The sequence below is a fragment of the Virgibacillus oceani genome (assembly GCF_014638995.1).
Classification (GTDB): Bacteria; Bacillota; Bacilli; order Bacillales; family Amphibacillaceae; genus Virgibacillus_E; species Virgibacillus_E oceani.
The window spans coordinates 57,672-173,014 of the sequence record NZ_BMFR01000005.1 but is presented as its reverse complement, the minus strand read 5'-3'; the positions used below and the strand labels follow the sequence as shown (position 1 = coordinate 173,014).

Below are 115,343 nucleotides of genomic sequence, written 5' to 3'. Positions count from 1 at the left end.
CAAAAACGTCAACATCATGCTTTTGGACATCAGTGACTTTCTGTTCCCAGTTTTTTTCAGGGATTACTTCATCTACATAGCGTATTGCCTCAAGTATAGCCTTACGCTGTTCAAAACTGTAGTATGCTTCCTTGCCTTTAAGTGCGTTAAATTCATCTGCTGAAATAGCGACAATCAAATAATCGCCAAGTTCTTTAGCGCGGCGCAATATATTTATGTGACCTGTATGAAGTAAGTCGAATGTTCCATATGTGATTACTTTCTTCATTGTATTTTAAACCTCCAATTATTGTTGCGGTAAATATAGTGTACTATAATTCTTTTACAAGAACTTAACAAATATTTTTCAATTTATTTAGAAACATTATAGATTATTATACTATATTTGAGATTGAATACAAACAGTAATTTATTTCAAAAAAATACACCATATGCAATGTTCTGCATATGGTGTATTAGCTCTTATTTTTCAATAGAGACATATTCTGTCCCGTTCTTGCCCCCACTTATCCATCTTTTGGCACCTTTATAGTAGACTTGATACCATTCATCTTTTCGGACCATCTTATTACCGTCTAATACAACAGTTAACAAGTCACCATTACTTACTTTGCCGACAATATCCTTTGAGGTAGATGGTTCGGGTCGAACATTCAAATTATACCCTTCAAGTGTAATCTTGATAAGGTTTAGTAATTCGATATAATCAGAGTGTGCCCAACCGGTTGTACCATCATACTTAACTTTATACCATGAACCATTAGATGCGATTATTTCTAGCTTCGAACCATTAGGAATATTATCGATCTCTTTTCCGTTAGGTTCAGATCTTAGATTTAAATGGACATCACCTGTATTTGTAATGCCATATAAATGCTCAGGGAATTTACTGTCTATGTCAGTATCATTGCTATTATCAGGTTCCTTACTAGCATTTGGATCGCCAGATGAAGCTGGTTGATCTAAAAACTTCGGTACCTCATAGATTAACGTATAGTCATTAATTAACTGGTAAATAGCATCAATTCGCCTTGTTTGGGCATATGCCCATGCAACATGTGTAGCATATTGGTGTGTTGCTGGATTTTCAGGATTCCACTTCATCTTGTACAATGTATCCTGCCCGGCTTGAATATAGTTTTGTGAAACCCCACTCGCACCGCCTAAAATTGCATCCGAAGGTGTAAACCATTCATGTTCAAATGCGTATTTCGCCCCACACTTGATAGGACATGCATCTCTGGCGCCGTATCCATACATGTTGTATACAGTATATACAGCATTTTTGGGATTATCCACAACATTTCCCTTTGCATCTACTGGTACGCCTGAAGCTAATGTTGATGTACCGTTTCCTGTTTCATGCAAAGTATGTGCAATCAAGTATGCTTCATTAATGTTGTATTTCTTTCCAGCATCTATAAAAGCCTGTCCAGTTCCTTCTAATGAACCTTTTCCTGCAAGGATTTTTTTATTTACTTCACGAGCATTTAATCCCGCAGGCTGGGATAAATTCAGGAATTGATAGTAGCCTCTGGTACCTTCCTTAAAGTTCGAAGGATTGGCATAATATTCAACCTGTTCTCGCGAAGCGGGTATTTTTCCAGCCCCATCAGCTTTTGGTCCACCATATTTCATTTGTCTATCAACCATATATTCGAACGTATAATTGTATGTATTTATGTTCGTAATATCATCGGTCGCTACATCGTCCACATGAATATAGCCTGTGCGACGAACACCATCTACATACACTGTTGCTTCATACCAATTTTTAGAAAAAGTTCTAAATTTCAAAATACTGCCATTGCCATAGCTTTTTAGTACTTTCGAACTTCTAGAAGCTTTTGAATATACATGGGTGGTTGATTTTAATGCTCTGCCTTCCAATGTTTCTTGCTTATTAAATAATCCTTCCACATGGCTACTATGAATGTATCCAGTTGTTGGTTTACCATTCAAATAAATCCTCGCTTCATACCAGTTGCTTGTGAAGGTCTGATAATAAAGGATGGTACCACCTTGGTAGCTTTTTAGTTTACTAGAATTAGTGGATGCTTTTGCAAACACAGGTGTAGGATTTTTTCTTCCAATTCCTTTTAAAAGTTCCTGCTGATTAACTATATTTTCAACATGGGATTTATGGATATAACCTGTTCGCCGTTTTCCATTAATATAAACTGTAGCTTCGTACCAATCAGTTGTAAACGTTTGGTAGTAAAGGACGGTTCCCTGGTCATAAGCCTTAAGCTTACTGGAGCTTGTTGAAGCTCTTGTATAAACAGCAGTTGGAGCTTTTAATCCAATTCCTTTAAGAAGGCTCTGATCGTTTACAATATTCTCCACATGTGAGTGATGGATATAGCCCGTTTTCCGTTTTCCATTGATATAAACTGTAGCTTCGTACCAATCAGTTGTAAATGTCTGATAGTAAAGGATTGATCCCTGGACATAAGTTTTAAGCTTACTGGAGCTTGTTGAAGCTCTTGTATAAACAGCAGTTGGAGCTTTTAATCCAATTCCTTTAAGAAGGCTCTGATCGTTTACAATATTCTCCACGTGTGAGTGATGGATATAGCCCGTTTTCCGTTTTCCATTGATATAAACTGTAGCTTCGTACCAATCACTTGTAAATGTTTTGTAATATAAAACAGTTCCCTCACTATAGGATTTCCAGACCTTTGAATCTGTAGAAGCACGTTGATAAACTGGTGTTTTATTGTTTAGGCCGATTCCTTTTAGTAATTGCTGATCATTTGTTACATTTTCCACATCTGATTTATGGATATAGCCCTCGTGCCAGTCACCTTTAACATACACAACTGCACTGTACCAATCGCTGGAATATGTAGTGTACTGTAATATACTGCCTTGATCGTAAGATTTTAAGACAGTCGATCTGCTTGTATCACTATAAACATTTGTGGGAGATTTTAATGCAACTCCATGATAATTTCCAGCAGCATATGCAATATTATTATGTTGGGTTAGTGTAATAAATGATAGAATTAGTAATAGAAAAACGGTAAGCACTGTGACTTTTCCTGGCTGAACTTTTCTCAATTACTTACTGACCTCCTTTCTAATATTTGTTAAATAATTTGTATATAGCGCAAATAGATCTTTATAAACTGACAAACTATTTAACATATATATTATCGCAATAAATTCCAGGATTGTTAAGAGTTTATTTCAAAATAATTACACAAAATTGACCTTTTTAATAGAGTAGTAATTTGATAGAATAATTTAGTGATGATCATACAAAGAGGGATATAGATGAATAATGAATGGGAAAATAAACTAGAGTTGACTGTAATTGCGGGATTAGCATTGTTATTAATTTTAAATACGATGTATCGAATGCAGTCAGAAATGCTGACTACATTTGGAAATGTTAGTATTAATGTGTCATTAATTGCTTCGTTATTTTTATTTCTTTTCAGCTTGTATAGGTTTAAATGGAGGAGAAGTAAACAGGTAAATACGATACGAATTGTGGCTGTTTTATTTTTGCTTACATATTTTATTAGTTATTTATCTAGTTCCTATAGTACGCTATGGGAATTTTTTCAGTTAGCCTTCCTATTTATGTTTATTATTTGGTCATCTAGCATGAAATGGAAGCCAAGTCATATTAAAATAATCGCATATTTGTTGTGTGTAGTTACAATTTTGATCTTTGTACAATGGATGCAATTTGATCATTCGAATCAGCCATTCAGAAGTGTTTACAGGAATCAAAACTATTTGGCAATTTTTCTATTTACCACAGTATATTTTAAATTTACTGTATTAAAATATTGTGGAAATATGTTGAAAGTAGTTATTTTTATCGTGTTCTTAATGGATTTAATGCTTATTTATGCTACTGGTTCAAGGGCTGTTATGATTGGACTCTGTATTACGATCGGTGTTTGGATCGTTATGAAACAAGCGAAGCGATTCTATAAATACTTGCTAGGAATGACGATTATCGCGAACATGACTTTTATAGTTATTTATATTATTCTTCAGCATACAAAAATAGGTATAATGTTAAATGACCTAAGTTTGCAGCTATTTGGCAAAAACCTTTACTCTGGAAGAGGAGAATTATGGGCTAAGGTAATACATAAGGCTGTTGAGCATCCTATTATGGGATCAGGAACTGGAATTAGTGCAAGAAATGTAACAGATATGAACTTAACTGCACATAATCAATATATACAACTATTTCTGGAAATTGGCATCATTGGTCTTATTATGTTCATAGTATTTGTGTTCACAATCTGGAGAGCGCTAATCGCGAATTCTCGTCAATTTGCAGCAAACTGGTCTATTTGTTTCTTAATAGGATTTTTAATATATGAAAATTTCGAACTCACTATGTTCCAAAATAATTATTCTATTGCGATGCTTCAATGGGTAATTATTACGATTGGGGTAAATTTTGATGATACGGGAACATTAACGGTATCGAAATGAATTTGTCACGTCAGAAAAAAATAGGCGTATCGAATGGTATAATATATGACATATAAAATAATAAAAATTGGACAGTAGGGGTATTGTATGAAACTTCTATCATTGTTAAAAAAAAGATTTAAAAAATCTAACGAAAAATTAAAGTATAAATTAAGTATTGTGCAAACACAGAAAACACTGAACATTACGGGAATGTTTTATAAAGAGAACTATCTCGGGAAAGAATTGTGGCTTTTTGAACGAAATAATGGTGATGAAAGTTTTAAATTGGATGAAATCAACCCATCAGAGAGCTTTTCTTTTTCCGTTTCACTAAAAGATTTAATTAATCGTGTCAAGCTTGAAGATGGGACAACCTATGATTGGCATGTGAAAATTAGAAGGCCATATGCTGAGCTAAGCGAAGCAAAAAAGGAATCTAAGCAAATAATGCTTGTAGAGGAGAATGATGTTCGGTATGCTGAATATTTCATTCGCCTTGGCAGATTTCAATACACGAATATTGATAATTTAAATTTTTATTATGAACAGGAAAATCATTTGATAAATTATCTTACTGAAAAAGGAAATCTATCTCTGATTGTTAATGGTGAACCTGATGCACCAACAAGGCTGCAAATAGATAAGGTAAAAGCCGGAAATGGGAAATATGCCATTCAAGGGAAAATGTTTACAAGAAATTCACTGATTAAACATGCTGAAATAGTGCTAATGGGCAGAGATTCCTCCAAAGAGCTGGTAACAGAAAACTTAAAGCTAGATTATCAAGAGCAGGATGTAAAGAAAAAATACGGTTTAAATCGTTATACGTATAGGATGTATATCGACTTTAATCAATGGGGAGATATGCTTGAGGAAGAAGTATATGATCTGTCGTTTAGGTTGACCTTACACGATAAGCACGAACCAAAGTATGTCCGAATCGGTCGTCCAACATTTAGAACAAAATTGTTCATAAAAGACGTAAACATAAGGTATAATCAAGACACTGCTGTAATCAATCCTTATTTTACCTTTAAGAAATCATATTTATCATTTGAAGTATACAAGTTCCCAATTGATACGTTCAATTATATGAAAAAGCTGATGCGTTGGGCTTGGTTAATCCGTCTAGTTAACAGAAATAAAGATGTTTGGCTAGTTGGAGAGCGAGTTTATAAAGCCCAGGATACAGGTTATGCATTTTTTAAATATATGCGGAATACGTATCCCGACAAATTTGTATACTACGTGGTGGATAAACAATCACCTGAGAGCAAAAATGTTAAAAAATATGGAAATGTACTAGACTTTAAATCGAAGGAACATATTTTTAATACCATTATTGCCAAAAAAGTTATTTCCTCTCACCATCCGGATTATCTATATCCATTACGGACGAATAAGTTTAAAAATAAAGTAAAGGCAGGAAAAGTTTTTCTGCAGCATGGTGTAATGGGCACAAAAAATATGATAGCAAACTACGGGAAAAATGCCCCATCTGGTTTTGATACAGACATTTTTATGGTGAGCTCGGAATTTGAAAAGGATATGATTGTTAATGATTTTGGCTACGAACCCAATGAGGTGTTCGTGACGGGGTTGTCGAGGTTTGACACATTATTTAAGGACGATGTAAACATAAAAAGACAGTTATTAATAATACCTACATGGCGTGACTGGGTTTCATCTGAGGATGCATTTTTTGAAAGTGAATATTTTCAACGATATCAAAATTTAATTAATAGCACTAAACTACATGAATTGGCTGAAAAATATAATTTTCAAATTTTGTTCTGTTTGCATCCTAATATGCAGAAATACAGTAAATATTTTAAGAATCCATTTGTTCGGGTGATCAGCCAAGGTGAGGTTAATGTACAAGACCTAATTAAAGAAAGCATGATTATGATTACGGATTATTCCAGTGTCGGCTTTGATTTTAGTTTTTTGCATAAACCTGTGTTGTATTATCAATTTGATCGTGGACTCTTTATAGGCAAACATCCATCCCATTTGAATTTGGATAAGGATTTGCCTGGTGATATTACTGCAAGCTATGATCAGCTAATGGATCTGTTAGAGCAATATGCGGATAATGAATTTAAGATGAAGCCAGTTATGAAGAAACGTGCTGATAAATTTATTACATTCCGGGATAGGCGCTCTTCAGAACGGATATTTCAGGTAACAGACAAGACAAGTATCAAACGTGATAGATTTTTGCTCGATCACCCAAAAATAGTACTTGTAACCAATGGTGTGCTGAGACGATTTCGGAAAAGTTCGTACTACTTTCCGATGATGAAGCTCTTCTACAAAATTGGATCAAAATTTATTAGGGTCGACAATCGTATGATTCTATTTGAAAGTGGTGTAGGAAAACAATTCGGGGATAGCCCTAAAAATATTTATGATGAATTGGTGAAACAAGGGTTACAATATCAAAAAATTTGGGTTTACAATAAACGGTATAATTTTACAGACCCAAATACAAAACGAATTAAACGATTAAGCCCTCAGTACTATTATTATTTGTTAAAATCGGGATATTGGGTGAACAACCAGAACTTCCCAACCTATATTAAGAAGCGTTCAGAAACAACTTATTTGCAGACGTGGCATGGGACTCCGTTGAAGAAAATGCTTTATGATATAGATGAGGTCCAAGGAAGAAGCAGTGATTATGTAGAACGTGTTGGGGAAGCAGTGAAAAATTGGGATTACTTAATTTCACCGAGTGAATATGCGTCGAAAGCTTTTCGAAGTGCTTTTCGTTATGATGGTAAAATCCTAGAAACTGGATACCCGAGAAATGACATTTTTTATAAAAATAATAAACATGAAATTAAAGAAAAAATTAACCATAATTTTAATTTATTTGAAGGTAAAAAAATTATACTTTATGCGCCAACTTTTCGGGATAATCAAACAACGAATAAAAATAAGTTTTCATTTGATATAAACATGGATCTTCATAAAATGAAACAGATTTTAGGGAGCGATCACGTTATTCTATTGAGACTTCATGTAGTCGTCAGCAATAAGATAAACTTGGATGAAGAACTGGAAGGATTTGTTTACGATGCATCAAAATATCCTGACATTCAAGAATTGCTTGTAGCAACGGACATTCTAATAACGGATTATTCATCTGTGATGTTTGATTATGCAAATACTGGAAAGCCGATGTTGTTTTATACGTACGATCTAGAAGAATATAGAGATAATATCAGAGGATTTTATATGGATTTTGAGAAGGAAGCGCCTGGTCCATTACTATTCAATACGGATGAAATTATTGATAGTGTGGAAAACATAGAAAAGATAATATGTAATTTTCAAGATAGCTATAAAGTATTTCAGCAAAACTATTGTTCACTAGAGGATGGGTATGCAAGCAGTCGTATAGTGGATACTTTATTTTCAAAGGATTAGCAAGGACAGGCAAGGGGTAAACGGTGTGAAAATAATAAAAAAAATCGCGATAAAAATTTACAAAGTAATGTTTTTCATCTTGAGCAAATTGCCGAAGAAGCGGAATCTAATCATATTCGAAAGCTTCTTAGGAAAACAATACAGTGATAATCCACGTGCAATATACGAATATTTGATAGAAAATAACTTTGAATATGACATGTATTGGAGCTTTGAAGGCAATTGCATTACTGCTTTTCAGGGTAAAAACATTAAAAAGGTAAGACGCTTGTCCATTAAATGGATGGTTCTTATGTCAAGAGCGGCCTATTGGGTAACAAATAGCAGATTGCCGAACTGGCTTCCGAAACCGGAAAAGACGGTTTATCTGCAAACATGGCATGGCACCCCACTAAAAAAACTTGCAGCAGATATGGATGAGGTGCATATGCCTGACACGAACACGGAAATATATAAAAGGAATTTTGTTAAAGAAGCCGAAAAATGGGACTTTTTAGTGTCACCAAATCAATATTCGACTGAAATATTCAAGCGAGCATTTCAGTTTAACAATAGAATGATCGAGTCTGGTTATCCACGTAATGACTTTTTGATACATGCAAATAATCAGAAAAACATTACACAAATTAAGGAAAAGAATCAGCTTCCGTTAAATAAAAAAATAATACTATATGCCCCGACATGGCGGGATAATCAATTTTATGCCAAAGGTAAATATAAATTTACGTTAATGATGGATTTGAAAAAAATGCAACGTGAACTGGGTGATACGCATATCATCCTGCTAAGGTTACATTATCTTGTAGCGGAAAAATTAGATATATCAGATTATGACAATTTCGTGTATGATTTCTCTAGCTATGAAGACATACGTGAATTGTATCTGATTTCGGATATGCTGATAACAGATTATTCATCTGTGTTCTTTGATTACGCAATTTTACAGAGACCAATGATGTTTTATGTTTATGATATAGATAATTACCGAGATACACTTCGGGGATTTTACTTTGATTTCGAAATGAATGCACCAGGACCTTTAGTTAAATCAACGGATGAAATGATAATGGAGATAAAACAGATGGGAGTGGATGGATTTGAGCCATCACAAACAACAAAAGATTTTTACCAGAAGTTTTGCTATCTAGAAGATGGAAATGCCTCTAAAAGAGTAGTGAAAGAAGTATTCTATTGAAAATCTTAATTTATCAATTTATTTTGGAGGTTTATGTAATTGAATAATAAAAATTGGCTGCCTCATTTGACGAATGAAATAGTAAAAGATGCTAAAAGTAATAAATTTTGCGCCTATCTTATTGCTTTGGAGGGATGGAGAAGAGGACTTACGCTTACGTATCATTCCGATAAAGTAACAAAAAAGAATATACATTCACCTGGCCTACGCTATTCTCTGAGCTTGGATAAAAAAACCCATACCTTTTACAAAGCTAGAGGGGATAAAGTGAAAGGAAAAGCGTTTAGTATAGGCAGCAATAAAATTGCGACTAAAGAGTGGTTATCAGAACATGGCATACCGGTTGTTGATGGCAAGAAGTTTTCCAAAGAATCATCAAGTGATGAAATAATAAATTTTGCCCTGAAATTAGGCTTTCCAATTGTGTTGAAGCCTGTAGTTGGCGCGCAGGGAAAAGGGGTTATCCCTAATATTGACAATCTGGATTATCTGAAGAAATCTCTTACATATGTGAGGGAAGAATTAAATTCCTCAGATATTATTATTGAGCGTCATTTTGAAGGGAAAGAATTCCGAGTATATGTTATTGAGGATAATGTAGTAGCCGTAATTAATAGAGTACCAGCTAATGTTACAGGGGATGGGCTGCATACGATTAATCAATTGATACACCTTAAGAACAAAGAGAGAAAGAAAAACCCTAGATTAAGAACATGCCTAATAAAAGTTGACTTTGAAATAAAAAATATATTAGATAAATTAGGGCTTTCTTTAGATAGTGTTCCAGAAGCAGGACAACTGATTTTTCTAAGGGAAAAATCTAATGTTTCAACAGGTGGGGATTCCATTGAACTAACTGACGAGTTCCCCGCAGAAATAAAAAATATTGCGATTAGTGCACTTAAGTCTATTCCCGATTTTCCACATGGCGGGGTAGACATTATTTATAATGCAAATAAACCAATTAATGAAGCGGCGGTTGTACTTGAATTAAGTCCCACACCGCAAATTGGTTCATTGGTATTTCCTATGGAAGGCAAAAGCCGGGATGTACCTGCCGCGATTATTGATTATTATTTTCCAGAAACGAAAAATAAAAAAGACCAAAACGCAAATGTATATTTTGACTTAAATAGTCTTTTAGAGCCACTTATGTCCAAAAGTGCTAGTGAAGTTACAGCGTCACCAGCACCATTAACTGAAATATATGCGAAAAAATATGTGATTAGCGGAAAAGTTCAAGGTGTTGGGTATAGAAAATGGGTAAGGAAAAAAGCAATAGAATCGGATTTATACGGATATGCAAAAAATTTAATCAATGGTGATGTTGCTGTAGTTGTTGCGGGTGAAAAAGAGAACGTAATTAATTTTAAAAAAGTCTGTAACATCGGCCCAAAAGCGTGTAATGTCATTTCCATAAGTGAGAGTATATGGGATAAACCTATTAAGATTGGTTTTGAAATAATGACGCAGCCGAAAAAGAAAATGAATCCTAAACAAAAACAAAAGCAAACCACAAATAATAAGAAGAAGGTATCATTTTTTAAAAGTACATTACGAAAGCTTTTAAAATAAATCTTTTTGAAGTTTCTCTATATAGCGGTTAGGAATGAGAACTTGTAAAATTCTATACGCATCTTATGAAAGATGATTTATCACGAAATTATAGTGAGAGTGAAATAAAAGATGAAAAATAAATTACACGTTTTTGTTAAAAAAATTAAAATCTGGATAAAGGATCATAATAATAGGTTAACGATGCCCAAGGGCTCTTATACTGTTTTAAAGGAAGCCAACGATGTCCATGCAAATAATCCAGAGAAAGCAATACACCTATTGTCCAAAGCCTTGGAATCTTACCCGAATAGCTATCCAATTCGAGCAATGCTCGTAGACTTCGCTATGACGCAAAAGAATTGGGAACTTGCTATAGAACAATGGGATGTAATATTTAAATTAAAAAAGAAAAAAGTTAAAGTACCCGCTTATCTTGGTTTTGCTAAGGCACTAAAGCAAAATAATAATAATAAAAAGGCTGAAAATATTTTAAAAGCAGGACTGAAGTATTATCCTAAGAATATAAAGCTTATGCAGGAATATGCAGAAAATCTGATTACACAAAAAAAGTGGAGTAAGGCTACCGAGATGTGGGATAAATTATTGGATGCTGAAATAGATAATTTACCCGTAAATTCATATATAAGAGCTGCTTTGTCCTATCGAAAGTTAGGTGATTATTGGAAGGCTGAACAAATACTTGAACGCGGCATGAAGAAATATACAGCAAATAAAAGGCTGAGAGTATCGTATGCCGATATTGCTATTTATAAAAAGGAATGGGACGCCGCTTTACTAAGATTAAAAAAAGCATGTGGTCAGTATAAACAAAAAGCCCCAATGAATCTGGTTATAAAGAGATCCATGATATATCAAATTATTGGAAATCATTCAGAGAGCAATCGTCTGTTCCAGTATGTATTAGATAATTATCACGAAGAAATTCAAAATGACAGTAAAGGCTACAGAAAGATTGTGTTATTTAATAATGGTGAAAGCAGAATTGAATTTTATAAAAGGCTCCAGAAAACGGAATCTGTAATCGTTACATTTGATTCATTAAACATGGTTTGGAAAAACCCGTCATTTGGATTCAAACTATTAACTAGACAAAACCTTGATATTATTGCAGTTAGAAAAAAACAGCCAAACACGCAGCATCAGGATTTAACGATAGATGAATTTTATAAAGCTGTTAATGGAATGGTTGAAAGCAGCTATAAACATAAAATTGCCTATGGATATAGTTTAGGCGGCTATACGTCTCTTTACTACGGAGCAAGTATCAATTGTACAATTTTGTCGCTCGCTCCTAGATTATCGATTCATCCGAAATATGGAAAACCCAAAGAGATTGGAAAAAGTGAATTCAAGCATTCCTTATCATTACCTTATAATTCTGCTATTTCTCCTATAGTTGTTTACGATCCGAAAGAAAAACTAGACAACAGGTATGTCCAGGAAGAGGTAACGCGTGCATTTCCTTGTGCTAGGCTTATTAAGATTCCATATGGTGGACATGGAATAGCCCCGCATTTGCTAAGAATGGGACTACTTAAGGAGTTTATCCTCAAAGTTATTGAAGAAGAAGTGCCTCGGTATGACAGAAAGAAAAAGTCGAAGTCGAATATTTATTATCGAGTGCTCGGTCAAGCATGTTTAAAAAGGAATAAACTGAAATGGGCAAGGGATCTATCTGAAAAGTCATTAGAGTTATTGTCTACCGATAAATACGGAATAAAATTGAAAATAAACGTGTTAAAAAAACAGGGGAATTACGATGAGGCGATAAACTATGCAAAAAAAGCAGTTGACCTTGTCCCAAAAGTAATCGAAATAAGAGAACAGCTCATTGACTTGTATTTGGAAACAGGTGACATGAAAAAAGCAAACGAAGAATTAATGAATGCTATTGACAAATTTGGCCGAACAGAAACTTTGAAACGGCTAGAAGAAAGACTTGTAACTCAAAAAAATAGTAACTAGCAATAGATACAGCAAGCCATGTGGCAAAAACTTTTTATGGAGTGGTAGCAGTGGAGAGTTCTAAATTTCCCCAGCCTTTTACGCCAAAAATGGTAAAAGGAATAAAAGGATTTAGTATGTGTTCATTCTTAATAGGTCTAGAGGGATGGAGAAGAGGGTTAAAACTAAAATATTATGGTGATATCCACCAATATTCCGATATAATTACAAAAAGTAGGAAGCCATTTGGCAGGAGCTATTCATTTGAATATAAAGACAAAATTCATTATTTCAATCAATCTAGAGGGGACCTTGTATCAAATGAAGCGGTCACAATAGCGCAAAGTAAACAAAAAACAAAAAAACATTTAGAACGGCATTCTATACCAGTATTACCGAGTATTGAATTTACCCGTGAACATACAGATGAAGAGATCGTGATGATGTCCCAACAAATCGGATTTCCGCTAATCATTAAACCAACATACGGTACGTTAAGTAAAGGAGTAGTCCTAAATATAGATAGTGAGTCCGAACTGGCCGCTTCTCTTAAGCATGTAAGGGGGAAGCTTGGGTATAAAAATGTAATAGTAGAAAGATATTTTGAAGGCGAAGATATACGTTTGTATGTTGTTGACGGGATAGTAGTAGCAGCACTCCGGCGGGTCCCAGCAAAAGTAACGGGTGACGGAACAAGCACCATTAAACAATTGATTGATCAAAAGAATAAGTCCCGAAAAAGCAATCCATATTTAGCCGAAAGACTGATAAAAATGGATGATGAAGTTCATAGTGTATTAAATAAGAATGACTACGACCTGGACACGGTATTGGAAGCTGGAAATACAACTTTGGTGAAAAATAAAAGCACAATGAACCAAGGTGTTGATTTGTATGATATAACAGATGAAATTGATGATAATATAAAGGAATTAGCTGTAATTACATTAAAATCACTGCCAAATATCCCGCATGGAAGCATCGATATGCTATACAATGGTTCGGAAGCTATAATACTTGAGGTAAATCCTTCCGCCAATATATCCATGCACATGTTTCCAACAGAAGGTAAACCGAGAAATATTGGGGCTTATTTAATGGATTATTATTTTCCCGAAACAATAGCGAGAGCTAATATGCACGAAAATATGTATTTTGATCTTCTTGACATTGTGAAAATTTTAAAGCGGAATTATACGAATTACGTGGAAGTGAAAGCATTGCCAAACTCTCCAATTTACGCAAATCAATTTATTGTTTCGGGAAAGTTACAAAATACTGGATATCAGAATTGGGTAAAAAGGCAGGCTGTTTTACAGAATATCCATGGATTTGTTAAAAATAGGAATAATGGTAATGTGGAAATTGTTGTTGCAAGTCACGATTTACAAAGGTTAAAGGATTTTCAGCATACATGCTCTAAAGGAACGGAAAAGGCAAAAGTAAATGATCTAAAAAGTGTTGATTGGATTAAAGAAATAAAAATGGGTTTTGAAATTATTCCGGAATCCAAAAAACGAAAAAAAGCTGAAAAGCCATCTGTTAAAAAAGATAATAATGTAACATTTGTACAAAAGATTAAAAAGCTTTTAAAGTAATTTTTACCCGATTTAAATGAATAGGGTTTACAAATGTCAATCATTAACTGTATGGAATATCATTACACTTCAGAGTGCTGGCATTCATTTCTTTAAACGCACAAGTTTACTATGTATTGTCTTTTTCTATTCTTCCTTGTATAATTCAATAATGTATAATTTCATCGTGTTTGGATTAAGTATGAAAATACTCGAGAGGAAATATTTATGAAAGCTACAATTACAGTAATAAAAGAGCAAGTAAGACATTTTTATTTAATTAGAAGACTGTCATTATATGAAATAAAAAGCCAGAATAAAAATAATTATTTAGGCATGGCATGGGAAATTATTAGCCCATCCATTCAAATTTTAATATATTGGTTTGTATTTGATACAATTCGAACCCGTGATCCGATTGTTGTTGGCGGTGAAGAAGTAGAGTTTTTCCCTTGGTTATTAGCGGCGTTTTTTTTATGGTTTTTTTGTTATCAATCGATTATTCAAGGATCTAAATCTATCTATTCTAGATTACGTATGCTGTCAAAAATGAATTTTCCTATGAGTGTAATTCCTAACTTTGTCATATTTTCAAAGTTTTACATTCATTTGATTATGCTTGGAATTTCCATTATTATTTTTCAATTTATAGGAAAACCTATTTCTATCTATTACCTCCAATTTATCTATTTTATGTTTGCATCCATTTGTTTGTTATTTGCAATTTCCCTAATTACTTCTACAATTTCAACTATTATAAGGGATTTTCATATGCTTTTAACTTCAACGCTGCGAATGCTTTTGTATTTATCGGGGGTATTATGGCCAATTACGTTATTAAGCGATTTCCCGCTGATTATGAATTTAATGAAGCTTAATCCGCTTTATTATTTAATTCAGGGCTATCGGTCTGCATTCTTTGGAACGGATTGGTATTTTATTACTAATTGGCAGTATACACTATACTTTTGGGGACTTGTGATCGTCCTGCTTATGATTGGTTCCAAAATGCATGTTAAATTTAGGCGCCATTTCATCGATTATTTATAAAGGCTCGTGGTATATATGGAAAAATCAATTATTGTGAAGCATATAATGAAAAAATATAAATTATATAATGGATCAAAGGAACGTTTATTGGATTTGATATCACCGAAAAGCTACGGTGAAGATTTCTATGCACTAAACGATGTCAGTTTTGAGGCAGAAAAAGGCGATGTGATAGGCTTCATTGGTATCAATGGCTCGGGCAAATCCACATTATCGAATATTATTGCCGGAATAGTTCCAGAGACAGGTGGAGATGTAGTTGTTAATGGAGAAACGTCCATTATAGCAGTTTCCGCCGGGCTTAAAGGTGACTTGACTGGAAGAGATAATATCGAGCTTAAGTGCCTAATGTTAGGATTTAGTAAGGAAGAGATTAAGGAACTTGAACCTAAAATTATTGAGTTCTCCGAATTGGATAAGTTTATAGATCAGCCGGTAAAATCCTATTCAAGCGGTATGAAATCCAGACTTGGGTTTGCAATATCAGTAAATATTGATCCAGATATTTTGATTATTGATGAGGCATTATCGGTTGGGGACAAGGCATTTTCCGAAAAAAGCCTAGAAAAAATGAAGGAATTTAAACAAAAGGGAAAGACGATGATTTTTGTTAGTCATTCCATTGGTCAAATGAAAAAATTTTGTGATAAAATATTATGGCTGGAATATGGAAGGGTTAAAGCATTTGGGCAGGTTGAAGAAGTAATGCCAAAATATGAAGCATTTTTAAAAAACTATAAGAAAATGTCCAAAAAAGCTAGGGAAGAATACAAAGAAGCGTCACTTAAAGGTCAACAAAAGCCATTGCTAACGTAATAGTAAATACAACAATTTTTGAGACTGATTTACTGTAAAGTAGATCAGTCTTTTTAGTAAGTAAAGTATAAAATTTGGCTCTATTTAGTTAGCAACATGGTGGGCCGCGTCCAGCTCCAGCGCCCAGCGACTGATGGACTTCCCTCACCTCCGTACGATAAGGTCAACATCAATTCGCTACGCTCATCGTGTTTCCTTTATCTCCTGCGGTTCAGTCCAGCCCACACGTCGCTAAACGGGGGCTTGCGCTTTTGTTCGTATCCTATTTCTAGAATTATTCTAAAATTTGTTCAAATGTAATCGGTTGTATAGTATAATAGGCATAATATACCAAAACATGTAATTCAAAAGGAGGGGGATCATGAACGATTATACTCTAATTTTACTATCCGGTGGAATAGGCAAGCGCATGCAGGTGAACATTCCAAAGCAATTTCTGCTGCTTTCGGGCAAACCAATCTTTATCCACGTACTGGAAAAAGTTGATTCCATTAAAGAAATAAAGGAAATTATTATTCCTTGTCCAAAAGAATTTATATCAAAAACGTTAAGTATTATAAATGATTATGGTTTTTCCACGCCAATCCATTGTGTGGAAGGTGGAGAAACAAGACAGGAATCTGTTTATAAAGGATTGTTAGAGACATCCTATGAGAGAGTTATTATTCATGAGGCGGTAAGACCATTTGTAACAAAAGAAGAATATAAACAGTTAATTCAAACCAAAAATGAAAGCGTTATCTATGGATTGGATATTCCGTTTACAGTATTGAAAGGCAGTACATATGTTGAAGGTAATTTAGAGAGAAACAAGTTAGTTAATGTACAGCTGCCCCATAAATTCAACAAAAAGAAATTATTATATGCTCATGAATGTGCGCGTGATGACAATATGGAATTTACTGAGGACGCTAGCCTTTATTTTCATTATTATCAATCAGATATCCTTATTTTAAAGGGCAGTGAGTACAATATTAAAATTACAAAACCGATTGACCGAAAGATTGCTGAGGCGATATATAAAGAATCTATATTAATGGAGGAATCCTAATGTCGAAAACCTGTATAATTACTGGTGCAAGCCGTGGAATTGGAAGAGCAATTGCAATTGAATTAAGTAAACGGGAAGATATTTCGAATCTGATTTTAATATCCAGAACGGAAAGCGGGCTTGAGGAAACTTCTAAGTTAATGAATCATGGTAAAACGATTGATTTCTATGCCATGGATTTGACCAATTATGAAGAAGTTAAGAGACTTATTCATGCAGTCGGCGAACAATACGGTACAATAGATATGTTAATAAATGTGGCTGGCTATGCTAATCCGAAATCGCTTTTGGAAACATCTATTGAGGATTGGGAAAAGACATATCAAATAAATGTACACTCTTTGTTCAATATTACCAAAGAAGCGGTTAAATTTATGAAGAAAACCGGTGGTAAAATCCTAAATGTGGCCTCAACTGCTGGCAGCTCTGCACGGCCAGGATGGTTGGCGTATGCTTCATCAAAAGCAGCGTTAATTAGTATTTCTTCAACACTTTCGGAAGAGCTTTCGGATTATGGTATTTTGGTATATTGTATATCCCCAGGAAGATGCGCAACAGAACTAAGAAAGATTTTAGCACCTGATGAGGATCCAACAACAATAATGCAGCCTGAGCACGTTGGAGAGGTTGTTGGACATTTATTATCGGATGATGGTGTATGTTTAGATGGACAGAATATTGTAGTACGCAAACAAGTTAAAAAGGCAGCTATAAAGCAGGTTTCAAAACAAACAACTTAATATGAACAGCCGGGGCGGTATGAAATGAATGCTAACCAAATAGAAATTATACAAATTATATTATTAGCCTTAATATTGATTTCAGTAAATATAAGTTTTCTTAAGAAGGTCAGATTAATTGGGAAACGTACAATAGTTGTTATAATTCATTTTTTATCAAAGCTAATTCCCAAATCTCGAAACCTAGTAGTTTTTGGGGGAGAAAGCGGCCAGGGTTTTAGGGGAAATACGAAATATATATTTCTAGAGATGGTGAAAAATCCAAATCTGAAATGTGTCTGGATTTCTAAAAATAATAGCGTTATATCTGAGCTTACACAACGGGGGTTTACAGCATATAAGCATCATTCATGGAAAGGAATTACTGCACAATTACGTGCTAAATTAGTTATTCATTCGCACTCTATTAATGATGATTTCAGCAAGTCGTTTTTGGGAGGGGCAATCTCATACAGCACCTGGCACGGTGTTGGTCTGAAAAAAGTATGGGGGGCTAATAAGAATACATTTTCCTATAAGATTCTGCATGAAACCAGCTGGCTGAGGAGAACATTTGGGAAACTGGTTGTGAAAACAAATCAGGCCAAAACAAATTATGTTGTATCAACAAGTCCTGCAGTTTCATCTTATTATCCGGAAACATTTTTAGTACCTAAGGAAAATGTTCTTGAACTTGGACAAGTGCGAAATGATGTATTTTTTAATGATTCTGAAGAAGACTTAACAATACCCGATTGGATAAAAAATGAAAAGATAATCATGTATATGCCGACCCATCGTAAATTTGGCAAGCTTGAGACAGATATTAACTTAGTATTTGACTTTCAGGGTTTAAATGGATATTGTTCACAAGCTGGTTACAAATTTTTGGTCAAACGTCATATGTATAGTACGGGGCAAGTCCCAACTATTTATGAAAATATTATTGATATTAGTAATGAATCGTATGATCCTCAATTGTTATTAAAATATACGGATATGCTCGTAACAGATTATTCCAGCTGTTATACAGACTATTTATTATTGGATAGACCAGTTTTATTTTATTCCTATGATCTGGACGTTTATTTGAAAAAATCTAATGAAATGTATTTTAATTATTTTGATGTTACACCTGGTTCAAAAGTGATTAATTTTCCTAAGCTTTTGGAGGAAATAAAGCTTAATACAGAGGAGCCAGATATTTACAAAACAGAAAGAGATCGTGTTTTAAATGTTTTTTATTCAAAAGAGAATCAAGTAGAAGTACTGCAGAAGCAGGTGAAATATATTTATAATCACATTCTGAAAATGTAAATGAAGGGTAGGTATCGTATGCGACGTTTAAAATTTATACCTACTATAGTAGTGAAATATCTTATGCGATTTTTTTATGGATTGTTTAGCGTGTTGTATAAAGTAGATGGTAAAAAAATTACGTTTGCATCTTATCGTTCGGATAAACTCAAGGATAATTTGTATTGTGTTTATAAAGAAATGGAACGTAAATATCCATCATATAAACGGAATTTACTATTTAAGCAGTTTAATAGTTCGTTAACGGGAAAATTAAATTATATTATTCATATGATAAGAGCTTGCTATCATTTAGCTACCTCACGCTATTTTATAATTGATGATTATTATATTCCAGTCTATCTGATTAAACCACGAAAAAATACCGAGGTCATTCAGTTATGGCATAGTGCAGGGGCATTGAAAAAATTTGGTTTAAGTACAATAGGAAAACCATACGGACCAAGTAAAGACTATTTAAAGCATGTTAAAATTCATAGTAATTATTCAAAAGCCTATGTAAGTTCTGAAGGTGTAAGAAAATATTTTGCAGAAGCGTTTGGAATGCATAAAGACCAGATATATCCCTTAGGTGTGCCGAGAACAGATTACTTTTATTCAGAATCCAGATCAATTAATGTTCGTGAACAGTTTTTCCAAACCTATCCTGAAATAGAGGGGAAGAAATTATTGTTATATGCTCCTACTTTTCGGGGGAAGGGCCATTATCAGGATATATTTGAATGCCCATTTGATATGGAATATATGAAAGATGCATTAGAGGATGACTATGTTTTATTAATTCATTTACATCCTTATATGCAAGGAAAGCTAAAGCTTTCAGAGGATTTAACGGGGTTTGCTTATCATATTTATGAAGCATACACGATTCAGGAACTATTACTCTTAACGGATATCTTAATAACTGATTATTCCACTGTTTTCTTTGACTTTAGTTTGCTGAATCGGCCAATTATATTTTATCCGTATGATTTAGACGAATATAGGCGGGAACGGGATTTCTACTATACATATGAAGAATTGATTCCAGGACCATTAGTAATGGATACGGAATCTTTAATTGCATTAATCCAAAAGAATAAATTTGATACTAGTAAACTAACAAGATTTAGGAATCAATTTTTTGATCATCAGGATGGAAGGGTAACAGAGCGTATAGTAGAGCACATTATGAACAATTAAGGGACTTTATCGTTAGAAGTCCCTCTCATTCATTTATCGGACAAATATCTCTGGGTTATTTGAAAATACACCATCAGCACCGTAATGAATAAGTTCTTTATATCTTTCTTCCTTATTAACCGTGTATGGGTATACCTTATAACCAAGCCGTTTGCATTCCTGTACAAACGTTTGATCAACATATACATTATTCGGATGAATACTCGTAATGGTTAACCCACTATGTTTTGCATATTCCCAAGGGCGTAAAATTCGATAATAAAATAACATGCCAAGATCGAGTTCTGGTGCTAATTTTTGAATATTGGCCAGTGCAATATGGTCAAATGACGAGATTATTATATTTTCCATTCGGTTCCTTCTTTTTAAACAATCTATTAATTTAGCTTCAATACCTTCATAGATCACTGGAATGTTTTTTATTTCAATATTTAGCATGATATCCTCAGGGCATATTTCTAATAATTCATCTAGCGTAATCAGCGTTGTTCCTTTATATGCTTCGGAAAATGATGCACCAACATCGATTTGCTTAATCTCTTCAAGCATGAAATCCTTTATTAATCCTTTAATTAATTTGTTAAATCTGGATAATTTATGATCGTGGCATACAATCAGCTGATCATCTTTCGTTAATTGGACATCTAACTCAAGTGCATGTGCTCCATGACTAATTGCTTTTTGAAAGGCGGGCAGTGTATTCTCGGGTGCCTCTGTTAATGAGCCTCTGTGTGCAAAGTTAAGTACCACATGAAACAACTCCTCATAAGAATGATGTTAAACACTAATCTATTCAACTTTCTTTAATCTTTTATATAAAGTACTGCCAAGGTATTTAATTAACCCTTTATTATAAATAAAGAATAGCATTACTCCAAAACAAATACTAATCCATAACCCAATAGTATTAAATATAAATGGAACAATAATGGATGCAATGATAACCGGAAATAATACAAACATATCCCGATAATGAAGGGTTATTCTAAAATAACGCTTGGAGGAGACAATCCGTATTAGCCACATCGTTAAAAACGCCAAAAAAGTGGACAGCGCTACTGCATATAACCCAATATAATTGATCAAAACTAAATTAAACAATACATTTACAATTGCTCCGGAAACGGCTGTCACTAATATAACGTTCGTCTTTTTAGCCCCATGGTAACCAGCTCCCCAAAATTGAGAAAATGCGCTGAACAGAGTTGCAAGAAGCAGGATGCCGATATATTTCCATGAACTGTAGAATTCCTCTGCTATGGCAATTTCTAAAACCGGCTTCGTGATGAGGATTAGTATAATTACAGACGTTGCCATGAAGCGAAAGAAGTGCTTAAAAACCTTTGAGTAATATTCGTTTTTGTCAGCCGAATCAAACTCGACAATCGCACTATCCTTCCATGCCAACGAAAAAACGGTATTTATCACTATTAGTATGGCGGGAATTTTTATTGCGACAGCATAAATCCCGTTGTACTCTACTCCCAAAAATAGTGTTATCATATATCGATCCGACATTGTCACAATCCACCAGCTTATAGCTCCAGGAATAATTGGAATAGAGTATGTAAGAAAGGATTTTATCATCTTTTTAGAATAGGATTGAAATGATATATAGCCAGTAAATCTCATTTTAACCCATGCAATTATAATGACACCTATTCCAGCTATTATGGAAGAATAGAAAAATGCCTCCAGTCTTAGTTCTAATACAAAAATGAAATAAAGGTTCAATGCTACTGTTATCGCTGTCTGAATGATTCCGATAGATGCAAAAAGCTTATTATATCCTAATCCTCTTGCACACTGCTGAACAAAACTGCTGGCAATTGTAACATTTATAAATAGCAGTACAGCCCAGCCATATGGTACGGAAATAAACAATATTATAATGACAGCTAACAAATTAAAAAAAAGCAGATTTCTGAGGATGGTAACGATACCAGTAGTTATAATCTCCTTTCTGTTTTCCTCATTCTTCTCTTCCAGCAACCATCGATATACAGCGGCTACTAGCTCAAATGTAATAAATGGGGCAAGTAAAGTGGAAGTTGTTACAATTAAATCCCATAACCCGTACTCCGCAGTTGTAAAGTAACGGGTGTAAATAGGCAGCATCAAAAATACGAGTGCTTTGGAACCAAAGTTAGCGACGCCATATAGTAATGTATCTTTTAACAGCTTCTCTCCGTTTGCCATACTTGAACTGTCCCTTATCATTAAGATTTTAGTATCTTTTTACAGGTGAACTTTAGCCAGTATAATGGTGTCAGCAGGTAAGAATAAGCGGGAATTTTATAGTTATATCGCTTCATTTCCTGATAGATTTCATTTGAATAGGTATCACTTTTAATTGTTGCCAATACCTGAGCAATATAGTTTCCCTTTAAAGTATTGTATTTGTCAATATCAAATACTTCCTGATAGCTTTTTAGTTTTCCCATAACGTCAAATGTTAGCATCGTACGCAAGCATTTTACACATGCGGAACAATTAATTGTACTGCCACTCGTACACACGTTAAGATAACGATAGGTTGGCTCATAATCGGATGTGATCTTTGTTTTCTCAACTCTTGAGTAGCTGGAGCCGGCAGAGTAAAACGTTAATGACTCTGTTGACAGCATGTTTAAGGTCAAAATATCATAGGAAGCACCAATTGTCGGACTTAATTTAAAATGCTTGAATTGTCGGCCTGATGAATAATAGTAGTAACGAAATAGCTTCTGCAATGCAAGAACTGCCGCAGCATTCCGGATGGTGTGTGTCGGCACAAAATCCATGTTTAGTACTTCACTTAGATTAGAATCGATTGGTATGGTGCTGATCTTTTTTTCATCCGCAAAAGGTTTTACAAGCTGAAGCCTGTCTTTAAAAAGCTTTCTGGAATCATCACCGCCAAAGTCTCCATGTGATCCAACATTATGGAAGGTGAAATGCGTTAACTTGAATGACGCTGGGCAATGTTCATGTAAATGTTCATAGACCGTACAAAAAGAGTCAACTCCCGCTGAAAATCCTGTTCCAACCGCACCAATATTGTCGATAGGGGAGCTATCTAATCCATTATGCAAAATTGAGATTTGCTTAAAATTTGGCATAGCGAGATTCAGTGCATTTATTAGGTAGTTTGTTAATGTGTAATAAAGCCGTTCAGATACCGGAAAGTTCAATTGAATGTCCTGGCCATTTTTCATTGCTAAAAGTAACAAGCCAGCTAGAAATGCGTCACCTCTTTCGTAGGTCAGATATTCCTGGTATTCTTTTGGAACAGAGAACCATAAATATTCTTTTCTATCGTTCGTTTCAAATAATGCACGTATTATTCCACTGTCTCTTTCCGATATAAATTCAGGCTCATGAATTATCAATTCGTATCTCCTCTTTCTAAAAGATACTCATCTAACCTTTCAAAATGTTTTTCCGCATTTTGAGCTTGTATAGAGACATCTATTAAATTCGCATCTATACTATTAAAAACGTATTCCGGTGTAAGGGCAGAAATATTTTTAATATCTGTATAAGTACCATCAAAACCTATGTCCTGCATCGAATTTGTCATCTTATCGCTATAGACAATTGGGAACACGGGTTTATGAAATACCCATCCAAGGATCATCGAATGAAATCGTGTTGCAATAACAAAATTCGATGCTGCAATTAAATGTAATGTCTCATCAATATTGAACTTGTAGAAATGCTTGTTTAGTTTAGTTAAATAGCTTTCTGGAATTAAATTTGTTATCGTTTCAATCGCTTCATCATCCTGTTCATATTCACAAAATGACATTAGTGTGACAGTGTATCCTTTTTCGATAAAAAAAACTGCTAAATCTCTCATTTTCCGATAATAAACATCATCGTAATTGGATAAGTGTTTCCTTATCGAGGGTTTTATGACGGAAATGACAATGGAATCATGTAGAACCTGAACAGCTGGCGTTTTTAATTGAAAAATCATATCATCAGCCATGCGAACATTATGCAAATCGTTGAATAGCTCATAGGAATGCTTTTCTCTGAAACAGATATCTGTATACCCTTTGAATAACTCCTTATGTTCCTGATAGAATCCATTATCATGATAAGGCCCAAAGTTTGCACCCAACAGATAGAATGGTCTATTCGGGATACGCATTTCCTTCGTATTTTTCAATTCATCTCTCCAATTTTCTCCCTGTATAAAAAGGGAACCGCCAATATGGACAGCAGCATCACAGTCTTTAGCAAGCAGCCGACGAAAGAAACTGTAGATATGAAACTGTCTGAAGCAATAGTTTAATCCTCTGACGATAATCGAGTTGCTGGGGAACAAACGTATATTGTTGAATTCTTTAAACGTTTGTTTGTATTCTTTTGGTGCATATAACACAAATATTGTCTTGGGATACTTCTCACATAAAACCTTAATAAACAGATCATCGCCTAAATTAAAATGGGTGTATGCATAAACCATTACCTTCTTCATACCGTCAAATCCTCTGCTTCCTATTTTAAAAGCTATACTATAAATGATAGCCACAAAAGAGGGATTTTTAGACATTTATTTATTAACACGTTTCAGCAACCGAAATAAAGGATTCATTTTATGCTTCATAAACACCTTCATACTAAGAAAGGAGTATATCCCATTAATAGCGTTGTATCTAATCATTCGGCCAATATACCTTGCCTGCATGCCATCCTTAAAATAAGCAATATTTTTTCTGACAACGTTATTAGAGATGATATGAGCTATCTGTTCCTTTTTTTCCAGCGATGATAGGCTGCTATCTTTAAAAAATAAATTATTAAGGGAATTGACCACACCGTTAGCATAGATTGTATGTAGTGATTGCTGATTTTCCCCGCTGTAACAATTATGCTTGACTAAAAATCCTTTAACTTTTTGGTATAGCATTTGCTGATTATCAAAGAGTTCTTGATTGAATTCATTAGTGAGTGAATGCCGATTAAAGGTATAGTTATATAATTGATCACGAATGATGCTAATGTGGCTACACTTCTGGATGTAGTCCATATTAAATAAAAGATCTTCACCAATTGAAAACTCTTCCCTAAAGCGTATCTTCTTGTCCTGTATAATTTCCTTTTTATATAATTTGTTACAGGGAGAGGGGAGAAGGATAGCTTTATATAATTCCCCAAAGTGCTGCATAAATTCCTCCATTGTATAAATGCCTTTTAAAGCGGGGATATATTTTTGCAATGGTTTGCTTTTGTCCATTAATTGATAGCCACACATAACAAGTTGAACATTATCTCGCATACCTTCGACTAGTTTTTCTGTCATATTTGGATCTATCCAATCATCAGCGTCCACAAACTGAATATATTCCCCGGTGGCAGCTGCAATTCCAGTATTTCTTGCTTTGGAAGGTCCAGCGTTTTGCTGATGAATCACTTTGACACGATTGTCCGTATTAGCAATAGCCTCACAAATTTCCCCGCTATTATCGATTGACCCGTCATTTATTAAAATAACCTTGATGCTTGGATACGTTTGGGTTAATACACTAGTTATACAATGATTAAGGTGTGGTTCAGCATTGTAAATGGGAATAATTATACTAACTGTCTTCATTTTTCACACCATCATTCCGCTGCATCAGTTCCATACCAATCGCTAAAAATAAAATGGCTGCATAGGACATTACCGATGGAGCAAACAAAACATGTCCAGCCACCAATGCAATGCCTAAACACAAACCAAGTGCAGTGAACAATAGTACTTTTTCGATGGATAACGGAAGCAAGTTTTTTATAACAAGCAAAAATAAATAAAATAAAGGAATGAGCAATAAGATTGAACCGATCAAACCATAGCTGAAAAACAGATCGAAAAAGTCCATTTCAATAAGTTTTGGATCCTCATTATAATCACCGGCATATCCAAGACCAAAGGCTTTTCTTATTCCATTTGCCTCTGAATAATCCTCGTTTATCGTTTGTAAGTAAAGGTGCCGGGAGCTTAAGATCCTGACCATCAGGGAAGAGGATTGTTCATTTTTGCTATCAGAAACCTGTACCCGCTCAATCTCTTTAGAATGCTCATAATTAAGGTTCTGTGTGTTAGAGGCAATAGGTGAGAATGGTGATAGACATACAAATAAAATTACGGTGCCAAAAAAGAGCAATGTTTGTTTATTTTCAACCACCTGCAGCTTATACGTAAATAACAAATAGATCGCATAAATAAATACAATAACAATCCCACCAGCAAGAGCAGTCTTCGTTCCGATCATTGGTACCATGCTGAAAATAAATACAAAGGCTAGCCAAGACAAAATACTTTTATTGTACCTCAAGTTAAGTAGTGTCAATGCTAGCAAAACAATCACTATAACACTTAATTCATTTGCCGAGAAAAACCAGCCAGAATAACCTACACTTTCATACTGATAACTATTTATGCTGGTATTTGTTACGATTGCCAGCCAATAACTGCCACCAACAATCAGACTAACAATTGTTGTTGCTTTACTGAATGATTCTCTATCCAGAACGTATTTTTTAAATAAAATAATGGATAAATAAACAATTACCAGATAGTAACTTGTTTTTAATGCAAAATTAATTTCCGGAAACAACAAAAAATTGCTCTTTAGAAAATAATTTGCGATTAGTGTTATCAAAATGGATCCAAAAGCTCCGAAAAAAGCGAAAAGCATTATCCGATGGTTATGCAGGAGGTACTTAACAATAAGTATAAATAAAAACGCCATTACGAACGTTCTGAATAAAGCCCCGATAGAAATTGCTACATCGCTGTATTGGTTTGTTATTGAAGTTATAAGATCAATTACTGGTTGAATGATGATAAGTAAAAAAATCAATCCTTTGTGCTTTTCCACTGATTGCAGCCCTTTCGTTAACAAATAATAGAACACATCACAATTATGGACAGTAATCAATCAAATATTCACGGTGATTATATTTTCTGCCTTTGCTGGTTATATTGGGTTACTAATGAAGTAACTGAAAAGGCAGATGAATATAATGAAAATTTTACACTTAAATGCTGGAAACGAAACTGGGGGCGGAATGCATCATATACTTAGCTTATTAAAGGAATTTAATCGAGAAGAATTTATTTTAGGGGTCCTTGAAAAAGGGGAACTGCTTAAGCGGGCAAATGGATATGGAATAAAAACAGTTCATTTTTCCAATCACCTAAAAATAAGTGTTCCACTTATGCAAAAGATTGCTAACTATATTAGACAGGAAAGGATTAATTACATTCATACACACGGGCCACGTGCAAATGTATATGCAAATATTTTAAAAAAAATAGTACCATTTCACTGGATTGTAACAGTACATAGTGACCCAGAACATGACTTTTTGGACAAAGGAATGTATGGGCGTTTTTTATGCCGGATTCATTTAAATGCTATTAAAAATGCAGATAAAGTAATTGCTATCTCAGAGCCCTTTCGCACTAATCTTAATGGAGTTGGAGTTGAATATAATAAGATTGTCACGGCATTAAATGGAATTGACTTTAGAAAAAAATTGCCAAAACCGCATTTTCGAAATGATCTGGGATTTACGGATAATGATTTTTTGTTTTTCATGGTAGCCAGACTAGAACAAGTAAAGGGCCACAGCATTGCTTTTGAAGCATTCTCACAATTAGTGAAAAAAAACAGAGCCTGTCATATGCTGCTCGCCGGAGACGGGACACTAAGAAACCATTTAAAGCAATTGTCTAGCAGTCTAAATATAGAAAAACATGTCCATTTTATGGGGCATCGAGATGACGTCGAGCGATTTTATGAAATGGTGGATACAACGATGCTTACCTCATTTAGCGAAAGTTTTCCACTTGTATTATTAGAATCAGCCAGAGCGAAAACACCCATTATTGCTTCAGATGTAGGTGGGATCAGCGAATTAATTGGCGATAATTCACTAGGCTGGAGAGTGAAGCCAGGGAATACTTCTGAACTTATTTCTGCCATGGAAGAAGCGATAATTTTTAGGAATCGGGGTATGTTAAAAACAATGGGAGAAAAATTGCAATCACATGCTTCGTCTAAATTTTCATTGGAGATTTTTGCTGAAAACATTTATAATGTATACTTAAGTATGGAAAATGTTAATTGAATGTAAAGCATCTTATATAAGATGTGTAACATATACAATTAAAAAGCGTCTAAATAATTGAACGGTCAAATAAATGAGGTGGGCTAAGTGGTAAAAATAGTGTTATTAGCCTTTTTAACATTGTTAATTTCATTAATCATTACACCGATAATTATAAAAGTTTCATTAAAAATGAAAGCAACAGATAAGCCAAATCATCGAAAAGTACATACAGATCCAATTCCGACATTAGGCGGGTTAGCAATATTTTTTAGTTTTCTCATTGGATTGGTTATTTTACAGCCATCTAATGAATATCATCTTGCAATTATATGTGGTGGCTTCTTAATTATCGTACTTGGATTCTTAGATGATTTGTTTGATATATCCCCAAAGGTTAAATTTTTAGTTCAGATTGTTGCTGCTTTATTAGTTGTATTCTGGGGTGGCTTGCAGGTTGAATTTATTAACCTGCCATTTGGTGGACAAATCGAATTTGGTTTTCTGAGTTCAATTGTAACCGTTTTTTGGATTGTGGGTATTACAAATGCAATTAATTTAATTGACGGTTTAGATGGACTTGCAGCTGGAGTGTCTTCCATTGCGTTATTTACAATCTCCGGAATGGCGATCATCATGGGTGATATTTATGTTGCGACAATGGCATTAATATTATTTTTTAGTACGATTGGTTTTTTACGTTACAATTTTTATCCCGCAAAGATTTTTATGGGGGATACAGGGGCATTGTTTTTAGGTTATATGATTTCTGTACTGGCCCTGCTTGGATTTAAAAATGTAACAATCATTTCATTTATTATCCCTATTTTTATTTTAGGGGTACCAATATCTGATACACTTATTGCAATGGTTAGAAGGTATATTAATAAACAGCCATTATCAAGTCCAGATAGCTCCCATTTACATCATAGGCTTGTTAGTTCAGGTTTTACGCACAAACAAACTGTATTGTTCATATATGGCCTAAGTGCTATGTTTAGTGTGGCAGCAATTCTTTTTTCAATGACAACTGTATGGGGATCGATTTTGATTTTCTCCATCGCATTATTGGCAATTCAAGTTCTTATTGAAAATCTTGAATTAATAAATAGTGAGTACAAACCATTAACAAATTTTTTTAAAGGATTGAGACATAAATCGTAACAGTGGCCAGATTCCGGAAGTCAAATTTAAAGAAATCGGCGACTAGTTGATTTCAATGTTATTATAAAAAAGCTGCTAACCATCCCTTGGTTAGCAGCTTTCCTTTTGTTTAATAAGAATTTGATGAACTACTGTTGCTTGTAGTGGGTGTTGATTGGTCTGAAGCTGTACTTGTTACACCATCCAATTCCAAATGTTTTTTTAGCAATTGTTTTGTTCCATTTAACGCAACTTCGTCTAATTGCCAGTAGTAAGTTCCACTTGGCTGGTAATCATGTCCCTCTAATGACAGTGTTTCAAAGTCAAGGTTTGTTCCCTTTGTTCCGTATGCAATAAAGCTTTTCATTTCATCAAATGTCATGTTGGTTGTCATGTTTTCTCCAACAGCTTCAATAATATCATCATATTTCAAAATGGAATTCATCGAAACTGCTTTTTTAATAATTGCTTGAATGACTTCCTGCTGCCTTTTACCGCGTTCAATATCGTTATCCTGCTTCCTGGTTCTGGCAAATGCTAGTGCTTGCTCACCGTTAAGCTCTTGTTCTCCTGGTAATAAGTGAATTGCTCCTGCTTGGTCCTTAGAGTTTTGTTCGTACATTTCATAAGGAACATCAACCGTAACACCATCTACCGCATCAACGACATCAATAAACGCCTCAAAGTTTACCTTCGCATAGTAATCAACTGGTATATCTAATAAGGTTTCAACTGTATCAATGGTTGCCTCTGTGCCACCATATGCATGGGCATGATTGATTTTTGTTTTGTAGCCAACCTCAGGAATGTACACATATGAATCACGAGGGATACTAAGTAATTTTACGCTTTTATCTTTTACATTAAGAGTAGCCAGCATTAATGTATCCGTACGTGAGTTTTTCTTATTGTTACGAACATCACTTGCATCAACACCCATTATTAATACGGAAACATTATCTTCGCTTGGATCAACTATTTTGTCCCTTAGTTCTGATTTTTCTCTTCCATCATCTTGATAAGATTCAGAGAAAACGGAATCAGCTTTAATATATAGATAAGTGGCGTAGCTTATAAGGGCAAAAAAGGCGACTAATACAGGAACTAAAATGAAAAGTGCTCTTTTCTTTAGCTTTCGCTTCTTTCTTCTTCTCACCATTCTAGTTTGTGGTGTCTTTTTATCTGACATAAAGTTAATTCCCCTTTAAGTTAACATTGTATTTCCTGATGCCAATGTTAAAAGTAGTTTATTTATGAATCATCATCTTGATATAGTAGTATTATATTATTGTAGACTAGTAATATAGTATTCATATTTGAATAGAAAAAAAGAATTTTTAATGATATCATATTTCAAATAACAATAAAAAAGTTTTACATTTTTTAAATGAAAAACTAACATTAATTTTACTATGAATTAGCCCAAACGTAAATTAAAATATTATTACATTCTTGTAAGGAATGTTTCAATGGATAATATATATACTAATTAGACGTTTACCGATTAAAATAGTTACAACTTATCAGTAAATTATTGAAAGGTTGCTGGAAATGGCGGAAACAAACGATACTGTAACAATTATGGACATACCTTTTATGAATCTAACAAAGAAAGACTTTCTTTATTATCACCTATTTCCAAGATTAAATAGACAACAGAAATGCTTTGTTGTGACGGCAAATCCAGAGATTGTGATGAGAGCAAGGGAAGATAAATCATATAAGGAAGCTATTCAATCAGCCGATTATGTTGTTCCAGACGGTGCAGGAATTTTAAAGGCTGCCAAATATAAGAAGACTCCTCTGCAAGAAAGGATTCCTGGCTATGATCTAATGCTTGATTTATTGAAATTTGCTGATGTGCAAGGGTTAAGTTGTTACTTCCTAGGCGGGAAAGATTATGTTAATGAAAAGGTTATTTTGGAAGTTGAAAAACAGTTCCCCGGAGTGAAAATCGCTGGACATCATCATGGATATTCTGATATGGATGATGCAAAAATTGTAGAAGATGTGCAAAAAGCAGAACCTGATCTTGTTTTCGTTGCACTTGGACTTCCGCGGCAAGAAAATTGGATAGCGAAGCATTATCATAGATTCTCTAAAGGATTATTTATTGGAATTGGTGGGAGCTTTGATGTGTTAGCGGGAGAGATGAAACGTGCACCGCAGGCATGGATTAATTTAAATCTTGAGTGGTTATACCGATTATTGAAGCAGCCATTTCGCTTTAAGCGTATTTTAAAGGTGTTTGAATTTATGGCACGGGTTATATTGAAAAAGGATAAAAGCTAGGGTATGAGTAAGGCATCGTACTCTAGCTTTTTTGGAATTAATAAGATGGTTTATCACCTAAATCGTCTTTTGCAAAGTCTGTAGTATTTTTATTGCTTATGGATAAGTCAAGATGTTCACGTAGTTCCTCTTGGACACTTGCTCTACTTTCTTCATCTACAACGTAATACCAAAGGTCATCATCCATAAAGCCGCCACTACCATCAAGGTTAATCATTTCTATAGCAATGTTTTTATTTATACCATACGTTAAGAAACTCTTCATTTCATCAAACGTTAGATTTGTCTTCAAGTTCGGTCCAATCGCGTCTAAAACATTGCCTAATTTAAAAATTGTTGAAGCGGAAGTAGCCTTTTTTCCAATCCTTTTAATGATTTCCTGCTGTCTTTTACCTCGTTCAATATCACTGTCGTATTTACGGCTACGTGCTAATGCTAGTGCTTCTTCACCATTTAAAAGCTGTTCACCAGGTTGTAGGTGAATGGCATCCGCATTATCATTGGAATCTTGCTCATATATCTCAAAAGGAACATCATATGTAATACCACCCAGTGAATTTATCACGCCTATAAATGCTTCAAAATTTACTCGCACATAGTAATCTACTGGAACATTTAGGAAATTTTCTACCGTTTCAATTGTTGCTTTCGGTCCACCATAAAAATGTGCATGATTTATTTTCGTATTATAGCCAATTTCGGGTACATACACATATGAATCGCGTGGAATACTTAAAAGTTTGATAGAATTTTGTTCTTTGTTAAAGGTTGCCAAAATTAGTGCGTCCGATCGACTAGCCGTTTCATAATCCCTTTTTTCACTCTCGTCCACTCCAATAAAAAGGACTGATACATTGTCTTCGATAGGATCGACTTCTTCTGCGCGAAGGTTAGAAGTATTATTTTCTCTTCCAATGTCTTCGTGGGAATCTGATACAATTTCTTCCGTTTTGTTATAAATATGTGCTGCATAACCTATACCAATCGATAAGAAAAAGAGTAAGGTAACTCCAATGTAGATAAACAAATTTCTTTTTCGTTTATTATTTGGTTCATCCGTATTATGTTTTCGCTTGAACATAGCTTAACTCCTTATGAGAAAATACTTAATTTTCATTTTACAGTTAATTGTGATAAATGTGTAGTAATTTTTTCCTGTATATAGGTCAAGATTAGTGGAATTCTTCGAAATTATTTAACAAAAGTATAGTAAAGGATTAATATTTCATCGTTATAATGGCACCAAATATGAATAGGAGGGAAATAAATGATCAAGTATTTGGCTGGTGCTATTCTATTCACGATCACTATTATTACTTATTATGCAGTTGGAATCGAGCAAACATTGCCTATTATTCAATACACAACTTATTTAATTCAAGGCATTGTAATCTTCTTTACAACCTATTTTTTCTTAATTGGCATTCATGGGTTTAGAAAAAGGAGGACTGAGGAGGAAAAAAGCCAGAAAAACGTTTTGCCGTCCTTGTTGCAGCTTATAACGAAGAAGCAGTTATTGGTGACATTGTTGAAAACTTGCAAAATCTAGACTATCCCAAGGAATTATACGATGTATTTGTTATTTGCGATAATTGTACCGACAATACTGCTAAAATTGTACGAAGCAAAAACGGAAAATCAATGGAACGTTTTGATGAAACGAAGAAAGGAAAAGGACACGGCCTTGAATGGATGTTTGAGAAACTTTGGGAAATGGAAAAGGAAGGAAAAGAATATGATGCTGTTGTCATGTTTGACGCTGATAACTTAGTCGATCCGAAGTTTTTAACTATAATGAACAGGAAGCTTTTGAATGGTCATGAAGTTATTCAGGGCTATTTAGATTCTAAAAATCCTAATGATACATGGATTACCAAGAGTTATTCTTATGCATACTGGGTAACCAATCGTATTTACCAATTAGCTAGAAAAAATCTTGGACTAAGTGCCCAACTTGGCGGTACAGGTGTAGTGCTAACAACGAGAGTATTAAAAGCTATAGGGTGGGGTGCGACGTCTTTAACGGAAGACCTTGAATTTAGTGCCAAATATATCATGCAAACTGGTAAACCGGTTGAGTGGGCAAATGAAGCAATTGTTTATGATGAAAAGCCACTTGGATTTTTAGCATCATGGAAACAAAGGGTACGCTGGATGCAGGGGCACTCTTATTGCAATTATTCCATTCCGATGATTAAAAAAGTATTAAAAGAGCGTAAATTAATTTATTTCGATGCACTTATTTATCTTGTGCAGCCATCGAAAATTTTATTGGGCTTGCTACTATCCTTTTTGGAGTTGCATCGTCCATTAATGTTTATGCAAGTGACCTGATTTCTTTTAACAATGAAGCGGTAGCAACATTCTTTAACTCACTTTTCGATTATAAGTTATTTTTATTGTATCTATGTTTATTCTGGTCCATGCCATTTATAAGTTTGATAGTGGACAAAAAGTACAAACAAGTTTTTTGGCTTCCATTCGTCTATCTATACTCATTGACCTGGCTGCCAATCACTCTAATTGGTTTTATCAAACGAAATCAAAAAGTATGGGTTCATACACAGCATACGAGAAGAATGACTGATGTTGGTTTTGAAATTAAGACTAATAAGGATGAACATTCTGCATAATCTATTACTATATCAATACAAACTAGTGTATTTGCGATTAGTACGGGTTCTTTTTTGTTCTAATAATTGGTATGTTACAAATTATTTACAACAACATAACAAAGGTGTACAATTTTTTGTGGCACTTATCTAGTACTATTGAATCAATAGATTTTATATAAGTACTGGATATATCAAAAAAACAATGAAATTTAGCGAAATATGTGGTTAAATAAGTAGAGAAGGAAAGACAATCATATTACATTGATCTAAAAATAATAGACCATATATGAAACCTATTATCATTAATGATATTTGATTATTAATGGAAGGAGTGAAATTGTTGACATACAGAACAAGATTGACATTGCTAGTTTTAATGGATTCGTTAATAGTCAGTACTGCAATCTTTATAGCCTCATGGATTGTTTATCCAAATATCCCAGTATTTGAAATGCCAGCATTGCTGATTAGTTCTATTGCACTTTTAATATTTCATCATTTTTTTGCAATGTTATATAGGCTTTATAATAAAGTATGGGCGTATGCAAGTGTTGGAGAATTAACTGCAATTGTACAATCGATCACGTTATCTATTATTTTTGCAGGTGTCGTTCAATATTTAGTGAACGATTTTTCTCTTTATAAAAGGGCACTAGTAGTAACATGGATGCTACATATTATTTTAATTGGTGGATCACGTTTTATATGGAGAATGTTTCGCGAACGGTATATTACTGAAGGTACAAATAAAAAGCGAACATTAATTATTGGTGCTGGTTCTGCAGGAGCAATGATTGTACGTCAGTTAAAGAATAATCACAATACATCAGAATTATTACCGATTGCCTTTGTTGATGATGATCCAGCAAAGCAGAAAATGCAATTGTATAATTTACCAGTATTAGGTATGGTAAAGGATATACCAAAGATTGTAGAAAGAAAAAGTATTGAACATATTGTTATTGCTATTCCTTCTTTGAGGAACGGTGCTTTAAACAAAGTTGTGGTTGAGTGTAATAAAACGAATGCAAAGACACAAATGATTCCGAAGATAGAAGATATTATGACAGGAAAGGTTTCTGTCAGTCAACTGAAAAATGTTGAGGTTGAAGATCTATTAGGAAGAGAGCCAGTTGAATTAGATATAGAAACTATTTCTGGTAGCGTAACAGGTGAAACGATTTTAGTAACTGGAGCAGGTGGTTCGATAGGTTCCGAGATATGTAGACAATTAATGCGGTTTACACCTAGTAAAATAGTCTTAGTTGGGCATGGAGAATATAGTATTTATTCAATTGAAATGGAGCTTCGTGAAAGATTTGGAAATTTAGGTATAGAATTTATACCCGTCATTGGGGATGTACAAGATCGGGATCGCATGTTTGAAGTTGTGAATGAACATAAACCGACAATTATCTACCATGCTGCAGCACATAAACATGTACCTTTAATGGAATACAATCCACATGAAGCAGTTAAAAATAATGTTATTGGCACGAAAAATGTTGCAGAAGCTTCTGATACTTTTGGGATTGATACGTTTGTTTTAATATCATCTGACAAAGCAGTCAATCCAACAAACGTTATGGGAGCAACTAAACGTGTTGCTGAAATGGTTATTCAGGATCTAAGTAAAAAAAGTAAAACAAAATTTGTTGCTGTTCGTTTTGGGAACGTGTTAGGTAGTAGAGGGAGCGTTATCCCATTATTTAAAAAGCAAATACAAAAAGGCGGGCCAATTACCATAACCCATCCAGATATGACTCGCTATTTTATGACGATACCGGAAGCTTCCCGTTTAGTGATTCAGGCCGGAACTCTTGCAAGGGGCGGTGAAATATTTGTTTTAGATATGGGAGAACCAGTAAAAATTGTCGATTTAGCCAAAAATCTGATTAATTTATCTGGTTTCACTGAAGATGAAATCGAGATACAATTTACTGGTATGCGTCCTGGAGAAAAAATGTATGAAGAATTACTTGGAGAAGATGAAGTTTATCCAAAGCAAGTTTTTGATAAGATTTATATAGGTAAAACGAATGTGGTTAGCAAAAATATTGTAAAAGGTATTACTGAAAATTTTCACGAGAAATCTGATAAAAAATTGAGGGATGAATTGCTACAGATAGCAAATCAAAAAAATATTATTAAAAATGTCGTAAGTAATTGAGAAATGAGATGACTTTATAGATAGAGGATATTTTATCGTGTTTATAGAGTGTTGTAACTTTAAAATTCCCCTATTTTCAATGATGAATTACGTAAATTAAAATATATATTAATATAGAATTGCTTTTACATTTAGGGGTGAATGATTTGGAAGAGGAAATTAGTATAAGAGAGATTATTGAAAAATTATGGAAAGGCAAATGGATTATTGTAGGGATTACATTCGTTGCGTTAGTAATAGGTCTTGTTTACAGTTTTCTGTTTGTGGATCCTGTGTATAAAGGTAATGCGAAAGTGGCGGTGAACAATGTTGCTTCAGTTCCTGAAAATGTTCAACCATATATTAATGAAATGACTAAACCACAAGTTTTTGAACAAACACTTAAATCAACTGCAGTATTAGAGAAAATTATTGAAAAAGAAAATCTAGAATTAACTGTTGAACAATTACAATCTAAATTTAAACTCGAAATACCTACGGAAAAAGGTGGAAATTCTTTTATTTCTATCTCCTTAGAAGGTACAGATAGAGAAAAGATTAAGAACATCATTGATAATGCTATATTATTGACTAGAGCAGAATTAGCAAAAAACATCCAGTCTAGACTGTCATTATTAGAAAAAGAATATAATTTGAAGATGGAAGAAGAAGATAAAGAAATTGCAGCGGCAGTTAAGAAGTTCAATGAGATAAGTGCTGGAGAAGGACTTCCCTCATTAATATTATTTCAACAAAATACAACTGAAGGTCAATTCGTACTTGAAATAAATGAAGATATCTTAAGCCAATTAAAGGACCTAAAAAAGATTGACCAAATAGAGTATGAAAAAATAAACAGTAAAATACAAAACTTAACATCGTTATATAATTTTTATAGTAACAAATACGATGAAGTGAGAAGTATTAGTACGATGAATATAGTTGATATAAGCACGAATATTTTATCGGATACATTTGTTCCAAATAATCCAGTTTCTCCGAATAAGATCTTAAATATTGCGATTGCAGTTATATTAGGAGTTATTGTAGGTGTTTTTATAGTGATTTTAAGTGATTTTTTTAGGAATGATACCCCGGTAATAAACAATAGTGAAAAACATAACTCTTAAGTTCCAAAGCCTAATACAATATAGAAATTATTTCCATTAATCACAATGTGAGTTGGGCAATAGCGATTAATTGAAAATAAATTAAGAATCATGAGTGCTAGCTTGTATACTTTCTATCTGATAAGAAACTTTATTTAGCAAATTTAGTCTCAACAGAACGTGTATTACAAGTTTTATAAGAGGATCTGAAATTATAAGAAGTGGGATGTATATGTTAAGAAAAGATTTTGAAGAAGAATAAAAGGATGTTAAAAAAGATGAAAGTATTATATTTGCATCAATACTTTAAGACAAATTCCTCTAATGGGGGTACAAGATCCTATGAGTTTTCGAGATATCTATCAGATAACGACATTGAAGTAAATGTACTTACGGGAACAAAAATAGATAAGCAATATAATAACGAAAATAACTTTTCTATATATTCAACAGGGACTAACTATAATAATAAAATGCCAAAATGGAGAAGGATCTTAGCATTTTTGGATTATAATATAAAGGCATTATTAAAAGGCATAAGGACTAATGATATAGATATTATATTTGCTACTTCTACCCCTTTAACAATAGGGTTTCCAGCCGTGATAATATCTAAATTTAAGCGAAAAAAACTAATATTTGAAGTACGAGATGTATGGCCAGATATTCCAATTGAGCTAGGATATATAAATAATAAATTATTAATAAGACTATTAAAGGCTTTTGAACGATGGATTTATAAAAACTCTAACCATATTATTGTTCTTTCAAAAGGTATGTATCAAAACCTTATTGATAAGGGAATTGATTCTAATAAAATAACAATAATTGAAAATATGTCAAATCTATATTTGTTTGATGAAGTTATAAAAGAAAAGAAAGAGAATAATAGTTTGGTGGGTAAATTTGTTTGTATACACCCTGGAACTATGGGACATGTAAATGGGCTAGACTTTATATTAGACGTAGCCAAACAAATAAAAGAGATTGATAATAATATAGTTTTTCTTTTAATAGGAGAAGGAAATAGAAAAGAACATTTAAAAAGACGAGTAATTGCTGAAAATTTAACTAACGTATTAATAAAGGATGCCTTACCTAAAAGAGATGTCGTTAGTGCAATAAAATCTTCAGATGTCGGGCTTATGTGTGTTGATAATAAGTACAAAATATTAGAAGATAATAGCGCTAATAAATTTTTTGACTTTTTAGCTGCCGGACTACCTATCTTAATAAATTACCAAGGTTGGCAGAAAGAAATTATAGAAAAGATGAATTGTGGGAAATCCGATATAGAACCAATTAAAATGGCCAATACAATTCTTAAATTGAAAAGAGATAGTAAAATAAGTGACGAAATGGCAAAAAACTCAAGATTACTAGCTGAGAATTATTATTCTGATAAGATTGCAAAGAAAAAACTGTTAAACATTATTAAGAACATGTAGGGTGGTTTATTTAATGAATATATATCATAAATTATTAAATAAAGAAGAAAAAATTTCTGTTATTGGTTTAGGATACGTTGGGCTTCCTTTAGCAATTGAATTTGCTAAAAAATTTGATGTTGTAGGGTTTGATGTCAATTCTAGGAAATTAGAAAAGTATTTATCTGGTATAGATGTAACAGAAGAAATTGGGGATGATGCAATAAAAAATACCACAATGAATTTTACTAGTGAAGAAGATAAATTAAGAGATTGTAAATTTCATATTGTAGCTGTACCGACTCCAATTAATAACGACAAAACACCAGACTTGGCTCCGGTATTAGGAGCAAGCAAAACTGTAGGAAGAAATCTTACTAAGGGATCAATAGTTGTCTACGAATCCACTGTATACCCTGGAACAACTGAAGAAATGTGTATACCTATACTTGAAAAGGAATCGGGTTTGAAGTTTGGTAAAGATTTTAAGGTCGGATATTCTCCCGAACGTATTAACCCCGGTGATAAAGTAAATACCTTAACAAAAATAGTTAAGGTTGTATCTGGATCTGACGAGGCGTCTCTTGAAATAATTTCAAAAGTATATGAGTCAATTATTGAAGTGGGTGTTCATAAAGCAGAATCAATTAAAGTCGCTGAGGCCTCAAAGGTAATTGAAAACTCTCAAAGAGATATAAATATTGCTTTTATGAACGAACTTTCCATGGTTTTTAATAAAATGGATATTGATACTAAAGCAGTATTAGAAGCAGCTGGTACTAAATGGAATTTTTTGAAATTTACACCTGGCCTTGTTGGTGGACATTGTATAGGAGTTGATCCTTACTACTTTACTTATAAGGCAGAACAGTTAGGTTATCATTCCCAGATTATTCTATCTGGAAGGAAAATAAATGATGATATGGGAAAATATGTTGCACATAATGTTATTAAAAAACTAATAAAAGCAGAACAACCTGTTAAAGGAGCAAAAGCGGCGATATTTGGAATAACATTCAAAGAAAACTGTCCTGATGTTAGAAATACTAAGGTTATTGATATTATTAAAGAATTAGAAGAGTTTGGAGTAGACGTGTTAGTTCACGATCCAGTAGCAGATAAAGAAGAAGTATGGAGAGAATATAGAATTAATCTAGTGGAGAGAGAAGATTTAGTAAATATAAACTCTGCAGTACTAGCTGTTTCCCATAATGAGTTCAAAGAGGATTATGGACTTGATTTCTTAGATAGATTATATGTAGATGATAAAAAAGTTTTAATAGATATAAAAAGTGTAATGAGTAGAAAAGAGTGTGAGTCAAAAGGATATGTTTATTGGAGTTTATAGTTCCTGTAAAAGAATCTTTATAATTTGAATTTTAGGGATGGTATGAATGCGGATTTTGCATATTTGTTCTTATTATATAGGAAATAAATTATATATGAATTTAATAAAGCAGTTATCGTTTAAAGGTATTATGCAGGAAGTGTTTATACCTATAAAAAACAGTGAACATATTGGGAAGAACCAGTTATCATCTGATTTTAATACAGTTAATTACTATTATAAAAATATCTTAAAAAAACATGATAAAGTTTTTTACTTTAATAAAATTTATAAACAAATGAAAGAAATAGAAAAATCAATACTTGTTAATAAAAGTATTGATTTTATTCATGCTCATACGGTATTCAGTGATGGAGGGACTGCCTATAAAATTCATCGAAAATATGGGATTGATTATATAGTGACCGTTCGTAATACAGATATTAATACTTTTTATAGGTATGGAATTCATTTAAGGCCATTTATGTATAAAGTACTATTAAATGCTAGTGCTATTATATTCATATCCCATGCATATAAAGAACAAATGCTTTCGCTTTTGCCATCGGGTATGTTAAGGCAAATTAAAGAAAAATCCTATGTGATTCCAAATGGTATTGATGATTATTGGCATGAAAATATTATAACAAAAAAAAGCGATTTGGGATCTAAAGAAGTGAATTTGCTTTTCATGGGGTTAATTGATGAAAATAAAAATTTAGGAACGGTAATAACTGCATGTAATAAACTTCGTGAAGAGGGCTATAGTGTTTTATTAAATGTAATTGGAAACGGTCCACTTGAAGATAAACATAAACAAATGTGTAAGAATTTGGGGATGGATAAAGAGGTTGTATTTCATGGTTATTTAAGTAATAAGGAGATTATTTCAGCAATTATGGATACTAGTGATGTTTTTATTCTGCCTTCATTTAAGGAAACCTTTGGATTGGTATATATTGAATCAATGTCTAGAGGCTTACCTGTAATTTATAGCCAGCGACAAGGGATTGATGGTTTTTTTGAGGAAGGTGAAGTAGGATACTCAATTGATCCTTATAATGTAAAGATGATTTGTAACACAATAAAGAAAATATTGAATAATTATGAACAAATTTCAAACAACTGCTTTATAAGGTCAAAAGAATTTAAATGGGAACTTATTACTGAGAAAATTAGGAATCTGTACTGGAAGGATAATTCAATTGAAAGGTAATATTAAACGAAGCCTGCTTTTATTTATAATATATATTATTTCAACAGTTGTTTACAGATACATAATTGCAATAAAATTTGATTATCTTGGATTTCAATTCCAATATTATTCATTAAGTAAACTTATTATCGCGACATTTATAGTTATCTTGTTAATAGTATTTGGAATTTTTATAAGAAGTAATTTTTATAGTTTAATTTATAATATTTCACTAGTTCTATTATTATTTGGACAAACCATTTTTTATATATTTAATGATTCAAATTTTATATTAATAGTATATATCGCTATACCTATTGTTTTTATTTTCATAATTGATATTTTTAGCAAAAATAAAGTAAGGAAATTTAAAAGAATTAAAATTAATTTACAAGACCCATATACTTATCTTTTTTTACTTTTTATAACAGTTTTATTAATTTTGCCTTACTTTCAAAATATCAATACTATAAATTGGAAAAATCTGTTCTTTGTTGATATTTATGATACCAGACAATCTGGAAACGATAGCTCAAATTTTTTAATTGGATATCTTTTTTCACCTTTGTCAAGGGTATTGCTGCCATTTTTATTTATTTACTCAATTAATAATAAAAAGAAGTTATTAACTTTATTCTCAGCTTTAAGCATTGTAATGATCTTTTTATTGAACGGAGCAGTGAAAAGCATTCTTATTGGTTTTGCGGCAAGCATATTCTTTATAAAAGGTAACTACTTTAAAAAAAATACATTTTTTTTATGTGCCTTACTAATAACTTTTTCTTTGTCCCTTTTTCAATATTTAACAATAGGATCATATTTAATAGCTGATTATCTTAGAAGGGTTTTTTTCACCCCTGCAAGATTATTTCAAGTGTATTATGATTACTTTGATGATAACTTTACTTTTTTTAAACATTCTAGAGTATCAAAAATATTAGGAATAAATGATTACGAAGTTTTTATACCTCAATTTATTGGTGAAAATGTAATTGGCACTGAAGGTTTATCTGCAAATGTAGGTATTTTTACTGAAGGTTTTTTAAGTTTTGGAACCTTGGGAGTAGTTTTAAGTTCGGTTATATTTGCATTTATAATATTTGTAATAAAACAACTTAATTTTAAACCTTCTTATTTTGGGATTGTGTTCAGTTTTATCTATGTTATCAATACTTCTTTTATTGAAACATTATTTGTAACACATGGATTGTTATTTTTGCTTATTTTTGGATATTTTTTCATTCCATCGGATAAGGAAAATTTAAATGTAAAAAATTAACTTTATATTGGTGAGTATTCTAGTAGCTTTTGGACAGGTTACTTGAGAATGTTGTGTGATTAAAATTTTATTTCTATAGTCTTTAAAAATCAATTTCAGCAAGGAGACTTACGTCCTTTAATAAGGAATACAATGAAGAATGCAAACTTAAGAGAAAAAATAAATGCTCAATTTCAGAAAACAGGGGGGAAGTAACATGAGAAAGTATCTTGGAGAGTTTTGTTTTGAAGATGCTATTTCAACTAATAAAGTAATGATCGATTCTATCTCTGAAAAAATAGATTCAAAATTTCAGATAGACTATAAAGTTGATAGTAATGATTTATATATTACAGATTTTCCTAACTTGGGAATTGTACTTATAGTTGATGGAGAGGTATATAATAATGATCTTAGTGTATCAATAAATAATTTAGCTTATTTGGAACAGGTAATTAAAAGTGTTAAAGACAGTAACCTAGATATTTTAAATGATTTAAACGGGTCATTTAATCTAATTCTTTATGATTATAAAAATAATGAATTAAAAATTATTACTGACAGATTTTTAACTAGACCTTTATATTATTTCTCTGATGATAAAAAGATTATTTTTTCTAATCGATTGACTGAAATAGCAAAATATGTTGATTTAGAACCAGACATTAATTATAAAGCAGTAGCAGAATTTTTTAGTCTACAAATGGTGTTTGGAACTAAGACTTTTCTAAATAAAGTTTCAGCTTTTGAAAAGGCAACTTTCACCACTATAAGTAACTCAGAATTAGTTTCTTATAAATATTGGACATATAAACAAAATATAGATAACAATTTTAGAAAGAAAGATTATATTTCTAGTTTAAGTATGCATATAAAAGAGATTGTTGAATTTAAAACTAAAGATAATTATAAATATGGTATTTTTTTGAGCGGGGGTATGGATTCAAGAGCAATTATGGCGGGTGATACCCAAAAAAAAATATCTGAAGTATATACATTGGGGGACTCTTACAATATTGAATGTAGAATAGCAAAAACTATATCAGACTATAAGGAAGCGCAGTTTAATTTTATTCAAAGAGATAAAGATCATTACTATACTATAATAAATGATTCTGTTGAGATAGGAGATGGTATGTACAATTACCTTAATGGCCATTTTATAGGTTATTTTGATCAGATATCTAAAAATGTTGATGTTATCTTTAATGGATCTTTAATAGAACAGATTTGGCAGGGAACAAAATTTATAAACAAAAATATAAAAGTACGAAATTATAAATTGGCTCTACCATTTTTGTCGAGACGTACTAACAGTGTTTTAGAAACAATATCTAACAATTTTCCGCGGAAAATAGCTGGAATTGATAAAATATTTAATAGAGAATTAGATATTGATACTGATGCGATAATAAAGGAAACCTTTAGTGACATGCTATTTAAAAACTTTAAAACTACTCAAGTAAACCATCAAGAGGCAATTGATTATTTAGCTTGTGACTCCTATGGAAGGTATAATTCTCATTTAAATCAGCTATGTATTAACAATGAAATTAAATATAGAACTATTTATGATAATAGAATAATCGATTTAATGTTGAAAGTACCTGTAAAATATAGAAGTAATGGAACCTTGTTAAGAAAATCAATTACTCAGATGGATCCTGAACTTGGAAACATTCCTGTCGCGAATTCTAGATTAAGCTTAAAAAGAAGTTATATATTTCATTGGATAACCACAACTTTTAATAGGGTTTTTCATAAATTATTTAAATCTAAGAATTATAAATCTGAAAATAGTTCTTGGCCAAATTATTCTAAATTAATTATAGAAAACAAAAAAATTCAAGATAGAATTTTAAACATACTTAATAATAAGGAAGTATTAAGAGATGAAATGTTTAACCGGGATTATTTATTAAAATTATTTGAGGAACATTTACAAGGTAAAAAAAATCATGAAAGAATATTATTTTCAATATTAACTTTCGGTGAATGGTATAAAATGTTACAAGAAAAAATTAATAAATAAAAAAATTGCATTATTGTTTGGATTATGAGAGGGAAGAGTCATTAAATGAAAGATAAAATATTACGGTTTATAAAACGACCTTTTATCCGAAATGTAACAATTATTGCTTCTGGAACAGCTACAGCTCAAGTAATCACTATGTTATTATCTCCTATTATAACTCGACTATACGGTCCAGAAGTGTATGGATTAATGGGTGTGTTCATGGCAATTGTAGGAGTTATTGTACCTATTTCAGCATTAACTTATCCTATTGCAATAGTCCTGCCTAAGAGTGATAAGGATGCTAAAGGATTAATTTACCTTTCCTTGTATGTTTCTGTAATAATCACAATTATTATAACCTTCACTTTATTATTTTTAAAACAACCAATTGTTGACTTATTTCAAATTAAGGAAGTTTCTTCTTATTTATTTTTAATACCTTTAGTTATTTTATCTTCAGGTATTTTACAAGTTATTGAACAATGGCTTTACCGTACTAATCAATTTAGGATTACTGCTAAAACAATATTTTTGCATGCGCTAATTTTACAAGGGAGTATAATTGGTATTGGGATATTTTATCCAGTAGCTACAGTTCTTATTACTTTATCAGCTTTAGGTAATGGATTGAAAGCTATTATAATGATCTTAATTGTAAGAAATTCAAATTACAAAAAATCAATAAACTTAAGTAAAAAGAACATTTCTATTAAGAGTCTTGCTAAGACATATAATGATTTTCCTATTTATAGAGCTCCAGAGGTTTTTTTGAATGCAGCATCACAAAGTTTACCAATCTTATTACTATCAAGTTTTTTCGGCCCTGCTTCAGCGGGGTTTTACACAATTGCTAAAACTGCACTAGGTGCACCTTCACAACTTATTGGCAAGGCAATTGGTGATGTATTTTATCCAAGAATTTCTCAAGCAGCAAATAAAGATGAAAATTTAACAATTTTAATTAAAAAAGCGACTACATTACTTTTTCTGATTGGAATTATACCATTTGGTATAGTAATTATATTTGGTCCTTGGATTTTTAGTTTTGTTTTTGGTGAAGAATGGGTAGTTGCCGGTGAATACGCAAGATGGATTGCTCTATGGTCATTCTTTATGTTTATAAATAGACCAGCGGTTAAATCCCTTCCCGTATTATCGGCGCAGGCTTTTCACTTAACATTTACCCTTATAACCTTAATAACACGTGTTTTAGTTTTAATAATTGGTTACTATGTATTTGCAGATGATATTGTGGCTGTCGCATTTTTTGGGGTGTCAGGTGCATTACTTAATATTTTCCTGATATTAAAAACTCTTAAAATAAGTAAGAAATATGATAAATTAAATAAGGTTAAATAAACGTAATACTAAGGGGTGTGTTGAACCCCCGGTTTTTAAAAAGAGGTGTTGAAAATTAAAAGGTTTCTTGACTTTTTTATTTCATTGTTGTCACTAATTCTCCTGTCATTATTAATATTATTAATAGCAATCGTAATAAAATATAAACTAGGTACACCAATTTTATTCAAACAAAAACGACCAGGTTTAAATGGTAAACCATTTTATCTTTATAAATTTAGAACCATGACAGACGAGCGGGATAAAAATGGAGAAATTTTGCCTGATTATCTTCGATTGACGAAATTGGGTAAGAGAATTAGAAAACTAAGTTTGGATGAACTACCTCAATTGTTCAATGTATTAAAAGGTGATATCAGTCTAGTAGGACCTCGTCCATTATTAATGGAATACCTACTTTTATATACGTCTGAACAAGCCCGTCGACATGAAGTAAAACCAGGTATCACAGGGTGGGCACAAGTTAATGGTCGTAATACTATTAGCTGGGAAGAAAAGTTTAAATTGGATATATGGTATGTAGAAAATCAATCATTTTGGTTGGATATTAAAATTCTTTTTTTAACCATAATAAAAGTATTTAAATCTGAAGGAATTAATCAGCATGGTCAAGCAACAATGGAGAAATTTAAAGGTACATCAGAAAAGAAGGTTTCTAAGAATGTCTAAATTAATTTTAATCGGTGCTGGTGGTCATAGTAAGGTTATTAAAGATATTGTTGCTCTGGAAATGGAAATGGATTTATACGCGATTGTTGATGATGCTATTGATCAAACTGAAAAATTAGATAAAATCATATATGCTAACACTAGCTTGCTAGACAGTCTGAATTTGAAAGAATATAAATTTTGTATAGCAATTGGTAATAACTATGTTCGTAAAAAGTTGTTCAAAAAATTTTCTATACCTATTGAACAGTACGTAACGCTAATTCATCCAAGTGCTGTTATAAGTAAGGGAGCTAAAATTGGATATGGAACAGTAGTCATGCCCAATGTGGTAATTAATGCTGACACTACTATTGGAAACCATTGTATTGTTAATACAAATTCAGTTGTAGAGCATGATAATATCTTATCCGATTTTGTACATGTTTCTCCTAGTGCAACTCTATCAGGTGTAGTTAGTGTCGGAGAAGGGACGCATATTGGAGCGGGAGCTGTGGTGATTCCCGTTATGAATATTGGTAGTTGGAATACGGTAGGAGCTGGTGCAGTTGTGGTGGGTGATTTGGATGATAATGTTACAGCAGTAGGAGTACCAGCAAAGGTAATAAAATAAAATAGATACTAAAAGGGATGAAAAATTCATGCTAAAACCAGACAGACTTTTCCTCTCATCCCCACACATGAGCGGAAACGAACAAAAATATATTCAAGAAGCATTCGATTTAAACTGGATTGCACCTCTAGGTAATAATGTGGATGGATTAGAAAAAGAATTAGCAAATTATAACGCCACTACTGGAGCTGCTGTTGTTACTTCAGGTACTGCAGCAATTCATTTAGCATTAAGACTTCTAAATGTTGGTCCAGATGATAGTGTTTTTTGTTCATCATTAACATTTGTTGCTAGTGTGAATCCTATATTATATCAAGGGGCACTGCCAGTGTTGATTGATTCCGAATTGTCAACGTGGAATATGTCTCCAAAAGCATTAAAACGTGCACTTAAAGAAGCATATAAAAATGATAAATTGCCAAAAGCAGTTATCATTGTAAATCTTTATGGTCAAAGTGCACGTATGGATGAGTTAATAGAAATATGCGACTCCTACGGGGTGCCTATAGTAGAAGATGCAGCTGAATCGTTAGGTAGTGAATATAAAGGGGGAAAAAGTGGTACATTTGGTCGATACGGTATTTTTTCATTTAATGGAAACAAAATTATCACTACTTCAGGTGGCGGTGCACTAGTATCTAATGATGAAAAGTCATTAAGGAAAGCACGGTTTTTAGCAACTCAAGCACGTGATTCTGCAATTCATTATCAGCATAGTGAACTCGGATATAACTACCGAATGAGTAATATTGTTGCTGGTATCGGTCGTGCACAACTGGAAGTACTGGATAAACGAGTACAACAGCGAAGAGCAGTTTTCGATAAATATTTTGAAGCATTTAATAATATTCCAGGAATTGATTTTCAACCAGAGCTTGAAAATACAAAATCTAATCGTTGGTTGACTGCGCTTACTATCGACCCTAAACAAACTGGAGTTTCGCGTCATGAAATTATTGAAAAATTGGCTGAAGAAAATATTGAGGCCCGTCCTGTATGGAAACCAATGCATTTACAACCACTTTTTGCTGGAGTAGATTATTATCCACATGAAGAAGGCAATAGTGTATCAGACTTTTTATTTGAATTTGGTTTTTGTTTACCATCTGGATCGAATATGAATATGGAAGATCAAGATCGAGTAATAGACATAATACGCAATCTTTTTAAGATGTAATTGAAAAATAAAAATTATAGTATAACAAGTGTTGGAATTAAAAGGAACTAAGCAGCATTTAACTTGCTTAGTTCTTTAACATTTTATTTCTACCATAAATGATATATTACAAGAGTTCTATTAAATTGAAAGGATTAATCGTATGGTATTTAGCTCAAGTGTTTTTTTATTTTTATTTTTACCAGTAGTGTTTGTTTTATATTTTATATCACCTAGAAAATTTAAAAATACCGTATTACTCGGTGCAAGTTTGTTTTTTTATGCTTGGGGAGAGCCCAAATTTGTATTATTAATGCTCGTGTCGATTTTGATAAATTATATATTTGGACTTATTGTCGACCTGAATCGGGAAAATAAATCTAAAGCAAAAATGATTATTGGCTTAATGGTTGTAAGTAACCTTTTGCTTTTAGGTTTTTTCAAATATGCTAATTTCTTAGTAGATAATATAAATTATCTATTTAACATTTCTATTTCCATTCCAGATATACCGTTGCCTATAGGGATATCATTCTTTACGTTCCAGGCGATGAGTTATGTAATCGATGTTTATAGAAAAGATGGAAAGGTCCAAAAAAATCCACTTAATCTAGCATTATATATATCTTTGTTTCCACAGCTAATTGCTGGGCCAATTGTCCGCTACCAGACAGTTGCAGACCAAATCACTAAAAGAATATCCAATTTTGAACGGATTTCTTATGGTGTCAAGCGATTCATCATTGGTTTGGGTAAAAAGGTGCTTATTGCAAATAATTGTGGGTATGTTGCAGATCAAATATTTAACATGCAGCCATCGGAAATGTCGGCAGGGGTTGCATGGATTGGCATCATTGCATATACGTTGCAGATCTATTTCGACTTTTCGGGATACTCGGATATGGCGATAGGTCTGGGGAAAATTTTAGGATTTGATTTCTTAGAGAACTTCAATTTCCCATACTTTTCTCGTTCAATCAGTGAATTTTGGAGAAGATGGCATATCTCTCTAGGTTCTTGGTTCCGTGATTATGTATACATTCCACTCGGAGGTAACCGGGCAGGCAGATTTAATACGTATCGAAATTTGTTTATTGTTTGGCTTGCTACTGGAATTTGGCATGGTGCCAGTTGGACATTTATAGCATGGGGGCTTTATTATGGGGTTTTTATCATGCTGGAAAAGGCTTTCTTGGGAAAAGTCTTAAAACAGCTTCCTAAATTCATCCAGCATATCTATACATTATTAATTGTAATTATTGGCTGGGTCTTCTTTAGATCTGAAACATTCAGTTATGCATTTTCCTATATCCAAGTAATGTTTGCGTTTAATGGTAAGGGATTATGGGATAGCCAGGCAGTATTTTATACATCACAGCATGGTATTATTTTGCTCATTGGAATTATCGGATCAATGCCCGTATTAAAAGCTATAGCGCAGTGGATCAATGCAAAATCTATCGAGTCAAAAGCAGTATATATTGTTGGAAAGCAATTTTCTATGAATGTATATGTTTTAGGGGTATTTTTCCTATCCCTGGTTTATTTGATTTCTAGTACATTCAATCCATTTATTTATTTCCGCTTCTAAGGGTTGATGGAACAATGGAAAGGAAAATTTTATGAAGAAAAAAATTGGAGATACACTAGTAGTAATATCGTTTTTTTTAGTGATATTTGTGATTGGAATTATTTATTTCGTTTCGCCGGATAAGGCACAATCCGAGCTCGAAAATAGAAAACTAGATCAGCGCCCAGATGCTACATTGCAAAGTCTATTGTCAGGAGATTATTTCAAACGATTTGGAGCATATTATACGGACCAGTTTCCTGCACGTAATCAAATGATTGAGTATAATGCAGTTGTTAATAAATTTGTATTGCAGAAAGATGTTATTCAATCCATCTATGTACATGACGACGGTTATTTAATGGATCCTGTTGTTCCCTCGGATCATGGGTTAACTCCAAAGGAAATAGCTGCAAAAATTAATAGCTTTGGGGAAAAATTAAGCAATGAGGATATTAATGTTTATTTTGCATTAACTCCAAATAAAACAACAATGATGGAGTATAAATTACCCGACTATGTAGAGAGTTACGGAAATGATTTATCTGACAGGCTGATGGATCAAATTAAATCCCCGGTTAAGGGAATTGATCTTCGGGGGACTATAAAAGATCATATGGATGAAAGCAATCTTTATTTTTATACTGATCATCATTGGAAACCTAAAGCGGCACATTATGCTTATGAAGAAATAATGAATCAGATGCGTGAGGATAATCGTTCACTTCCGCAGGCTATCTCACATGATCAATTTACGTGGGAAGAGATGGGAGAACCATTCTATGGTTCGGATGCAAGAAAAACAACAAAAACATATGCAAAAAAGGCGGACTCTTTAACTGTAGTTAGACCTAAATTTGATGAAAAACCATTGGAAATATGCTACCGGAATAAATGTGACAAGTCCATGTATGATATGGAAGAACTATCATCTAAAGATGTCTATGCAAATAAATACAGGGTCTATTTCTCAGGGGATTTTTCAGAGGGAATAGTAAGGAATCCAAACGTTGGTAATGATACTAAATTGCTGATATTAAAAGATTCCTACGCAAATTCAATGTTACAATTTGTAGTGAGAAATTTTAGTGAAACAAGGATATTGGATCTAAGACATTATGATAAAGAAAGCATCTATGCGTATATTGAAGAACATGATATCGATAATGTTTTATTTATTCATAATATAAATTCGATCGTGTTAACACCATCGTTTGTAGAGTTCGGGGAATAGTATATTATACAAATAACAAAAAGCAGACTGGTTTGGTTATAAACACTGGGCTGCTTTTTGTTATTTTCACTGCCCCATCAAATATAGTAACTGATTCTATTCAGTTATTTTTAGGTAAATTCCCCTCCGACTAACCTCATTTACCAATAAGATAATAAAGTTCCTATCTAAATTCAATTCCATTGCTTTTTCATAAGCATCGATTAATGTATGGTCGCTTAAACATTGCATGCTGTAATCTCCTATATAGTAATATTAATTGTTTACAACGAATTCCTACGTAAATATAAATAAGGATCCCCATCAATAAAATCCGTATCAGGAATTTCCTGACTAAGATTTCGCAAAACAGTCATTTTATTAATAACATTTGCAAGTCGGTCTTTGTCTGCGTCGGTTGTATCAAACTCTATACCATAAAAGAAGGTGTCTCCTTTTCCTTCACTTTTCCAGGATAATTCCCCGTACAAATCAAAAGTTTCATTCATCAGTGTGAACGTAAACAGAAATTTCATTGGAGAATTTACGGGTAATTTTAAAGAAGATAGCATTTTTAGTCCGCCCACACTAATATTTTCAATCAATATCTGTGCAGACCCAAGATTTACCTTGCGTTTATTTACTTCCTTAATTGCCATTTCCCCAAGTAGAGCATAAGGGAGATCAAATCGATAATAGTCCCGTCTTTCCTCTATGGCTGCTATACTATCTTTTTGTTTTGCAGGTTTTAAATAACCGGTCTGCATCATTTGTTCATATGTTTCTAATGGAACTGGCTTTGAAAACAGGTAGCCTTGTATTAAATCACATTCTCTTTGCTTTAAAAATTCGAATTGAACAGGATCTTCAACACCCTCTGCTACAACAGTCATGTCCAAGCCTTTTGCTAAATGCAATATTGCGGATATAATCGCATTGCCTTTTTTGTTATCATGGTTAATGTTTTGAATAAATACCTGATCAATTTTTAGTGTGTCTGCATGGTATTCCTGTAAATAATTTAGCGACGCATAGCCTGTGCCGAAATCATCAATAGCAATTTTTACACCCAGTTTCTGTAAACCTTCTAGGGTAGAAAGTACTCCTTTTTCACTTTTCAGCAACGAACCTTCCGTGATTTCAATCTCCAAATATTTTGCAGGAACTTGAAAAAGCTCTAACTGCATTTTGACTAAATCTACCAATCCTTTCTTTAAAAAACGGATTGGCGAAATATTGATTGCTATAGGGCGTAATGTGTATCCCTTGTCCATCCATTCCCTTAGTTGTGCGCAAACCTTTCGAATGACCCAATCACTAATATGGTGAATAAGGTGATTCTCTTCCGCCAATGGAATGAATTCACCAGGTGAGACCAATCCCCATTCCTGATGGTTCCAGCGAATCAATGCCTCGGCACTTCGAATGACTCCACTCGTTGCTTCAACCTGTGGCTGAAAATATAACTCAAACTCTTCATTGACAATTGCTTTTCGCATATCTTTCTCTAGGACAAATTTTTTATAGGAAGAAATATCTCTTGAAAAGGAGTAAAGCTGATAGTTATTTTTCCCCTGGTGCTTTGCATGGTACAAAGCAGAATGCGCATTTTCCAGCAACGTTAATTTATTATCGCCATCCTCTGGAAAAAAACTAATACCAATACTTGTTGTTATATTTAATTCATAATCCTTAATGTTTAATGGTTCCTCGATATGGTTAATAATATTTTCGGCTAATGAAAAAATATATTCCTTACTTGGATAATCTTCCATGATCATGATAAAATCATTGCTGCTTAAGCGGGCTACGTATCCATCTTCTGGCAATATAGATTTAAGTCTGCTTGCAACCTGTTTTAATACCTCATCCCCAATTTGATAGCCTAACGAATCGTTGATCAGATTAAATCTGTCCAAATCCAAATATAAGGTAGTAAATGGTACTGCAGTATTTTTACATAGACTATCCATTTGTTCGTACAGGCTGCGCTGATTTGGCAATGCTGTTAACGTATCATGGGTAGCGAAGAAATTAAGCTGCTCCCTAATTTCCATTTCTGTGGTGATATCGGTAACCATTCCGAATAAGTTTGTAATTTCACCTTTATCGTTCATTCTTGGAATGGTTTGTTCCAAAATCCACTTCGTTGTACCGTCTCCACAATTTATGCGATAGCTGATTTGTATTCTTTTTCCTTCACTCAGTAATGCAAATTCATCAAATACTTCTTTGCGATCTTCTGGTAGGATCATCTCTTTCCAGGTATCGGGGTTATCGTATAAATCAAATAGCGGGATTTGGAGAATTTCGACTAATCCTTCTGAGGCATATGTGATTTTCCCATTCAAGGATTCCCGCATCCAAATTCCAACATTTAGATTATCAAATATATACTTTAAGTCTTTGTTTGTGGTTTCTAATTCGATTTCCAGCTGTTTAGTGGCAGTTTGATCCTTAATCACTCCAACCATTTTATATGGTTTATCATCCTTCCAAATCACTTCTGCTTGTGCTCGTATGTAGCGTTGTTCATTTGTTTTGCCATGGTAGATGCGATATTCTGCCGTAAAGCCAATCCCTTTTTTCATAGATTGATAGAAGATTTCATGTGTCTTCTGATAATCATCCGGATGAACAAATTCAAATGGTTTTTCTATAGGGATAGCCTCTGTTTTATCAAAACCAAAAATAGCAAAGAAGTAATCGGAACAGCTCAATTTATTCTCATCAATGAAATATTCCCAGCTTCCAACATTCGCTATTTGCTGCGCATGTACTAAGTGTTTTTCATTTATTTCAAGTGTTTGTGTAAGCTTTTTATATTCTGTAATATCTTCAATAATTAAGTAGACACCTTCCACATCGTTGTTTGCCTTTTTAATAGGGATGAACGTTACTACTGCATAAATGGATTGATCATGCTTGTTTTTTACAGCTATTTCATGCCGTTCTGTAGTTCCTTTTAATGTGTTATAAAAGGCTGCTGCTAGAATGGTATAGGTTTGTTCAGTAACAAGTTCTTTATAGTTTAGTTTTTTTCGTGGCGAGTATCCCAAAAATTCGTTAATACTTTTCCTGTTATGCGATAGAATCTCGCCATCAGGGGAGAAAACGACAATTAAACCAGGGTGATAAAAAGCCAAGGATGAATAATAGTGTAATAGTACATTTTCATCCATCTCCTGTTCATCCAGGTATGAATCGGCATTAGTATTTTTCTTAAATAGATGTTTTAGGAAGTTTGCTTTTTTTGGAGTGTAATTCGTCATAAAAATTCCCCTTTCTAAACTAAAGTATTGTGGATGTAATAAAATTGTAACAATATTGTAATAAATCTATTATAGTGTAAAAGCCCTAAATAAGAAAAGGGATTTTTTAATCATTTTAAAAAGTTTATATGTTTCGATGTATTTAAAATCATAGTGCAAGTAGATTAGCAGAGTTCATTACCATGGGCATCGATCAAATTACCTATACCGTATAAAAGAATGTGTAAACATTTTTTAGAAGGGCAGTTTAATTCTACTAAAAAATTAATACAAAATTTATTAAAAGCATTTAAACATTCTATAAGCAAGCCGATATATAAATTAGAATCATCAAAGTGGATGATTTGCCATGGTATTAATGTTAGAAAGAAGCCCGGGTGAAAAACTTTTTATCATCGATGGTAATGGAAGAAAGATTGAAATTGAAGTGGTTGAATAAAAGCGGATTTAAGTAGCTTTTTATAACTACGGATTAAGGCTTCACGGGAATCTAATATTGTTCGTGGAGAAATATTTAAGGGTAATAACTCTATACATTAGAGTCATTATATAAGCAAGGCAAATGGATGTGGCTTGCTGAAAAAACAAAAACATGGAGGTAGGAAAAAATGAGAATTAATCACAACATTGCGGCATTGAATACTTATCGTCAATTGACTGGTAACCAAGCAAATGCTTCTAACTCTTTACAAAAGCTATCATCAGGTTTACGTATCAACAACGCTGCTGATGATGCAGCGGGATTGGCAATTTCTGAAAAAATGCGTGGACAAATTCGCGGATTGGAACAAGCGCAAACAAATGCACAAGACGGTATTTCCATGATTCAAACAGCTGAAGGTGCATTGAATGAAACACATAGCATTCTTCAACGTATGCGAGAACTAGCTACTCAAGCAGCGAACGATACGAATACAGAATCAGATCGTAACGAAATTCAAAAAGAAATAAATCAATTAACATCTGAAATCAATCGTATTGGTAATACAACTGAGTTTAATACTCAAAAATTATTAAAAGGTGGAGAATTGACCGACATTGCTGTAACTGAGGATACTGCTAGTGATGCGACCGCACCCGGTACTCCTGGAGTATATACTTTTGATATTGGAGGTAGCGTTAAAGCAGGTGATACCATAACTATAGGGAATGTCACTTTAACTGAGGGGACTGATTTTACAATCGGTGCCGATGATAATGAAACAGCTACAGCAATAAAAGATGCATTAGACAATGGAACTACTTATACAGCAGCTGTTACAGGTACGGAAATTACTATTACTGAACAAACAGCTTCTGGTAATGCGGCACCTGAAGTAACGATAGGTACTGGGTTTAATGCTACCTTCCAAGTTGGTGCAAACGAAGGACAAAGTATGTCGATTCAAATTGACGATATGAGAGCAAAAGCACTTGGTTTAACAGGAACTGCAGGAGATCCTAATTTTACTGATTCTAATAATGTTACGGACGGTACGAACAATACAACCGTTGAAGCTGCACTAGATGTATCTACACATGAAAGTGCTGCGAATGCAATTACTATTATCAATGATGCGATTGAAGAGGTATCTGCACAACGTTCAAACCTTGGTGCTTACCAAAACCGATTAGATCACACAATTAATAACTTAGGTACTTCAGCAGAAAACCTAACTGCAGCCGAATCTCGTATCCGTGACGTTGACATGGCTAAAGAAATGATGGCGTTCACTAAGAACAACATTCTAACTCAAGCAGCACAAGCTATGTTGGCACAAGCTAATCAACAACCGCAGGGAGTATTACAACTTTTACGTTAATTTTGGATTATTTAAGAGGGACTCTAGTTTTGCTAGGGTCTCTTTTTTGTATATATTAACATGAAGGTGTCGTAATGTATGGATGCTGTATTACAATAACAGTGACTTGAGAAATAGGGACTCTGTCATATTCGTGGAACTAAACGGGATAGGGATATTATTAAGTTTTCTCCTAACAGTATGCTAAACCTGACCAGTGGTTTAATGATAATTTAGCCGCGGATCATCTATATAATATTAGATTCATGAATTCAATAAATTTGCTTATAGGATAATGTTGAAATTTGTTTATATTTACTTTATAATTTACGACTAAGTTAGGAAATGTCTAAAGGAGGATTCACCAATGCAACGCCTAATGTGTAAAGGAGAAAAATCCACAGAGCTATAGTAACGGAAGCGGAACTAGACTATGTTGGCAGTATAACGATTGATTATACATTAATGAAAGAAGCTAATATTAAACCATATGAAATGGTGCAAATTACAAGCTTAAAAAATGCAACGAGATGGAAGACGTATGCAATTCCCGCCCCTGAAGGTTCAAAACGTATTTGCTTAAATGGTCCTCCTGCACATCTATTTTCACCGGGAGATATAGTCATTATTTTGAGTCTTGGGATGATGACTGACGAGGAGATAGAAGACCTAAAACCAAAAGTTGTATTTGTTGATGAAAATAACGAGATTACTAGTATAGAGGAGCATGATTTACATTGGCCAGAAGGTGTAAAGATATAATTGTGAATTAAGAAGAATGGACGTTAATTCTAAATATATAAAACAAAGCAGACCAGTGGCATTATCAGCTCCGGTCTGCCTTTTATCTACCTCTCCCTCAAAACCTCCTCCAACACATCCGGATAATTCGTAAACATCCCCGTAACGCCCCAATCCAGCACCTTTTCCATATCCTCTCTTGTATTGACCGTATAAGGATGCATTAACAGATCATGTTGCCGAACCTTTTGGACATATGCCTCGTCAATTTTTGTATGGCTTGCACCTATTCCAATGGCATATGCAGCAATTTCATCTAATTCTTCATCGGTTATGGTTGCAGGTTTGGAATACGAAATCAATTGAACGAGTGGAATGTTGGGATTCATAGAATGTACGATTAATAGACTTTCCGGACTAAAGGATTGAATGAGCACTTTACTAGATGGTGCATTCGGTCCGATTAATTTATATTTATTTAAAATTCTCAGCAACTCTTCTTCCATTCCAGGATAAACCTCAGGGGATTTTGTTTCGATATAGTAACGTGATCCTCTGCCGAATTCCTGAATGACCTCTTCTAATGTAGGGACTTGTAACCCTTCATATTCTGCTTTTGCCTTTTCAGGATACTTTTCGTTGAACCATGATCCTGCGTCAAGCTGCTTAATTTCTGCTAAAGTCATGTCTTTCACATAGCCTGTCCCATCTGTAGTCCGATCTACCCTTTCATCATGCATGGCAATTAATGTTCCGTCTTTTGTCATTTGCAGGTCGACTTCGATATAATCGCCTTTCATTTTCTCTCCTAATGCGTAGGAAGGAATCGTATGCTCCGGGGCATATCCGGATGCACCGCGATGGGCTACATTTAAAATACGGTTAGGATTCAGACTCGGTCCCTCTGATGCGAAAGCTGCATTTTTGCTTGGCAATAAAAAGATTGTGAAGATTAATAGAATCACTAAGCTAAAAGCTAACTTCTTCAATTTTTCCATCTCCTTTAAATTCATTTGAATGTATGAATTATCTCAGATGAAAAATAGAGTTTACTAGAGTATTTCCCCTCCTTTCCCTTTAATAGTTCCAATAGTATCCAACTATCAGAATAATGTCAAAAAACAGATTAAGTGATTTAAATTATAGTTAATTAGACTCAGGTGACTTATGTCCTATAAGGATTTTGGGATATTTTTCAAGAAAAATGAACTTGTTTTATTTATTACATAAAAACAAATTAGTTTCATATATTCATTAGAGAACTAGAAACGAGGGGGTAGTTTTATTTGAAAAGGTCAGTATCACTAGTTATATCTATTTGTTTTGTGTTGAGTCTATTTTTGCTTAGTGCTTGTGCTGGGGAAGAATCCTCTGGTGGAGAAGGCGGTAAGGAAGGTGGAAAGCCTATAACGTTATATTCACCTGAAACACCTGAGCTTTCAAAGGAATTAGCTGCAAAATATGAAGAGCTCTATGGGACGAAGGTTAATGTGAATTATGCTGGGACAAACGTATTGGTGAACAAAATGATGGCGGAGAAAGGCAATCCACAGGCAGATGTCTGGTATGGGGGCGGTGGTATTCTGCCATTTGAAGCAGCGGTTGATAAAGACATTATTACATCCTACATACCTGAGAGTGCTAAGGATTGGGAAGTGGTAGAGAACGGGATCAAGGTGAAGCATCAGGATGGGTATTATGTTGGTGCTGAAATGTTCGTGCTCGGTTTTGCCTACAATACGGAGTTAGTCTCTGAAGAGGAGGCACCAAAGACATGGGAGGATTTACTGGATCCAAAATGGAAGGGAAAAATTCAATTTCCTAACCCGGCAGCGTCTGGGACGGCTACGTTAATGGTATTAAGCTACATGATGCAGCATGGGGAAGAAGTGGGCTGGGAGTATTTCCAAAAATTAAAGGATCAGGCGAATTCTATTCCTGATTCAGGGTCTGGCCCGACTAAGGGTGCTGCAATGGGGGAGGCGCATATTGCGGTAGGCTTTGATTTTATGGCGTATGAACATCAGGCAAATGGGGAGACAGTAGACTTTATTGTTCCAGAAAAAACGCCAATTCTTGTTAATCCAGTAACACTTGTTAAAGATGGACCGAATCCTGAGGGCGGAAAGAAATTTATGGACTTTATGCTAGGCAAAGACGCGCAGCAAATTTTGGCCGACTGGTACCATATTCCGATTAACCCGGAAGTGGAATCTAAGACACCACTATCATTAGACAAAATTAAAGAACATGCTGTTGATTTAGATATTGATTGGGTGAATGAAAACTACGATCGAATCAGGGATGAGTGGAAAACGAAAATACAGTAAAGGACGTTGATAGCATGGGATCAGTTGTAGTCGAAAAACTTACAAAGGATTTTTCCGGTGTAACTGTTCTGCAAAATATAAATTTGGACATCAAAGAGGGCGAGTTTTTCGCCCTTTTGGGTCCATCTGGGTGTGGGAAAACGACCACAATGCGGTGTATTGCTGGATTTGAAAAGCCAACGAGTGGCGTGATTCGAATAGGGGAAAAAGTCATCAATGGTTTAACCCCAAACCAACGGAATTGCGGGATGGTTTTTCAAAGCTATGCATTATTTCCGCATATGAATGTTTTTGATAATGTTGCCTACAGTCTGAATGTAAAAAGGCTGAAGGGTAGCAATGTCCTTAAGAAAATGGCGACATATACAAGAATGCTTAATAGCCGACTGGTGAAATACCCTAAGGATATAGAAAAAAAGGTTAGGGATATTCTGGAATACGTTGAATTAACCGAGCATGCCAAAAAGTTGACGAGTGCACTGTCTGGTGGGCAGCAGCAACGGGTCGCACTCGCCAGGGCTTTAGTTATGGAGCCGGAAGTACTTCTGATGGACGAGCCGTTATCCAACTTAGATCAAAAACTCAGGCATACGATGCGGAATACCATCCGGAAGATACAACAGGATTTAAAAATTACAACGATTTTTGTGACACATGACCAGGAAGAAGCGATGAGCATGGCGGATCGTGTTGCGGTAATGAATGAGGGAGAGATTCTGCAAATTGGAACACCGACAGACTTGTACAGTAATCCCAGGACCCCGTTTATTGCTGATTTTGTTGGAACATCTAACATTATCCCCGGAGAAATGCTTGATCCGGAAGATGGGTTATCGGTAATCCAAATTGGCAATCAGGTGGTAAAATCTGTTTCAACCGCTGATAAAAAAGCGGTCCAGGTAATTATTAGACCAGAAAATATCAATGTTTTAAAGGAAGAATCAAAGGAATATGATAATTCATTTGAGGGAGAAATATTGTTTGCTACGTATTTAGGCTCGATCGTTCGGTATGATATCAAGGTTGGGGACTATACACTAACGGCAGATACAACGTATGAATCGGGAAAAAATATTTTAAAAGCTGGAACATCAGTAAAACTGGGCGTATCACCTGAAAGGGTGCTGCTCATATGAAATGGCTGAAGCGGAATTTTACTGGAATCGGCATTGTAAAGCTAGTCATCTATGCCTTCTTTATCCTGTTCCTGATCATTCCATTGCTATCGGTGTTTTTGGTTAGCTTTACGAATGAACCGATTAACCTGTTTGGATCACTCATTAGTATGGAAACATTGCAGCATACGGTTAGTCAATTTACGCATGCTACAGTAGATAATTTTAAATCGGTTTTTTCCAATGGTACGTATTTTAGCGCATTATTGAACAGTCTAAGGCTATCATTCTTAGTTTCTATTATTGTGCTGATCGTTTGTGTTCCAATAGCTTACGGAATAGCCAGGACGAAAATGCCATTCAAGAAAACAATTAGTGCATTGTGTACGATTCCATTAATTGTACCTACGTTTATATCGGCATATGCATTTATTATTATGTTTGGCAGAGCGGGCTGGGTAACCTATTTATATAATTCTTTGGGCGGAGAAGGATTTCTAATTGACCCGTATTCGTTTACGGGAATTGTTTTGGTACAAGTATTTTTCTTTTTCCCATATGCACTTTGGCCAATGGTTGCTACCTTTAAAGTTAGTGATGTTTCATTGGAAGAGGCGTCAAGAAATATGGGTTCGAAAAGCTGGCTTACTTTTGTTACCGTAACATTTCCGTTAGCTATACCGGGAATGCTTTCTACTGCATTGGTAATTTTTGCGGTAAGCTTTTCCGATTTTGGAACACCGATTATATTAGCCCCAACTGATTTGAATTTACTGGTTGTAGAAGCATACCGTGAAATTGCTGGATTCTTCAATTGGGGTGGAGCAGCAATCCTGACGGTCATCATGATCGCGGTGGCAGGCTTTGTATTCTGGCTGCAAAACCATTTCTTTAAAGGAAAAGACTATGGGGCATTATCGGGAAAGCCAAAACAAGTGAAAATGAATGACAATAAATTGCTGTCAGGATCATTATCCGTTTTTGCAGGCTTTGTAGTGCTTGTACCATTGCTGGCGATGCTGACCGTGTTTATGCAGTCGATCGCAACGACATGGGGAGTTGATCCGTTACCAGCTGGATATACATTAAACCATTATAAGGATATTTTTACGAACTCACTTGGTAACATTCAAAACAGTATCATCCTGGCACTAGGGGCATTGGTGTTAAGTATTATCATTGCCACATTTGTATCCTATTTTGTTGTCCGGCAAAATTCAACTGGACTGGATTTCATGACAACAGTGCCGCTCATCGTTCCGGGCATCGCATTCGGGATTGCCTTGATTCAGACGTTCAATACAGCACCGTTACAGCTGACGGGTACTGCGGCGATATTAATAATTGCGTATTCCATCAGACGACTTCCATATATGGTCAGGTCGACGGTTGGAACGATGAAGTCCATCAAAGGGGATATTGAAGAAGCTGCCGTTAACTTAGGGGCATCAACATTGACCGCAGCTGTCACTGTAATCGGCCCATTAATGCTGCCGGGAATTGCAGCAGGTTCCATTTTAGTATTTATCACCGTAATCAAGGAAACGAGTATTACGATTTTAATGGCACCCGCAGAATGGGCACCAATGAGTCTAGCTATCTTCCAAAACATTCTAAGAGCGGAATACTACTCCGCAGCAGCGATGTCGATCGTCCTAGTTGTATTAGTGCTAGTACTCCAGGCAATAGCCAACCGATTTTCAAGGAAGGAATTATAGCAGTAGGACAAAGGGACAGGCGGTGGTGGGTGGGACAAGGGGTCAGTCCCCGCGTCCCGGGACAGAGGGACTGACCCCTTGTCCCACCTGACCTTTTGTCATGGATAACATAGTTGAGTCAAAAGCGACATATTACGAAATTCAGGGAATCGTGGTAATTTGAAGGTGGGCAGATGATATAGGGGGAGTAAAATGGCTAAGGGGTTTATTTTTGATTTGGATGGTACCGTTTATTTAGACAATAAACTTATTGAAGGGGCAGCGGAAACCATTAACCAGTTAAGGGAACGTGGAGATAGGGTAGTCTTCCTAACGAACAAATCAGTTGAAACGATCAATAACTATGTAGATAAATTGAATCGATTAGGAATCGACACCAATAGGGATGAAGTTATCAATTCGAACTATTTAGCTGCAAGGTATTTACAGTTTAAATTGACAAATAATGAAAAAGTTATGGTTATTGGTGAAAAACCCTTGTTTGACGAGTTAACAAATTTTGGTATTCCCATTACAGAAAATAGTAAGGATGCTAGCTATGTAGTTTTGGGGTGGGATCGTCAATTTACCTATGCCAAGTTAAATAATGCATTTCAAGCTTGGCGGAATGGTGCGCGTGTTATTGCTACCAATCCTGATAGAACTTGTCCGGTTGAAGGTGGGCAGGTTCCAGATTGCGGTGCGATGATAGGGGCAATGGAGGGAGCGACAGGTGAAAAGGTTGAATTGATCCTTGGGAAGCCTTCCGTACATGCTGCCAAATTTATTGTGTCCGAAATACTGAAGCTGCCACCTGAACAATGTTATATTATTGGGGACAGATTGGAAACAGATATCAAAATGGGGCTTGATTACGGATTGCAATCGGTTCTTGTTCTTACAGGCGTTACGAAAACGGATATGCTGAAAACTGCTCTAGAAAAACCATCGATAGTACTGGACAGTATTAAAGGGGTTGTGAATTTATAAATGTAAATTCCATAACTTTGGGTCACCGGAGGAAATAGCTAATGCACCTGCTTCTAGGCCATTTAGTATTTCTTCTTTGTTCTTTATTAGCCCGCCTGCAATTATTGGCAGGTAGGTTAATTTGGTTAAATCGTCAATAATATCGGGCATTAAACCAGGAAGAATTTCAATTGCATGAGGCCTGCAATGGTGTGCGATTTCAATTCCTTTATTCATTGCGTTACGATCAATTAGAAATATTCGCTGGATAGTCATTAAGCCTTCTTCTTTTGCAAATGTAATTAAATTGCTTTTTGTTGTAATAATTCCCTGAGGATTCCACATATCCGCTATGTATTTTATGGCGCTTCTGGAATTTGAAAGTCCGTCAATAAAATCAACATGAATAAATGTCGTTTTATTTGCCTTTTCCAACCGGTCTAAATAATCTTTTGTTGTGATCAAATTTCCTGTTAACAGAAAGATAATGTTAGAACCTGATAGAATAGCTTTATCTAAATCCTGCTCTTCTTTGACAGATGCAATTACTTGTGATTGAACAATATCCACCATTTTATCCATTTAAATGCCACCTTAGTTATGAATTGGTATTGATTTTAGACAATTTTAACATATAATACTTTGCATCATGCAAACCAAAAGAAAACTGCCATCACATAGGGATAATAGGTCTATTTACGTTCCAAAAAGATTAATGTATGATTATTCTAATAAAATATATAAAAATGGAAATCTTGGAAATTACTTTTTAAAGTGAGTGATAAAGTGTTCAAAAATAAAAGATCGTTGCTTTTATATCGATATCTATTATCATACATGATTATTTTTTTAATACCGTATATAACGATAAGTGTTATTTTCTACCAAATGTCAGTACACAATCTCAGGGAAGAAATCATTCAGAGTAATACTGAAAAAATAGAGCAGGTCATGGATTTCGCAGATACCAGAATGAAAGAGTTGAAAAACCTGGCAACCAGAATATCTTTTGATCATCGTTTAACACCATATATGTTTACACAGCCATATAGCAGCAAACTAGCAATTGAACAATTAGGATCATATAAAGTAAATAGTTCAATTATTAATGGATTATATTTATATTATCAGGGTGAGAACCAAATTTATTCACCCAGAGGCACTAGCTCGGTGGATACTTTTCTCAACACAGCGTACCGAATAAAGGAAAGTGAAATGAATAAATTGAAAGAAAAAATGGAAGCGATTACAAAGCCGGAAGTATTTCCAATTGAATTACTATCAAAGAATAATAGACGCAATCATATCATTACCTATATGTATCCTATACCCATGAATAATACGCTTAGTTATGGTTCTGTGGCATTTTTTGTAAAGGAATCTGCATTTAAAAAGATGACCCAAAATGTATTAAGTGATTTTAAAGGCAATATGTATATATTTAATGAAAAGAGTGAATTGCTTGCATCCAATAGCAATGGTGAAAAGCTTGAATTGGAAGAAGTAAGGAAACTGGCACGGGGTGAAACGGGTGTCTTTAATAAGACGATCGACAAAGAAAATTATTCATTTGTAACTGTTCGTTCGGATAGCAGTAAATGGACATTTCTGACCGCAATGCCTACAGCCCAGTTCTATGGAAGAATGTCCAGCTTGAAGCTAACGATTATTATTATACTTTCCATCATTGCAATCGTGGGTATCCTGACAACAATCTACATGTCGTTTCAGCAATACAAACCCATCAAAAGCATTGCGTTGGCATTAAAATCAAAACAATCCGAGCAGATGCCTAAAAGAATAAATAAAAATGAATTGGAAAGTATCCGGGAATCTATCGAACTGATTCATGAGGATAGTGAGCAGCTTCAGAAAAAAATGAAAGCGCATCGTCCATTTATCAAGGATCAGTTACTGCTATTATTATTAAAGGGTGACATAAAAAAACAAACGGAAATAAATGATTTATTAGTAGATTTAAAGATTGATTTTAATGGGGACCGTTTCTTTATTTCCTTAATATCATTTAAGGATAGAATTGAAGAACATGAATCATTGCAAAGCAGAGAAAAGATATTAAGCCTATTGGCAAAAATGACGTATAAAGACTGTGTTGGTTATGGAGTGGAATTAATACATGACAATGCAGCAGCATTAATTGTAAGCATGAAGGATAATAGCAAAGATCCTATTGTTGCGCAGCAGAATTTTGTAGAAAACCTGAAGCAGCAATTGAGGCAATACAGTAAAGTAATGCCGACAATAGGAATTGGGAAAGTTTATGAGGGGATAGGCTGGATTAACCGCTCCTTTATTGAAGCTAATGCTTCCATAGAATATGATCTGTTAAACAAGGATAATACAATTTATTTTGAAAATATGACACCATCCAATGAAGGTCTATTTTGGTATCCGATAGATGATCAAGCTAAATTTATTCAGAGTGTAAAACAAGGTGATGCTGTTGTTGCCAGAGAAACATTAAATACAATTTTCAGCAATTTGAAGGAACAAAATGCATCCACCTATATGCTGCGCTGTATGTGTTTTGATATTATTAATACCATTTTAAAGAATACCCTGGAGCTGGGAATAAACCTAGGAACGGTACAGGTAAAAAGGCTTACCGAATTCAAATCATTGGAGGATCTGGAGCATACACTTAATATACTCCTAACAGATATTTGTGAAGAGGTAGAAGAAAGGAAAGAAAGTCATAACAGCATGCTGCGGGATAATATATTGGAGTACATTCACGGACAATATAAATCCCATGAATTAGGTCTCGAACATACAGCGGAAAAATTCCAATTGTCAGCATCGTATCTTAGCAGATTTATGAAGGAGCAAACCGGAAAAACGTTTACTCAATTTGTCTGGCAGCTGCGTAATGAGGAATTTAAAAGACAATTAACAGAAACAGGCAAGCCTATTAAGGAAATTGTACTGGATATTGGCTATGTGGATGTAGCGAACTTTACCAGAAAGTTTAAAAAAGAGGAAGGGGTAACACCTGGACAATACAGAAAGAATAACCGGAATTCAGCTTAACGTAAGAAATAACAAAGTACAAATATGAATTACATATCAACAGTAAGCTTTGATTATGCTATTGTTTTATCGAATATAAAATATAGCGGGCTTGTTGTTGGATGTAATTTTTTTGTGGATTTTTTAACTTAGGAGGGGATGAAATGGGGGCAGGTCAACCAAATATTCTATTTATTATGAGTGATGATCATGCATCACAAGCAATTAGCTGTTATAACAAACGTTTGATTGATACACCAGATATTGATCGGATTGCTAATGAAGGGATACGCTTTGATAATGTTTATTGTACGAATGCATTATGCGCTCCAAGCAGGGCGACAATTTTAACTGGGAAATACAGTCATATAAATGGCGTGAGGGGTCTGTCTGACAAATTTGATGGTCAGCAGCAGACTTTTCCCAAGCTTTTGCAACAGAATGGTTACGAAACTGCAATTGTCGGGAAATGGCACTTAGGGCATGGTGGTAATAGTGATCCAACTGGGTTTGATTATTGGAACGTCTTTCCTGGTCAAGGAAAATACTATAATCCAAATATGATTGAAATGGGTAAACAAATGACTGTGGAGGGGTATGCAACGGATGTAATTACAGATTATGCACTAAACTGGCTAAATTCGAGAAATAAGGAACAGCCTTTTATGATGATGGTTCATCATAAGGCACCACATCGGCCTTGGCAGCCACCGGAAAAGTATGTCACTCTATTTGAAGATATGGAAATAGAAGAACCAGTCACCTTTCATGATGATTATCAAAATCGTGCTCAAGCAGCAATGATGGCAGATATGCGAATCGAGGATTTAACGGAAAATGATATAAAGGGAACTCCACCTGAAAACTTATCTCTACAGCAGCTAAAAAAATGGAAATATCAGCGGTACATAAAGGATTATTTACGGTGTGTCGTCTCAATAGATGATAATGTTGGAAGGTTACTAAACTATCTTGATGAACAGAATTTGTCTGAAAACACGGTTGTTATTTATACATCTGATCAGGGCTTCTTTTTAGGTGAGCATGGCTGGTATGACAAACGATTCATGTTTGAAGAATCATTGCGCATGCCTTTTGTTATGCGATATCCAAAAGAAATTCAGCCGGAAAGTACATCAAGTGAAATGGTTATCAATAATGACTTTGCCCCAACCATTTTGGATTACGCCAGGGTAAAATTTGATAAAACGATGCAGGGAGAGAGCATACGTCCAATAGCAAAAGGGGCTGCACCAGCTAATTGGAGAGAATCCATCTATTATCGGTATTGGGAGCATTTAACAACCCACAATGTTGTAGCGCATTATGGAATTAGAACAGATAAGTATAAACTTATTTATTACTATGGGGATCCTCTGGATGTTAAAGGAGCAGTACCTAAAAAAGTTAGGCCAGAATGGGAATTATTTGATCTGGAGCAAGATCCTTTGGAATTAAGAAATATTTATAATGACCCGTTTTATATTAATATCGTAAAGGAGTTAAAACAGGAATTGCGAAGACTTCGGGTGAAATATCAGGATACTGTGTGAAATATAACCTGCAGACCAATCTCATCTTGAAATAGATTTTGACGCTATGCTTATAACCACGACTTCTTCAAATAAAGACATGCAACTGCTGTATGATTGAAATCAAAATGTAAAGGGGTTTTACCATGAAAATCAAAGCAATTGCACATCGTGGGTATCCTGTAAAGCATCCTGAAAATACAATTTCCTCTTATCAGGCTGCCCTTAATTTAGGTTTTACACATGTAGAATTGGATGTTCAGTTAAGTAAAGATGGTGTTCCTGTTCTCATGCATGATTCAACAATTGATAGGACTACAAATGGCCGGGGAATGGTGAAAGGGTACACCCTTAAGGAATTACAGGAATTTATCGTAGGGGACAGGGAAAGAATACCTACACTGGAAGAAGCACTCCTATTCGCCAAAAATAGAATGGCAGTTAGTATTGAAATAAAACAAAAAGGTGACTTATATTCCGGTATAGAAGAAGCAGTGTTCCACGTTATCAAAAATACCGGTATGTTAGAACAGGTATATGTTAACTCATTTGATCATTACACTATCGCAAATATGCGAAAGCTCTCAGATGAATTGGAATTAGGAATCATACAGCATGGGGCCACTCCAGCTGTTATACCATTTATGAAAGAAATTAACGCAACCTACCTGTCGTTAAGAGTCGAATATTTAACTAAAGAGTACGCGGAAGTTTGTAAAGAAGCCGGAATAACGATTGTTGTCTGGCCGGTTGATAAGGAATGGCAATTTGATAAAGCAGTAAAATATTCGAATGTGTTATGTACTACCAATGAATTAGAGTATTTTAAATCACTTTATATTAACTGTAAGCAGAACCCTTGAGGCAATAGTCTTAAGGGCTCTTTTAATAATCTTTACGTTGATTTAGTTAAGCGTTAATAAAGTCTTAACAATTGTAGTTTATTCTAAATAATGTATGGTTTGTCATGTTTTACATACTGATGGCAAAAGACACATATTAAAAAGTGGCAATAAATGTGGTAATTTGCAGATGACACCGCGAGACTGAAAATGGTGAAAATAATGACTAGTATAATTCCTTTTTACTGGATTTCATTTCATACGGTGTCAAAGGAACTATTAGGAGGTGTACGTGTTTTTCGGTGTTAAAAATACTATTGGGGAGGTAATTTTATCAAAAGTAAGTTGATCTATCTGCTGTCAGTACTATTGATATTTAGTATGCTTCCAGTAAACGCCATTTCATTTGGGGCTGTTTATGCTGAGGGATTAGAACAATCCAATGTAAACAATGCAGAGCTACCACACTTACTGATTACAGAAATAATTCCAGATTCAACTAATGTAAACAGTGTGGATGGATATGAATTCATTGAGGTTTACAATAATACAGACAAGGAAGTTAATTTCAAAGATTACAAGATTCATTATCGATATCCAGATGGACCGGATTATGATCAGGTCTGGGGAGCAATTCCAGAGGATGTATTAATTAAATCAGGTGAAACAATGGTTTTTTGGGTAATGAATGGACAAAATTCCGATCAGACTGTTTCGGATTTCAATGCCAATTATGGTACCAATTTAGTTGAAAATGAAGATATCGTTAGGCTTGACGGTAATTCGGTTTCCAATAGCAGAAAACGAAGCATCATTGTCTCGACCAATACTTGTCACGAAATTGTAGTTGCTACTTACAATGATGGTGTTGATGATACACAACCTGACAAAGGGATCTTTTACAAGTATCCTGAGGATGGTACTAATAATATGGTTCAGACGAGTGCGGGGACTGAACCTGCTACACCAGGATCATTAGAAGAAAATCAGGTGCCGGATACCCTGATTGATACAGGTGAGGATTCAACCCCACCAGCCATTGAAAATCTGACTGAAGTAACCGAATCAGCACCAACCGAAAATATCGATATTAGTGCTGACACACAGGATGACTCGTTAGTAAAAACATTTACGTTATTCTATAAAAATAGTAAACAAAGCATCTTTAAGGAAGTGAACTTAACCTTAAACCGTGAGGATAATCTATATCACCACTCTATTAAATTTCTTGATGTAATAGGGAGTGATAAACTCGAATATTATTATGTGGCATCAGATGGTGTCAATAAAACAACAAGTGATATTTATGAGATTGATATTGTTGATGACAATGCAAGTCCAAGGTTAAATATATCTGATGGAGATATTTTGACTGGCGAGACAATTATAAAAGGCAGTATAAATGGGGTAGATCCTGATGATATCGTTCTATCTGTTGATGGGTCTGAAATTATAAACACATATAGATCGCTAGAACAAAAAGCATATTTTGTTTTTGAGGGTGAAGGACTAAATAATGGTGCACAAAATGGTGTGACAATAGGGGAGGAGATTATCGAGATAGTAAATGGTGTGACCGGCTATACATCTGTTATAGTGCCCGTTGATCCTGATCAATTACAACAAGGTAACAACGAAATGGCAATACGTGCTGGAGATACGGAGGGACCATTTTTTGAAGATACTTTCCCTCCAGAACGAACTGTTGATGATTTTGATGTACGAAATGTCAGGTTAATTTTAGCAGACGGAACCGTAATTAGAGATCCAGAGTATAGTGATCCAGTGGAGAAAATACACGTTGGGGACGAAACATACCGGGCTGCTTTCTTTAATTTTAATTTACCAGCGGAAAAACTAACGTCATCAACCTATAACCTGGATACGAATGCGTTGTCTGATGGAGAGCATCTCATTTCTGTTGCGGCTACCGGTCATGGTGAGGCATCAGTCTGGGTATTAGTCGATAATAATGGCCCGGTTATCCAAACTTCAATTGAGGAAGGAAAGGAATATAAGGGTAACTTTACTATTGATGTGACAACAAATAGTGAAGGTTCGGAAATTGAAAGTCTTGATGTGGTGCTAGATGGATCGCCAATTGAGGTTCCTTATAAAACCTCTTCTATCGATCTTGCCGCTGGAGAGCATTCTCTTGAGGTGACCGCTATTGATAAGGCGGGGAATAAGAGTCAAAAGCTTGTTAACTTTTCAGTAGTGGAGGAAATGCCAAATAAACCGGAAGTGATTTCTCCAGAAGACGGTGCAACTGATATTACTGCGAATCCGGAGTTAAGTGTTCATGTTAGTGATCCGACGAATGATGAACTGGACGTCAGTTTTTACCAGGGTAGTAAGCTTAATGTGGAGAATAAAGAAAATGTTGTTGCCTATAGAAATGCGGTTGGTACGGAGCCACCGCAAAAAAGAGTACCTGACGGTGAGACTGCCTTAAATGAGGAGGAATATGCAAAACTAGTATCTTCAGATGATGAATATATCATTACCGATTCAACGAAAGAGTTCCCGTATTTACGATTTGAAGTGCAGGTAGGAGAAGACTTGGATAATAACGATATGGTTGAATTAATTTGGGAAGGCAAATCGCTGGAAGGACGTAAAGTGACCATGTACGCATGGAATTATAATGAAGAAGATGGAGAAGGAGCATGGGTTGCCATCGACACGTCAATCGCCGGGACGGAAGAAGACTTCATGCTGACAGCAAATGTTAGCGTTGAAGACTTTGTTCGGGATAATAAGGTAGATGTGCTAATACAGGATCAAATCCCGCCACCGGAAAATTATGATTATACATTCGCATGGATGTCAGATACACAGTTTTACACTGAAATTTGGCCCAATATATTTGAATCACAGGTGAATTGGATAAGAGATAATCAAGAAGACATGAAAATTGATTACGTATTCCACACAGGTGATATCGTTAATGAGGTAAATGAAACGTATCAATGGGAACGGGCAGATAAATTTATGGGCGTATTAGATAATTCCGATGTACCGTATGGAGTACTTGCAGGAAACCATGATGTTGACCTTGAGAATAATAATGACTATACAATTTATTCCCAATACTTCGGAGCAGATCGATTCCAGGACAAATCCTACTATGGTGAATCATACAAAAACAACCGAGGACATTACGATTTAATATCTTCCAATGGTAATGATTACATTATGATTTACATGGGATGGGGAATTGTGGATGAAGATATTGCGTGGATAAATGATGTATTGTCTATGTACCCAAACCGTAAAGCAATTTTAAACTTTCACACCTATTTGACTCCTGATGGAACCCGGTCAGCAATTGGGGAAAAATTATATCAGGAAATCGTTGTACCGAATGAAAATGTAGTTATGGTTTTATCTGGTCATCTTACTGATAGCGAGCTTCTAACAAGTGAAATCGATGATGACGGCGATGGGAATCCAGATCGAAATGTGTATCAAATGCTTTCGGATTATCAAGGTAATCCTGAAGGCGGGGCTGGATATATGAAGCTTCTGCACTTTGATACAAGCAGTGGTAAAGTTTTTGTCAATACCTATTCACCTTACCTGGATGATTATAACTATTATGATCCAGAGGAATTTCCAGGGAAAGATGAATTTACTATTGACTTGGATTTGGAACCAGAAATTAAACGTGTAGCTACTGACTACTTTGAAGTTAATGTATACACGGATGAAAAAATCGGAACAGTTGAAAATGTACCAAGCGGTGAAAATGCGGAAATTGAGTGGAACGATTTGAAAGAAAACCAAACATATTACTGGTATGCAAGCGTAAAAGATGATTTTGGCGGACATGCCAGATCAGATATTCAACGCTTCACAACTGGGGATATGTTGCCTGCTCCAGATAATTTGCGCATTACCAAGAAAATGGATACTTCCGTTAGTTTAGCTTGGGATACGGTTATGGAAGATGAGAAGCAGATATCCTATGATGTTTACCAAAATGGTGAGCAGATTGCTTCGACTGAATACACAGCATATGAAGTTAAAGGATTAGTTCCTAATACAGAATATCAGTTCACGGTTGTAGCCAAAGACGGAAGTGGAAAGAAATCGGAACCGAGTAATTCAATTACAGTAATGACATTGATGAACTTATCAGAACTACAGAATCTAGTTAATGAATATATCGATTCTGACGATTTAAGAGCTCCTTTAGCAAACCAATTAGTGAACAAGATGAAACAGGCGGAAAAGTTTTTTAATAAAGGTTCTGTAGAAAAGGCAGCAAAACACATGGAGGGTTTTTTAAAGAGCTTGAATAACAAGTCAATGCAAAAGTATATTTCTGAAGAAGCAAAAGAATTGCTTAATCAAGAAGCAGCGTTATTGCTGGAGTCATGGTCTTCGATCTAAAGAATTTCATTTGTTACGAGATCCCTGTAATCAAATTACGCAGGGATTTCTCTTTTCATAGTTAAATTAGCTTTGTAAAGGCATCAAATATGGCAATTGTAATGTTTTACATACTTCAGACAAAAGATACATATTATAAAAATTCAGAACTCATGGTAGCTTGGGAATGAACAGAAAACTATTTGAGAAATGCGGTTGCATTGTCATTTTTCTTAGGAGAAATATTACTGACACTTCATACCAAATCACATATGTTTTCGCGTAATAAATACTCTTCGTTGCATTGTCTGGATTATCAATATCAATCGATATAGAAGCAGAAGGGTTAAGAAGCTATACGACGGTGTTTGTCATGTATTACATAGTACAAACAAAAGTGACATATTAAATACATCGAAAAAAAATGATAGGTTGAAGGAGAGTATTATTTAGGCATTAATAATGCATTTCATTGGTGAATTTTCTTTGCGGACCGTTTTTAAGTCCTTTGAAAGCGATAACATTTGCCTTGGCCGAGTGGTTAAAAATGAAAATGTGCAGGATGGCTAGATATACGTGCTGCATGCTTACTTTTTTGTTCTATATAGTGATCACGGAATGTAAAGGAGGTGAAAGCGATGGATTAATTTGGTGATAACAAGTAGCTATTAAACTATTAGATTATTATTGGAGGGATAATGTTGAAGGTAAAAAAATTGCTATTACTTTTATTTGCTGTTCCACTTCTGTTATTGGTTGCTTGCAATAATGAAGATGAAACCAGTGCACCGGAAATGGATAAGGAAGCAATGGAAAACTTTAATGAAACTGGTTATCCAATTGTTGATGAACCTATCACAATCAATTTTATGACTCGAAAACCGCCAACAACTGCTGACGATTATAACGATGTCTTAGTTTGGAAAACGTACGAGGAGAAAACCAATATCAAGATAGATTGGGGATTGGTACCGTCAGAAGGGTTTGAGGAAAAAAGCAATCTTTCACTGGCAGGCGGGGATTATCCTGAGGCATTTTATACTGCTAAATTTTCAGATGTAGACATCATGAAATATGGCGAACAAGGGGTTTTCCTTGAATTAAATGAATTAATTGATAAATACATGCCAAACGTAAAGCAGCTTTTTAGCGAACATCCGGAAATTAAAAAGGCACTTACGAATGCAGACGGAAAAATCTATTCACTTCCCACAGTTTATTCACCTGACTTCACATCAATGACAAGCAATATCAAACCTTGGATCAGGCAGGATTGGCTTGATCAATTAAATATGGAAATGCCACAGACAACCGAAGAATTTTATCAATATCTTAAGGCGGTAAAAGAAACAGATTTAAACGGTAATGGTAAAGCAGATGAAATTCCGTATGGCAATAATTCTGTCGCTGGCCTGATTGGTTGGCTAAAAGGAGCCTACGGGATCGGAAATAAAGGACGTAAGCAGGGATTTGTCGATCTTGACCCCAAAACAAATAAATTACGTTTTTATTGGACAACGGATCGCTGGAAAGAAATGCTTGAATATATAAACAAGCTATATAGCGAAGGACTTATTAATAAAACAATTTTCACTATGGAGACCAATGAGTATCATGAGACTGGATCGCAGGGATTATATGGCAGCACGGTAACCACAAGTCCAGAGACACGTTTCGGGCGTGACGAATATGTTGGGATGCCGCAATTGGAAGGTCCGCATGGTGATAAGGATTGGGTTTATGTTACAGCACCAGTTGTTCATAAAGCAGCATTTGTAATAACGGATAAAAATAAGAATCCTGCAGCGACTGCGCGGTGGATTGATTATTTTTATGGTGATGAAGGTGCAAAATTGTTCTTCATGGGAGTAGAAGGTGAAACCTATGAAGAGACGGATAATGGCGAACTGGAATATGTTGACATGCTCACAGATAACCCAGATGGATTGACCTTTGAACAGGCATTAAGACCTTATATTACATGGCTTGGTGGAGGATATCCGGCACTAGTTCAGTCGGATTATTTCAAAGGGGCTGAAAACTCACCTGCATCAATAGAAGCAACTAAAAAAATAGAACCAGATATTATTGAGGAGACATGGCCGAGTTTTCCATTTACAGTGGAAGAAAACCAAAGACTTGCGGCATTGAAAGCTGATATTGAAAAATATGTAATTGAAATGCAGGATAAATTTATTGCCGGTGAAGAACCTTTTTCGGAATGGGATAAATATGTGGAAACAGTGGAAAAAATGGGTCTTGAAGAATACATGGAAATACAACAGGCTGGATATGAAAGATTCAAAGAAAGTTAACTTATGGTAATACCAACATTCCTAAATGATTCAAAGTAATTGCTAGAAAATATACAGGCACCTATTCCTGAGGTTTAGGTGCCATAAAATCATCTTAGATTTAATATGAGCCATTATTGTTATTAACTTTGGGAGGTTGTTAGATGAAATCCAATGGAGAACAACTCAATATACCCTATTCGAAAAACAGAAAGTTTTATAGGGCGAAAAAGAACCTTTTTTTAAATTGGCAATTATATGTTTTCCTTTTACCAGCTCTTACATACTTTTTCATTATTCACTACATTCCTATGTACGGTGTGCAAATTGCCTTTAAGGATTTTATCGCGACGAAAGGGATCTTGGGCAGCCCGTGGACTGGGTTTGACCATTTTGAGCGTTTTTTTAATTCATATTATTTCTGGAGGTTATTGAAGAATACACTTGCTATAAATTTCTATCAATTGCTGCTGTTTCCGTTACCAATAATTTTTGCCCTTATGTTAAATGAGCTAAGAAATGGGGCATTTAAGAAATGGTCACAGACTTTAACCTATGCACCTCATTTTATTTCAGTAGTAGTCCTAGTTGGTATGCTTGTTGCTTTTTTGGATCCTTTAACTGGATTGGTCAATAACGCTATTGTCGCATTAGGAGGGGAGTCTGTTCCATTTTTAACCAGTCCGGAATGGTTTAGACATATATATGTGTGGTCTGGTGAATGGCAAGCATTAGGCTGGGGTACCATTATTTATTTGGCTGCGCTTGCAGGAGTGAATCCTGAGCTGCATGAAGCGGCTAAAGTGGATGGCGCGACCCGCATGCAGCGGATACTGCGCATTAATTTACCTTCTATCTTACCGACTGTAGTAATATTGTTCATTTTGGATATAGGGAAGTTCATGTCAATCGGTTTTGAAAAAGTGCTCCTGATGCAAAACTCGTTAAACTCCGAAACCTCTGATATTATTCAAACTTTTGTTTATGAAACAGGTTTACTGGAAGGACAATATAGTTTTGCAGCTGCAATTGGTCTATTTGATTCTATTATTAATATCATTTTACTGGTAATTGTAAATCAAATTGCCAGAAAAACGAGTGAAAACAGCTTATGGTAGGGGGATGCAGTATATGAAAAATCGTGGACTTTCCGACAAAACGTTTGATAGGATTAATAAACTTTTTGTAACTTTCATAGTCCTTATAGTGGTATATCCGCTGATTTTCGTTATAAGTGCGTCTATCAGTGATCCAGGGGCGGTATCAACAGGAAAAATGTGGTTATGGCCGGTTGATATTACACTTGAGGGATTTAAACGTGTTTTCCAAAATCAGGATATATGGACCGGTTACAGAAATACAATTTTCTATACATTATTAGGTACATTGATACACCTATTTATTTTATTGCCCTGTGCGTATGCATTATCCAGAAAAGAATTAAAGGGTAAAAAGATTATATTGTGGTTTATTTTATTTACGATGCTATTTAATGGGGGTATGATTCCTACCTATTTGGTAGTTAAAACACTTGGGATGTTAGATACAGTTTGGGCTATTGTTATTCCAAATGTGGTTGGTGCGTGGTCCATCCTTGTTGCGCGTGCCTTCTTCCAACAAACTATTCCCAACGACTTAGTTGAGGCATCAAAAATAGATGGAGCTTCAGACTTCCATATATTCAGAAAAATAGTATTACCATTATCTTTACCGATCATAGCAGTTATGGCATTGTTTCATGCAGTTAGCTTATGGAATCAGTACTTTAGCGCACTTATTTATTTATCGGATAGGGATATGTATCCACTTCAGTTAATCCTTCGTGAAATCCTTATTGTTAATCAAATGGGACTTGAAGAGGGAAGTGCTGGGGTTATGGAGTCACTCGTTGAGCAAGTTAAGACAGCTAGTTTAGTTAAATATGCAGTAATTATTGTATCTACACTACCGTTATTAATTGTATATCCATTTCTACAGAGATTCTTTGTAAAAGGCGTTTTGATTGGATCTGTAAAGGAATAATAGGGAACAGTCAATAGGAGGTGTAAAGTTGAGTAATTTTGTAAATGGTTATTATCGCCTTTGTGTTTGGATAACACGAATGGCCTATGTGAATATATTGTGGGTTTTATTCTCCGTTGCTGGAATAGGGATATTCGGCTTTTTACCAGCTACAGCTGCAATGTTTGCTGTTGTTAGAAAATGGGTTATGGGGAATGAGGACATACCTATATTCACTATTTTCATGAAGTCGTATCGCAAGGAGTTCATAAAAGCAAATATAGTAGGATACATTTTACTATTAATTGGTTATGTATTGTTTGCTGAACTCCAGATACTATGGGCGCAGCAAAGTACAATTTATTTTGTTGCAGGATTCGGTGTCCTAGCAATATTCTTTATGTATTTTATTGTTTTACTATATTTATTTCCGATTTTTGTCCATTTTAATTTGTCCACATTTCAATATATTAACTGGCCAGCAATTATTGGAATTGTACATCCAATATTAACAATTGTATTGGGAATTGGAATTGTTTTTATACACTATTTCACATTTGTTACACTTCCAGCATTATTGTTCTTCTTTGGCGGAAGTGTTACTGCATATATTCTGATGTGGGGAGCATCTAAGACTTTTTCAAAATATGAGCAGGTTGAGGCTGCCTGAATGGTTCAAATTAGATTTATGAAAACGGATAAGGGAGAGACGTTAACATGGTAAATTACCGTTTGTTAGCTCTTGATTTAGATGAAACATTACTTACCGGGGATAAACGAATTACGGATGAAACAAAGTATTGGATATCACAAGCCAAGAAGGCAGGGGTTATTGTTATTTTCGCAACAGGTAGAGGTCTGCAAAGGATTGGATATATTCGTGAGGAGTTAAATCTTGATACGCCTATGGTCCTGGTTAACGGTGCGGAGATATGGGAGAAACCCGGAAAGCTTTTGGCTAGATATTTTATTAGCAGAAAAGATATTCGAATGTTACACACGTTTGCTGTGGACGCTGGCGCTTCTTATTGGGGGTATAGTGTAGAAAGTCTGACTGGTCCAGGTACATGGTCGGATGAAATGTTTGATCGTAATTGGATGAAATTTGGTATTCGGCACGATGATTGTAAGGTTATCCAGGAAATAAAGAAACAAGCTGCAAATTCTACATCGTTAGAAATTACTAGCTCTTCATCGGTAAACCTGGAATTTTCATTCAAGGGTATTTCAAAGAAAAGCGGGGTCGGTAAGGTATGTAACTTATTAAATATTAATATGGAAAAAGTTATGGCCATTGGGGATAACTTAAATGACTTACAACTTATACAATCTGCCGGGTTAGGAATAGCCATGGGAAATGCCGATATTCGGTTAAAAGAAGCAGCGGATGAGATTACTGGAACGAATGAGGAAAATGGAGTAGCTAGGGCAATACAGCGTTATATATTTGGATTAAATCAAGACATTCAAAAAGAGATGTCAAGTTTAGGAGATTTATAATGATGACAAAAATATTTGCACATAGAGGAAGTTCGGGAACACATCCAGAGAATACCTTCCCCGCATTCATGGAAGCAGAAAGAGTTGGCGCAGATGGCATTGAATTGGATGTGCAGTTAACAAAAGACAATAAACTAGTCGTAATTCATGATCACACAGTTAATCGAACAACGAATGGTACAGGAAATGTTAGAGATTACACATTGAATGAACTGAAACAGCTTGACGCTGGTTCTTGGTTTAAAGGGGATTGTCATGATGCGAAAATACCGACACTCCAGGAAGTACTCACGTGGATGCAGCATAACACACTTTTTTTAAATATTGAGTTGAAAAATGTGACTTTGGAATTGCCTAATCTTGAGGAACTTATTCTTAAAGAAATTGAAAGATATAATTTAGCTCACAGGGTAATTATATCAGGCTTCAATCATTATTCACTAAGAAAAATACATGAACTCAACCCAGATATAGAATGTGCAATTCTTTATTTAGAAAAATTATTCAAGCCATGGGACTATGCAGCAATTATCGGAGCAAGGGGACTTCATCCACACAGTCCCAAAACGGATCGTGCCATGATTACGGAGGCAGAACAAAAAGGGTTTCCAGTTCGAGTTTACACTGTAAATCAAGAGGAAAGAATGAAACAGCTCATAGAATATGGCTGCTCGGCAATTATAACAGATTACCCTGGGAAAGCATTAAACGTAAGAAAGATGGTGCATAAAAGGTAGGAGAATTCAAATGGAATATATAAAGGAATTTTTTATAGCATATGAAACGTATTTTCAAGTTTTTATTAGTGCAATACTTGGATTTCTAATTGGCTGGGATCGATCATCAAAGCATAAACCGGCGGGATTAAAGACTTATACCTATGTGGCAGTTGCCTGTACTTTAATAACAATCGTGTCGATTCGCAGTGTAGAAAGTTTTAGTAATCCCCTTATTGGGACTAGAATGGATCCAATGCGGCTTGCAGCACAAATTGTGTCAGGATTAGGCTTTTTGGGTGCTGGGGTTATTTTAAAGGATGGCTTACAGGTTAAAGGGCTAACATCCGCATCAATGATCTTTTTTGTAGGGGGAGTGGGAATAGGTATAGGTGCAGGATTTTATGGAATTGTCATTTTTGCAACACTAATTACCTTTGTCCTTACAAAAATCGGATTGATTTTTGAAAAGCAAAATATATCTAATATAAACATTAGTTTACGAAAAAAGGCAAAGTAGCCTAGGAGGAGTTAATATGTTAAAAATAGGAGTTATTGGAGTTGGGTCTATTTCAAGATCTCATATTAAGCCATATTTAAAAAACACGGATGTGGAGATCGTTGCACTATGCGATAGTAATGAAAATAGATTAAAAGAGAAGGGGGACCTATACGGGGTTTCCCAGTTGTATACGAATTATCAGGACCTATTATTAAACAAAGATATTGAGGCTGTCAGTATCTGTACCTGGAATAATTCACATGCTGAAATTGCTATCGCAGCATTAGAAGCTGAAAAGCATGTCTTAGTAGAAAAACCGCTGAGTATGAATGTGGAAGAGGCATTAGCAATAGAAACAGCAGCTGAAAAGTCCAACAAGGTTTTACAGGTAGGTTTTGTCAGAAGACATGGGGATAATGTAAAACTAGTAAAATCATTGATTGATAATGATGAACTTGGTGAACTTTATTATGCAAAAGCATCCTACTTAAGAAGATTAGGAAATCCTGGTGGCTGGTTTAGCGATATTTCCAAATCTGGCGGTGGGCCGTTAATTGATCTTGGCGTTCATGTGATTGATATATGCTGGTATTTAATGGGGAAGCCACGCCCCGTATCAGTTAGTGGGAACACCTATTCAAAATTGGGAAATCGAAGTCATATTAAGAATTTATCATTTTATAAAGCAGCAGACTATGATCCGAATTTAAATGATGTGGAAGATTTAACGAATGCTTTAATTCGTTTTGATAATGGGGCATCACTATTCGTTGATGTTAGCTTTACACTTCAAGCAAAAGATAACGAAACGAGTATTAAGTTATATGGCGATAAAGGTGGCGCAGAAATTGAACCAGAACTTGCGTTGGTAACAGAAAAAAACAATACAATTTTAAATGTCACCCCACAAGTTGATAATCTCGGTTTTGATTTTGCCAAAGCTTTTGAAAACGAAATCAATCATTTTGTTGAATGCTGCTTAGAAGACAAAGAAACGATCGCACCGGTAAGTGATGGTGTGCAGGTTATGAGAATACTTCAAGCAGTTTATGAATCAGCAGCCATTAAAAAAGAAGTATATTTGTAAAATCAGTTACGAAAAGGAGTAATTATGAGGGTTAGTGTAAGTATGTACAGTCTGAATCCAACAATAAAAAAAGAGAATTGGTCTGTCCTGGATTTCCTGGAATATGCGAAAAGAATTTCTTCGGATGGAGTAGAATTACTCGATATGTATTGGCGAAATAAGGACGATAAGTTTAAAGAAATTAAGCAGGTTAAGGCTGCTTTAAAGGAGCATAATTTAGCTGTTTCAGCCTATGATATTACAAATAATTTTGTAAAACAATCTTCTGAAGAACGTATGGAAGAAGTAGAAAAGGTTAAAGAAGGTATAAAGGTTGCTAAACAGCTTGGAACGAATATAATCCGTGTATTTGCTGGTGATTTACGAAACGGAATAACCTATCAGAGTGGAAAAGAGTGGATTGTCGATTGTTTAAAACAGTGTGCCGTAATAGCTGAGGAAAAGGAAATTTATCTAGCAATTGAAAATCATGGGTTGCTGGCAGGTAAAAGTGAACAAATTGAGGAAATTATTGAAAGAGTGAACAGTTCTTATGTAAAGGCAACTTTCGATACCGGAAATTTTTTATTAGTTAATGAAATGCCTCGGGAAGCTTTTGATAGGTTAAAAGAAAAAATTGTTCATGTCCATTTTAAGGATTTTAGAGAAAAGCATCCGAATGAATCCGTTAAAGGGTTTCAGTCTACAGAGGGTGTGGGGCTTATTGGTACAATTCCAGGTGATGGGCAAGTCGATTTATCCTATATTGTGGATGGATTAAAGGGAGTTCATTACGATGGGTGGCTATCAATTGAGTATGAAGGAATAGAGGATGCAAAGCATGCAACCACTGAAGCAGTAAATCGCTTAATGACTTTGGTGAACTAGGAGGATAGAAATGAAAAATATTGTACTAGTAAGGAAAGAAAAAATAGATTATGGTGCAACAAATGAAAAAGCTCTCGTACGGAATTCGATTAGCGAACTAGCATTAGAATCAGACATGGAGCCGAAAACGTTTGTGTTACCATTAACGGAACAGAATTTACGTTTTGATTTAAATGAAAGATTCAATACTTTTATACCGTCAACAAAAGTTACTAGTGATCAAGTTTCTAGCGGTAGATTATACGTTTATTTTGATTTGGAGAACTATCCATTTTATAAGAAGTTAAGTGAGGCAGTAAAAAAGGAAGCAAGAAGAAAAGGGGTTTTTCGCTTAAAAAGAACCGTGAACTATGATGAAGATATATTACTAATAGCAAGTGATTTGTACGTGTTAGCTGAATTATTTGGCGAACCGGATAATGTAATTATGAAGCATTCAAATCGTGCCAAAAATCCGTATCATATTATTTTAATGGTGAATTTCAGCGGTGGCACCATGTCACATTTGGAATATACTTTTTCAGATCATGAAAGTATGGAGTTTGATTGGAGCGGCGTAAAAAAAATCATTGAATTTAATAGTAAAGAGATGAGTCCAATTAAACCAAATAATCTTACAGACCTGCCGTTAACATATAATGCAGATGCGATCGTAGCTTCTGCACATTTAGCAGATCAGAATCTTATTGAACAGTTGAATAAATTCAGATATACAGTGGAAGAAGGTGTTCGGCAATGAGGATTGGTATGATGAGCTTTGCGCATATGCATGCACACGGTTATACAAATAGTTTATTAAAACTGCCGAATGTAGAGCTGGCAGGAATTTTTGATGATGATATGGAAAGAGGGAAAGAAGCTGCGGGTAAATATCATACGGAACATTTTGGTGATCAAGCTACATTTTTAGCTCAGGAAATGGATGCAGTAATTATTTGCAGTGAAAATATTAGACATAAAGAAATGGTTTTGAATGCCGCAAAGGCCAAAAAACATATCCTCTGTGAAAAACCGATTGCTACAACTGTTGAGGATGCGGAAGAAATGATTCGGGTTTGTAAGGAAAATGGAGTTATTCTGCAAATCGCATTTCCAGTTAGATTTAGTTCACCGATTCAGCAGTTAAAGGACATGATTAATAGGGGTGAATTAGGTGAAATTATTGCATTCCGGACTACAAATCGAGGACAAAATCCAGGTGGGTGGTTTATTGATGACCAGCAGTCGGGTGGCGGTGCAGTATTAGACCATACAGTACATATGGTTGATATAATGCGCTGGTACCTGGGGAAAGAAATTATTGAAGTAAATGCAATTGTGGACTCTTATTTTCATAACATAGATATCGATGATGCCGGTATCCTTACATTAGAATTTGAAAACGGTGTTATCGCAACACATGATTCAAGCTGGTCCAAGTTTACTGAATATCCAACATGGGGAGATGTAACCATAGAGGTCATTGGTACGAAACAAACCGTAAAAGCCGATGCACTTCAGGAACATCTAAGAATGTTTTCAACTGGAAGCAAATCGTTAAACCATTTGTTTTTTGGAAATAATATGGACTTTGGACTGATCAAGGATTTTGTTGAATGTGTAGAGCAAAGAAGGGAGCCGTCCATTTCCGGATTTGATGGCTTAAAAGCATTAGAGGTTGCTTTGGCAGCTTATAACGCTAGCAATGGTGGCAAAGCAGTTAAGCTATAAATAACTGACAAGGGAGTATGTATTCAAGTGAAAATTACATTTCTGGGAACAGCAGCTGCACAGGGAATACCAATGCCATATTGTGATTGTGTAACTTGCACGTACGCTCGTAAATTTCATGGCCGTAATATCCGTAAGAGGTGTTCATACTTAGTCAATGATGATCTTTTGGTAGATATGGGTCCGGATCTATTCGCTGCCTGTGCTATTCACGATGTTGACTTAATAAACGTGAAATATACATTAATTACTCACAGTCATCTAGACCATATATTTGTGCAAAATCTGGGGCTTCGTACAAGAGGGATGCATAACCAGACCGAACTGCCGCAATTGAAACTGGTTGCGCCTCCCTCCGTTATGACTTTACTAAACGCATATGGTGCTTCAGATGAAGGCATGAATTTGCAAAGATATCCGATTCTACCTTTTGAAAGCTTGAATTTCACTGATTACCATATAAAATCGCTCAGAGCTAAACATATGCCGAACGTAGGGGATGCGGTAAATTACATTATTGATGATGGAAGTAAAAAGGTATTAATTGCCTCTGATACTGCTATTTATGAAGATATGGTGTGGGCGCATTTAGAGAACCAAAAAATAGATGTTTTGATTATGGAATGTACCAAGGGTTTGAAGCAGGAAAGCAGTAGTGTACATTTAAATATTAAGGATTTGCAATTTATGATTGAAAAACTGGCAGGTATACATGCTATAACAGAAGAGACAGCGATTTATGCAACGCATTTTTCACATCAGCATTGTCCCCCGCATGATGAGCTTGGCGGAGTTTTAAGGAGCATTGGTGTGAACTGTGCTTATGATGGGCTTGTTTTGGAAGTGTAAAAAGATAGTAGTACAAGGGAATAATAGATTGCTTAACAATATAGCCAATACTTGGATGAAGGCGGCAAAGAGCCTATTTATAAAACTTTAACATGTATCAAAAGGAAATCTCCCTGTTCAGTCGTTCGGAAAGCAATTACCAATGATTAATGGGAGATGTGGACACGGGGTCATGGGACAAGGGGTCACATGGGACAAGGGGTCAGACCCCTCGTCCCTCTGACCCCTTGTCCCTCTGACCCCTTGTCCCTCCACGCTGTAGTGAATGGTGCGGATAAACGATTCATTAGTCTCTTATACCCGCACTCACCAATTACTCTAGGTGGGAATTACCATATTTTTAAAAATTAAAACAATTCCAATTAATCATGAATTTATAAATCTATTACTCTATAATAAAACTATCAAATTTTCTAGGAGGTATAATTTTGAAAAAAAAGTATATCGTTCCTGCAGTTTTATCTTCGGCACTATTAGTAGGTTCCTTCTCAGTTAGTGACGTATTAGCTAAGCCACATGAATCTAGCAGTATTAGTAGTGTACAGGCACAGAAGGTTTGGAATAAAAACGCAAATACCCCTATTTTCGTTAAGGAAAAATTTACAGAGAAACATGCTGCTAGTGATACATCCAATGCATTAAATTATTTGAAGAAGAATGAGAAAATAATTGGGGTTAAGAACCCTGGGGAAAATTTAAAAGTGAAAAGTGTTCAGGAAGACGACCTGGGAATGACGCATATTCGCTTTAATCAAACGAAAAATGGAGTGCCTATAGAAGGTGCTGAAGTAATTGTTCACTTTAATAAAAAGAATGAGATTGTATCTGTAAATGGTCACCATAACAAAGCTGCTGCAAATAATGCTATTGATACCGCTGCATCCATTAAAGCTGATAAAGCGCTTGAGTTGGCTAAATCATCCGTGAAAGCTCCAGAAACGTTAGCATATGAACCCACATCAGACCTCGTTGTTTATCCATTCGAAGGAAAAAATAGTCTAGCCTACAAAATCAATGTTAATTTCTTAGGAGATGAACCTGGCAACTGGTTTGTTTTTGTTGATGCAAATACAGGAGAAGTAATTGATAAGTATAATGCGTTATTGCATGCCGATGAGATTAAAACGAAACCGCATAAAGGTGTAGGGGAAGGAGTACATGGGGATCATCGGCAATTGCATACTACAATGGAGATACAATCTGGACAAGGTACAACATTTAAATTATATGATGAGTCGCACGAAAATCTAGAAGGTATTTATACATTTGATTACAATACTGGAAGCCTTTTCAAAAATAAGAGTTCATCATGGAAAGACGAATACCAAAGACCAGCTGTAGATGCGCACTATAATTCAGAAACTGTATATGAATATTACCTTAATGAACACGGACGCAACTCCCTTGATGGGGAAGGAATGGCTATCAAATCTTATGTTCACTTCGGCAACAATTATAACAACGCGTTTTGGAATGGACGATACATGACATATGGTGATGGCGACGGGGAGTATATGGTACCACTTGCTGCAGGACTTGATGTTGCTGCACATGAAATGACACATGGTGTGATCAGTCATTCGGCAAATTTACAATATCGTTTTCAACCAGGTGCACTTAATGAGTCATTCGCCGACGTATTTGGAGCACTTATAGATGAAGAAGATTGGGAACTGGGTGAAGATATTATGGCACCGACAGCCAAGGCTGAAGGAAGAATTGCATTACGCAGCCTAAGTAACCCAGATCAATTCCCGGTGTCTGAGGCAAGAGCTCCATACGGTGATGGAATGTATCCTGAACATATGGATGAATTTTATGACATGCCGATCAATGTAGACAATGGCGGGGTACATGTTAACTCATCCATTACCAATCATGCTGCATACCTAATCGGGCAGCAAATTGGAAAGCATAAACTTGGGCAAATCTACTATCGTGCATTAACTGTTTATTTAACTCCTACTTCAGACTTTAGTGACGCGCGAAATGCTATCGTACAATCGGCAGCAGATATTTACGGGGAAGGCAGTACCGAGGTTGAAGCGGTGGAGAATGGTTTTGATGAGGTGGGGATTTATTAGTGGTTTTGATAAAAGCTTGCAGGGGTCATTTTCCCTGCAAGCTTTTTTGTTGTTAGTTAACAGTAGAGAGAGGAAAAGTTTAAATAATTGAAAAGATGAATTTAAAAAATGGTAGAATGAATCTTTTTCCAATAAACTTAATAGACAGAAGCTATGTCAAGCCTCGAAGTAATTAGGATATACTAAGACCAGCTGCTAGTGGGAATCACATGCTGGTCTAATTTTTTGCTTCAACAAATATCTTTGGCGCAGATTTGAAATTTAGACACATGTTTTACATTATTGGGTATGCATGATGATTAAGATTATATTGGGTTAACCGCATGCTAAATAATCGTGTTTTATCAGATTTGAATTTCGCCAGGATAAAATGTACAATAATTGCTTAAATCTTGTTTGTTTCCATATTTTTATCAAAATCTAATTAGAACCTGCTTCCAGAAGCTGCCCCCTTTGGAGAAATACGTTCAATTGCTGCCAGGTCTTCATCTGTAAGGGAAACTTGCAGGGCACCGAAATTTTCTTGGACCCGTTTTAAACTCTTTGTTCCTGGAATTGGAACAATTTGGTCTCCCTGTGCCAACAGCCATGCTAGTGCAAGCTGGGCAGTGGTACAGCCTTTTTGTTCTGCCATTTTTTCAATGAGAGAAACGATCTCTAGGTTTTTGGTGAAATTTTCACCTTGGAAGCGAGAATATTGACGACGATAGTCATTCACTGGAAGGTCTTCAAACTTTTTAATCTGTCCTGTCAGAAAGCCTCTGCCTAAGGGACTATATGGTACCAGGGCAATCCCCAGTTCCTTTAGAATCGGCAGAATTTCGTCTTCCACTTCTCTGCTCCATAGAGAAAATTCGGTTTCCACTGCAGTTATGGGATGCACCTCATGTGCGCGACGAATGATGTCTGCTGGTGCTTCAGAAAGGCCAATATAACGAATTTTACCTTGTTTAACTAGGTCAGCCAGTGTTCCGACAGTCTCCTCAATTGGAGTATTAGGGTCGTATCGATGCTGATAGTAAAGGTCAATGTAGTCTATTCCGAGATTATACAGGCTTGCGTCAACAGATTTTTTTATATAAGCTGGGTCCCCTTTATAACCTTGCGTATGCGTGACTCCAAATTTTGTTGCAATCACAGCTTCTTCCCGCCGGCCTTTAAGTGCCTTTCCTACGAGCTTTTCATTATCTCCAAACCTTTTTTGAAGAAAAGCCTCTGTTCCAGTCCCAGTACCGTAAAGATCAGCAGTGTCGAATAGGGTGACACCAGAATCCAAAGCTCCTCGAATCGTATCGATAGAGTCTTGATTGTCTGGCATTGTCATCGTACCTAGTCCTATTGCGGAAACCTCTAACCCTTCATTTCCAATTTTTCTTTTTTGAATAGCTTGATTGACACTCATTGGGATATCCTCCTTTGATTATTGACGTGTTTCATCTTAACAAATGAACACGACTGTAACCAATGCGTGTTTATACTAGTAATACAAGTAATAGGATAACTAGTATGCAGTGAGCCATTTCTGTCTATCAATAACCGGTTCGGATCACTTTATCTTCAGTAAAATGAAAACTATACTAATAATATAATAGAGAAAGGATAGATCCTTATGCATACAAGTATTCCTTCCAAGATGTTTGGCCAATTTTTAAAGTCCAGGCGCGAACGTGTTCAGCCTGAAGAAGCTGGCATACTCCAGACTTCTGGGCGCCGAAGAACACCGGGATTGCGCCGGGAAGAGGTTGCCTTTCTCAGTCATGTTAGTGTTACGTATTATACTTGGTTAGAACAGGGAAAAGAAATTCAACCATCGAGAGAGGTTTTAACAAATATTAGCAAGGCGTTACGGCTTAGTCCGGACGAGAATGAGCATCTTTTTAACTTAGCTTACAATGAAACATTCTCTCTGCCTATCGAAAAACAATACGATGATTCACTGCAGGCTGCAGTAGATAAGCTGCCGTTTCCATCCTTCATTACAGATCAGCGTTCCAAGGTTATTTTTTGGAATCGCGAGGCAGATAAAATGATTTTTCCGTTTTCCTCTTGTGCCACCGAAGAACGGTATCTACTAAAACTCCTTTTCCTGGAGTCAAGCTTTCGGGATCGTATTCAAAACTGGAGTGAGTTTTCTTCTTATTCGGCAGCAGTCTGTCGGAGCATATATGACCGTTATCCAGAGGACGCCATTCTAAATCAGCTACTTGACAATCTAAAACGGCAAAGCAAGATGTTTCAGAACTTATGGGATCAACATCACATTCAGCAAAAAAAGGTTAGTTTCATTTCGATAAATGACAAACAAGGTCAAACACATAATTTCCGCATTCATTCAGCCTCCCATGTAGATGGAAATGAAGGTCTCCATTGGTGTATGTATGTCCCGGAATAACCGAATAATTAACATTGATCTTCTGCCAATTGCGGACAACGAATGGAACCATTTTGATCATTATTGTTTGAAAATGGTTTCTTTTAAAATTTAGTTCTGTTTTTCGAGGCTAACTAATTCAGGATCTATTTTAAAGATCCATTAAAAGTGAGGTAGAAAAATGACATACCCAACAATCGCAGAGGAGTACAGGGGTGGTGCATTAGAAAATACACACCAGGGACTTATTTGTGCGATCAATGATAAAAAAGAAATAATTTATCAAAAGGGCAATCCAGACCACCATGTGTATTACCGTTCAGCAATGAAACCGATTCAGGCAATCCCTGTATTCACAACCAATGTAATAGAAAAGTATGGTCTCAGCAGCAGGGAAGCGGCTTTATTTACTGCATCACAGCGCGGTGAACAATATCATCAGGATGCACTGGAAAGTTTAATGAAAAAATTACAATTAACCGAGGATTTGCTGATTTGCAATCACAGTTATCCGCTCAATGAGGAACCGAAGCAACAGTACATTTGGGATCATAAACCACAGCGCCGGCTCCTGCATAACTGTGCTGGTAAACATCTAGGTTTTCTGGCATATGCGAGAGAAAAAGGGTACGAGCCACATGGGTATGAGAGGATTGAACATCCCTTGCAGCAAGAGGTTCTGCGTTATGTGGCTGAATTGTCTGAAACACCTATGGAACATATACATACAGCAATTGATGGCTGCGGTGTCCCAGTTCACGCGGTTCCTTTGAAAAATATGGCAGTGTCGTTTTTGAAATTCGCTGATCCGGGACAAGCAGATGATAAAGAAATTGCCGGGGCAATCAGGAAAATAGGCAGGGTAATGAATGAACATCCAGAAATTGTAGCCTCCCATCATTTCATTTGCACGGCTTTACTGAAAGATACGAACATCATCGCAAAAGGCGGTGCGCAAGGGGTTTATTGCTTAGCGTTAAAAAAGGAAAAGATCAGTATTGCTTTAAAGGTTTTGAGCGGGTCTGAATTAGTGTGGCCGGTATTAGTTGCTGAAATTTTAAATAAGCTGAATTACAGCAATACGGACACAATTGATCGTTTATTGCAGATTCGTTCAAATGCAATAAAAAATGATAATGGCAAACGTGTTGGGGAGACCAAAATATTATTATAGGAAAGGTGTTTTGTATGCTGCTAGAAGTTATTGTTCAAAATGGACAGGAAGCAAAACAAGCTGAGGAACTTGGTGCAGATCGGATTGAATTAGTATCTGCAATACAGGAAGGCGGGCTAACCCCTAGCTTTGGGGCGATTAAACAAGTGCTGGAAAGTGTTTCAATTCCAGTTCAGGTCATGATTCGTCCGCACAGCTATCATTTTTGCTATACCAATAAGGATATGGGAGTCATCCGTGAAGATATCCAAAAGGTACTAGAGCTTGGCGGGACGGGAATTGTATTTGGTGCATTACATGAAGACAATACAATAAATGAAACGTTCCTTGAAGAAATTATTCAGCTATCTCCAGATTTGGATATTACCTTTCACCGGGCATTTGATGAAGTTCCATCTCAAATGGATGCATACCGAGTACTGGCGAAATATAAACAAAATGTAAAGCGCATTCTGACCTCAGGCGGGGAAAGTAACTGTTTCGAGGGAAAAGAGAAGCTTCGCGAGCTTGAACAAATGTCACAGAAATTGGACGGACCTACTATAATGCCTGGCGCTGGCTTAACCTCTGCTAACATCGGGGAAATTCATGATGAAGTAAAAGCTGTAGAATATCATTTCGGCAAAGCTTTAAGGATTGAAAGGACTTTTATGAATGGCTTTGATGAAAAGGTGGTTAGATCTGTTATTAATAGATTAAAAGGTGAATAAGGAAACTAAATGGTTGTATCTATTGGTATTAAAAGAAGGAATTTATTGAGTTATAAAGAATGATATTAATAAACAGGTTATTTTAGAAAATAGAACAGATAATTAGGGAGTGTATCAAAATGAATTATCGCCAATTAGGAAAAACAGATTTAACTATTAGTGAATTAAGCTTTGGTACATGGGCTATTGGTGGCGCTTGGGGGAAACTGAACGATACAGAGGCATTAAACGGGCTAGACCGTGCAATGGATGAAGGAGTTAATTTCTTTGATACAGCAGATGTTTACGGTGATGGCCATAGTGAAGAACTGCTAGCAAAAGCGACAAAAGGGAAGGAATCAACTATACATATTGCTACTAAGTTCTGTCGTGCGGGAGATATACATGATCCAGAAAATTATTCGATGAAACGTGTTCAGGAGTACTGCGAAAATAGTTTGAAACGGTTAAATCGCGAGCAAATTGATTTATACCAGATTCACTGTCCACCATTAGAAATCTTAAAAGATGGGAATGTATTCACTGTTTTAGATAAATTAAAAGCTCAAGGTAAAATAAGATATTATGGTGTAAGTGTTGAAACAGTGGAGGAAGGCTTGTATTGTCTTGAGAATTATGATGTAAGTTCACTACAAGTAATTTTTAACATTTTTAGACAGAAGCCTTTAAAAGAATTATTTTCGAAAGCATATGAAAAGGGTGTTGGCATTCTCGCGCGCGTACCATTGGCAAGTGGTTTGCTAACAGGAAAATTTGAAAAGGACACTACGTTTGAAGCAGATGATCACCGTCATTTCAATCGGAATGGCCAAGAATTTAATGTTGGTGAAACGTTTGCCGGTCTGGAATTTAATAAAGGTGTGGAGCTAAGTCAGCGGCTTGAGTGGATTGCACGTGGCAGAGGTAATATGACTAGGGCTGCTTTAAGATGGATTTTAGAGCATAACGAAATTACAAGTGTTATTCCAGGGTTCAGGAACGTAAATCAAGTTGAAGATAACTTGCAGGCATTGAATGTAACAGGTTATACACCTGAAGAAATGGATAGGCTGTCCGTGTTTTATCGGAATGAGGTTCAGCCGTATGTTAGGGGAGCCTATTAAATAAATAACATATAACACTAAAGGCAGGCGATCGTGAGCCTGTCTTTTTGTATGCGAAAAATTAATATTTAGTACAATTAAAAAATTCTTATATTGATTGTACGTACAAATTGTATTAATATAAAGATAATGATGTTATCTCATACGTACAAGATAACCTTTTTCAAAGAAAGGCGGGATATAAATTATGTTGGAAGAGTTAAAACAAGCAGTCCTTGAGGCTAACCTGTCGTTACCTAAGCATAATCTAGTAACCTTTACTTGGGGAAATGTAAGCGGTGTCAACAGAGAAGATGAATTAATAGTTATTAAACCTAGTGGTGTCCCTTATAGCGAATTAAAAAGGGATGATATGGTAGTAGTCGACTATGACGGAAATAGTATTGAGGGCAATTTAAATCCTTCATCTGACACCCCTACACATATCGTCTTATACCGAAACTTCCCGGAAATCGGTGGGGTTGTTCATACACACGCCCCGTGGTCAACGAGTTGGGCACAGGCGGGGAAAGATATACCGGCATTAGGTACGACACACGCTGATTATTTTTATGGTACAGTCCCTTGTACTCGACCAATGAGCAGCAATGAAATTATGGGAAACTATGAGCTTGAAACTGGCAACGTAATTGTTGAGACATTCAACACGTTTGATCCACAAGAAATACCTGGCGTACTTGTACATAGTCATGCTCCTTTTACATGGGGGAAAGACCCCGGGGAAGCAGTTCATAACGCAGTTGTTTTAGAAGAGGTTGCGAAAATGGCATTACAGTCTTATCAGCTAAATCCAACTTTAACATCGATTAATCAGGCGATTTTAGATAAACATTACCTCAGAAAACATGGTGCTAAAGCATATTACGGCCAGAATAATGGAGGAAATGAATGATGAAGGAAAAATATACAATTGGTATAGATTATGGTACAGAATCAGGTCGTGCTGTTCTTGTGTCTCTTACTGATGGGGAAGAAATTGCTGATCATGTAACCCTATATCCGCATGGGGTTATCGATAATATACTACCTAATTCCTCAATTAAACTTGGTCATGAGTGGGCTTTGCAACACCCAGCAGACTATCTGGAAGTATTAAAGCAGTCAATTCCAGCTGTTTTGAAGGAGTCTGGGGTTGATCCTAAAGAAGTTATTGGACTAGGAATTGATTTTACAGCATGTACAATGCTTCCGCTAAATGAACAAGGCGATCCATTATGTTTTGATAATACATTACAGGATAATCCCCATAGCTGGGTTAAGTTATGGAAGCATCATGCGGCTCAGGACGAAGCTAATCGATTAAATGAAATTGCAGAGAAAAGAGGTGAAGATTTTTTGCCTCGTTATGGCGGGAAAATTTCGTCTGAATGGATGATCGCAAAAATTTGGCAAATTTTAAATGAGGAACCTGAAATTTATAATCAAACAGACCAGTTTGTTGAAGCAACTGATTGGGTTATCTCAGCAATTACGAATAACTTACAGCGAAATAGTTGTACGGCGGGATATAAGGCCATTTGGCACAAACAAGAGGGGTATCCAGATAAGGAATTTTTTAAAGCACTTGATCCTAGAATGGAAGACCTAATAGAAACGAAACTGCGTGGTGACGTCGTTCCATTGGGGACAAAAGCTGGAGAACTTACGAAAGAAATGGCGGAATTAACCGGATTGCTAGAAGGAACTGCAGTAGCCGTTGGAAATGTTGATGCACATGCAGCGGTTCCTGCAGTAGGGGTGGTTACCCCTGGAAAACTGGTTATGGCGATGGGGACTTCTATCTGCCACATGCTTTTAGGAACTGAGGAGAAACGGGTTGAGGGTATGTGTGGAGTGGTAGAGGATGGAATTATTCCCGGATATTTTGGATATGAAGCTGGCCAATCGGCTGTTGGAGATATTTTTGCATGGTATGTAAATCAAGTGGTACCAGCTTATGTACACGATGAAGCTAAAAAAGATGGTATTAATGTTCATCAATGGCTGGAGCGAGAAGCTTCAAAATATAGACCTGGTGAAACGGGAATATTGGCATTAGATTGGTGGAATGGGAATCGTTCTGTACTTGTTGATACAGAGTTAAGCGGTGTGTTAATTGGAGCAACATTACATACGAAACCAGAGGAAATTTATCGAGCATTACTTGAATCAACAGCATTTGGTACAAGAAAGATTGTTGATGCTTTTCATGAAAATGGTGTGCCAGTTGATGAGCTTTATGCTTGTGGTGGTCTCCCGCAAAAAAACAAGCTGTTAATGCAGATATATGCTGATGTGACCAATCGTACGATTAAAATTGCTGATTCAAAACAGACACCTGCTTTAGGGGCAGCAATGTTTGGTGCGGTGGCAGCGGGATCGGCAAATGGAGGATACGATACGATATTAGAAGCGGCAGAAAACATGGCACGAATTAAAGACGAAATCATAATACCAATTCCAGAGAATGTTGCTATATATGAAAAACTCTATCAGGAATATTCGAAGCTTCATGATTATTTTGGTCGTGGAGAAAACGATGTAATGAAGCGTTTGAAATCATTAAGATAATAAAAAAATATGGAGGATGACATCATGTTACCAAAAAATACGTATGAATTTTGGTTTGTTACAGGCAGTCAACATCTTTACGGGGATGAAGCATTATCTGAAGTAGAAAATCATTCAAAAGAAATTGTAGAGGGTTTAAATAAAGAAGGGAATCTTCCATACAAAATAGTTTTTAAATCTGTATTAACAACTTCAGAAGAAATTAGACGCACAAGTTTAAAGGCTAATTCAGATGAAAATTGTGCGGGATTAATTACATGGATGCATACATTTTCACCAGCAAAAATGTGGATTGCAGGGCTTACGAAACTTCAGAAACCTTTGTTACATTTACATACACAATATAACCGAGATATTCCGTGGGATAAGATTGATATGGACTTTATGAATTTAAATCAGTCAGCACACGGAGACCGGGAATACGGGTTTATTGGAACACGTTTAAATTTGGCGAGAAAAGTGGTTGTTGGGCACTGGCGGGACGTGAATGTTTCAAGCAAGATTAAGGATTGGATGAAAACAGCAGTTGGTTATTCAGAAGGTACTAATATTCGTGTTGCTCGATTTGGGGACAACATGCGAAATGTGGCGGTTACCGATGGGGACAAAGTAGAGGCTCAAATTAAATTTGGCTGGACTGTCGATTATTATGGTATTGGTGATTTAGTTGAACGAATGAAACAGGTTACTGATAGTCAAGTGGAAGAGCTGTTTAACGAATACCAGGAACTTTATGAAATTGACCCTGCTGGTAAAAATGATGGACCGTTCAAGGATGCTATTCTTGAACAAGCCAGAATCGAATTAGGATTAAAAGCATTTTTAGATGTGGGTAATTATACAGCTTTTACAACTAATTTCGAGGATTTACATGGAATGAAGCAGCTCCCTGGACTTGCTGCTCAACGATTGATGGCGCAAGGGTATGGATTTGCAGGTGAAGGGGACTGGCGCACGGCCGCACTTCTTAGATTGATGAAAGTTATTTCAAATAATGTTGGAACATCATTTATGGAAGATTATACGTATCACTTAGAACCGGGAAATGAAATGATCCTTGGGTCACATATGTTAGAAATTTGTCCAACTATTGCTGCCACAAAACCTAAGATTGTGGTAAGTCCACTATCCATGGGAGGAAAGGGGGATCCAGCGCGATTGGTGTTTGATGGGAAAGGCGGGGATGCAATTAATGTTTCCCTGATCGAATTAGGTGGCAGATTCCGATTTGTTATCAACGAAGTAAAAGCGAAGCAATCAACTGTCGAGACACCAAATCTGCCAGTTGCAAAAGTATTATGGAAGCCTGAACCTTCTCTAAGTGAAGCAACAGAATCATGGATCTATGCGGGTGGGGCACATCACACAGTATTTTCGTTTGCAGTTACCACTGATCAACTTTATGATTTCGCTGATATGGTTGGGGTTGAATGTATTGTCATTGACAAAGATACAAACCCACGTCAATTGCGGAATGAAATGAAGTATAGTGAAGGGTACTGGAGATAAATATTGTATGAATTTTGGCGAGGCTGGGACATAACTAAATTGTTTAACCCAAAGCCGAACATTTCACCATACTAGCGAAGGAAATACACGGAGACTCCTGCGGGATAAAAAGCCTAGGTGAGACTATGTAGAGCGATAGCTCGGAATAGGCTCAGCAGCGCCCGCGGAAAGCGTAGTGTATTTCCGTAGCGGTATGTATGCACCAACTATGTTCGGATTTTATTTTGGTTAAAACACTTTTGTCCCAGGCTCGTTACTTTATTCGATAAAATTGTATGGAGTATGATATGATTAACTTATACGAATGAGTTAATAATATCTTGTGCAAATACTTGCCGGTTGAGGTGTTTTAATGGAAACAAAATATAATATGGTTAAAAAAGCAATTAAATCTAAGATTATTGATGGTACATTTACTCCGCATCAGAAGATAAGTTCCGAAAGCGAGTTAATGAAGCAATTCGATGTTAGTCGTCACACAGTACGATTGGCCATTGGTGATTTAGTGACTACCGGATGGTTGTATCGTGAACAAGGATCAGGTACATTCTGCGCGGATAGAAGTGCATTGGATACGAAGCAGAATGTAAGTAATCAGAAAAACATTGCGATAATTACGACATATATTTCGGATTATATATTCCCCTCCATTATAAGGGGAGCTGAATCACGCCTTAGTGAAAATGGCTATCAGGTGAGTATATTCAGTACTAATAATGATCATGAAAATGAAAAACGGATTTTAGAGAAAATTCTAAGTCAACAATTTGATGGAATCATTATTGAACCAACAAAAAGTGCATACTCTAATCCTAATATAGGTTATTATTTAAATCTTGAGCGCCAGTCGATTCCTTATATTATGATTAACGCGTATTACGATGAGCTGGAGCCTATTAGTGTTGTAATGGATGAGGAAAAAGGCGGATTTATGCAAGCGGAGCATTTAATCAAGCTTGGCCACAAAGAAATAATTGGATGCTTTAAAACAGATGATATGCAAGGAACCAAGAGAATGAAGGGATTCTTGAAGGCTCATCGACATTATAAAATACCATTAAATCCAAAAAATATTATCACGTATAACACATTAGAAAAATGGTCTAAGCCTATCCAAGAGCTTGAGAAACTGCTTACTACTAATAACCCGGATAAGGCAACTGGATTGGTATGCTATAACGATGAGCTTGCTATTAAGCTACTTGATGTGTTGCGTTTAAATAATATTAGAGTTCCTGAAGACTTATCAATCATTGGGTATGATGATTCCACCTTATCAGAAGTCTCTGAAGTCAAGTTAACTTCTATTATTCATCCGAAAAGTCAAATGGGGAGAGATGCAGCAAACACTATTATTGATTTAATCAGTGCAAAAATCAGTACAAAAAATAAGGATAGCTCACAAGTTCAATCCATTGTATATTCGCCGGACATAGTAATTAGAAGCTCTACAAAAGACTTAAATCCAGAGACAATTACTTCCTAGTACCAATAAGCTATTTCATTTAAGATGAGGTAGCTTTATTTTTTTGCTTAGAAAACTATAAAATTTGAATGCTGTGAATAACTGAACCACCGCAACGGCCACGTCCAGCTCCAGCGCTCTCCGACTGATGGACTTCCCTCATCTCCGTACGATAAGATCAACATCTACACATTAGCTCACCCGAGTTTCCTTTATCTCCTGCAAAGGAATGTTCGACTAAAACCGCCGCTTTGCACGGCAACGTCAAACACCCTGCATGGCAAATCTTTTCTGTGGGACGAGGAAGCGCAGTCCACACGTCGCTAAACGGGCACCTCTGCTTTTGTTCTTTGAATAAAAATTCTTAAAATTCGTATTGCAAAATAGATTTTAATAATTTATAATAAATGTACGTACAAGATGAACTGCATTTGGATTGGTGATGTACGAACGATTTATCTCATGTGTTGGAGGTGGCGGATTTTATACAGGGTCGCTTATTGTTGTTTAAATTCAATGTAAGCGCTATCTAATTAAATCTTGCTAAATCTAACCAAATGAACTTACCTATTTAAAATATTATTAAATAGGAAGAAAAAATAGGGGGAAAATTACATGAAGAAATTAAGTATGCTTTTTTCACTAGTGTTACTTGTTTTTGCTTTGGCTGCATGTAGTGATAAGGCAAGTGGCGGCGGGGAAGATGAGAAGTTTGTCGGAATAGCTATGCCAACCAAATCATCAGAACGCTGGGTTAAAGATGGAGAAAATATGGCAGAGGAATTTGAAAAGTTAGGCTATAAAACAGATTTACAATACGCACAGGATGTTGTTGAAAACCAAATATCACAGATTGAGAACATGATTACAAAAGGTGTGGACTTACTTGTAATCGCTTCAATTGATGGTGAAGCATTATCTGATGTATTGCAACAAGCGAAAAGTCAGGAAATTCCAGTAATTGCTTATGACCGTTTAATTATGAATAGTGACCATGTAAGTTACTATGCAACATTTGATAATTTCCAAGTTGGAGTGCAACAAGGTAAATACATAGAAGAGAGCCTTGGATTAGCTGAAGGAAAGGGTCCATTCAATATTGAGCTGTTTGCAGGTTCACCTGATGATAACAATGCCTACTTCTTCTGGGACGGAGCAATGTCAATATTACAGCCATACATTGATGAAGGTAAGCTAGTAGTTAAAAGTGGACAGACAACTTTTGAACAGGGTGCAACGTTAAGATGGAGCGGTGCTGAGGCGCAGAAGCGTATGGATAATCTCTTAAGTGCTCATTACACTAATGAAAAAGTGGATGTTGTATATTCACCATTCGATGGCATTAGCCGAGGTGTTATTTCCTCATTGAAAGCTGTAGGCTATGGAAATGATGGTAATCCAATGCCGATCATTACTGGTCAGGATGCAGAATTAGCGTCTATAAAATCAATTATAGCTGGCGAACAAACACAAACTGTCTTTAAGGATACAAGGGAATTAGCTAAAAAAGCTGTGGAAATGGGTGACGCGGTTGTTAATGATAAGGAACCTGAGGTTAATGATACAGAAACATATGATAATGGTGTAAAAGTTGTTCCATCCTACTTATTGGAACCAGTATCCGTTGATATCGATAATTATAAAGAAGCTTTAATAGATACAGGGTACTATTCGGAAGATGACTTAAAGTAAAAAACTCACAATAAAAATAGATGGTTTAGCGAATTTGCTTTTCGCTAAATCATCTTACTTATTTTCATCTCAGGGGGTGTGATAATCGTGTCTCAAACTATATTGGAAATGAATAATATTACAAAGACATTTCCTGGTGTAAAAGCTTTAGATGATGTTAACCTGCATGTGCAGAATGGAGAGATTCACGCTTTAATAGGTGAAAACGGCGCTGGAAAGTCAACATTAATGAAAGTATTAAGTGGTGTACATCCGTTCGGAAGCTATTCCGGGGATATTGTTTTGAACGGGGAAATTTGCAAATTTAAAACTATTAATCAAAGTGAAGCATTAGGAATCGTTATTATTCACCAAGAACTCGCGCTGATCCCTGAACTATCGATAGCGGAAAATATCTTTCTGGGTAATGAGAGGGCTAAAAGAGGAATAGTAAATTGGAATGAAACGATTACGAAAACGGAAGAACTTCTAAAAAAAGTCGGATTGAATGTATCACCACAAGAAAAAATTAAAGATATTGGCGTAGGTCAACAACAGCTGGTGGAAATTGCAAAGGCCTTATCAAAGAATGTTAAACTTCTTATTTTAGATGAACCCACTTCAGCTCTTAACGAAGAAGATAGTGATAATCTACTAAATTTATTACTTGATCTTAAAGAGCAGGGAATTACTTCTATATTAATTTCTCACAAGTTAAAGGAATTAATAAAGGTATCGGATAGTATTACGATTTTACGTGATGGTCAGACAATTGAAACGTTACCTAACACGAATAAGGATATTAGTGAAGATCGCATTATTAAGGGAATGGTTGGAAGGGACTTAACTAATCTGTTTCCTGAAAGAGAGCATAACATAGGAGAAGTTGTTTTTGAGGTGAAAGATTGGTCTGCATATCACCCTGTAACAGTAGAAAGACAAATATTGAATAATGTAAGCATTAATGCAAGAAAGGGTGAAATAGTAGGGATTGCTGGGTTAATGGGTGCGGGCAGAACAGAACTTGCAATGAGTATATTCGGTAAATCTTATGGTAAAAAAATCACAGGAAAAGTATTTAAAGATGGAAAAGAAATAGATGTCAGAAATGTAAATAAAGCTATCGAGAGTGGGATTGCGTATTTATCCGAAAATCGTAAAGAATACGGATTGATTTTAATAGATAGTGTTAAAAACAATATTACTCTAGCAGACTTAAATAGGGTATCAAAAAACAATGTTATTAATCCATACGAAGAAATTAAAGCCGCAGAGTCATTAAAATCTCGAATAAATATTAAGACTCCCAGTATTAATCAGGAAACAGTTAATCTTAGTGGTGGAAACCAGCAAAAAGTTGTTTTAGGAAAATGGATTTATACAGATCCTGAGATTCTAATATTAGATGAACCTACTCGTGGTATTGATGTGGGAGCTAAATTTGAGATTTACAAAATTATTAATGAGTTAGTAGAAAATGGAAAATCTATCATAATGATTTCTTCTGAACTACCAGAGCTCTTAGGAATGTGTGATCGAATTTATACATTATCAGAAGGTAAAATTACTGGAGAAATTAATAGAGAAAATGCAAATCAGGAAATTCTGATGAAATATATGACAGAAGGTTGGGGGTCCTAACAAATGGATGCAATTAAACATCTACTAAGTGAAAATATCAGAAGGTTTGGTATGATCATTGCTTTAGTAGGGATTGTGATTTTATTCCAAATATTGACTGGGGGAATTTTATTACAGCCTTTAAACGTTACAAACATTATTATGCAAAATAGTTACATAATCGTCCTGGCGATTGGGATGATGTTAATCATCATAACAGGGGAAATTGATTTGTCAGTTGGCTCCGTGGCAGCGTTTGTTGGAGCAATTGCTGGAGTACTGATGGTACAATCCGAATTGTCAGTATTTGCGAGTATCCTTATATGTTTATTGATTGGTGCTGTAATTGGGGCATGGCAGGGATTCTGGGTTGCCTATGTTAATATACCATCATTCATTGTTACCCTCGCTGGAATGTTATTATTCAGGGGACTAACATTGGTTGTATTAGACGGTCAAACTATTGCACCGTTTCCTGATGGATTCCGTAAAATGAGTTCTGATTTCTTGCCGGATATACTAGGGGGCGGGCAGTTTCAACTATTTACATTATTAGTAGGTGTAATAGTATCAGTTTTATACATCATTCATGAAATAAGATACCGCAGAAATGAACTAAAGTATAATTTGAAAGTAGCAAACACGCCGCTATTTATAACTAAACTAATCGTATTAGTAGCTGTAATAAATATTTTTACATATGTATTAGCTCTTTACGAAGGAATTCCATATGTGTTAATTATTTTAGCACTTTTAATTATTGGTTATACGTATGTAATGAATAACACAGTGCAAGGCAGACACATTTATGCCGTTGGTGGAAATGTAAATGCAGCACAGTTATCAGGTATTAAAACAAAAAAAGTTAAGTTTTTAGTTTTTATCAATATGGGTGTTTTGTCAGCTTTGTGTGGCCTTATCTTTGCTGGACGGCTTAATGCGGCTACACCTCAGGCAGGTAATTTATTTGAATTAGATGCAATTGCAGCAGCAGTTATTGGTGGGGCTTCCTTTACCGGGGGAGTTGGAACAGTATTTGGAGCCGTAATTGGTGCGTTAGTAATGGGTGTTCTTAACAATGGTATGTCCTTAATGGGTATTGGTATTGATTGGCAGCAAGCAATTAAAGGTCTAGTCTTATTAGGCGCTGTTGCGTTTGATGTGTTGAATAAAAATAAATAAGTAAAAGTGAGTATAAGGGGAGGCTAAATCACATGTTGATTAGCTTTCTTTTTTATGTATTCGTATTTACACAATGCAGTTGTTTCCCTGCATTGCATTACCTAAATTATAGCAATACGATCCAATTATGAAAGAATACGATCCGATTTTTAAAAATACGATCCAAATTGGGGGAAATACGAGCGGAAACCCTCCGAATACGATCCAAAAATCAAAAATACGATCCGACCGCTGCGCCGCATGCGGTCTAACTCCCATTTTGATTACCCCTCCAGTTATGAACAAGTCAATAAAGTAATTTTCTCAGTCAATGTTCTCCTAAATTATGGCAATACGATCCAATTACGAAAGAATACGATCCGATGTTTAAAAATACGATCCAAATTAGGGAAAATACGAGCGGAAACCATTCAAATACAATCCAAAAATCAAAAATACGATCCGACCGCCGCGCCGCATGCGGTCTAACTCCCATTTTGATTACCCCTCCAGTTATGAACAAGTCAATAAAGTAATTTTCTCAGTCAAAGTTCTCCTGAATAATGGAAATATGATCCAATTACAAGAGAATACGATCCGGCCGCCGTGCCGCATGCGATTAACACTCTCATTTTGATTACCCCTCCATTTATGATCAAGTCAATAAAGTAATTTTCTCAGTCAAAGTTCTCCTAAATAATGGAAATATGATCCAATTACAAGAGAATACGATCCGTTTTTTTAAAATACGATCCAAATTAGGGAAAATACGAGCGGAAATCATCCAAATACGATCCAAAAATCAAAAATACGATCCAACCGCTGCGCCGCATGCGGTCTAACTCCCATTTTGATTACCCCTCCAGTTATGAACAAGTCAATAAAGTAATTTTCTCAGTCAATGTTCTCCTGAATTATGGCAATACGATCCAATTACGAAAGAATACGATCCGATTTTTAAAAATACGATCCAAATTAGGGAAAATACGAGCGGAAACCCTCCGAATACGATCCAAAAATCAAAAATACGATCCAACCGCCGTGCCGCATGCGGTCTAACTCCCATTTTGGTCTGGTTCGCTTTTTATGAACAAGTCATAACGTATATCGGGCGAATTTCTCCTAAATAATGGCAATACGATCCAATTACATAGGAATACGATCCGATTTTTAAAAATACGATCCAAATTAGGCAAAATACGAGCGGAAACCCTCCGAATACGATCCAAAAATCAAAAATACGATCCGACCGCCGCGCTGCATGCGGTCTAACTCCCATTTTGATTACCCCTCCATTTATGAACAAGTCAATAAAGTAATTTTCTCAGTCAATGTTCTCCTAAATTATGACAATACGATCCAATTACGAAAGAATACGATCCGATTTTTAAAAATACGATCCAAAAATCAAAAATACGATCCAACCGCCGTGCCACATGCGATTAACACTCTCATTTTGATTACCTCCATTTATGAACAAGTCAATAAAGTAATTTTCTCAGTCAATGTTCTCCTAAATTATGGCAATACGGTCCAATTACGAAAGAATACGATCCGATTTTTAAAAATACGATCCAAATTAGGGAAAATACGAGCGGAAACCATCCAAATACGATCCAAAAATCAAAAATACGATCCAACCGCCGCAACCCGTTAACAAAAATATTAAAAAAAAGTATTGAAATTTTTCACAAATTTTAATACTATAGATATGTAAACGATTACAGATATTTTCTATCTAAATGTGTAAACGATTACAGGTGTGTAGCGGAGATAAAGACTTGCGCTTGTATTCAACATGCTTGGCAGAAAACCATAATTCAGGATTTTAGGTTTGGTACGGATCTTAAATCTGTTCTGGCGAGTAAATTACAGCAAAGGGTGTAGATGAAGTGGGAATATTAGTTATTGGAAGTTTTATGATGGATTTAGTTGTTCAGACTCCACGTGCTCCCGAAAATGGTGAAACAATTATTGGGACACACTTTTCAAGGTTCCCAGGTGGGAAGGGGGCCAATCAGGCGGTATCTGCTTCCAGGCTTGGCGGGGATGTGATTATGGCTGGGAAAGTGGGAAGTGATGAATTTGGTGAAGAAATGATTGCTGCTCTAAATAAAGAACAAATTGATACACGTTCCATTTTAAAGGATGAAACTAGCCCAACCGGTATTGGCATGGTAACCGTTGAGGCTGATGGCAACAACCGTATTATCGTCGTTCCGGGAGCAAATATGGCTTATGGAATGGATGATTTGCGGACAATCGAATCACAGATTAAAGCTGCAGATATTGTGGTCGTTCAATTGGAAATGGATGTACATATGATTGAACGGGCAGTCACAATTGCGGCTGATCATCACGTTCCGGTCATTTTGAATCCAGCCCCGGCACAGGAATTGAACGATAATTTGCTAAGTAAGGTTACCTACCTTACACCAAATTCAACAGAGGCTGAAATACTAACTGGCATAAAAATCAATTCAACAGAAGATGCTGAGCGTGCTGCTAATGCCCTTTTAAACAAAGGAATTGAAAACGTTGTCCTGACACTTGCAGAAGAGGGAGCATTAATCGTTAATGGCACAGGAGCACATCCTATTCCAGGTTTCCAGGTAGAAGCGGTTGATTCAGTAGCTGCGGGCGATGCCTTTAATGGCGCATTGGCGGTTGGAATTACCCAAGGGAAACCATTAACAGAAGTTGTTCGATTTGCCAATGCAGTAGGTGCGTTAACCGTGACAAAAGAGGGAGCTATTCCATCACTTCCTAATTTAGGGGAAGTAAATAATTTTCTAAATCAGAAACTAGAAGCTTAAACAGATTTTGAGAGGGGTGAATATACGTTATACCTTTTAAATGATGATAACGCTTTCCAATAAAATTTTTTATTAAAACAGGGGGTAATGAAGATGAAATTATGGAAGAAATTAATGACGATTGGCTTTGTATTAACACTGATTGTTATGGCTGGATGTTCCTCAGATTCTGATGGTGAATCCGGTGATACGGTAACACTTACTTTTTCTGATTTCCATTCGGAGGCAGACCAGGAGTTTTTCGAAGGGTTAGTTGATGAGTATAACAAAGTGCAGGATGAAGTGAAAATTGAATATACAACAACAGGTAACTTAACAGATTACTCGAATACGAAGCTGCCTGTTGCCTTTGCAAATAATGAAGGCCCGGATATTTTTATGACGAGCCCTGGAGACTTTCAAAAGTATGCAGATGCTGGGGTGTTGGCTGATCTTTCACCATACTTCAAAGATGGTGTAAAAGAGGATTTTCTGCCTTCAGCATTAGAAGCAGTAACGGTTGATGATAAGATTCTTGCACTTCCATTTGAATTGGAGCTGCTTGGTTTGTATTACAACAAAACAATGTTTGAGGAAGCTAATTTGGAAGTTCCAAAAACATGGGATGAATTATTAGCAGCAGCAAAAGAACTTACGACGGATGAGGTTGCTGGTATTGCACTTCCGACAGATAAAGGAGCTTATCTTAATTTCATTTGGTATCCTTTCCTATGGCAAAATGGGGGAAGTGTTTTAAACGAGGATGGTACAAAGTCTACATTTAATACACCGGAAGTAGCAGAAGCGTTGGATATTTGGGGTTCATTCTTCCAAGAGGGAGCAGCTCCATCGAAATTGCAAATAGACCCAACAGATATTGGAAATTTAGGTGGCGGAACAGCTGCGATGCAAATTGTCGGCACGTGGGCAATTCCTATGCTTGAAAATGAATATGCAGATGGTGACTTTGGCCTGGCACCAATTCCAATTCCTGAAGGCGGAAAACCTGCTACAGCTGCTGGAGGCTGGAAATTTGCTGTAAATGCTAATAGTGAGCATGTTAAGGAAGCTGCTGAATTCGTTATGTGGGCAGTTGGTGACGATAAGGAACGACCATTAAAATATGTAACGGAAACGAAATTTGCCTATGCACCTCGCCAATCTGTCGTTGAGGAGGGCGAAGAATTTTATGATAAAGGACTTCGCAAAGTTTTCACAGAGGAAATCTATGATTCTGCTATTCCAGAGCCTAAATTTGGTGCAGAAGTAGTAGATGCAGTTGGGGAAGCACTGCAAAATGTAATGTTTGGCGGCATGAGCGGTAAAGAAGCAGCGAAAATAGCAGATGAAAAGATTCAATCCATACTTGATAGCAAGAAATAAAAAGGTAAAGCTTAGAGGATGTCCCGGAATAGGGGACATCCTTCCTAAACTATGAAATACCTCGAAATTGACGAGGAGGAATGGTTCATGAAACGCATGAAAAAAAATAGAAGAAAAAGGAACGAGGTAGTAACTGCGTACGCATTTTTACTTCCCAACCTGGTAGGGTTAACAGTATTTGTGTTTTTTCCAATGATATATGCATTTTATGTTAGTCTGCATGATTGGAACGCGCTAAGCCCTAAGGTGTTCATTGGTTTTGACAATTATATAGAGATGGCTTCTGATAAGAGATGGTGGGCATCTGTAGGAAGAACGTTTCTGTTTACATTGATTTACGTACCTGCACTATATTGCTTGTCCTTATTTTTTGCAGTTATTTTAAACAATTTAAAACAAAAGTATCAAAGCATCGCACGGACAATGTTTTTGCTTCCTTTTGCGATAACATCAGTCATTTCGGCTGTTATCTGGATGTTTTTGTATGATCCAAGAAACGGTGTGCTTAATCAATTTCTAAGCTCATTGGGATTTGATAAATTGGAATTTCTAGGCTCTACGAATCAGGCATTGGTATCGATTGTCGCAGTAATTCTTTGGATCAATATTGGATACAACATGATTATTTTTATGGCTTCTATCAAGGAAATTCCAAAAGACTATTACGAAGCAGCAAAGATTGATGGTGCGTCAGCATGGAGGGCATTTAGGTCGATCACTTTCCCTTTGCTGAGAGGAACGAGCACATTTATTTTAATTGTAACCATGATCGCTTCCTTTACGGTATTTGACCAGATCATGGTCATGACGAGCGGCGGTCCGGCAAGCTCGACCGAAGTAAGTGTACTTTATATTTACAAACAAGCATTTGAATTTTTGAATATGGGATATGCATCTGCATTGGCAGTTATATTATTCCTTATCATTTTTATACTATCTCTTGCCCAGTTGAGATTGTATACCAAAAAGGGATAGGAGGTCTCGGGGGACAATGAAATTAAAGAAAAGTACCTTGACTATTTTTGCGATTGTTTGCGGACTTCTTATGATCGCACCAATTTACTTTTTAGTTGTAGGTGCATTCAAAACACCTGATACTGTTTTTGACCTGAGTTTACATTTAAGTAATTTTACCTTTGACAATATAAAACAAGTCTTTTCAGAAACGAATATCGTACGGGCAATTGTGAACTCGTTAATTGTTTCCGTTACGGTAACCGTTGTTGCAATGCTTATTCATGCTATGGCTGGGTATGCATTGGCACGGCTTAATTTCCCGGGTAAAACTTTTACATTTGGCTGGATTATCAGTACGTTAATGGTGCCATTTTCGGTTATCATGATTCCGCTGTATATGGTTGTGCAAAATCTGGGGATGGCGAATTCCTATCTAGGGCTAATTGTTCCGATGATATTTAACGCTTACGGGATATTTTTATTTCGCCAATTTTATCTTGAATTTCCCAAGGAGCTGGAGGAGGCTGCCTATGTAGAGGGATTATCCATTGCCGGTACATTTTTCAGACTGGTCCTCCCGCTGTCAAAGCCGATAATTGTTCCGCTGACGATTGGTTTCTTTACCGCCAATTGGAACAATTACTTATGGCCGATGATCATTAACCAAAAGGAAGAATTAAATGTCGTTCAGGTAGCATTGGCTAATATTGTTGGCGGAGGATATGAGACAGAATGGAGTGTCATGCTGGCTGCGGCATTAATATCTGCAATTCCAACATTTATACTCTTTTTCATCGTACAGAGACATTTGGTTGAAGGTGTTAAAACTACAGGGATTAAATAAATTACGAGCATCGTGTAAAACGCCATGATTTTGTATCATGGCGTTATTTTGTTAAGATAGAAGTGGTGAAGAATCTGCTAAAACAGTGGGTGAGAAGATTCAATCTGTGCTGGATAGCAAGTAATTTTTGGTAAAAGTCCAGGCTGTCCTGATAGGCAGCCTTGCATAATTAATATTTGCAAAATTGCGTTTAATTAAGATGATGCTAGACGTATATAATTGTTTGATTAAGGTTGAAAATTTTTTAAAAAAAGGGGGAAAATGAATTGAAAATGTCGAAACCATTACCAAGACAATGCCGGAAGAAGCAAATCTTGAAGTCCATTAGACATGGGATGAATTCTTATTCCATTTTTATCAGGGGGAGCATATGAAGCATATTAAGGAAACGATAAAACAACTCGAATCTTATATACCCGAGTCAACAAAAAGGCCTGATCATCATTCTTTCTGGAAGCGCACACTTCAAGAAGCTAGGAAAAATTCATTAGATGAAAAACTAGTGGAGATCGATTATCCGATTAAACAGGTGCGAGTATACGATCTAAGTTATAACGGTTTTGACGATACGCCGATTAAGGGATTTTACATGTTACCCAGGGAGCATCAGCAAAAGCTGCCATGTCTGATTATTTTCCATGGCTATATGGGAAATAAGGGCTCTGTTTCACAGTACATGAAATGGCTCATCCAAGGGTATGCGGTTATTGCTGTGGATGTCAGGGGCCAGGGCCGAAGCGGGGATTACTCCAGCTATGCATCAGATGGAATGGGATCATGGGTTGTGAAAGGAATTCTGGATAAAGAAGATTATTATTACCGGAAAGTTTATACGGATGGTGTTCGTGCGGTAGATTTCGCCTGCTCCCGTCCAGAAATAGATGCTGAACGTATCGGTATCATGGGTGCGAGTATGGGAGGCGGCATCACATTGGCGGCTGCAGCCTTGGATGATCGTCCGAAGCTTGCAATTGCAGATATGCCGAATATGTGTGACATTCCTTTAATGATGGAGCAGAAATTGGAAGGGTCGTTGACGATTGTGGAAAATTTACTGCACCGATATCCAGAACAAATAGAACTGGTTTATGATAACCTTACATACTTTGACAATTTGAATCTATCAGCCAGTATTACTTGTAAAACACGTTTTTCAGTTGGTTTAAAGGATCTAATCTGTCCGCCTCAACCGATATTTGGTGTATATAATCAGCTGCAAGCGCCTAAATCAATGGAAATCTATCCATTTGCCGGACATGATATGAATATTATCGAACACATAGATAAGACGATTGCATTTATTAATGAGAACCTATAGTCTGAAAGGATGATTGCTTATGAAAAGTTGTTGTTCAGCATCAAGAGATAATTTTGGAGATACGAAGACACTTACGGAACAGCAACTATACAAGAAACAAATAGCCTCTAAGGAGAATATGGTTTACCTTGACGGAGGAGAATTTGTCATGGGTACGGATGAGGCAGATGGTTTTCCTTCTGATGGGGAAGGACCTGCAAGGAAAGTTGCTGTTTCACCGTTTTTTATCGATAAATATGCCGTTACCAATGAACAATTCGCTAAATTTATAACGGACACAGGTTATGTAACGGAAGCAGAACAGTTTGGCTGGTCATTTGTTTTTTACAGCTTCTTAACGGATAAGGTACGAAAGGCAAATCCGCAGACTGCCCAGCAGACACCGTGGTGGGTAGCAGTAAAAGGTGCAATTTGGAAATATCCTGAAGGTCCCGGGTCTGCGATTGATGATAGAATGGACCATCCTGTTGTGCACATTTCGTGGAATGATGCGAAAGCTTATTGTGAATGGAGCGGGAAGCGTTTGCCGACAGAGGCTGAATGGGAGTACGCTGCACGCGGAGGTCTGGATGAAAAGATTTTTCCATGGGGCAATGAACTGATTGTAGATGGTAAGCATCAATGCAATATCTGGCAAGGTGAATTCCCAACAAAAAATACCAAGCGTGATGGATATTTCGGTACGTGTCCCGCAGATCATTATGAGCAAAATGGCTATGGTTTATACAATATGGCAGGAAATGTATGGGAATGGTGTGCGGATTGGTTTGACCCATCCTTTCATAAGAACAGTTTAACCAACAATCCAACCGGCCCAGCAACCGGACAAAGTAAATCCATACGCGGCGGGTCGTACCTCTGCCATAAATCCTATTGCAATCGGTACAGAGTTGCAGCCAGAAGCTCGAACACACCAGATAGTTCAACTGGTAATATGGGATTTCGCTGTGTGATGGATGTTGAGTAGGCTGGGTTTTGTGATGCATTGCCGGTAAATTTGTGAGTTTCTGGTGCGGCGAGTGGGAGATGGTGCAGTATTGCGGTGTTGCGGTGCTGGGATCGCCTAAATTTTGTCAATACGATCCGATTTGCGTGAAATACGATCCAAATGATAAGAAATACGATCCGAAAATGGAAAATACGATCCGAATCGGCGGAAATACGAGCGGAAATGCTTCAAATACGATCCGGCACTCATTCACGGGGAAATTCGCACGATCTGATACACGCACTTGTAAAATGCTTTTTCAGGAAAAGAGATGGGCCGCCTAAATTTTGTCAATACGATCCGATTTAAGTAAAATACGATCCAAATGATCAGAAATACGATCCGAAAATGAAAAATACGATCCAAATCGGCGGAAATACGAGCGGAAATGCTCCAAATACGATCCGGCCCCTCATTCACGAAGAATGCTCCAAATACGATCCGGCCCTCATTCACGAAGAATGCTCCAAATACGCTCTGCCCCCTCAACCCGGCTAATTCGCACACTACAACAACACGTACTTGTAAAATATCTTTTAGAAAAATGAAAAAAGTATTGATAAAAAATCAATAGTATAATATATTAGATTTATAAGATTTTTGAAAACCCTTTCATTTAATTTTATATTTTTTTAATGCAATGTGTAAACGATTACACATTTTTCTTCCATTACATATGTATACGTTTACACATCAAGCTTTAATCAAAAATATTTAATCAAAAATTGAAAGGGGTGATTTCCCATTTAAAGCTGTCTTATCGGAAAACATTTTTTAAGTCAAACAAAAAAGGGGAGAAATTATGAGGAAAAACAAGTTGTTCGTCGTTTTGGTTTCATTATTTACGCTAGTTATTCTAATGGCCGGATGTAAAGGGACGGGCCCAGAGGGAGAAAGTGCCGGTGCGGAATCGGAGGAGACAGAATCGGGCAAAACGGTTATCGATTTTTGGGTTTCATGGGGCGATAGCAAGGCGGATTGGTTTAATAAATGGATTGATAAATACAATGCCTCACAGGATGAAGTTGAGGTTAAAGCTACCTTTATAGCAGGGGATGCTTGGGAACAGCGAGTTAAAGCCGCTCAAGCTGCGGGTACTGGACCGGATGTTATGACAATGAACTACGGCAGTATTGTTTTTTCTGCACAGCAAGGGAAAATTCAACCGTTAGATGAATATGTTGATCCAGCAATTTTTGAGGATCTTCACGATTTTGCCAATGAATTTGTATCGTTTGATGGCAAGCACTACGCATATCCATTTAACGCTGAACCGGGCTCCATTTTACTATACAGAAAAGATTTCTTTGAAGAAGCGGGACTTGATCCGGAGCAGCCACCTGAAACGTGGGATGAGTTAATTGAATATGGCAAAAAGCTTTCCAAGGATGGCAGATATGGGTTGACAGCTGCAGGTAACACGAATGATCTGGCATGGTCTCACTGGGGTCTTCAAGCAATGACCGGCCAGTTGCCAATTAGTGATGATTGGTCTAAAGCAACGATTAACAACGAAGGCTACAAGAAGCTATTTAAATTCTGGAAAACCTTGTATGATGAAGGAATTTTTCCAAAACAGCAGCCTGGAATGTACACGGAAATTCAGCCTTTAGTCGATGGACGTACGGCAATGATGTTTAATGGTTCCTTTACATTTGATGCATTGCGAAACGAATATGCGGATGTAGTCGATAAAATTGGTGTTGCACCACTTCCTACACCAGATGGTAACTATAAGCAACCGACATCTGCAATGGGTGGATGGACATTTGTAGTAGATGGGAACTCCAAGCATCCAGAAGAAGCTGCTAAATTTATCGAGTGGTTCCTTGCGGGGGATCCGGAAATTATGGTTGATTTCTTTGAACTGTCTAACTTCTCCAGTTTCACTGGCCGCAAATCTGTCGATGAAGCATTAAAGGATCACCCTGAAGCATCTAATGATGAGTGGAGAAAAATTTTGCTTGAAAAAGTTATTCCATATGCTGTCCCAGAGCCAATTCATGCATGGGAAATCAGTTTAGCTTATGCAAATGCATTAGAGCGTGTCTATTTGCAAGGACAGGATATTGACGAATCACTGAAACAGGCGGAGAAAGAAATTAACGATTATATTGAAACAAACGATTATGCAGGAACAAATCCTCGGCTTCAGTAATTACGAGTAGAAATTTAATTTAGAGGTTTAGATAGGCAATTATATCTAAACCTCTAAATTATTAGAGAAATGGGTGGTGGGTATATGAAGAAATTGTCTGCAATTAATCGATCCGATAAGAAAACAGCTTTTTTAATGCTATTGCCGCTTATTGGCTTATTAACTGCTTTTGTTATCATTCCATTGTTTTATGCTGTATTTGTCAGTTTTTATAAGTGGAACTTTTATCAGGAGAACATCTTCATTGGTTTTGAAAACTATAGACGTGTTTTATCAGATCCATTGTTTTACAAGGCAATGTGGACTGGTTTGAAATTCGCTGCAATCGTTATTCCTGCCCAATTTATATTGGCATTCTTATTTGCTAATCTGATCCGGACGCTAGGCGGGAAATTTGGCGGCTTTGTAAAAACATCTATCTATATTCCACATGTCATATCCGGAGTAGTGGCATCGATTATTTTCCTGTTTATTTATGATTTTGACGGAGGTCTGGCTAACTTTATTATCACCTCGTTAGGATTGGAACAGGTCGCTTGGCTTGCAGATGTAAAATTTGCATTGACCAGTATTTCCATCCCAGCAATTTGGCTTGGCTTTGGTTTGACTACGCTCGTTATGCTGGCAGGATTAAATGATATTCCGAAAACGTATTATGAAGCAGCAGTAATTGATGGTGCTAATGCCTGGCATAAAATGATCTATATTACGATTCCTTTGTTGAAAAATATATTCTTGTATCTCTTGGTTGTTGGTGTAACCGGTGCGATTCAGCAGTTTGATTTACCTTATTTAATGACCGGCGGTGGTCCTTTGAATGAGACCATGACCCCAAATCTATTTATATTTACTCATTTCACCAAGGATCCTTATATGGGTTATACAGTAGCATCAGCATTGCTTCTTTTCGTGATTCTGGCAGTGATCTCTGCCGTCATATTTAAACTGTTTAACTCGAAAAAGATGGATAGTTAAACAATCCAGGAGGTGTACCATATGAAAGAAAAAGTAAGCAGGTATAGTTTTAAGATAATTGGGTTTCTTGTAGCAGCAATATCCATTTTCCCATTGTTTTGGATGGCGATGGCTGGATTCAAAAAAGAGTCAGAAGTACTTTCGTATCCATTCAAATTTTTTCCATCAGAATGGATTTTAACGAACTATATAGAGCTATTGCAAAATCCAGCATTTATGCGGTCAATTGGATTGACGCTGTTTGTAGCAGTAGTTGCAACAACATTAATTATCTTTATCAATTCAATGGCAGCATACGTATTTGCAAGGCTGGAATTTCCAACGAAAAACTTCTGGTGGCTATACGTTATTATGACACTATTTATTCCATCGATGGCAATTCTAATTCCATCGTATATTGTTGTTGCAAAGTTGCATATGCTCAACACGATCTATGTGTTGATTATTCCAGGTATCGCATCGGCAATGAACGTATTTTTAATTCGGCAATTTTATTTGAACATACCGACAGAGCTTGAGGATGCGGCGTTTATTGATGGGGCAAATCGGTTCAAGATTTATTGGTATATCTTCCTCCCATTGTCCGTACCTGTTTTCGTACTGGTTGGTATTACGGCGTTTTTAGGCTACTGGAATTCATTAATCTGGCCGATTATGACCATCTCCGATGAGAGACTGTATCAAATCATGCAGCTGTTAGCCTATTTCCGTTCTGATCAGGGAAACGATTGGGCGATGATTATGGCGGGGTCAACCATTGCTGTTATCCCGGTAGTTGTTCTCTTCCTTATCTTCCAAAAGCATCTAGTTGAAGGGATCAAAATTTCCGGTATTAAATAGTTGTTGGGGGTGGTGAATGTTGACTATAGATGTTGCGTACGGTGATAACATACGCATTTACAGCAGCTGCATCATTTTGTAATCATAATAGAGCCAATCCCCACTGGAAATTGGCTCTCTGTCCAAACGTGGCTTGGAGCGGTTAATGAGACTAGTGCAGAGTTCAAGCAGACTTATCATGGATAATCCCGCAGTGACGTTAAGTGCAGGGGCGAAATTTTGAACATGTAACGGGAAGGCATTTGATCCATGGCGAATTAGTTTCACTAGGGATCATCCTTTTTTCTTATTTGCAGAAGCGTAATTTCGATGAATTGAAGGGTGCTATAGACAAAGCCCATGTAGTCTACCATCCCGAACGGCTTCGGATTAGTATAAAAACATTGCTGAGCATTAACGCTTATAATCGGAAATTCCGTAAATTCAATACGATATTTGATCAAGTCGGATGGACATCGAAACAATTGAAGGAAATTAAGGTTATTTCTGACTATTTAGGAGGTTGACGATGCTTGTATTGGAGAATGATCATGTGTCGATATCATTTAATAAGGAAGCAGGCTGGATTAGCAGTATTTTTGATAAACAAAAACAGATAGAATACATTCCCCAAAAAAGAGATGCTGCTGCCTTTCGTCTGGAACAGGGAGATAAGATAATCAGTGATTTTCAGCGGTTTAATTATGCAGCAATGGAGTTAGCAGACGGGGAATCCGGATATAATTTCACCTGGGAAGTAACGGATCAGCTAACAGTTACTGCTAAGGTACAGCTGAATAACGATTCTGATGAACTTCATTTCTATAGCAACGTACATAATCAATCGGATAAACCAATCGTCAGCTTGGAGTATCCGATTGTTTCCAATATCGGTGCGATAACCGAAGAGGGGAAAGCTGATTATGTAGCCCATAGTTTTGCTACGGGTTTTCGGGTGCATAA

General features: G+C 35.8%; 94 protein-coding genes and 2 pseudogenes (2 of these 96 cut by a window edge). 77 read left to right on the top strand and 19 right to left on the bottom strand.

Annotated features, from left to right (window positions below):
* Window positions 1-268, bottom strand: partial view of a glycerol-3-phosphate cytidylyltransferase gene (gene tagD, locus IEV74_RS08760; RefSeq protein WP_188454997.1) — the 5' portion only. It extends 131 nt beyond the left edge of the window; the window shows 268 of its 399 coding nt (coding positions 1-268); its start codon is at window positions 266-268; its stop codon lies beyond the left edge, outside the window.
* 194 nt (window positions 269-462) lie between these two features.
* Window positions 463-3,063, bottom strand: coding sequence for an SH3 domain-containing protein (locus tag IEV74_RS08755; protein ID WP_188454996.1), 2,601 nt, complete (start codon window positions 3,061-3,063; stop codon window positions 463-465).
* Window positions 3,064-3,279: 216 nt separating this feature from the next.
* On the opposite strand from IEV74_RS08755, the gene IEV74_RS08750 reads away from it, so the two are divergent.
* From IEV74_RS08750 to IEV74_RS08695, 12 genes and pseudogenes are all read left to right on the top strand, one after another.
* The gene (locus IEV74_RS08750) at window positions 3,280-4,467 is read left to right on the top strand and encodes an O-antigen ligase family protein (RefSeq protein WP_188454995.1); all 1,188 of its coding nucleotides are present in this window, start codon (window positions 3,280-3,282) and stop codon (window positions 4,465-4,467) included.
* A gap of 87 nt (window positions 4,468-4,554) precedes the next feature.
* Entirely contained in the window at window positions 4,555-7,884 is a 3,330-nt protein-coding gene (locus IEV74_RS08745) for a CDP-glycerol glycerophosphotransferase family protein (protein WP_188454994.1), read from the top strand.
* A gap of 28 nt (window positions 7,885-7,912) precedes the next feature.
* A pseudogene (locus IEV74_RS08740) lies at window positions 7,913-9,079 on the top strand (CDP-glycerol glycerophosphotransferase family protein); the annotation flags it as partial.
* Window positions 9,080-9,118: 39 nt separating this feature from the next.
* Window positions 9,119-10,654 (top strand): acylphosphatase, encoded by a 1,536-nt coding sequence (locus tag IEV74_RS08735; protein ID WP_188454993.1) that lies wholly within the window; start codon window positions 9,119-9,121, stop codon window positions 10,652-10,654.
* A gap of 111 nt (window positions 10,655-10,765) precedes the next feature.
* Complete coding sequence (locus IEV74_RS08730) at window positions 10,766-12,622, top strand: tetratricopeptide repeat protein (RefSeq protein ID WP_188454992.1); 1,857 nt, start codon at window positions 10,766-10,768, stop codon at window positions 12,620-12,622.
* A gap of 50 nt (window positions 12,623-12,672) precedes the next feature.
* Entirely contained in the window at window positions 12,673-14,199 is a 1,527-nt protein-coding gene (locus IEV74_RS08725; protein ID WP_188454991.1) for an acylphosphatase, read from the top strand.
* Between the two features lie 207 nt (window positions 14,200-14,406).
* Entirely contained in the window at window positions 14,407-15,228 is an 822-nt protein-coding gene (locus IEV74_RS08720; RefSeq protein WP_188454990.1) for an ABC transporter permease, read from the top strand.
* A 15-nt stretch (window positions 15,229-15,243) separates the two neighbouring features.
* A complete protein-coding gene (tagH, locus tag IEV74_RS08715) occupies window positions 15,244-16,044 on the top strand; it encodes a teichoic acids export ABC transporter ATP-binding subunit TagH (protein ID WP_188454989.1) in 801 nt (266 codons plus the stop codon).
* Between the two features lie 361 nt (window positions 16,045-16,405).
* On the top strand, window positions 16,406-17,095 hold the full coding sequence (locus tag IEV74_RS08710; protein WP_188454988.1) for an IspD/TarI family cytidylyltransferase: 690 nt from the start codon (window positions 16,406-16,408) through the stop codon (window positions 17,093-17,095).
* Window positions 17,095-17,835 (top strand): SDR family oxidoreductase, encoded by a 741-nt coding sequence (locus IEV74_RS08705; RefSeq protein ID WP_188454987.1) that lies wholly within the window; start codon window positions 17,095-17,097, stop codon window positions 17,833-17,835. The genes IEV74_RS08710 and IEV74_RS08705 overlap by 1 nt, the downstream gene beginning before the upstream one ends.
* A 24-nt stretch (window positions 17,836-17,859) precedes the next feature.
* A complete protein-coding gene (locus IEV74_RS08700) occupies window positions 17,860-19,131 on the top strand; it encodes a CDP-glycerol glycerophosphotransferase family protein (RefSeq protein ID WP_188454986.1) in 1,272 nt (423 codons plus the stop codon).
* 18 nt (window positions 19,132-19,149) lie between these two features.
* Window positions 19,150-20,313, top strand: coding sequence for a CDP-glycerol glycerophosphotransferase family protein (locus IEV74_RS08695; protein WP_188454985.1), 1,164 nt, complete (start codon window positions 19,150-19,152; stop codon window positions 20,311-20,313).
* 33 nt (window positions 20,314-20,346) lie between these two features.
* Here IEV74_RS08695 and IEV74_RS08690 read toward each other — a convergent pair whose 3' ends face one another.
* The 6 genes from IEV74_RS08690 to IEV74_RS08665 all read right to left on the bottom strand — a co-directional run bounded on the left by IEV74_RS08690 (window position 20,347) and on the right by IEV74_RS08665 (window position 27,227).
* Window positions 20,347-21,063, bottom strand: a complete 717-nt coding sequence (locus IEV74_RS08690; RefSeq protein ID WP_188454984.1) for a glycerophosphodiester phosphodiesterase — start codon at window positions 21,061-21,063, stop codon at window positions 20,347-20,349.
* Window positions 21,064-21,102: 39 nt separating this feature from the next.
* Window positions 21,103-22,512 carry a lipopolysaccharide biosynthesis protein gene (locus IEV74_RS08685; protein ID WP_188454983.1) on the bottom strand — a complete coding sequence of 470 codons (1,410 nt, stop codon included), beginning with the start codon at window positions 22,510-22,512 and terminating at the stop codon, window positions 21,103-21,105.
* A 20-nt stretch (window positions 22,513-22,532) separates the two neighbouring features.
* On the bottom strand, window positions 22,533-23,684 hold the full coding sequence (locus IEV74_RS08680; RefSeq protein ID WP_188454982.1) for a hypothetical protein: 1,152 nt from the start codon (window positions 23,682-23,684) through the stop codon (window positions 22,533-22,535).
* Window positions 23,681-24,781 carry a polysaccharide pyruvyl transferase family protein gene (locus IEV74_RS08675; protein WP_229683105.1) on the bottom strand — a complete coding sequence of 367 codons (1,101 nt, stop codon included), beginning with the start codon at window positions 24,779-24,781 and terminating at the stop codon, window positions 23,681-23,683. The genes IEV74_RS08680 and IEV74_RS08675 overlap by 4 nt, the downstream gene beginning before the upstream one ends.
* Before the next feature lie 75 nt (window positions 24,782-24,856).
* Window positions 24,857-25,897 carry a glycosyltransferase family 2 protein gene (locus IEV74_RS08670; RefSeq protein WP_188454980.1) on the bottom strand — a complete coding sequence of 347 codons (1,041 nt, stop codon included), beginning with the start codon at window positions 25,895-25,897 and terminating at the stop codon, window positions 24,857-24,859.
* Complete coding sequence (locus tag IEV74_RS08665; RefSeq protein WP_188454979.1) at window positions 25,884-27,227, bottom strand: O-antigen ligase family protein; 1,344 nt, start codon at window positions 27,225-27,227, stop codon at window positions 25,884-25,886. The genes IEV74_RS08670 and IEV74_RS08665 overlap by 14 nt, the downstream gene beginning before the upstream one ends.
* A gap of 85 nt (window positions 27,228-27,312) precedes the next feature.
* Between IEV74_RS08665 and IEV74_RS08660 the strand changes: the two genes are divergently transcribed.
* Together IEV74_RS08660 and IEV74_RS08655 are read left to right on the top strand one after the other, a co-directional pair.
* The gene (locus IEV74_RS08660; protein ID WP_188454978.1) at window positions 27,313-28,422 is read left to right on the top strand and encodes a glycosyltransferase family 4 protein; all 1,110 of its coding nucleotides are present in this window, start codon (window positions 27,313-27,315) and stop codon (window positions 28,420-28,422) included.
* Between the two features lie 96 nt (window positions 28,423-28,518).
* Complete coding sequence (locus IEV74_RS08655; RefSeq protein WP_229683109.1) at window positions 28,519-29,565, top strand: MraY family glycosyltransferase; 1,047 nt, start codon at window positions 28,519-28,521, stop codon at window positions 29,563-29,565.
* 109 nt (window positions 29,566-29,674) lie between these two features.
* Here IEV74_RS08655 and IEV74_RS08650 read toward each other — a convergent pair whose 3' ends face one another.
* Window positions 29,675-30,733 (bottom strand): LCP family protein, encoded by a 1,059-nt coding sequence (locus IEV74_RS08650; RefSeq protein WP_188454977.1) that lies wholly within the window; start codon window positions 30,731-30,733, stop codon window positions 29,675-29,677.
* Between the two features lie 362 nt (window positions 30,734-31,095).
* On the opposite strand from IEV74_RS08650, the gene IEV74_RS08645 reads away from it, so the two are divergent.
* Entirely contained in the window at window positions 31,096-31,836 is a 741-nt protein-coding gene (locus IEV74_RS08645; protein ID WP_188454976.1) for a WecB/TagA/CpsF family glycosyltransferase, read from the top strand.
* Between the two features lie 37 nt (window positions 31,837-31,873).
* Here IEV74_RS08645 and IEV74_RS08640 read toward each other — a convergent pair whose 3' ends face one another.
* Complete coding sequence (locus IEV74_RS08640; RefSeq protein ID WP_188454975.1) at window positions 31,874-32,917, bottom strand: LCP family protein; 1,044 nt, start codon at window positions 32,915-32,917, stop codon at window positions 31,874-31,876.
* Window positions 32,918-33,103: 186 nt separating this feature from the next.
* Between IEV74_RS08640 and IEV74_RS19655 the strand changes: the two genes are divergently transcribed.
* The 16 genes from IEV74_RS19655 to IEV74_RS08570 all read left to right on the top strand — a co-directional run bounded on the left by IEV74_RS19655 (window position 33,104) and on the right by IEV74_RS08570 (window position 51,534).
* The gene (locus tag IEV74_RS19655; protein WP_229683104.1) at window positions 33,104-33,385 is read left to right on the top strand and encodes a hypothetical protein; all 282 of its coding nucleotides are present in this window, start codon (window positions 33,104-33,106) and stop codon (window positions 33,383-33,385) included.
* A complete protein-coding gene (locus tag IEV74_RS19650) occupies window positions 33,352-34,170 on the top strand; it encodes a glycosyltransferase family 2 protein (protein WP_308418986.1) in 819 nt (272 codons plus the stop codon). The genes IEV74_RS19655 and IEV74_RS19650 overlap by 34 nt, the downstream gene beginning before the upstream one ends.
* An 89-nt stretch (window positions 34,171-34,259) precedes the next feature.
* Complete coding sequence (locus tag IEV74_RS19645; protein WP_229683103.1) at window positions 34,260-34,469, top strand: hypothetical protein; 210 nt, start codon at window positions 34,260-34,262, stop codon at window positions 34,467-34,469.
* 322 nt (window positions 34,470-34,791) lie between these two features.
* Window positions 34,792-36,621: a polysaccharide biosynthesis protein gene (locus tag IEV74_RS08630; protein WP_188454974.1), complete on the top strand. Its 1,830-nt coding sequence runs from the start codon at window positions 34,792-34,794 to the stop codon at window positions 36,619-36,621.
* Between the two features lie 146 nt (window positions 36,622-36,767).
* Window positions 36,768-37,730: a Wzz/FepE/Etk N-terminal domain-containing protein gene (locus IEV74_RS08625; protein ID WP_188454973.1), complete on the top strand. Its 963-nt coding sequence runs from the start codon at window positions 36,768-36,770 to the stop codon at window positions 37,728-37,730.
* Between the two features lie 257 nt (window positions 37,731-37,987).
* On the top strand, window positions 37,988-39,157 hold the full coding sequence (locus IEV74_RS08620) for a glycosyltransferase family 4 protein (RefSeq protein WP_188454972.1): 1,170 nt from the start codon (window positions 37,988-37,990) through the stop codon (window positions 39,155-39,157).
* A gap of 13 nt (window positions 39,158-39,170) precedes the next feature.
* On the top strand, window positions 39,171-40,484 hold the full coding sequence (locus IEV74_RS08615) for a nucleotide sugar dehydrogenase (protein WP_188454971.1): 1,314 nt from the start codon (window positions 39,171-39,173) through the stop codon (window positions 40,482-40,484).
* A 46-nt stretch (window positions 40,485-40,530) separates the two neighbouring features.
* Window positions 40,531-41,679 carry a glycosyltransferase gene (locus IEV74_RS08610; protein ID WP_188454970.1) on the top strand — a complete coding sequence of 383 codons (1,149 nt, stop codon included), beginning with the start codon at window positions 40,531-40,533 and terminating at the stop codon, window positions 41,677-41,679.
* On the top strand, window positions 41,669-42,937 hold the full coding sequence (locus IEV74_RS08605) for an O-antigen polymerase (protein ID WP_188454969.1): 1,269 nt from the start codon (window positions 41,669-41,671) through the stop codon (window positions 42,935-42,937). Before IEV74_RS08610 ends, IEV74_RS08605 begins: the two co-directional genes overlap by 11 nt.
* 196 nt (window positions 42,938-43,133) lie before the next feature.
* Window positions 43,134-44,948, top strand: coding sequence for an asparagine synthetase B family protein (locus tag IEV74_RS08600; RefSeq protein WP_188454968.1), 1,815 nt, complete (start codon window positions 43,134-43,136; stop codon window positions 44,946-44,948).
* A 45-nt stretch (window positions 44,949-44,993) separates the two neighbouring features.
* A complete protein-coding gene (locus tag IEV74_RS08595; protein ID WP_188454967.1) occupies window positions 44,994-46,292 on the top strand; it encodes a lipopolysaccharide biosynthesis protein in 1,299 nt (432 codons plus the stop codon).
* A 54-nt stretch (window positions 46,293-46,346) separates the two neighbouring features.
* The gene (locus IEV74_RS08590) at window positions 46,347-46,961 is read left to right on the top strand and encodes a sugar transferase (protein WP_308418985.1); all 615 of its coding nucleotides are present in this window, start codon (window positions 46,347-46,349) and stop codon (window positions 46,959-46,961) included.
* A complete protein-coding gene (locus IEV74_RS08585; RefSeq protein ID WP_188454966.1) occupies window positions 46,954-47,574 on the top strand; it encodes an acetyltransferase in 621 nt (206 codons plus the stop codon). Before IEV74_RS08590 ends, IEV74_RS08585 begins: the two co-directional genes overlap by 8 nt.
* Before the next feature lie 28 nt (window positions 47,575-47,602).
* Entirely contained in the window at window positions 47,603-48,751 is a 1,149-nt protein-coding gene (locus tag IEV74_RS08580) for a DegT/DnrJ/EryC1/StrS family aminotransferase (protein ID WP_188454965.1), read from the top strand.
* A gap of 142 nt (window positions 48,752-48,893) precedes the next feature.
* Window positions 48,894-50,321 carry an MBOAT family O-acyltransferase gene (locus tag IEV74_RS08575; protein ID WP_188454964.1) on the top strand — a complete coding sequence of 476 codons (1,428 nt, stop codon included), beginning with the start codon at window positions 48,894-48,896 and terminating at the stop codon, window positions 50,319-50,321.
* Window positions 50,322-50,352: 31 nt separating this feature from the next.
* The gene (locus tag IEV74_RS08570; protein WP_188454963.1) at window positions 50,353-51,534 is read left to right on the top strand and encodes a DHHW family protein; all 1,182 of its coding nucleotides are present in this window, start codon (window positions 50,353-50,355) and stop codon (window positions 51,532-51,534) included.
* Window positions 51,535-51,630: 96 nt separating this feature from the next.
* Here IEV74_RS08570 and sda read toward each other — a convergent pair whose 3' ends face one another.
* Together sda and IEV74_RS08560 are read right to left on the bottom strand one after the other, a co-directional pair.
* Complete coding sequence (gene sda, locus IEV74_RS08565; RefSeq protein WP_188454962.1) at window positions 51,631-51,765, bottom strand: sporulation histidine kinase inhibitor Sda; 135 nt, start codon at window positions 51,763-51,765, stop codon at window positions 51,631-51,633.
* Between the two features lie 32 nt (window positions 51,766-51,797).
* Window positions 51,798-54,785 (bottom strand): EAL domain-containing protein, encoded by a 2,988-nt coding sequence (locus tag IEV74_RS08560; RefSeq protein WP_188454961.1) that lies wholly within the window; start codon window positions 54,783-54,785, stop codon window positions 51,798-51,800.
* A 608-nt stretch (window positions 54,786-55,393) separates the two neighbouring features.
* On the opposite strand from IEV74_RS08560, the gene IEV74_RS08555 reads away from it, so the two are divergent.
* Both IEV74_RS08555 and panD read left to right on the top strand, forming a co-directional pair.
* Window positions 55,394-56,587, top strand: coding sequence for a flagellin N-terminal helical domain-containing protein (locus IEV74_RS08555; RefSeq protein WP_188454960.1), 1,194 nt, complete (start codon window positions 55,394-55,396; stop codon window positions 56,585-56,587).
* A gap of 346 nt (window positions 56,588-56,933) precedes the next feature.
* Window positions 56,934-57,328 (top strand): annotated as a pseudogene (panD, locus tag IEV74_RS08550) (aspartate 1-decarboxylase).
* Between the two features lie 86 nt (window positions 57,329-57,414).
* On the opposite strand, the gene IEV74_RS08545 reads toward panD, so the two are convergent.
* On the bottom strand, window positions 57,415-58,305 hold the full coding sequence (locus IEV74_RS08545) for a glycerophosphodiester phosphodiesterase (RefSeq protein WP_188455035.1): 891 nt from the start codon (window positions 58,303-58,305) through the stop codon (window positions 57,415-57,417).
* Between the two features lie 288 nt (window positions 58,306-58,593).
* Between IEV74_RS08545 and IEV74_RS08540 the strand changes: the two genes are divergently transcribed.
* The 4 genes from IEV74_RS08540 to IEV74_RS08525 all read left to right on the top strand — a co-directional run bounded on the left by IEV74_RS08540 (window position 58,594) and on the right by IEV74_RS08525 (window position 63,439).
* Window positions 58,594-59,637: an ABC transporter substrate-binding protein gene (locus tag IEV74_RS08540; RefSeq protein WP_188454959.1), complete on the top strand. Its 1,044-nt coding sequence runs from the start codon at window positions 58,594-58,596 to the stop codon at window positions 59,635-59,637.
* A complete protein-coding gene (locus tag IEV74_RS08535; protein ID WP_229683102.1) occupies window positions 59,616-60,773 on the top strand; it encodes an ABC transporter ATP-binding protein in 1,158 nt (385 codons plus the stop codon). Before IEV74_RS08540 ends, IEV74_RS08535 begins: the two co-directional genes overlap by 22 nt.
* The gene (locus tag IEV74_RS08530) at window positions 60,770-62,470 is read left to right on the top strand and encodes an ABC transporter permease (protein WP_188454958.1); all 1,701 of its coding nucleotides are present in this window, start codon (window positions 60,770-60,772) and stop codon (window positions 62,468-62,470) included. The genes IEV74_RS08535 and IEV74_RS08530 overlap by 4 nt, the downstream gene beginning before the upstream one ends.
* Before the next feature lie 192 nt (window positions 62,471-62,662).
* Window positions 62,663-63,439 (top strand): HAD-IIA family hydrolase, encoded by a 777-nt coding sequence (locus tag IEV74_RS08525; RefSeq protein ID WP_188454957.1) that lies wholly within the window; start codon window positions 62,663-62,665, stop codon window positions 63,437-63,439.
* Here IEV74_RS08525 and IEV74_RS08520 read toward each other — a convergent pair.
* Entirely contained in the window at window positions 63,434-64,000 is a 567-nt protein-coding gene (locus tag IEV74_RS08520) for a glycerol-3-phosphate responsive antiterminator (RefSeq protein WP_188454956.1), read from the bottom strand. The genes IEV74_RS08525 and IEV74_RS08520 overlap by 6 nt on opposite strands.
* 390 nt (window positions 64,001-64,390) lie before the next feature.
* Here IEV74_RS08520 and IEV74_RS08515 point away from each other — a divergent pair, with 390 nt between their 5' ends.
* From IEV74_RS08515 to IEV74_RS08435, 17 genes are all read left to right on the top strand, one after another.
* Complete coding sequence (locus tag IEV74_RS08515; protein WP_188454955.1) at window positions 64,391-66,469, top strand: helix-turn-helix domain-containing protein; 2,079 nt, start codon at window positions 64,391-64,393, stop codon at window positions 66,467-66,469.
* A 143-nt stretch (window positions 66,470-66,612) separates the two neighbouring features.
* Window positions 66,613-68,001 (top strand): sulfatase family protein, encoded by a 1,389-nt coding sequence (locus tag IEV74_RS08510; protein WP_188454954.1) that lies wholly within the window; start codon window positions 66,613-66,615, stop codon window positions 67,999-68,001.
* Window positions 68,002-68,126: 125 nt separating this feature from the next.
* On the top strand, window positions 68,127-68,843 hold the full coding sequence (locus IEV74_RS08505) for a glycerophosphodiester phosphodiesterase (protein ID WP_188454953.1): 717 nt from the start codon (window positions 68,127-68,129) through the stop codon (window positions 68,841-68,843).
* A 360-nt stretch (window positions 68,844-69,203) separates the two neighbouring features.
* Window positions 69,204-73,220 (top strand): FIMAH domain-containing protein, encoded by a 4,017-nt coding sequence (locus tag IEV74_RS08500; protein WP_188454952.1) that lies wholly within the window; start codon window positions 69,204-69,206, stop codon window positions 73,218-73,220.
* A gap of 677 nt (window positions 73,221-73,897) precedes the next feature.
* Window positions 73,898-75,514 (top strand): extracellular solute-binding protein, encoded by a 1,617-nt coding sequence (locus tag IEV74_RS08495; protein WP_188454951.1) that lies wholly within the window; start codon window positions 73,898-73,900, stop codon window positions 75,512-75,514.
* A 143-nt stretch (window positions 75,515-75,657) separates the two neighbouring features.
* Window positions 75,658-76,611 carry an ABC transporter permease gene (locus IEV74_RS08490; protein WP_188454950.1) on the top strand — a complete coding sequence of 318 codons (954 nt, stop codon included), beginning with the start codon at window positions 75,658-75,660 and terminating at the stop codon, window positions 76,609-76,611.
* A gap of 13 nt (window positions 76,612-76,624) precedes the next feature.
* Window positions 76,625-77,515, top strand: a complete 891-nt coding sequence (locus IEV74_RS08485; protein WP_188454949.1) for a carbohydrate ABC transporter permease — start codon at window positions 76,625-76,627, stop codon at window positions 77,513-77,515.
* Window positions 77,516-77,543: 28 nt separating this feature from the next.
* Window positions 77,544-78,164: a YesL family protein gene (locus IEV74_RS08480; RefSeq protein WP_188454948.1), complete on the top strand. Its 621-nt coding sequence runs from the start codon at window positions 77,544-77,546 to the stop codon at window positions 78,162-78,164.
* Between the two features lie 47 nt (window positions 78,165-78,211).
* Window positions 78,212-78,994 (top strand): Cof-type HAD-IIB family hydrolase, encoded by a 783-nt coding sequence (locus IEV74_RS08475; RefSeq protein WP_188454947.1) that lies wholly within the window; start codon window positions 78,212-78,214, stop codon window positions 78,992-78,994.
* 2 nt (window positions 78,995-78,996) lie between these two features.
* Entirely contained in the window at window positions 78,997-79,731 is a 735-nt protein-coding gene (locus IEV74_RS08470; protein ID WP_188454946.1) for a glycerophosphodiester phosphodiesterase, read from the top strand.
* Between the two features lie 10 nt (window positions 79,732-79,741).
* The gene (locus IEV74_RS08465) at window positions 79,742-80,230 is read left to right on the top strand and encodes an MgtC/SapB family protein (protein ID WP_188454945.1); all 489 of its coding nucleotides are present in this window, start codon (window positions 79,742-79,744) and stop codon (window positions 80,228-80,230) included.
* Between the two features lie 16 nt (window positions 80,231-80,246).
* Window positions 80,247-81,299 (top strand): Gfo/Idh/MocA family protein, encoded by a 1,053-nt coding sequence (locus IEV74_RS08460; protein WP_188454944.1) that lies wholly within the window; start codon window positions 80,247-80,249, stop codon window positions 81,297-81,299.
* Window positions 81,300-81,323: 24 nt separating this feature from the next.
* Entirely contained in the window at window positions 81,324-82,166 is an 843-nt protein-coding gene (locus tag IEV74_RS08455) for a sugar phosphate isomerase/epimerase family protein (protein WP_188454943.1), read from the top strand.
* A 10-nt stretch (window positions 82,167-82,176) separates the two neighbouring features.
* A complete protein-coding gene (locus tag IEV74_RS08450; protein WP_188454942.1) occupies window positions 82,177-82,905 on the top strand; it encodes a hypothetical protein in 729 nt (242 codons plus the stop codon).
* Window positions 82,902-83,876, top strand: a complete 975-nt coding sequence (locus IEV74_RS08445) for a Gfo/Idh/MocA family protein (RefSeq protein ID WP_188454941.1) — start codon at window positions 82,902-82,904, stop codon at window positions 83,874-83,876. Before IEV74_RS08450 ends, IEV74_RS08445 begins: the two co-directional genes overlap by 4 nt.
* A gap of 27 nt (window positions 83,877-83,903) precedes the next feature.
* Window positions 83,904-84,725 (top strand): MBL fold metallo-hydrolase, encoded by an 822-nt coding sequence (locus IEV74_RS08440; protein ID WP_188454940.1) that lies wholly within the window; start codon window positions 83,904-83,906, stop codon window positions 84,723-84,725.
* Between the two features lie 428 nt (window positions 84,726-85,153).
* The gene (locus tag IEV74_RS08435) at window positions 85,154-86,809 is read left to right on the top strand and encodes a M4 family metallopeptidase (RefSeq protein WP_188454939.1); all 1,656 of its coding nucleotides are present in this window, start codon (window positions 85,154-85,156) and stop codon (window positions 86,807-86,809) included.
* Between the two features lie 424 nt (window positions 86,810-87,233).
* Here the strand turns inward: IEV74_RS08435 and IEV74_RS08430 are convergent, their stop codons facing one another.
* The gene (locus IEV74_RS08430; protein ID WP_188455033.1) at window positions 87,234-88,193 is read right to left on the bottom strand and encodes an aldo/keto reductase; all 960 of its coding nucleotides are present in this window, start codon (window positions 88,191-88,193) and stop codon (window positions 87,234-87,236) included.
* A 225-nt stretch (window positions 88,194-88,418) separates the two neighbouring features.
* On the opposite strand from IEV74_RS08430, the gene IEV74_RS08425 reads away from it, so the two are divergent.
* The 11 genes from IEV74_RS08425 to mmsB all read left to right on the top strand — a co-directional run bounded on the left by IEV74_RS08425 (window position 88,419) and on the right by mmsB (window position 102,164).
* Window positions 88,419-89,201, top strand: a complete 783-nt coding sequence (locus IEV74_RS08425) for a helix-turn-helix transcriptional regulator (RefSeq protein ID WP_188454938.1) — start codon at window positions 88,419-88,421, stop codon at window positions 89,199-89,201.
* 160 nt (window positions 89,202-89,361) lie between these two features.
* Window positions 89,362-90,354 (top strand): asparaginase, encoded by a 993-nt coding sequence (locus tag IEV74_RS08420; RefSeq protein ID WP_188454937.1) that lies wholly within the window; start codon window positions 89,362-89,364, stop codon window positions 90,352-90,354.
* Between the two features lie 14 nt (window positions 90,355-90,368).
* Window positions 90,369-91,064 carry a copper homeostasis protein CutC gene (locus IEV74_RS08415; RefSeq protein WP_188454936.1) on the top strand — a complete coding sequence of 232 codons (696 nt, stop codon included), beginning with the start codon at window positions 90,369-90,371 and terminating at the stop codon, window positions 91,062-91,064.
* Between the two features lie 119 nt (window positions 91,065-91,183).
* Window positions 91,184-92,167 (top strand): aldo/keto reductase, encoded by a 984-nt coding sequence (locus IEV74_RS08410; RefSeq protein ID WP_188454935.1) that lies wholly within the window; start codon window positions 91,184-91,186, stop codon window positions 92,165-92,167.
* Window positions 92,168-92,354: 187 nt separating this feature from the next.
* A complete protein-coding gene (gene araD / locus IEV74_RS08405) occupies window positions 92,355-93,059 on the top strand; it encodes an L-ribulose-5-phosphate 4-epimerase (RefSeq protein ID WP_188454934.1) in 705 nt (234 codons plus the stop codon).
* Window positions 93,059-94,717 carry a ribulokinase gene (locus IEV74_RS08400; RefSeq protein ID WP_188455032.1) on the top strand — a complete coding sequence of 553 codons (1,659 nt, stop codon included), beginning with the start codon at window positions 93,059-93,061 and terminating at the stop codon, window positions 94,715-94,717. The genes araD and IEV74_RS08400 overlap by 1 nt, the downstream gene beginning before the upstream one ends.
* A 24-nt stretch (window positions 94,718-94,741) precedes the next feature.
* Window positions 94,742-96,226: an L-arabinose isomerase gene (gene araA / locus IEV74_RS08395; RefSeq protein ID WP_188454933.1), complete on the top strand. Its 1,485-nt coding sequence runs from the start codon at window positions 94,742-94,744 to the stop codon at window positions 96,224-96,226.
* Between the two features lie 352 nt (window positions 96,227-96,578).
* Entirely contained in the window at window positions 96,579-97,712 is a 1,134-nt protein-coding gene (locus tag IEV74_RS08390; RefSeq protein ID WP_188454932.1) for a GntR family transcriptional regulator, read from the top strand.
* A gap of 594 nt (window positions 97,713-98,306) precedes the next feature.
* A complete protein-coding gene (chvE, locus tag IEV74_RS08385) occupies window positions 98,307-99,383 on the top strand; it encodes a multiple monosaccharide ABC transporter substrate-binding protein (RefSeq protein ID WP_188454931.1) in 1,077 nt (358 codons plus the stop codon).
* An 87-nt stretch (window positions 99,384-99,470) separates the two neighbouring features.
* Window positions 99,471-101,003 (top strand): multiple monosaccharide ABC transporter ATP-binding protein, encoded by a 1,533-nt coding sequence (mmsA, locus tag IEV74_RS08380; protein WP_188454930.1) that lies wholly within the window; start codon window positions 99,471-99,473, stop codon window positions 101,001-101,003.
* 3 nt (window positions 101,004-101,006) lie between these two features.
* Window positions 101,007-102,164: a multiple monosaccharide ABC transporter permease gene (gene mmsB, locus IEV74_RS08375; RefSeq protein ID WP_188454929.1), complete on the top strand. Its 1,158-nt coding sequence runs from the start codon at window positions 101,007-101,009 to the stop codon at window positions 102,162-102,164.
* Between the two features lie 66 nt (window positions 102,165-102,230).
* On the opposite strand, the gene IEV74_RS08370 is transcribed toward mmsB, so the two are convergent.
* The 3 genes from IEV74_RS08370 to IEV74_RS08360 form a co-directional block, all read right to left on the bottom strand.
* A complete protein-coding gene (locus tag IEV74_RS08370; RefSeq protein WP_188454928.1) occupies window positions 102,231-102,422 on the bottom strand; it encodes a hypothetical protein in 192 nt (63 codons plus the stop codon).
* Window positions 102,423-102,471: 49 nt separating this feature from the next.
* A complete protein-coding gene (locus tag IEV74_RS08365; RefSeq protein WP_188454927.1) occupies window positions 102,472-102,639 on the bottom strand; it encodes a hypothetical protein in 168 nt (55 codons plus the stop codon).
* Between the two features lie 588 nt (window positions 102,640-103,227).
* Complete coding sequence (locus IEV74_RS08360; RefSeq protein ID WP_188454926.1) at window positions 103,228-103,422, bottom strand: hypothetical protein; 195 nt, start codon at window positions 103,420-103,422, stop codon at window positions 103,228-103,230.
* A gap of 613 nt (window positions 103,423-104,035) precedes the next feature.
* Here IEV74_RS08360 and rbsK point away from each other — a divergent pair.
* From rbsK to IEV74_RS08310, 10 genes are all read left to right on the top strand, one after another.
* Window positions 104,036-104,959, top strand: coding sequence for a ribokinase (gene rbsK, locus IEV74_RS08355; RefSeq protein ID WP_188454925.1), 924 nt, complete (start codon window positions 104,036-104,038; stop codon window positions 104,957-104,959).
* A 93-nt stretch (window positions 104,960-105,052) separates the two neighbouring features.
* On the top strand, window positions 105,053-106,321 hold the full coding sequence (locus IEV74_RS08350; protein ID WP_188454924.1) for an ABC transporter substrate-binding protein: 1,269 nt from the start codon (window positions 105,053-105,055) through the stop codon (window positions 106,319-106,321).
* An 87-nt stretch (window positions 106,322-106,408) separates the two neighbouring features.
* Window positions 106,409-107,296 (top strand): carbohydrate ABC transporter permease, encoded by an 888-nt coding sequence (locus IEV74_RS08345; RefSeq protein ID WP_229683101.1) that lies wholly within the window; start codon window positions 106,409-106,411, stop codon window positions 107,294-107,296.
* A 16-nt stretch (window positions 107,297-107,312) separates the two neighbouring features.
* Window positions 107,313-108,122: a carbohydrate ABC transporter permease gene (locus IEV74_RS08340; RefSeq protein ID WP_188454923.1), complete on the top strand. Its 810-nt coding sequence runs from the start codon at window positions 107,313-107,315 to the stop codon at window positions 108,120-108,122.
* Between the two features lie 370 nt (window positions 108,123-108,492).
* Entirely contained in the window at window positions 108,493-109,440 is a 948-nt protein-coding gene (locus IEV74_RS08335) for an acetylxylan esterase (protein ID WP_188454922.1), read from the top strand.
* Window positions 109,441-109,459: 19 nt separating this feature from the next.
* Window positions 109,460-110,407, top strand: coding sequence for a formylglycine-generating enzyme family protein (locus tag IEV74_RS08330; RefSeq protein WP_188454921.1), 948 nt, complete (start codon window positions 109,460-109,462; stop codon window positions 110,405-110,407).
* A 32-nt stretch (window positions 110,408-110,439) separates the two neighbouring features.
* Complete coding sequence (locus IEV74_RS08325; protein WP_188454920.1) at window positions 110,440-110,712, top strand: hypothetical protein; 273 nt, start codon at window positions 110,440-110,442, stop codon at window positions 110,710-110,712.
* Between the two features lie 518 nt (window positions 110,713-111,230).
* Window positions 111,231-112,586: an ABC transporter substrate-binding protein gene (locus tag IEV74_RS08320; protein ID WP_188454919.1), complete on the top strand. Its 1,356-nt coding sequence runs from the start codon at window positions 111,231-111,233 to the stop codon at window positions 112,584-112,586.
* Between the two features lie 84 nt (window positions 112,587-112,670).
* A complete protein-coding gene (locus tag IEV74_RS08315; protein WP_188454918.1) occupies window positions 112,671-113,561 on the top strand; it encodes a carbohydrate ABC transporter permease in 891 nt (296 codons plus the stop codon).
* Window positions 113,562-113,582: 21 nt separating this feature from the next.
* The gene (locus tag IEV74_RS08310; protein ID WP_188454917.1) at window positions 113,583-114,401 is read left to right on the top strand and encodes a carbohydrate ABC transporter permease; all 819 of its coding nucleotides are present in this window, start codon (window positions 113,583-113,585) and stop codon (window positions 114,399-114,401) included.
* A gap of 57 nt (window positions 114,402-114,458) precedes the next feature.
* Here the strand turns inward: IEV74_RS08310 and IEV74_RS08305 are convergent, their stop codons facing one another.
* Window positions 114,459-114,668 (bottom strand): hypothetical protein, encoded by a 210-nt coding sequence (locus tag IEV74_RS08305; RefSeq protein WP_188454916.1) that lies wholly within the window; start codon window positions 114,666-114,668, stop codon window positions 114,459-114,461.
* A 23-nt stretch (window positions 114,669-114,691) separates the two neighbouring features.
* Here IEV74_RS08305 and IEV74_RS08300 point away from each other — a divergent pair, with 23 nt between their 5' ends.
* Window positions 114,692-114,907 (top strand): hypothetical protein, encoded by a 216-nt coding sequence (locus tag IEV74_RS08300; protein WP_188454915.1) that lies wholly within the window; start codon window positions 114,692-114,694, stop codon window positions 114,905-114,907.
* 2 nt (window positions 114,908-114,909) lie between these two features.
* On the top strand, window positions 114,910-115,343 hold the 5' end (the start) of the coding sequence (locus IEV74_RS08295) for a DUF6259 domain-containing protein (RefSeq protein ID WP_188454914.1). Its footprint extends 1,798 nt past the window's final position; the window shows 434 of its 2,232 coding nt (coding positions 1-434); the start codon lies at window positions 114,910-114,912; its stop codon lies off the right edge, out of view.

Coding starts and splice junctions, on each gene's coding strand:
- IEV74_RS08695 (WP_188454985.1), top strand. CDS start 19,150: ATGCGACGTTTAAAATTTATACCTACTATAGTAGTGAAATATCTTATG.
- IEV74_RS08525 (WP_188454957.1), top strand. CDS start 62,663: ATGGCTAAGGGGTTTATTTTTGATTTGGATGGTACCGTTTATTTAGAC.
- IEV74_RS08530 (WP_188454958.1), top strand. CDS start 60,770: ATGAAATGGCTGAAGCGGAATTTTACTGGAATCGGCATTGTAAAGCTA.
- IEV74_RS08490 (WP_188454950.1), top strand. CDS start 75,658: ATGAAATCCAATGGAGAACAACTCAATATACCCTATTCGAAAAACAGA.
- IEV74_RS08710 (WP_188454988.1), top strand. CDS start 16,406: ATGAACGATTATACTCTAATTTTACTATCCGGTGGAATAGGCAAGCGC.
- IEV74_RS08675 (WP_229683105.1), bottom strand. CDS start 24,781: ATGAAGAAGGTAATGGTTTATGCATACACCCATTTTAATTTAGGCGAT.
- IEV74_RS08350 (WP_188454924.1), top strand. CDS start 105,053: ATGAAATTATGGAAGAAATTAATGACGATTGGCTTTGTATTAACACTG.
- tagH (WP_188454989.1), top strand. CDS start 15,244: ATGGAAAAATCAATTATTGTGAAGCATATAATGAAAAAATATAAATTA.
- IEV74_RS08475 (WP_188454947.1), top strand. CDS start 78,212: ATGGTAAATTACCGTTTGTTAGCTCTTGATTTAGATGAAACATTACTT.
- IEV74_RS08545 (WP_188455035.1), bottom strand. CDS start 58,305: ATGGAAAAATTGAAGAAGTTAGCTTTTAGCTTAGTGATTCTATTAATC.
- araA (WP_188454933.1), top strand. CDS start 94,742: ATGTTACCAAAAAATACGTATGAATTTTGGTTTGTTACAGGCAGTCAA.
- IEV74_RS08335 (WP_188454922.1), top strand. CDS start 108,493: ATGAAGCATATTAAGGAAACGATAAAACAACTCGAATCTTATATACCC.
- IEV74_RS08560 (WP_188454961.1), bottom strand. CDS start 54,785: ATGACGAATTACACTCCAAAAAAAGCAAACTTCCTAAAACATCTATTT.
- sda (WP_188454962.1), bottom strand. CDS start 51,765: ATGCAATGTTTAAGCGACCATACATTAATCGATGCTTATGAAAAAGCA.
- IEV74_RS08640 (WP_188454975.1), bottom strand. CDS start 32,917: ATGTTCAAGCGAAAACATAATACGGATGAACCAAATAATAAACGAAAA.
- IEV74_RS08650 (WP_188454977.1), bottom strand. CDS start 30,733: ATGTCAGATAAAAAGACACCACAAACTAGAATGGTGAGAAGAAGAAAG.
- IEV74_RS08415 (WP_188454936.1), top strand. CDS start 90,369: ATGCTGCTAGAAGTTATTGTTCAAAATGGACAGGAAGCAAAACAAGCT.
- IEV74_RS08645 (WP_188454976.1), top strand. CDS start 31,096: ATGGCGGAAACAAACGATACTGTAACAATTATGGACATACCTTTTATG.
- IEV74_RS08575 (WP_188454964.1), top strand. CDS start 48,894: ATGGTATTTAGCTCAAGTGTTTTTTTATTTTTATTTTTACCAGTAGTG.
- IEV74_RS08495 (WP_188454951.1), top strand. CDS start 73,898: ATGTTGAAGGTAAAAAAATTGCTATTACTTTTATTTGCTGTTCCACTT.
- IEV74_RS08345 (WP_229683101.1), top strand. CDS start 106,409: ATGAAACGCATGAAAAAAAATAGAAGAAAAAGGAACGAGGTAGTAACT.
- IEV74_RS08615 (WP_188454971.1), top strand. CDS start 39,171: ATGAATATATATCATAAATTATTAAATAAAGAAGAAAAAATTTCTGTT.
- IEV74_RS08400 (WP_188455032.1), top strand. CDS start 93,059: ATGAAGGAAAAATATACAATTGGTATAGATTATGGTACAGAATCAGGT.
- chvE (WP_188454931.1), top strand. CDS start 98,307: ATGAAGAAATTAAGTATGCTTTTTTCACTAGTGTTACTTGTTTTTGCT.
- IEV74_RS08485 (WP_188454949.1), top strand. CDS start 76,625: ATGAAAAATCGTGGACTTTCCGACAAAACGTTTGATAGGATTAATAAA.
- IEV74_RS08600 (WP_188454968.1), top strand. CDS start 43,134: ATGAGAAAGTATCTTGGAGAGTTTTGTTTTGAAGATGCTATTTCAACT.
- IEV74_RS08505 (WP_188454953.1), top strand. CDS start 68,127: ATGAAAATCAAAGCAATTGCACATCGTGGGTATCCTGTAAAGCATCCT.
- IEV74_RS08705 (WP_188454987.1), top strand. CDS start 17,095: ATGTCGAAAACCTGTATAATTACTGGTGCAAGCCGTGGAATTGGAAGA.
- IEV74_RS08310 (WP_188454917.1), top strand. CDS start 113,583: ATGAAAGAAAAAGTAAGCAGGTATAGTTTTAAGATAATTGGGTTTCTT.
- IEV74_RS08580 (WP_188454965.1), top strand. CDS start 47,603: ATGCTAAAACCAGACAGACTTTTCCTCTCATCCCCACACATGAGCGGA.
- IEV74_RS08730 (WP_188454992.1), top strand. CDS start 10,766: ATGAAAAATAAATTACACGTTTTTGTTAAAAAAATTAAAATCTGGATA.
- IEV74_RS08390 (WP_188454932.1), top strand. CDS start 96,579: ATGGAAACAAAATATAATATGGTTAAAAAAGCAATTAAATCTAAGATT.
- IEV74_RS08685 (WP_188454983.1), bottom strand. CDS start 22,512: ATGGCAAACGGAGAGAAGCTGTTAAAAGATACATTACTATATGGCGTC.
- IEV74_RS08520 (WP_188454956.1), bottom strand. CDS start 64,000: ATGGATAAAATGGTGGATATTGTTCAATCACAAGTAATTGCATCTGTC.
- IEV74_RS08420 (WP_188454937.1), top strand. CDS start 89,362: ATGACATACCCAACAATCGCAGAGGAGTACAGGGGTGGTGCATTAGAA.
- IEV74_RS08360 (WP_188454926.1), bottom strand. CDS start 103,422: ATGGGAGTTAGACCGCATGCAGCGCGGCGGTCGGATCGTATTTTTGAT.
- IEV74_RS08460 (WP_188454944.1), top strand. CDS start 80,247: ATGTTAAAAATAGGAGTTATTGGAGTTGGGTCTATTTCAAGATCTCAT.
- IEV74_RS08500 (WP_188454952.1), top strand. CDS start 69,204: ATGCTTCCAGTAAACGCCATTTCATTTGGGGCTGTTTATGCTGAGGGA.
- IEV74_RS08425 (WP_188454938.1), top strand. CDS start 88,419: ATGCATACAAGTATTCCTTCCAAGATGTTTGGCCAATTTTTAAAGTCC.
- IEV74_RS08315 (WP_188454918.1), top strand. CDS start 112,671: ATGAAGAAATTGTCTGCAATTAATCGATCCGATAAGAAAACAGCTTTT.
- IEV74_RS19645 (WP_229683103.1), top strand. CDS start 34,260: ATGCCATTTATAAGTTTGATAGTGGACAAAAAGTACAAACAAGTTTTT.
- IEV74_RS08510 (WP_188454954.1), top strand. CDS start 66,613: ATGGGGGCAGGTCAACCAAATATTCTATTTATTATGAGTGATGATCAT.
- IEV74_RS08515 (WP_188454955.1), top strand. CDS start 64,391: ATGAAAGAGTTGAAAAACCTGGCAACCAGAATATCTTTTGATCATCGT.
- IEV74_RS08585 (WP_188454966.1), top strand. CDS start 46,954: ATGTCTAAATTAATTTTAATCGGTGCTGGTGGTCATAGTAAGGTTATT.
- araD (WP_188454934.1), top strand. CDS start 92,355: ATGTTGGAAGAGTTAAAACAAGCAGTCCTTGAGGCTAACCTGTCGTTA.
- IEV74_RS08700 (WP_188454986.1), top strand. CDS start 17,860: ATGAATGCTAACCAAATAGAAATTATACAAATTATATTATTAGCCTTA.
- IEV74_RS08720 (WP_188454990.1), top strand. CDS start 14,407: ATGAAAGCTACAATTACAGTAATAAAAGAGCAAGTAAGACATTTTTAT.
- IEV74_RS08750 (WP_188454995.1), top strand. CDS start 3,280: ATGAATAATGAATGGGAAAATAAACTAGAGTTGACTGTAATTGCGGGA.
- IEV74_RS08410 (WP_188454935.1), top strand. CDS start 91,184: ATGAATTATCGCCAATTAGGAAAAACAGATTTAACTATTAGTGAATTA.
- IEV74_RS08660 (WP_188454978.1), top strand. CDS start 27,313: ATGAAAATTTTACACTTAAATGCTGGAAACGAAACTGGGGGCGGAATG.
- IEV74_RS08455 (WP_188454943.1), top strand. CDS start 81,324: ATGAGGGTTAGTGTAAGTATGTACAGTCTGAATCCAACAATAAAAAAA.
- mmsB (WP_188454929.1), top strand. CDS start 101,007: ATGGATGCAATTAAACATCTACTAAGTGAAAATATCAGAAGGTTTGGT.
- IEV74_RS08570 (WP_188454963.1), top strand. CDS start 50,353: ATGAAGAAAAAAATTGGAGATACACTAGTAGTAATATCGTTTTTTTTA.
- IEV74_RS08340 (WP_188454923.1), top strand. CDS start 107,313: ATGAAATTAAAGAAAAGTACCTTGACTATTTTTGCGATTGTTTGCGGA.
- IEV74_RS08595 (WP_188454967.1), top strand. CDS start 44,994: ATGAAAGATAAAATATTACGGTTTATAAAACGACCTTTTATCCGAAAT.
- IEV74_RS19655 (WP_229683104.1), top strand. CDS start 33,104: ATGATCAAGTATTTGGCTGGTGCTATTCTATTCACGATCACTATTATT.
- IEV74_RS08465 (WP_188454945.1), top strand. CDS start 79,742: ATGGAATATATAAAGGAATTTTTTATAGCATATGAAACGTATTTTCAA.
- IEV74_RS08330 (WP_188454921.1), top strand. CDS start 109,460: ATGAAAAGTTGTTGTTCAGCATCAAGAGATAATTTTGGAGATACGAAG.
- IEV74_RS08670 (WP_188454980.1), bottom strand. CDS start 25,897: ATGAAGACAGTTAGTATAATTATTCCCATTTACAATGCTGAACCACAC.
- IEV74_RS08365 (WP_188454927.1), bottom strand. CDS start 102,639: ATGGGAGTTAGACCGCATGCGGCGCGGCGGTCGGATCGTATTTTTGAT.
- IEV74_RS08370 (WP_188454928.1), bottom strand. CDS start 102,422: ATGGGAGTTAGACCGCATGCGGCGCAGCGGTCGGATCGTATTTTTGAT.
- IEV74_RS08470 (WP_188454946.1), top strand. CDS start 78,997: ATGACAAAAATATTTGCACATAGAGGAAGTTCGGGAACACATCCAGAG.
- IEV74_RS08745 (WP_188454994.1), top strand. CDS start 4,555: ATGAAACTTCTATCATTGTTAAAAAAAAGATTTAAAAAATCTAACGAA.
- IEV74_RS08320 (WP_188454919.1), top strand. CDS start 111,231: ATGAGGAAAAACAAGTTGTTCGTCGTTTTGGTTTCATTATTTACGCTA.
- IEV74_RS08610 (WP_188454970.1), top strand. CDS start 40,531: ATGCGGATTTTGCATATTTGTTCTTATTATATAGGAAATAAATTATAT.
- IEV74_RS08450 (WP_188454942.1), top strand. CDS start 82,177: ATGAAAAATATTGTACTAGTAAGGAAAGAAAAAATAGATTATGGTGCA.
- IEV74_RS08620 (WP_188454972.1), top strand. CDS start 37,988: ATGAAAGTATTATATTTGCATCAATACTTTAAGACAAATTCCTCTAAT.
- IEV74_RS08445 (WP_188454941.1), top strand. CDS start 82,902: ATGAGGATTGGTATGATGAGCTTTGCGCATATGCATGCACACGGTTAT.
- IEV74_RS08555 (WP_188454960.1), top strand. CDS start 55,394: ATGAGAATTAATCACAACATTGCGGCATTGAATACTTATCGTCAATTG.